This window comes from Rhodopseudomonas sp. P1 (genome assembly GCF_039642825.1).
Taxonomy (GTDB): domain Bacteria; phylum Pseudomonadota; class Alphaproteobacteria; order Rhizobiales; family Xanthobacteraceae; genus Rhodopseudomonas; species Rhodopseudomonas palustris_H.
Genome location: NZ_CP088006.1, coordinates 2,159,435 through 2,274,777, shown reverse-complemented (window position 1 = coordinate 2,274,777; position 115,343 = coordinate 2,159,435). Strand labels below are relative to the sequence as shown.

The 115,343-nt window shown below is 65.3% G+C and carries 104 protein-coding genes, 1 tRNA gene and 1 pseudogene (2 of these 106 running past the window's edge); 35 read left to right on the top strand and 71 right to left on the bottom strand.

The window, feature by feature from the left end; all coding sequences use genetic code 11:
• The 6 genes from ihpB to LRC39_RS10495 all read right to left on the bottom strand — a co-directional run.
• On the bottom strand, positions 1-366 hold the 5' portion of the coding sequence (gene ihpB, locus LRC39_RS10520) for a divalent metal ion exporter adaptor subunit IhpB (RefSeq protein WP_346297199.1). Its footprint begins 630 nt before the window's first position; 366 of the gene's 996 nt are visible here — the first part of the coding sequence; it begins with the start codon at positions 364-366; its stop codon lies beyond the left edge, outside the window.
• Positions 363-1,634, bottom strand: a complete 1,272-nt coding sequence (gene ihpA, locus LRC39_RS10515; protein WP_346297198.1) for a divalent metal ion exporter subunit IhpA — start codon at positions 1,632-1,634, stop codon at positions 363-365. Before ihpA ends, ihpB begins: the two co-directional genes overlap by 4 nt.
• A gap of 54 nt (positions 1,635-1,688) precedes the next feature.
• Complete coding sequence (locus tag LRC39_RS10510; RefSeq protein WP_346297197.1) at positions 1,689-2,048, bottom strand: hypothetical protein; 360 nt, start codon at positions 2,046-2,048, stop codon at positions 1,689-1,691.
• A 126-nt stretch (positions 2,049-2,174) separates the two neighbouring features.
• Complete coding sequence (locus LRC39_RS10505) at positions 2,175-3,659, bottom strand: efflux transporter outer membrane subunit (RefSeq protein WP_346297196.1); 1,485 nt, start codon at positions 3,657-3,659, stop codon at positions 2,175-2,177.
• On the bottom strand, positions 3,659-6,880 hold the full coding sequence (locus tag LRC39_RS10500) for an efflux RND transporter permease subunit (protein WP_346297195.1): 3,222 nt from the start codon (positions 6,878-6,880) through the stop codon (positions 3,659-3,661). The genes LRC39_RS10505 and LRC39_RS10500 overlap by 1 nt, the downstream gene beginning before the upstream one ends.
• A 27-nt stretch (positions 6,881-6,907) precedes the next feature.
• A complete protein-coding gene (locus LRC39_RS10495; protein ID WP_346297194.1) occupies positions 6,908-8,035 on the bottom strand; it encodes an efflux RND transporter periplasmic adaptor subunit in 1,128 nt (375 codons plus the stop codon).
• A gap of 273 nt (positions 8,036-8,308) precedes the next feature.
• Between LRC39_RS10495 and LRC39_RS10490 the strand changes: the two genes are divergently transcribed.
• Positions 8,309-8,983 carry a response regulator transcription factor gene (locus LRC39_RS10490; RefSeq protein WP_346297193.1) on the top strand — a complete coding sequence of 225 codons (675 nt, stop codon included), beginning with the start codon at positions 8,309-8,311 and terminating at the stop codon, positions 8,981-8,983.
• Complete coding sequence (locus LRC39_RS10485; protein WP_346297192.1) at positions 8,984-10,351, top strand: ATP-binding protein; 1,368 nt, start codon at positions 8,984-8,986, stop codon at positions 10,349-10,351.
• Between the two features lie 39 nt (positions 10,352-10,390).
• Here LRC39_RS10485 and LRC39_RS10480 read toward each other — a convergent pair whose 3' ends face one another.
• Together LRC39_RS10480 and LRC39_RS10475 are read right to left on the bottom strand one after the other, a co-directional pair.
• The gene (locus tag LRC39_RS10480; RefSeq protein ID WP_164572776.1) at positions 10,391-10,933 is read right to left on the bottom strand and encodes a GNAT family N-acetyltransferase; all 543 of its coding nucleotides are present in this window, start codon (positions 10,931-10,933) and stop codon (positions 10,391-10,393) included.
• A 22-nt stretch (positions 10,934-10,955) separates the two neighbouring features.
• On the bottom strand, positions 10,956-13,313 hold the full coding sequence (locus LRC39_RS10475) for an Orn/Lys/Arg decarboxylase N-terminal domain-containing protein (RefSeq protein ID WP_346297191.1): 2,358 nt from the start codon (positions 13,311-13,313) through the stop codon (positions 10,956-10,958).
• Between the two features lie 355 nt (positions 13,314-13,668).
• Between LRC39_RS10475 and LRC39_RS10470 the strand changes: the two genes are divergently transcribed.
• The gene (locus LRC39_RS10470) at positions 13,669-14,514 is read left to right on the top strand and encodes an alpha/beta hydrolase (RefSeq protein WP_346297190.1); all 846 of its coding nucleotides are present in this window, start codon (positions 13,669-13,671) and stop codon (positions 14,512-14,514) included.
• Between the two features lie 6 nt (positions 14,515-14,520).
• Here LRC39_RS10470 and LRC39_RS10465 read toward each other — a convergent pair whose 3' ends face one another.
• The 10 genes from LRC39_RS10465 to LRC39_RS10420 form a co-directional block, all read right to left on the bottom strand.
• Positions 14,521-14,886: a Rieske (2Fe-2S) protein gene (locus tag LRC39_RS10465; protein WP_346297189.1), complete on the bottom strand. Its 366-nt coding sequence runs from the start codon at positions 14,884-14,886 to the stop codon at positions 14,521-14,523.
• Positions 14,879-15,583, bottom strand: coding sequence for an ABC transporter ATP-binding protein (locus LRC39_RS10460; RefSeq protein ID WP_346297188.1), 705 nt, complete (start codon positions 15,581-15,583; stop codon positions 14,879-14,881). Before LRC39_RS10460 ends, LRC39_RS10465 begins: the two co-directional genes overlap by 8 nt.
• Positions 15,576-16,382 carry an ABC transporter ATP-binding protein gene (locus LRC39_RS10455; protein ID WP_346297187.1) on the bottom strand — a complete coding sequence of 269 codons (807 nt, stop codon included), beginning with the start codon at positions 16,380-16,382 and terminating at the stop codon, positions 15,576-15,578. Before LRC39_RS10455 ends, LRC39_RS10460 begins: the two co-directional genes overlap by 8 nt.
• Positions 16,382-17,416, bottom strand: coding sequence for a branched-chain amino acid ABC transporter permease (locus tag LRC39_RS10450; RefSeq protein WP_346297186.1), 1,035 nt, complete (start codon positions 17,414-17,416; stop codon positions 16,382-16,384). The genes LRC39_RS10455 and LRC39_RS10450 overlap by 1 nt, the downstream gene beginning before the upstream one ends.
• Positions 17,413-18,285, bottom strand: a complete 873-nt coding sequence (locus LRC39_RS10445; RefSeq protein WP_263988977.1) for a branched-chain amino acid ABC transporter permease — start codon at positions 18,283-18,285, stop codon at positions 17,413-17,415. Before LRC39_RS10445 ends, LRC39_RS10450 begins: the two co-directional genes overlap by 4 nt.
• A 69-nt stretch (positions 18,286-18,354) precedes the next feature.
• Entirely contained in the window at positions 18,355-19,509 is a 1,155-nt protein-coding gene (locus LRC39_RS10440) for an ABC transporter substrate-binding protein (RefSeq protein WP_430624932.1), read from the bottom strand.
• Positions 19,510-19,586: 77 nt separating this feature from the next.
• Positions 19,587-20,774 carry a xanthine dehydrogenase family Fe-S subunit gene (locus tag LRC39_RS10435; RefSeq protein WP_346297185.1) on the bottom strand — a complete coding sequence of 396 codons (1,188 nt, stop codon included), beginning with the start codon at positions 20,772-20,774 and terminating at the stop codon, positions 19,587-19,589.
• Positions 20,771-21,601: an FAD binding domain-containing protein gene (locus LRC39_RS10430; RefSeq protein WP_346297184.1), complete on the bottom strand. Its 831-nt coding sequence runs from the start codon at positions 21,599-21,601 to the stop codon at positions 20,771-20,773. The genes LRC39_RS10435 and LRC39_RS10430 overlap by 4 nt, the downstream gene beginning before the upstream one ends.
• Positions 21,598-23,889, bottom strand: a complete 2,292-nt coding sequence (locus tag LRC39_RS10425) for a xanthine dehydrogenase family protein molybdopterin-binding subunit (protein ID WP_346297497.1) — start codon at positions 23,887-23,889, stop codon at positions 21,598-21,600. Before LRC39_RS10425 ends, LRC39_RS10430 begins: the two co-directional genes overlap by 4 nt.
• Positions 23,890-23,983: 94 nt before the next feature.
• Positions 23,984-25,261, bottom strand: a complete 1,278-nt coding sequence (locus LRC39_RS10420) for an amidohydrolase/deacetylase family metallohydrolase (RefSeq protein WP_346297183.1) — start codon at positions 25,259-25,261, stop codon at positions 23,984-23,986.
• A 164-nt stretch (positions 25,262-25,425) separates the two neighbouring features.
• On the opposite strand from LRC39_RS10420, the gene LRC39_RS10415 reads away from it, so the two are divergent.
• Positions 25,426-25,920: a MarR family winged helix-turn-helix transcriptional regulator gene (locus LRC39_RS10415; protein WP_346297182.1), complete on the top strand. Its 495-nt coding sequence runs from the start codon at positions 25,426-25,428 to the stop codon at positions 25,918-25,920.
• 432 nt (positions 25,921-26,352) lie between these two features.
• On the opposite strand, the gene LRC39_RS10410 is transcribed toward LRC39_RS10415, so the two are convergent.
• The 7 genes from LRC39_RS10410 to LRC39_RS10380 all read right to left on the bottom strand — a co-directional run bounded on the left by LRC39_RS10410 (position 26,353) and on the right by LRC39_RS10380 (position 32,597).
• Positions 26,353-26,428, bottom strand: a tRNA-Lys gene (locus LRC39_RS10410).
• 343 nt (positions 26,429-26,771) lie between these two features.
• Complete coding sequence (locus tag LRC39_RS10405; RefSeq protein ID WP_346297181.1) at positions 26,772-27,371, bottom strand: Spy/CpxP family protein refolding chaperone; 600 nt, start codon at positions 27,369-27,371, stop codon at positions 26,772-26,774.
• A gap of 132 nt (positions 27,372-27,503) precedes the next feature.
• The gene (locus tag LRC39_RS10400) at positions 27,504-28,829 is read right to left on the bottom strand and encodes a TRAP transporter large permease (protein ID WP_107343997.1); all 1,326 of its coding nucleotides are present in this window, start codon (positions 28,827-28,829) and stop codon (positions 27,504-27,506) included.
• The gene (locus tag LRC39_RS10395; protein ID WP_107355206.1) at positions 28,826-29,410 is read right to left on the bottom strand and encodes a TRAP transporter small permease; all 585 of its coding nucleotides are present in this window, start codon (positions 29,408-29,410) and stop codon (positions 28,826-28,828) included. The genes LRC39_RS10400 and LRC39_RS10395 overlap by 4 nt, the downstream gene beginning before the upstream one ends.
• A gap of 138 nt (positions 29,411-29,548) precedes the next feature.
• Positions 29,549-30,553 (bottom strand): TRAP transporter substrate-binding protein, encoded by a 1,005-nt coding sequence (locus LRC39_RS10390; RefSeq protein WP_107343995.1) that lies wholly within the window; start codon positions 30,551-30,553, stop codon positions 29,549-29,551.
• 223 nt (positions 30,554-30,776) lie between these two features.
• Entirely contained in the window at positions 30,777-32,351 is a 1,575-nt protein-coding gene (locus tag LRC39_RS10385) for a 2-isopropylmalate synthase (RefSeq protein ID WP_346297180.1), read from the bottom strand.
• Between the two features lie 96 nt (positions 32,352-32,447).
• Positions 32,448-32,597 (bottom strand): hypothetical protein, encoded by a 150-nt coding sequence (locus tag LRC39_RS10380; RefSeq protein WP_159059326.1) that lies wholly within the window; start codon positions 32,595-32,597, stop codon positions 32,448-32,450.
• Positions 32,598-32,866: 269 nt separating this feature from the next.
• On the opposite strand from LRC39_RS10380, the gene bioB reads away from it, so the two are divergent.
• Entirely contained in the window at positions 32,867-33,877 is a 1,011-nt protein-coding gene (gene bioB, locus LRC39_RS10375; protein ID WP_107343993.1) for a biotin synthase BioB, read from the top strand.
• Positions 33,878-33,933: 56 nt separating this feature from the next.
• On the opposite strand, the gene LRC39_RS10370 is transcribed toward bioB, so the two are convergent.
• The 4 genes from LRC39_RS10370 to LRC39_RS10355 form a co-directional block, all read right to left on the bottom strand.
• Positions 33,934-34,650 carry an NUDIX hydrolase gene (locus LRC39_RS10370; RefSeq protein WP_263991399.1) on the bottom strand — a complete coding sequence of 239 codons (717 nt, stop codon included), beginning with the start codon at positions 34,648-34,650 and terminating at the stop codon, positions 33,934-33,936.
• 7 nt (positions 34,651-34,657) lie between these two features.
• The gene (locus tag LRC39_RS10365) at positions 34,658-35,680 is read right to left on the bottom strand and encodes an ABC transporter substrate-binding protein (RefSeq protein ID WP_346297179.1); all 1,023 of its coding nucleotides are present in this window, start codon (positions 35,678-35,680) and stop codon (positions 34,658-34,660) included.
• A 58-nt stretch (positions 35,681-35,738) separates the two neighbouring features.
• Positions 35,739-36,533: an ABC transporter permease gene (locus LRC39_RS10360; RefSeq protein WP_263991397.1), complete on the bottom strand. Its 795-nt coding sequence runs from the start codon at positions 36,531-36,533 to the stop codon at positions 35,739-35,741.
• 226 nt (positions 36,534-36,759) lie between these two features.
• Positions 36,760-37,557: an ABC transporter ATP-binding protein gene (locus tag LRC39_RS10355; protein WP_346297496.1), complete on the bottom strand. Its 798-nt coding sequence runs from the start codon at positions 37,555-37,557 to the stop codon at positions 36,760-36,762.
• Positions 37,558-37,667: 110 nt separating this feature from the next.
• On the opposite strand from LRC39_RS10355, the gene LRC39_RS10350 reads away from it, so the two are divergent.
• On the top strand, positions 37,668-38,462 hold the full coding sequence (locus LRC39_RS10350; RefSeq protein WP_346297178.1) for an ATP-binding cassette domain-containing protein: 795 nt from the start codon (positions 37,668-37,670) through the stop codon (positions 38,460-38,462).
• Positions 38,459-40,000: an ABC transporter permease/substrate-binding protein gene (locus LRC39_RS10345; RefSeq protein ID WP_346297177.1), complete on the top strand. Its 1,542-nt coding sequence runs from the start codon at positions 38,459-38,461 to the stop codon at positions 39,998-40,000. Before LRC39_RS10350 ends, LRC39_RS10345 begins: the two co-directional genes overlap by 4 nt.
• An 86-nt stretch (positions 40,001-40,086) precedes the next feature.
• On the opposite strand, the gene LRC39_RS10340 is transcribed toward LRC39_RS10345, so the two are convergent.
• Positions 40,087-41,355: an MFS transporter gene (locus LRC39_RS10340; protein ID WP_346297176.1), complete on the bottom strand. Its 1,269-nt coding sequence runs from the start codon at positions 41,353-41,355 to the stop codon at positions 40,087-40,089.
• Positions 41,356-41,455: 100 nt separating this feature from the next.
• Here LRC39_RS10340 and LRC39_RS10335 point away from each other — a divergent pair, with 100 nt between their 5' ends.
• Positions 41,456-41,908, top strand: a complete 453-nt coding sequence (locus LRC39_RS10335) for a winged helix-turn-helix transcriptional regulator (protein WP_430624941.1) — start codon at positions 41,456-41,458, stop codon at positions 41,906-41,908.
• A 62-nt stretch (positions 41,909-41,970) separates the two neighbouring features.
• On the opposite strand, the gene LRC39_RS10330 is transcribed toward LRC39_RS10335, so the two are convergent.
• The 5 genes from LRC39_RS10330 to LRC39_RS10310 all read right to left on the bottom strand — a co-directional run bounded on the left by LRC39_RS10330 (position 41,971) and on the right by LRC39_RS10310 (position 47,380).
• Complete coding sequence (locus LRC39_RS10330) at positions 41,971-42,822, bottom strand: SDR family oxidoreductase (RefSeq protein ID WP_346297174.1); 852 nt, start codon at positions 42,820-42,822, stop codon at positions 41,971-41,973.
• A gap of 123 nt (positions 42,823-42,945) precedes the next feature.
• On the bottom strand, positions 42,946-44,178 hold the full coding sequence (locus LRC39_RS10325; protein WP_346297173.1) for an ABC transporter substrate-binding protein: 1,233 nt from the start codon (positions 44,176-44,178) through the stop codon (positions 42,946-42,948).
• A 98-nt stretch (positions 44,179-44,276) separates the two neighbouring features.
• Positions 44,277-45,005: a FadR/GntR family transcriptional regulator gene (locus LRC39_RS10320; protein ID WP_346297172.1), complete on the bottom strand. Its 729-nt coding sequence runs from the start codon at positions 45,003-45,005 to the stop codon at positions 44,277-44,279.
• Positions 45,006-45,292: 287 nt separating this feature from the next.
• On the bottom strand, positions 45,293-46,312 hold the full coding sequence (gene ilvC / locus LRC39_RS10315) for a ketol-acid reductoisomerase (protein WP_107355196.1): 1,020 nt from the start codon (positions 46,310-46,312) through the stop codon (positions 45,293-45,295).
• A gap of 192 nt (positions 46,313-46,504) precedes the next feature.
• The gene (locus LRC39_RS10310; RefSeq protein WP_346297171.1) at positions 46,505-47,380 is read right to left on the bottom strand and encodes an EamA family transporter; all 876 of its coding nucleotides are present in this window, start codon (positions 47,378-47,380) and stop codon (positions 46,505-46,507) included.
• Between the two features lie 211 nt (positions 47,381-47,591).
• Here LRC39_RS10310 and LRC39_RS10305 point away from each other — a divergent pair, with 211 nt between their 5' ends.
• Positions 47,592-47,990, top strand: coding sequence for a host attachment family protein (locus tag LRC39_RS10305; protein WP_346297170.1), 399 nt, complete (start codon positions 47,592-47,594; stop codon positions 47,988-47,990).
• 3 nt (positions 47,991-47,993) lie between these two features.
• Here LRC39_RS10305 and ilvN read toward each other — a convergent pair whose 3' ends face one another.
• The 3 genes from ilvN to miaA form a co-directional block, all read right to left on the bottom strand.
• On the bottom strand, positions 47,994-48,536 hold the full coding sequence (gene ilvN, locus LRC39_RS10300) for an acetolactate synthase small subunit (RefSeq protein ID WP_107343983.1): 543 nt from the start codon (positions 48,534-48,536) through the stop codon (positions 47,994-47,996).
• A gap of 140 nt (positions 48,537-48,676) precedes the next feature.
• Positions 48,677-50,455 (bottom strand): acetolactate synthase 3 large subunit, encoded by a 1,779-nt coding sequence (locus LRC39_RS10295; protein WP_346297169.1) that lies wholly within the window; start codon positions 50,453-50,455, stop codon positions 48,677-48,679.
• A gap of 439 nt (positions 50,456-50,894) precedes the next feature.
• Positions 50,895-51,845: a tRNA (adenosine(37)-N6)-dimethylallyltransferase MiaA gene (gene miaA / locus LRC39_RS10290; protein WP_346297495.1), complete on the bottom strand. Its 951-nt coding sequence runs from the start codon at positions 51,843-51,845 to the stop codon at positions 50,895-50,897.
• Between miaA and serB the strand changes: the two genes are divergently transcribed.
• Positions 51,844-52,737 (top strand): phosphoserine phosphatase SerB, encoded by an 894-nt coding sequence (gene serB, locus LRC39_RS10285; RefSeq protein ID WP_042440982.1) that lies wholly within the window; start codon positions 51,844-51,846, stop codon positions 52,735-52,737. The genes miaA and serB overlap by 2 nt on opposite strands.
• A gap of 24 nt (positions 52,738-52,761) precedes the next feature.
• On the opposite strand, the gene LRC39_RS10280 is transcribed toward serB, so the two are convergent.
• Complete coding sequence (locus LRC39_RS10280) at positions 52,762-53,304, bottom strand: hypothetical protein (RefSeq protein WP_346297168.1); 543 nt, start codon at positions 53,302-53,304, stop codon at positions 52,762-52,764.
• 385 nt (positions 53,305-53,689) lie between these two features.
• On the opposite strand from LRC39_RS10280, the gene LRC39_RS10275 reads away from it, so the two are divergent.
• Complete coding sequence (locus LRC39_RS10275) at positions 53,690-55,441, top strand: ATP-binding protein (protein ID WP_107355188.1); 1,752 nt, start codon at positions 53,690-53,692, stop codon at positions 55,439-55,441.
• A 4-nt stretch (positions 55,442-55,445) separates the two neighbouring features.
• On the opposite strand, the gene LRC39_RS10270 is transcribed toward LRC39_RS10275, so the two are convergent.
• Positions 55,446-57,839 (bottom strand): TonB-dependent receptor, encoded by a 2,394-nt coding sequence (locus tag LRC39_RS10270; protein WP_430624931.1) that lies wholly within the window; start codon positions 57,837-57,839, stop codon positions 55,446-55,448.
• 301 nt (positions 57,840-58,140) lie between these two features.
• Here LRC39_RS10270 and LRC39_RS10265 point away from each other — a divergent pair, with 301 nt between their 5' ends.
• Positions 58,141-58,620 (top strand): MgtC/SapB family protein, encoded by a 480-nt coding sequence (locus LRC39_RS10265; RefSeq protein WP_346297494.1) that lies wholly within the window; start codon positions 58,141-58,143, stop codon positions 58,618-58,620.
• Positions 58,621-58,628: 8 nt separating this feature from the next.
• Here LRC39_RS10265 and LRC39_RS10260 read toward each other — a convergent pair whose 3' ends face one another.
• Positions 58,629-59,252, bottom strand: a complete 624-nt coding sequence (locus LRC39_RS10260) for a ParB-like protein (protein ID WP_107355186.1) — start codon at positions 59,250-59,252, stop codon at positions 58,629-58,631.
• A 193-nt stretch (positions 59,253-59,445) separates the two neighbouring features.
• On the opposite strand from LRC39_RS10260, the gene LRC39_RS10255 reads away from it, so the two are divergent.
• From LRC39_RS10255 to LRC39_RS10220, 8 genes are all read left to right on the top strand, one after another.
• Positions 59,446-59,799 carry a hypothetical protein gene (locus tag LRC39_RS10255; protein WP_346297166.1) on the top strand — a complete coding sequence of 118 codons (354 nt, stop codon included), beginning with the start codon at positions 59,446-59,448 and terminating at the stop codon, positions 59,797-59,799.
• A 166-nt stretch (positions 59,800-59,965) separates the two neighbouring features.
• The gene (locus LRC39_RS10250; protein ID WP_011157577.1) at positions 59,966-60,247 is read left to right on the top strand and encodes an acyl carrier protein; all 282 of its coding nucleotides are present in this window, start codon (positions 59,966-59,968) and stop codon (positions 60,245-60,247) included.
• Between the two features lie 27 nt (positions 60,248-60,274).
• Complete coding sequence (locus LRC39_RS10245; RefSeq protein WP_346297165.1) at positions 60,275-60,745, top strand: 3-hydroxyacyl-ACP dehydratase FabZ family protein; 471 nt, start codon at positions 60,275-60,277, stop codon at positions 60,743-60,745.
• Positions 60,738-61,946, top strand: a complete 1,209-nt coding sequence (locus LRC39_RS10240; protein ID WP_346297164.1) for a beta-ketoacyl-ACP synthase — start codon at positions 60,738-60,740, stop codon at positions 61,944-61,946. Before LRC39_RS10245 ends, LRC39_RS10240 begins: the two co-directional genes overlap by 8 nt.
• Before the next feature lie 10 nt (positions 61,947-61,956).
• On the top strand, positions 61,957-63,237 hold the full coding sequence (locus tag LRC39_RS10235; RefSeq protein ID WP_346297163.1) for a beta-ketoacyl-ACP synthase: 1,281 nt from the start codon (positions 61,957-61,959) through the stop codon (positions 63,235-63,237).
• 96 nt (positions 63,238-63,333) lie between these two features.
• A complete protein-coding gene (locus tag LRC39_RS10230) occupies positions 63,334-64,356 on the top strand; it encodes a zinc-binding dehydrogenase (protein WP_013503178.1) in 1,023 nt (340 codons plus the stop codon).
• Positions 64,356-65,288, top strand: coding sequence for a lipid A biosynthesis lauroyl acyltransferase (locus LRC39_RS10225; RefSeq protein ID WP_346297162.1), 933 nt, complete (start codon positions 64,356-64,358; stop codon positions 65,286-65,288). Before LRC39_RS10230 ends, LRC39_RS10225 begins: the two co-directional genes overlap by 1 nt.
• A gap of 330 nt (positions 65,289-65,618) precedes the next feature.
• The gene (locus tag LRC39_RS10220; RefSeq protein ID WP_346297161.1) at positions 65,619-67,523 is read left to right on the top strand and encodes a B12-binding domain-containing radical SAM protein; all 1,905 of its coding nucleotides are present in this window, start codon (positions 65,619-65,621) and stop codon (positions 67,521-67,523) included.
• A gap of 15 nt (positions 67,524-67,538) precedes the next feature.
• Here LRC39_RS10220 and LRC39_RS10215 read toward each other — a convergent pair whose 3' ends face one another.
• From LRC39_RS10215 to LRC39_RS10165, 11 genes and pseudogenes are all read right to left on the bottom strand, one after another.
• Positions 67,539-68,678: a hypothetical protein gene (locus LRC39_RS10215; RefSeq protein ID WP_346297160.1), complete on the bottom strand. Its 1,140-nt coding sequence runs from the start codon at positions 68,676-68,678 to the stop codon at positions 67,539-67,541.
• A 113-nt stretch (positions 68,679-68,791) separates the two neighbouring features.
• Positions 68,792-69,907, bottom strand: a complete 1,116-nt coding sequence (locus tag LRC39_RS10210; RefSeq protein WP_346297159.1) for a polyamine ABC transporter substrate-binding protein — start codon at positions 69,905-69,907, stop codon at positions 68,792-68,794.
• A 7-nt stretch (positions 69,908-69,914) separates the two neighbouring features.
• On the bottom strand, positions 69,915-71,072 hold the full coding sequence (locus LRC39_RS10205) for an aminotransferase (protein ID WP_107343964.1): 1,158 nt from the start codon (positions 71,070-71,072) through the stop codon (positions 69,915-69,917).
• A 22-nt stretch (positions 71,073-71,094) separates the two neighbouring features.
• Positions 71,095-71,421, bottom strand: a complete 327-nt coding sequence (locus LRC39_RS10200; protein WP_346297493.1) for a rhodanese-like domain-containing protein — start codon at positions 71,419-71,421, stop codon at positions 71,095-71,097.
• Positions 71,422-71,631: 210 nt separating this feature from the next.
• Positions 71,632-73,521 carry a potassium transporter Kup gene (locus LRC39_RS10195; RefSeq protein WP_346297158.1) on the bottom strand — a complete coding sequence of 630 codons (1,890 nt, stop codon included), beginning with the start codon at positions 73,519-73,521 and terminating at the stop codon, positions 71,632-71,634.
• Between the two features lie 236 nt (positions 73,522-73,757).
• The gene (locus LRC39_RS10190) at positions 73,758-74,582 is read right to left on the bottom strand and encodes an OmpA/MotB family protein (RefSeq protein ID WP_107355177.1); all 825 of its coding nucleotides are present in this window, start codon (positions 74,580-74,582) and stop codon (positions 73,758-73,760) included.
• Positions 74,583-74,612: 30 nt separating this feature from the next.
• Positions 74,613-75,386, bottom strand: a complete 774-nt coding sequence (locus LRC39_RS10185; protein ID WP_107343961.1) for a motility protein A — start codon at positions 75,384-75,386, stop codon at positions 74,613-74,615.
• Positions 75,387-75,618: 232 nt separating this feature from the next.
• A complete protein-coding gene (locus LRC39_RS10180; RefSeq protein WP_346297157.1) occupies positions 75,619-76,338 on the bottom strand; it encodes an RraA family protein in 720 nt (239 codons plus the stop codon).
• Positions 76,339-76,472: 134 nt separating this feature from the next.
• On the bottom strand, positions 76,473-77,345 hold the full coding sequence (gene pssA / locus LRC39_RS10175) for a CDP-diacylglycerol--serine O-phosphatidyltransferase (protein WP_264076292.1): 873 nt from the start codon (positions 77,343-77,345) through the stop codon (positions 76,473-76,475).
• Between the two features lie 73 nt (positions 77,346-77,418).
• Positions 77,419-78,120: pseudogene (locus LRC39_RS10170) on the bottom strand (phosphatidylserine decarboxylase); the annotation flags it as partial.
• Positions 78,121-78,165: 45 nt separating this feature from the next.
• Positions 78,166-80,121 carry an ABCB family ABC transporter ATP-binding protein/permease gene (locus tag LRC39_RS10165; protein WP_346297156.1) on the bottom strand — a complete coding sequence of 652 codons (1,956 nt, stop codon included), beginning with the start codon at positions 80,119-80,121 and terminating at the stop codon, positions 78,166-78,168.
• A 194-nt stretch (positions 80,122-80,315) separates the two neighbouring features.
• Here LRC39_RS10165 and LRC39_RS10160 point away from each other — a divergent pair, with 194 nt between their 5' ends.
• Both LRC39_RS10160 and LRC39_RS10155 read left to right on the top strand, forming a co-directional pair.
• Positions 80,316-80,915 (top strand): TIGR00730 family Rossman fold protein, encoded by a 600-nt coding sequence (locus LRC39_RS10160; RefSeq protein WP_107357466.1) that lies wholly within the window; start codon positions 80,316-80,318, stop codon positions 80,913-80,915.
• Positions 80,916-81,098: 183 nt separating this feature from the next.
• Positions 81,099-83,168 carry a c-type cytochrome gene (locus LRC39_RS10155; RefSeq protein ID WP_346297155.1) on the top strand — a complete coding sequence of 690 codons (2,070 nt, stop codon included), beginning with the start codon at positions 81,099-81,101 and terminating at the stop codon, positions 83,166-83,168.
• Between the two features lie 24 nt (positions 83,169-83,192).
• Here LRC39_RS10155 and LRC39_RS10150 read toward each other — a convergent pair whose 3' ends face one another.
• The 7 genes from LRC39_RS10150 to cysS all read right to left on the bottom strand — a co-directional run bounded on the left by LRC39_RS10150 (position 83,193) and on the right by cysS (position 90,552).
• Complete coding sequence (locus LRC39_RS10150) at positions 83,193-84,602, bottom strand: FAD-binding oxidoreductase (RefSeq protein ID WP_346297154.1); 1,410 nt, start codon at positions 84,600-84,602, stop codon at positions 83,193-83,195.
• A gap of 11 nt (positions 84,603-84,613) precedes the next feature.
• Positions 84,614-86,173 carry an acetolactate synthase large subunit gene (locus LRC39_RS10145; RefSeq protein WP_346297153.1) on the bottom strand — a complete coding sequence of 520 codons (1,560 nt, stop codon included), beginning with the start codon at positions 86,171-86,173 and terminating at the stop codon, positions 84,614-84,616.
• Positions 86,174-86,377: 204 nt separating this feature from the next.
• The gene (cimA, locus tag LRC39_RS10140) at positions 86,378-87,976 is read right to left on the bottom strand and encodes a citramalate synthase (RefSeq protein WP_346297152.1); all 1,599 of its coding nucleotides are present in this window, start codon (positions 87,974-87,976) and stop codon (positions 86,378-86,380) included.
• Positions 87,973-88,482, bottom strand: a complete 510-nt coding sequence (locus LRC39_RS10135; RefSeq protein WP_346297151.1) for a GNAT family N-acetyltransferase — start codon at positions 88,480-88,482, stop codon at positions 87,973-87,975. The genes cimA and LRC39_RS10135 overlap by 4 nt, the downstream gene beginning before the upstream one ends.
• A complete protein-coding gene (locus tag LRC39_RS10130) occupies positions 88,482-88,613 on the bottom strand; it encodes a hypothetical protein (RefSeq protein WP_011157553.1) in 132 nt (43 codons plus the stop codon). The genes LRC39_RS10135 and LRC39_RS10130 overlap by 1 nt, the downstream gene beginning before the upstream one ends.
• Positions 88,610-89,164: a hypothetical protein gene (locus tag LRC39_RS10125; RefSeq protein WP_346297150.1), complete on the bottom strand. Its 555-nt coding sequence runs from the start codon at positions 89,162-89,164 to the stop codon at positions 88,610-88,612. Before LRC39_RS10125 ends, LRC39_RS10130 begins: the two co-directional genes overlap by 4 nt.
• Entirely contained in the window at positions 89,161-90,552 is a 1,392-nt protein-coding gene (gene cysS / locus LRC39_RS10120) for a cysteine--tRNA ligase (protein WP_346297149.1), read from the bottom strand. The genes LRC39_RS10125 and cysS overlap by 4 nt, the downstream gene beginning before the upstream one ends.
• Before the next feature lie 399 nt (positions 90,553-90,951).
• Between cysS and LRC39_RS10115 the strand changes: the two genes are divergently transcribed.
• Both LRC39_RS10115 and LRC39_RS10110 read left to right on the top strand, forming a co-directional pair.
• Entirely contained in the window at positions 90,952-91,260 is a 309-nt protein-coding gene (locus LRC39_RS10115) for a hypothetical protein (protein ID WP_011157551.1), read from the top strand.
• Positions 91,261-91,445: 185 nt separating this feature from the next.
• On the top strand, positions 91,446-92,618 hold the full coding sequence (locus LRC39_RS10110; RefSeq protein WP_263991371.1) for a DUF2865 domain-containing protein: 1,173 nt from the start codon (positions 91,446-91,448) through the stop codon (positions 92,616-92,618).
• Between the two features lie 96 nt (positions 92,619-92,714).
• Here LRC39_RS10110 and LRC39_RS10105 read toward each other — a convergent pair whose 3' ends face one another.
• The 8 genes from LRC39_RS10105 to rpiA all read right to left on the bottom strand — a co-directional run bounded on the left by LRC39_RS10105 (position 92,715) and on the right by rpiA (position 100,536).
• Entirely contained in the window at positions 92,715-93,140 is a 426-nt protein-coding gene (locus LRC39_RS10105; protein ID WP_346297148.1) for a cupin domain-containing protein, read from the bottom strand.
• Positions 93,141-93,366: 226 nt separating this feature from the next.
• Positions 93,367-93,948 carry a hypothetical protein gene (locus LRC39_RS10100; protein ID WP_346297147.1) on the bottom strand — a complete coding sequence of 194 codons (582 nt, stop codon included), beginning with the start codon at positions 93,946-93,948 and terminating at the stop codon, positions 93,367-93,369.
• A gap of 94 nt (positions 93,949-94,042) precedes the next feature.
• Positions 94,043-95,800: an NAD+ synthase gene (locus LRC39_RS10095; RefSeq protein WP_346297146.1), complete on the bottom strand. Its 1,758-nt coding sequence runs from the start codon at positions 95,798-95,800 to the stop codon at positions 94,043-94,045.
• Positions 95,801-95,843: 43 nt separating this feature from the next.
• Positions 95,844-96,197 carry a diacylglycerol kinase gene (locus LRC39_RS10090; RefSeq protein WP_346297492.1) on the bottom strand — a complete coding sequence of 118 codons (354 nt, stop codon included), beginning with the start codon at positions 96,195-96,197 and terminating at the stop codon, positions 95,844-95,846.
• A gap of 125 nt (positions 96,198-96,322) precedes the next feature.
• Positions 96,323-97,711 carry a class II 3-deoxy-7-phosphoheptulonate synthase gene (locus LRC39_RS10085; RefSeq protein WP_107343946.1) on the bottom strand — a complete coding sequence of 463 codons (1,389 nt, stop codon included), beginning with the start codon at positions 97,709-97,711 and terminating at the stop codon, positions 96,323-96,325.
• A 187-nt stretch (positions 97,712-97,898) separates the two neighbouring features.
• Complete coding sequence (gene gor, locus LRC39_RS10080; protein WP_107355166.1) at positions 97,899-99,284, bottom strand: glutathione-disulfide reductase; 1,386 nt, start codon at positions 99,282-99,284, stop codon at positions 97,899-97,901.
• Between the two features lie 17 nt (positions 99,285-99,301).
• Positions 99,302-99,811, bottom strand: coding sequence for a DUF2059 domain-containing protein (locus LRC39_RS10075; protein WP_107343944.1), 510 nt, complete (start codon positions 99,809-99,811; stop codon positions 99,302-99,304).
• Positions 99,812-99,837: 26 nt separating this feature from the next.
• Entirely contained in the window at positions 99,838-100,536 is a 699-nt protein-coding gene (rpiA, locus tag LRC39_RS10070; RefSeq protein WP_164573586.1) for a ribose-5-phosphate isomerase RpiA, read from the bottom strand.
• Positions 100,537-100,683: 147 nt separating this feature from the next.
• On the opposite strand from rpiA, the gene LRC39_RS10065 reads away from it, so the two are divergent.
• The 5 genes from LRC39_RS10065 (at position 100,684) to LRC39_RS10045 (ending at position 105,767) form a co-directional block, all read left to right on the top strand.
• A complete protein-coding gene (locus tag LRC39_RS10065) occupies positions 100,684-101,361 on the top strand; it encodes an HAD-IA family hydrolase (protein ID WP_346297145.1) in 678 nt (225 codons plus the stop codon).
• 163 nt (positions 101,362-101,524) lie between these two features.
• Entirely contained in the window at positions 101,525-101,977 is a 453-nt protein-coding gene (locus LRC39_RS10060; RefSeq protein WP_107355163.1) for a hypothetical protein, read from the top strand.
• A gap of 106 nt (positions 101,978-102,083) precedes the next feature.
• Positions 102,084-103,118, top strand: coding sequence for a GTP 3',8-cyclase MoaA (gene moaA / locus LRC39_RS10055; RefSeq protein WP_346297144.1), 1,035 nt, complete (start codon positions 102,084-102,086; stop codon positions 103,116-103,118).
• A gap of 173 nt (positions 103,119-103,291) precedes the next feature.
• Complete coding sequence (locus LRC39_RS10050) at positions 103,292-103,888, top strand: TRAP transporter small permease subunit (protein WP_107355161.1); 597 nt, start codon at positions 103,292-103,294, stop codon at positions 103,886-103,888.
• Positions 103,889-103,925: 37 nt separating this feature from the next.
• Complete coding sequence (locus LRC39_RS10045) at positions 103,926-105,767, top strand: TRAP transporter large permease (RefSeq protein WP_346297143.1); 1,842 nt, start codon at positions 103,926-103,928, stop codon at positions 105,765-105,767.
• 197 nt (positions 105,768-105,964) lie between these two features.
• Here LRC39_RS10045 and LRC39_RS10040 read toward each other — a convergent pair whose 3' ends face one another.
• Entirely contained in the window at positions 105,965-107,056 is a 1,092-nt protein-coding gene (locus tag LRC39_RS10040) for a TRAP transporter substrate-binding protein (protein WP_107343937.1), read from the bottom strand.
• 251 nt (positions 107,057-107,307) lie between these two features.
• Positions 107,308-108,420: an Mrp/NBP35 family ATP-binding protein gene (locus LRC39_RS10035; protein WP_107343936.1), complete on the bottom strand. Its 1,113-nt coding sequence runs from the start codon at positions 108,418-108,420 to the stop codon at positions 107,308-107,310.
• 282 nt (positions 108,421-108,702) lie between these two features.
• On the opposite strand from LRC39_RS10035, the gene LRC39_RS10030 reads away from it, so the two are divergent.
• The 6 genes from LRC39_RS10030 (at position 108,703) to LRC39_RS10005 (ending at position 113,052) form a co-directional block, all read left to right on the top strand.
• On the top strand, positions 108,703-109,572 hold the full coding sequence (locus LRC39_RS10030; protein WP_107343935.1) for an NAD(P)-dependent oxidoreductase: 870 nt from the start codon (positions 108,703-108,705) through the stop codon (positions 109,570-109,572).
• 168 nt (positions 109,573-109,740) lie between these two features.
• A complete protein-coding gene (locus tag LRC39_RS10025; RefSeq protein WP_107343934.1) occupies positions 109,741-111,336 on the top strand; it encodes a sensor histidine kinase in 1,596 nt (531 codons plus the stop codon).
• Between the two features lie 44 nt (positions 111,337-111,380).
• The gene (locus tag LRC39_RS10020; protein WP_107343933.1) at positions 111,381-111,605 is read left to right on the top strand and encodes a DUF1289 domain-containing protein; all 225 of its coding nucleotides are present in this window, start codon (positions 111,381-111,383) and stop codon (positions 111,603-111,605) included.
• 22 nt (positions 111,606-111,627) lie between these two features.
• On the top strand, positions 111,628-112,164 hold the full coding sequence (locus LRC39_RS10015) for a TIGR02281 family clan AA aspartic protease (protein WP_263991363.1): 537 nt from the start codon (positions 111,628-111,630) through the stop codon (positions 112,162-112,164).
• Positions 112,165-112,354: 190 nt separating this feature from the next.
• Positions 112,355-112,729: a type II toxin-antitoxin system RelE/ParE family toxin gene (locus tag LRC39_RS10010; RefSeq protein ID WP_346297142.1), complete on the top strand. Its 375-nt coding sequence runs from the start codon at positions 112,355-112,357 to the stop codon at positions 112,727-112,729.
• Complete coding sequence (locus tag LRC39_RS10005) at positions 112,726-113,052, top strand: helix-turn-helix domain-containing protein (protein WP_346297141.1); 327 nt, start codon at positions 112,726-112,728, stop codon at positions 113,050-113,052. The genes LRC39_RS10010 and LRC39_RS10005 overlap by 4 nt, the downstream gene beginning before the upstream one ends.
• Positions 113,053-113,080: 28 nt before the next feature.
• Here the strand turns inward: LRC39_RS10005 and dusA are convergent, their stop codons facing one another.
• Both dusA and LRC39_RS09995 read right to left on the bottom strand, forming a co-directional pair.
• On the bottom strand, positions 113,081-114,073 hold the full coding sequence (gene dusA / locus LRC39_RS10000) for a tRNA dihydrouridine(20/20a) synthase DusA (protein WP_346297140.1): 993 nt from the start codon (positions 114,071-114,073) through the stop codon (positions 113,081-113,083).
• 108 nt (positions 114,074-114,181) lie between these two features.
• Positions 114,182-115,343 carry the final stretch of an efflux RND transporter permease subunit gene (locus LRC39_RS09995; RefSeq protein ID WP_346297139.1) on the bottom strand. Its footprint extends 1,994 nt past the window's final position, so only the last 1,162 of its 3,156 coding nucleotides appear in the window; the start codon falls outside the window, past its right edge; its stop codon occupies positions 114,182-114,184.

Sequence of the window (115,343 nt, the reverse complement as noted above, 5' to 3'; positions counted from 1 at the left end):
GTCGCCGATCCGCTTTTTGATCTCCCGAACCACGCCGGGAAACCGCGGCGTGACCTGCACCAGCGTCTCCTGGTTGGGCTGCAGGATGCCGTTGAGCACCAGCGACTCGTGCAGCGTCTCCGCCTTGGCGGTGCGGATTTCGATGCCCGAGGCCGCGACCTTGGCGTCGCTCATCTCGACCGCGCCCTCCTCGCCGTGGCCCTCATGACCATGGTCCTTCTCACCCTCGGCGTGATTGTGTCCCTTCGTGTCCTTCGCAGCCTGCTGGGCCGGCTCGCGCGATCCGATCGGCGCGTAGGCGGAAACGGCGGCACCGAGCGCAAACATCGCGGCGGCACCACAGATCAACATCAACGGTTTCATCATCGCGCGCCTCCCCGCGCCAATGCGAAAGGATTGCCGACCAGACCCTCGATGGTGGCGACGGCGACATGGAAATTCTGCTGCGCCTCCTGCTCGCGCAGCCGCGCCTGCGCGACGCTGCCTTGCGCGTCGAGCACTTCGAGCAGCGAGTAGCGCCCCTGGCCGTAGCCTTCTGAGATCGCTGTGGCGGCATCCCTGGCTTTCGGGATCGCGGTGTCGCGCAAGATTGCCAACTCGCGCAGCGAGCCTTGCAGCGAGTCGTAGGCCCGTCCCGCGATCACGATCAGCGTATTGCGATTGGCCTGTCGCTCCGCCGCGGTCTTGGACAGGCTCTCCTGCGCCGACAGGATGTTGCCCTGGTTCTGATCGAACAGCGGGATCGGCACCGACACCGATAAGCGGACGGCGTTGTCGCCGGTCTCGTTGTAGCGCCGCCAGCCGGCCGCCACGGTGACGTCCGGATACGGCTTGAGGCGCGCCAGCAATAGCTCGGCGTTGCGCTGCGCATACACCGCCTTCCAGCGCACCAGCTGCGGATTGGCGTCGATCGCCGCGATCACGGACTGAAATGCCGGTGGTTTGCCGATTGCTTCGAGCCGGCCGGAGACCGCAGCGAATTTCGGCGCTGTATCGCCCATCAGGATCGCAAGCTCCCGCCGGGCGGTAGCGAGCGCCGACCGGGTGCGTTCGCGATCCGCCTTCACCAGCGCGGAAGCGACCTCGGCTCGGCCGGTCTCAGCCACCGACGATGCGCCGGCTTCGACCCGGCGTTGCAGCAGCGGCGTGATCGCGTCGATCGCGGCGATCTGCTCGTCGAGGATCTGAATGCGCCGCTGCAGCCCGAGCACCGTAACGAAAGCGATCGCGGTCTCGGACAGCACCTCGAGCCGCACCGCCTGGCGACCAATGGAGGCGGCATCAAGACCGGCCTGCCCGGCGGCGATGCGAGCGTCGCGCTTGCCCCACAGCTCGAACATCTGGCTGATCTGCAGCGTCGACTCCGCCGACCGCGTGCCGCGATACGCGCCTGAGCCGAATGAATTGTCCTGCTCGTAGGAGATCTCGGGATTGATCAGCGCGCCGGATTGAATGCGCTGGCCCCGCGCGATGCCGACGTCACGTTCGGCGGCGGTGAGCCGCGGACTGGCGTTGAGGGCGCGCTGCAGCGCGTTGCCCATAGTCAGCGTTTGCGCACGGGCCTCTCCAGCCAGCACACAGCCGGCGAGCAAGACGGCCGCGCACGCGAGCCGCGTGGCGATCGAAGACAACATGATGAAGACCTGACGAACGACGGATTGAGGGCGCGTACCGCCCAGCGGTCATATTCAGATCAGGGCTTTTGGTGGCGGAGGTTCGATTCCACGCTGAACGTTGCGGCGTTCGGCGTCTTCATAGTGCATGGGCGCAGTGGCGAGCTCGGCCGCGGTCGCGACGACGCTCGGGCTCGGCAGCGACACCGAGAAGCAGCCGTGGCAGTGGTGATCGGACGCAAGCACATTGTCGGAATGGTCACCGCCGTGCGACGGCAGCGAGACGATCGCAGTGGCGGAACCGGTGGTCACGTCGAGATCGCACAGCCCGTGCACGGCGCCCGCAAGCAGATAGACCGCCAGCACGGCCATAGCGACGGCCCGGCGCGAAACGCGCAGCAGACGATGCTGGAAAATGCGGGCGATCAGCGTCACGATGGCACTCACGGGTCGAGGCAAGCGGATAACACGCGCCTCACATCCGTGTCGATCCGCAATAACATAACAAAATCGCGGCGGATCGATCTGTCGCAGCCCGGGAACCCGCCTGCTCCTTCAGGCCTACTGCAAAGCTGCCGTGACCGGCAGATCGTCGAGCACGCAGCTTCGCCAATCGGTTCCACATCCCGCCGGCCAGCTTCCGCCGATGGCCATGAACAGCGCTGCCGCATCCGACAGGCGCGTCGCCTCGGCCTGAACATGCGCGATCGAGGCATTGAGGTAGGTCTGCTGCGCGTTCAGGACCACAACCTGATTGACCTGCCCGAGCGCAAGCTGCTTGCGGATGATGTCGAGGCTGGCCTTTGCAGCGGCCTCCGATTTGGCGGCAGCGCGCACCAGGGCTGCATCGTGCTGCAGGCTCTGCAGCGCGTCGGCGACATTCTGCAGCGCCGAGATCACGGCCTGGCGATACTGCGCGTCCGCCTGCTCCAGTGCCGCCTCGGCGGCGCGCTGCTTGTGCAGCAAGGTCATGCCGTCGATGATCGGCTGGGTGGCATTGGCGGCCAGCAGATAGAACCCGGTGCCCGGCGCGAACAGTTGCGCAAAGTTGGTAGCGCTCGCGCCAGCCGTGCTGGCGCCGACGCTGATGTTCGGCAGGCGCGCCGCCACCGCCACACCGACCTGCGCGCTTACCGCATGCAGATTGGCCTCCGCAGCCCGCACGTCCGGCCGGCGTCGCACCAGCGTGCTCGGCACCAGAACCGGAATGTTGCGCGGCAGGCTGAGGCGCGCCAGTTCGAAACGCTCCGGGACCTGGGCTGCCGAATAGTTGCCGGCCAGGGCGGTCAACAGATCGCGTTGAATCGCCAGCTGCTTCTCTAGCGGCGGCAAGGTCTGCTCGACCTGGGCGAGCGCCGCCTCCTGGGTCAGGACGTCGACCTGCGCCGCCTGCCCTGCCTCCAACTGCGACTTCAGGATGCCGAGGATGTCGCGCTCGATCGCCACGATCTTCTTGGTGGCAGCGATCTGGCCGCGCAGCGACGCTTCCCCGATCGCCGCGGTGACGACATTGGCCGTCAGCGTCAGGTGCGTCGCCTCCAGCAGGAACTGCTGCTGCTCGGTGACGGCATCAAGACTCTCCACCGCGCGCGCGTTGCCGCCCCAGACGTCGAACGTGTAGGCGATGTTGAGTTGCGCGGTGTGTAGCGACAGCCGCTGCTGCGGCGCATCGGAGGCTTCGTTATTCGACGACAATTGCGTCGATGGACCATAGCTGGCGCTGACTTGCGGAAAGAACAGTCCGCGCTGCGCCAGCGCATTGAAGTGTGCCACCTTGATCGCAGCATCCGCCGCCTGCAGGGTCGGATTGCGCACCACCGTCGCGCGCACGAGCCGGTCGAGCGACTCGGAGCGGAACGCCGACCACCAGCGGGTCGGCACATCCTCCGCGACGACGAACGGCTGGGCTTTGCCTGGCGACTTCGCCGGCAAGGCAGCCACCGTGTAGCGATCGACCTCGGGGGACGGCGGCTGCACGAAATTCGGCCCGACCGCACAGCCGGCGAGACAGACGCAGGTGCCCAGGGCGCCGAACCAACGCAGCATTACGGCTCTCCCTGGGGCGCGGCCTGGGGACTAGCGCTGGTCCGCGCCGCCTCCTCGCGGGCAAAAGCGAGCTTGCGCAGCGCCGGCGCCACCGCCAGCAGCAACAGCGGACCGATGAACATGCCGCCGACCACAACGGTCGCGAGCGGCCGCTGCACTTGGCTGCCGATGTCGTGCGACAGCGCCGCCGGAAACAGCCCGACACCGGCCGACAGCGCCGTCATCAGCATCGGTCGCATCCGTTGCTCGGAGGCCTGCCGCACCGCGTCGGCGACGCTCACGCCGCCAGCGCGTAGCTCGCGGAAATATGTGATGTTGAGGATGCCGTCCATCACCGCCACGCCGAGCAGGGAGATGAAGCCGATCGCGGCCGAGACGCTGAATTCCAACCCGGACAGATACAGCGCGATAACGCCGCCGCCGGCCGCGAACGGAATGCCGAGCAGTGCAATCAGGCTGTCGCGCAGCGTATTGAACAGCGCATAGAGCAGCACGAACACCAGCAGCAGCGTGATCGGCACCACGATCATCAGCCGCGCTTTGGCATCCTGCAGATTGTCGAACTCGCCGGACCAGATCAGCCGATAGCCGGGCGGCAGCTGCACCGCGTCGTTGACCCGCTGCTGTGCCTCGGCGACGGTGCCGCCAAGGTCGCGGCCACGGACGCTGAACTTGATCGGAATGTAGCGCTGGCTCCTCTCGCGGTAGATGAAGGACGCGCCGGTATCGAGCGAGATGGTGGCGACTTCGCTGAGCGGGATGTAGGCGTTGACGCCGCTCGGCGTCGCGTAAGCGATCTTCAGCTCGCGCACCGCATCGACGCTTTCGCGAAATTTCGGGTCGAGCCGCACCGCAACGCCGAACTGCCGATCGGCTTCGAGCACCGTGGTGGCGATGCTGCCGCCGACCGCCGCCTGGATCACCGAATTGACGTCGCCGGTGTTGAGACCGTAGCGCGCAGCGCGTTCGCGATCGACCTTGATGTTGAGGTTGGGCTGGCCGAGCAGATGGAACACCCCGAGGTCGGCGACGCCACGCACCTTGGCCATCTCCTGCATCACTTGCCCGGCGAGCTGCTCCAGCACCTGCAGGTTGGGGCCAACGATCTTGACCGAGTTGGCGCCCTTCACGCCGGATAACGCTTCCTCGATGTTGTCCTGGATGTACTGCGAGAAGTTGAAGGTGACGCCCGGCAGCTCGGCGTCGAACTCCTTCTGCAGCTGCTCCGCCAGCATCTCCTTGGTCAGGCCGGCCGGCCATTCCGAGAACGGTTTGACCGGCGCGAACAGCTCGACATTGGAGAACGCCGAGGCGTCGCTGCCATTGTCCGGTCGGCCGTGCTGCGACACCACGGTGATGACTTCCGGATGCCGCAGCAGGATTTCGCGCATCTTGCGGACGTAACTTGTGCCGGCGTCGAGCGACATCGTCGGAGGCATCGCCGCGCGGATCCAGAAATTGCCCTCCTCCAGCGCCGGCAAAAACTCACTGCCGAGACGGCTGGCCGCCAAGCCGGCGATAGAAAGGAACACCAGGCCAACAATCGCCGCAACCTTGGTGCGGCCAAGCGACCAGCGCAGCACCGGCTCATAGGCGCGGCGCAGACCGCGCACGATCGCGGTCTCGTGTTCTTCGATCGCTTTGGGCAGCAGCAGCGACGCCAGCACCGGCGTGATCGTGAAGGTCGAGATCAGCGCACCTGCCAGTGCATAACCATAGGTGCGCGCCATCGGCCCGAAGATCTGGCCCTCGACGCCCTGCATGGTGAACAGCGGCACGAACGCCGTCACCGTGATTGCCGCCGTGAACAGCACCGCCTTGTCGACCTGCAGTGCGCTGAGGAAGATCAGCCGCAACCGATCGGTCCACACCTGCGGCTCGCCCGTGCCGACGCCGCTCTGCTGCAGTTGCGCCAGCATCCGCCGCTGCTGCTCGGCCGGCGACTGCAGATTGCGGAAGATGTTCTCCATCATGATCACGGCGGAATCGACGATGATGCCGAAATCGACCGCGCCGAGAGACAGCAAATTGGCATCCTCGCCACGCAGCACCAGGATGATGATCGAGAAGAACAGCGCGAACGGAATGCTGGCGCTCACGATCAGCGCGCTGCGCAGATCGCCGAGAAAGATCCACTGGATCAGGAACACCAAGAGGCAACCGACGATCAGATTGTGCAGCACCGTCCGGGTAGTCACCGCCACCAGCGCGCCGCGATCGTAATACGGCACGATCTTGACACCGGGCGGCAGGCTGCCGTCGCGATTGAGCTTGGCGACCTCCTCCTCGACCTTCGGCACGATGTCGTTAGTGTGCTGGGTCCGCCCCATCACCACGATCGCAGCGGCGACATCGTCGCTGCTGTCGCGCCCGGCGATGCCGAGCCGGGGCACGTAACCGACCGAGACCTTGGCGACGTCCTTGATCTGAATCGGCAGCCCGCCCGACTGGGTCAGCACGACGTTTTCGATGTCCTGGACCTTGTAGCCATTGGCGATGGAATCATCGCCGCCGGAATCGACCAACCCAATGCCGCGGATGTTCACGGACTGTTGGCCGATGGTGATCTCGCGCGCACCGACATTGAGGTTCGCGTTACCGAGCGCCGACACCATCTGCGGCACGGTGATGTTGTAGGCCTCCAGCTTCTGCAGATCGGCATCGACGTTGAACTGCTTGGTGGTCCCGCCCCAGGCGTTGATCTGCACCACACCGGGCACCGTCATCAGCCGCCGCGCCACGATATAGTCCTGCACGGTCCGCAGATTGGTCAGGCCGTAGTTCGGCGGCCCGACCAATTGATAGCGAAAGATCTCGCCGACCAGGCTCGACTGCTGAATGGTCGGCACCAGATTATTCGGCAGCGAGATGTTCTGCTGGATCGAATTGGCCGCCTGCGTCAGCGCGAAATAATAATCGACCCCGTAGGCAAAGGTGACGCGGACGAACGATAGGCCGTAGAATGATGTCGAACGGATATTGACCACGCCGGGCGTGGGGTACAGCCCGACCTCCATCGGGATGGTGTAGTACTTCTCCATCTCCTCGGCCGACAGCCCCGCGGCCTGGGCGGTGATCTCGAGGATCACCGGCGCGGGATTAGGATAGGCTTCGACATTGAGCCGGGTGAACGCCGCGATGCCGACGCCGCAGAACACGATCAGCGCCAGGACGATGATGGCCTTGCGGGTCAGACCGAACTGGATGATGCTCTTAAACACGATGAACGCCGCCGGCAGTTGTGTCGATCAGCCGCTCGCGGCGTTCGCGAGCTTGTTGCTGAGGAAGATCGCACCGGTGCCGACCACCAGCTCACCCGGCGCGACGCCGTCGAGGATCTGGCGGCGGCCGCCCTGAGCCAGGCCGATCTTGACCAGCCGGCGCTGAAAGCTGCGACGGTCGCGTGTCACCCAAACCGCCATGGTGCCGTCACCTTCGCGCACCACCGCATCGAGCCGCACCGCAGGCGACGTCACCGGCTTCGCCACCTCGATGGTGAAATTGGCCAACATGCCGGGGCGCAGCAGATTGGCCGGATCGTCGATCTCGGACCGGACCAACTGGCGGTGCGAACTCGGATCGATGCTGCTGCCGAGCGCCGTCACCCGGCCACGAAACACCTGCCCAGGATAGGCCGCCACCCGGGCCTCGACCGGCTGGCCGAGCCGGAACGCTGGCGCATCGGTCTCGACGACGTTGGCTACCATCCACTTGATCGATAAATTGGCGAGCGTCAGCGGTGGAGGCGCGCTGCCGGGTTGCACGTAGAGACCCGGCGCCGCGTTGCGTGCGGTCACCTGCCCGTCCACTGGGCTGCGCACGATCAGGGTCGAGTCGACGTGCCGCTCGGCGATGATGCGATCGATCTCGGCTTCCGACTTGCCGAAAATGCGAACTGCATCGCGCGCGGCTTTGTGATTACCTTCGGCGGTCTGCTGATCGGACGTGGCCTGATCGACATCGCGCTGCGGCGCACCGCCGGTCTTGAGCAGCTGCCGCACCCGGTTGAGATTGCGGTTCTGCAGCTCCAATACGCCGGCGGTCGCGAGCAGCGTCGACTCCGCCTGCAGCAAGTCGGAGCTGTCGATAGTGAACAGCGGCGCGCCCTTCTTCACCTCGTCGCCGAGATTGAAGAAGGTGTCGATGATCCGTCCGGCATAGGGCGTGAACACCTGCACCAGCAGGTTTTCGTTGTAGGCGATCGAACCCAGCGCGTCCTTGGTAATGCGAAATTCGCGCTGCTCAACCGGTTCGATGCTGATCGCCTCGACCTGCTTGGCCGAGAGCGCGATCGTCTGCTGGGCGAGATCGATGCCATCCCGGCTCGTATCCGCCGGCTGCGCTCCGGCCGGAGCGACGAGACTGCCGGATCGCATGGCAAGCCCCACGCACCCGGCCGCCACCAGAAGCGCGGCCGCTGCAGCGTAAATCGGTGTCTTCCAGCTGTGCTGCATCTGCGCCCCGCAGTCGAACAGATCGGCCGTTTCCGGACGCCTTCGCTGTGGTTAGCAGACCGAGCTTACACCAACCTGACACGGCGCCGCCGCGCTCGCAAAATTACCAATTATGGCCCAGATCTGCCTGCTGTACGCTCGCGGCTTGCACGTGGTACGAAGCACAAGCACAGATCGTCAAAGCTTTGCCCCGCGATGCGCCTCCTGATCGTCGAAGACAACCTCGAACTGGCGGACCTGATTTCGCGGGGCGTCAACGCAGCCGGCTACGATGTCGACATCGTCAGCGGGGTCGAGGACGCGCGCGCTGCACTCGCATCGGTGAACTACGTCGCGATGGCGCTCGACCTCGGATTGCCGGACGGCGACGGCATGTCGCTGTTGCGCGAACTGCGCGCCGGCCACGAATCGATCCCGGTGCTGGTGCTGACGGCGCGCAGCGGCGTGCAGGACCGCGTCTCCGGCCTGAAGGCCGGTGCCGATGACTATCTGGTCAAGCCGTTCGCGATCGAGGAGATGGTGGCGCGCATTGAAGCCATTCTGCGTCGCCCTGGGCACCTGCTCGGCCGCTCGCTCACCCTCGGCAATCTCACTTTCGATACCGAAGGCCGCCAGATCCTGATCGACGGCCAGCCGCGTCTTCTCTCGGGGCGCGAACTGAACGTGCTCGAATTGCTGCTGCGCCGCCAGGGTCGCGTCGTGCCGAAGAAGACGCTCGAGGATCAGATCTTCGGCCTCGGCGGCGATGTCGCCTCGAATGCGGTCGAGGTCTATGTCTCGCGGCTGCGCAAGCAGCTCGAAGAACTCGGTGCCACGGTGCAGATCCGGACGATCCGCGGCGTCGGCTATCTGCTGTCGGAGATCAAGTAAGTGTTCCGGCGCGACTCGCTGACCACCCGCATCCTGCTGCTGCATGTGGTGGCGCTGACGATCACCGCAGTGGTGCTGCCGCTGATCCTGTTCTGGCTGCTCAATCGCGAGATCGACCGGCTGCACAGCGATGCGATGCGTCGCCAAGCTGAGGTCGTAGCCGAACATCTCACCGTCGGCTCGGATGGGCAGCTCGACCTGACCTTGCCGCAGGACTTGCGTGACGTGTATTCGGCCGCCTATGGCCGCTATGCCTATGCGGTGATCGACGGCTCCGGCCAAGTGCTGTTCAGCTCGAGTCCAGAGCGCAAACCACTACTGCCACGCCGATCCGCGGAGCGCGCCTCGTGGTTCGGTCTCGTCACCGGATCGACCGGCCTGTCGGGAGACAGCATCGAGCGACGCATTGGCGGCCAGACGCTGACGATCCAGGTGGTCGAGGATCTGTCGAACGGCGATGTCATCATCGACGACATTGCTGCCAACTTCTTTCATCGCGCCGGCTGGATCGTTCTGCCGATCCTGCTGCTACTCCTCGCCTTCGACATCGTGATCTTCCGGCGCGCGATCCGCCCCCTGGTCGACGCTTCGGAGCGCGCCGCCAGTATCGGCCCGAGCCGCACCGACATCCGGCTGCCGATGCAGGGCATCCCCAGCGAAATCCGGCCGCTGGTCAGTGCGGTGAATCAGGCGTTCGATCGGCTTGAACACGGCTTCAACGAGCAGCGCCGGTTCACCGCGGATGCCGCCCACGAACTGCGAACGCCGCTCGCGATCCTCAGCGCGCGGATCGAAACGCTGGAGCCGAAACCGGCCGGGAAAGACCTGCAACGCAATCTTGCCGCGATGAGCCGGATCGTGTCGCAGCTGCTCGATGTCGCCGAGATGGACGCGATGCGGGTCGATCCGGACGAGATTGTCGATCTCGTCGAAATCGCAACCGAATTGATCGAAACCGTCGCACCGGCCGCGCTCACCGCCGGCAAGGAGATCGGCCTGCGCGGTGGAGATCACCCCGTCCCTGTGCGCGGCAAAGCCGAGATGATCCGGCGCGCGCTGCGCAACCTCGTCGACAATGCGATCCGCCATACACCACCCGGCACCGAGGTGATGATCGAGATCGATGCGGCGGGCCCCAACGTCGCGGTGCGCGATCATGGCCCCGGCATCGCCGAGGCCGACCGCAGCATGATCTTCCAGCGGTTCTGGCGCGGTGACCGCGCCCGCAGCGATGGCGCCGGACTGGGCCTTGCGATCGTCAAAGCGGTCGTCGACGAACATGGCGGCGCCATCGACGTGGCCGACGCTCCAGGCGGCGGCGCGCTGATCACGTTGACGTTTCAGAAGCCGGCCGTGACCTCACGCTGACGGCCGCAGCCTGAGGGAGTTTGTCGGATTGAGCGCCGATCAAATCACAGGAGGCGTGGTCGCGCCGGCGCCCAGCGATCGCTGCACCATCACCGTATCGGCCCAGCGGCCATAACGATAGGCGACGCCTGGCAGCCGCCCGACGGTGGCGAAGCCGAAGCTATGGTGCAGGCCGAGCGAAGCGGTGTTGTCGCCGTCGATATAGCCGATCATCTGACGGAAGCCCGCCGCGGCGCAAGCGTCGATCAGCTCGTGCATCAACAACCGGCCGATGCCGCTGCCGAGGTGATCCGGATGCACATAGATCGAGTGTTTCACCGTGTAGCGATAAGCCGGCCGCTTGCGGAACAGCACGACATAGGCATATCCCACGACGGTCTCGCCACGGATCGCCACCAGATGCGGGAAGCGGCGATTGCGCAAGTTCTTCCGCCGCTCCTTCAGATCGTCCGGCTGCGGCGTTCCGTGGTCGTCGATCCCCTCATCGAGGCCGCGCCGGATGTAATAGCGATAGATGTCGAGCATCGCCTCGACGTCGCCGTCGTGCGAGGAGCGGATCAGGATGGGCGAAGCAGCGTCCACGGCAACTCCAGGAGGCGGCGGGTTATTCGGCCACGACGTAGGTGTAGAGGCGAACCCGGCCCGCCTCGTCGAACTCACGATAGACGCCCTGGATCTCGACGTCGAAGCCGGGGAATTCGTTGAAGCTGCGCTCGAACATCTGCAAGTAATCGAGCATCGGCTTGGCCCGGTCGCTCAGCCGCTCGCCGGGAACAATCGTCGCGATCCCCGGCGGATAGACCACGAACGGCGTGGTGGCGATCCGGTCCGCGATCTGGCTGATCGGCAGATAGTCGACATCGTTGCGCACCAGGCAGCGCGCGGCGTCGTGCGGCGACATTGCGATCTCGGGCAGGTGTTCGGGCAGGAACTGCTTGGCCTGCAGCACGCTGACGTCGGCATCGCGGAAGAACCGGTGCATCTGGCCGCACAGGTCGCGCAGCCGCACGCCAGCATAGCGCAACGGTCGCCTCCGGCAGAATTCCGGAATCACCTCTTCCAGCGGCGCATTGTCGTCGTGCAGCTTCTTGAACGCGACGAGGCCGCTGATCAGCGTGCCGGCCTTGCTCGCCTCGACGCCAGGCGTCAGCAGAAACAGCAGCGAGTTGAGATCGTTCTTCTCCGGCACGATCCGGTTCTCGCGCAGATATTGCGCCACCACCGGGGCCGGCACGCCGTGCTCGGCGTAGCGGCCGGTCGCCCGGTCGAAGCCGGGCGTCAGCAGCGTCAGCTTGTTCGGATCGGTCATGGCGAAGCCGGGCGCCATATTGGCAAAGCCGTGCCAGGCCGCGCCCGGCGCGATCTGCCAGAACGCCGGATCGGTGGCGAGCTGGTCGGTGCTCACCGCCTCCCAGGCGACATCGTGTACCGCGCCTTCGCGCGCGGCGTCCGCGATCGTCACCCGATCCGGCACGAATGGATCGAAGAACCAGCGCCGCTCCGGCCTCGCCTCTTTCTCCTCGAACTCCCGCCGCACCGCGCGGATCTTCTTGCGCAGCTCGATGCCGAGCCGGATCGTATCGTCCCACAGCACTTCGCCGGAGCGGCCCTTCATCATCTGCGCGCCGACATCGAGCGAGGCGAACAGCGGATAGAACGGCGACGTCGAGGCATGCTGCATGAAGCTCTCGTTGAAACGCCGATGCTCGACCCGCCGCTTCTGGCCGCGGATGTGGCGGTCCTTGATGTGGATCTGCGATGCCTGAGAGAAACTGGCGAGCTGCTTGTGGGTCGACTGCGTCGCGATGATGCCCGGTGCGTCGTCGCCGAGATTGGCCAGCCCCATCGCGAAGCGACCCGCATACAGCGGATGAAACTTCATGAAACCGGCCCAGGCTTCGTCGAACAGGATGTAGTCACACAGATGCCCGATGCGGTGCAGGATCATCTCGGCGCTGTGGATGGTGCCGTCATAGGTGCACTGCTCGACCACGGCAACGCGGAACGGGCGCGGCTTGCGCCATGCCTCGGGGTCCTTGACCAACGGATGGCTGCGGATGCGCTCGCGGAGCGCCTCTTCATCCAGCGCGTCCCACGCCATCGGGCCGATCAGCCCCCAGGCGTTGCGGACGGTGGGGATGTAGACCGGAATCCCGCCGCCCATCATCAGCGCGCCGTGATGGGCCGCCTTGTGGTTGTTGCGATCGAACAGGACGAGGTCACCGTCGGTGACGAGCGCACCGAGCGCGACCTTGTTGGAGGTCGAGGTGCCGTTGAGCACGAAGTAAGTCTTCTCGGCGCCGAAGATCTGCGCTGCTTCCTTCTGCGCGCGCAGCGCCGGCCCTTCGTGGGTGAGCAGATCGCCGAGGTCGAGCACCGAATTGTCGAGGTCGTCGCGAAACACCGCCTCGCCGAGATGTTCGATGAACACCCGCCCGATCGGGCTGCGGCTGTAGAACATGCCGCCGTTGTGGCCGGGACAGGTCCAGAGCTGGTTGCCCTCCTCCGCATAGTCGACCAGCGCGCCGAAGAACGGCGTCTTCAGCGTGTCGGCATATTGCTTCAGCCGGCTGATCAGATTGCGCGCGATGAAGGTCGGCGTCTCCTCTGATAGGAACACGTAGCCGTCGATGAAGTCGAGCACCTCGACCGGCACTTCCTCGAACCGCTTGCGGCGGATCAGCAGCACGATCGGGAAATCGAGGCCGCGCCGGCGCATCAGATTGATCAGCGCGGCGGTCTTGCCCTCGAGCCCCTTCTTGCCCCAGTCGACCACCATGCACCCGATCGCGGCGTCGGTCTGAACCGCGATCTCGGCATCCTCGAGCTTGCGCGCCTTGACGATCTCGAAGCCGGACCGCTCGATCTCGGCGACGATCTGGTTGAACCGGATGCCCTCGAGATCGTCCGCTTCGAAGGTGGGAGCGGAGAACAGAAAGGTGAAACGCCTAAAATAGTCCATGAGGGTGCCCACGTGAATCGCCGACACTCTCTCGCCGGGTTGTGTGACAGTGTGGTGACAATGGCTGTGACCAGCGGCTGCCACGGATAACGCGCGAGCGGCGGTCGCCGCAGTCGGCGCAACAACTGCAAGTGGTGCGGCGCCGCACACGCCGATGACTGTTCGCGCAATGTACGCGAGCCGACGCTCCCCAGCGAACTGGGCCGCCCTCCATGATCACGCTCTGACCGCTGATGTCCGTTGTCCGCGGACCTGATTAATCGCGAGGCGGCATCTGCCTGGACAATGCGATCGACAGGCGGGCGCCGTTACTGCAAAGCTGGCGGCCATCAGCCCACAGCCGAATGGAGCCGTAATGACGAATGACCGCCCTGCCGATCCCCGCACCAAATGGGCGCAACTTTCGCAAAGCGAGCGTGACGCGGCCTACGATAACAACAGCGCTGTCAAGAACAGCCCCGAGTTGATCGCCGAACGTAACTCCTCGTCCGCGCAGGCGCGCGCGACGTTGAAGTCGGTGCTCGACCTGCCCTACGGCCCACGTCCGAACAACAAGATCGACCTTTATCCCGCGGCCGAGCGCGACGAGCCCTGCCTCGTGTTCTGGCATGGCGGCTATTGGCAGAAGAATTCGCGCGAGCTATTTGCCATGTTGGTCGAAGGCATCGCCGCGCACGGCTGGTCGATGGCGATTCCGGGCTACTCGCTGGCGCCCGACGTGTCGCTCACCACGATCGTCGACGAAAGCCGCGCTGCGCTCGACTGGCTCGCAGCGCACGGCCCCGAGCACGGCGTCGCCGGACCGGTGGTTACGTCTGGTTGGTCTGCCGGCGGCCACTTGGTGGCGATGACGCTGGATCATCCGCTGGTCACAGCAGGCTTATCGATCTCTGGCGTGTTCGATCTTGGCCCGATCCGCGACACCGGGCTGAACAAGGCGCTGCAGCTCACCGACGAGGAGATCGCGAAGCTCTCCCCATCGCGGCTACCAGTGATCGACAAGCGGCTCGACCTCGCCTATGGCGCCAACGAATTGCCGGCGCTAGTGCTGGACTCGATGGACCTGCACGCGCGCCGTCAGGCTGCGAGTGCACCGGGGCGGCTGCTACCACTTCCCGGTCACGATCACTTCTCGATCCTGGCCGAACTGCGCCGTCCCGACGGCGCGCTGGTCAAAGCGGCGCGAGAGCTAATCGGCTAGGCTCGACTATCGGAGAGACTTGAGCGCGGTGGCGTTGATGAACACCTCGCCGCGCTCGACCCGCACTGGATAGAGCCGTAGCGGCCGGCTCGGCCAGCCGTCCGAGATCGCTCCGTCAATCAGGCTGAAGGAGGCGTCGTGGCGCGGACAGGCTAACCGCCCTTTGACCACGCGGCCGCAGGCGAGATCGGCCTGCTCGTGCGGACAGGCCCGCTCGCACGCCGACACCATACCGCCGTCCGAAATCAACGCGAGATCAACGCCGGCCACACGAACCGCGACGATGCCCTCGGCCGTCAGCCGCGGCAGGCTGCAGACCGGAAACCATTGGTCCTGTGACCGCGCAACGCCGCCGGTCCAATCCTCAGCCACCGAGATACGCCTTGCGGACGTGCGGATTGGCGATCAGCTCGGCGCCGGTGCCCGACAACACGATGCGGCCACCTTCCAGCAAGTAAGCATGGTCGCACATGTCGAGCGCCGCAAAGGCGTTCTGCTCGACCAGCAGCACCGTGGTGCCGGTGTCGCGAATGCGGCGGATGATCGCGAAGGTGCGCTCGACGATGTTCGGCGCCAGCCCGAGCGATGGCTCGTCGAACATCACCAGCCGCGGCCGGCTCATCAGCGCGCGGCCAATCGCCAGCATCTGCTGCTCGCCGCCGGACAGCGTGCCAGCGGCCTGTTTGCGGCGCTCGGCAAGTCGCGGAAACTCGCTATAGATCCGGTCGCGGTCAGCGGCCACCTCGGCTCGATCGCTGCGCAAATAAGCGCCCATGTCGAGGTTTTCCTCGACAGTCATGTGCGGAAATACGCGGCGGCCCTCCGGGCAATGCGCGATGCCGGATTTCAGAATGCGGGGCGGCTTTGCGCCGGTCAGCACCTCGTTGTCGAACCGCAGCGCGCCGGCGCGCAGCGGCACCAGGCCGGAGATCGCCCGCAGCGTCGTGCTCTTGCCGGCTCCATTGGCTCCGATCAACGCGACCAGTTGCCCAGCCTTCACCTCGAAGGTGATGCCCTGCAGCGCGGTGACGCCGCCGTAGCCACATACGGCGTTGATGAGCTCAAGCATGCTTCACCCCCTGGCCGAGATAGGCTTCAATCACCGCCGGATCGTTGCGGATCACCTCCGGCGTCCCTTCGGCGATGATCCGACCGTAGTTCAGCACCACGATCCGATCCGACACGCTCATCACCATCGGCATGTCGTGCTCCACGAGAAGAATAGTGATGCCGCGATCGCGGATCTTCCGGATCAGCTGGACGAACGTATGCGTCTCCGATGCGTTCATGCCGGACACCGGCTCGTCGAGCAGCAGCATCGACGGCTCGGCGGCCAGCGCCAGAGCAACGCCGACCAGGCGTTGCTCGCCGTAGGACAGCGAGCCGGCGAGGTCATGCGCCCGGCGGCCGAGGCCGACCCATTCGACCAGCTCGGCCGCCTTCTCTTTCAGCTCCGCCTCCAGCCGCCGCACCCGCGGCAGCCCGAGCACCGACGGCAGCACGCCGACCCGGCCGCGGCGATGCAGCCCAATCAGGACGTTGTCGTAGACCGTGTCGTTGGGAAACACGCTGGTGCGCTGGAAGGTGCGGATCAGACCGAGATCGGCAATCGCTTGCGGCTTCATCCCGCGCAGCGACTGGCCGCGATAGGTGACGTCTCCGTGCGTCGGCGTCAGGAAGCCGGTGACGACGTTGAATGCCGTGGTCTTGCCGGCGCCGTTCGGGCCGATCAGACTGACGATCTCGCCCTCGCCGACCGAGAACGTCATGTCGGAGATCGCGACGAGGCCGCCGAAGTGCATCGCGACCTTGTCGACGCTGAGCGCAGTCCGTATCGCAGGCTGCTTCAAGGCTGCAGAGACTGTCATCATGCGCCCTCCTCGACGCCGCGCTTGGCGAAGCTCGGCGTTGCCACCGACTTCATCCGTGGGAGCCACTGCACCAGCGCCGGCACGATGCCGCGCGGCATGATGAACAGGATGACGATCAGCGCGCTGCCATAGGCGATCCACTGCGCCTCCGGCGCCATCACCGGCCGCAGCGCCACGGGCATCAGGCCGAAGATCATCCCGCCGACCACCGGCCCGGCGAGCGTGCCCTTGCCGCCGGTGATCACCATGATCACCATCGTCACCGTATTGATGAAGGCGAACACTTCGGGATCGATGATCTTGATATAGTGCGCGTAGAGGCTGCCGGCGCCACCGCAGATGCCGGCCGACACGACAGCGGCCAGCGTCAACGTCTTGGTGACGTCGATGCCGATCGAGACCGCCAGTGTCTCGTTCTCCATCAGCCCGCGCATCGCCCGGCCGACATGGGAGCGTACCAGCCGCGCAATCAACAGATAACAAGCCACGGCGACGCCGAGCACCAGATAATAGTTGTGCAGCTTGGTGCGGAAGACGAATTCGCCGAGCCCAGGGAAGCTCACCTGCATCGGCGGGATGCTGGTCAGCGCCAGCGGCCCCTGCGTCAGCTCGACCCAATTCAGCGCCACCAATCGCACCACCTCGGCGAACGAGATGGTGACGATGACGAAATAGGCGCCGCGCACCCGGAACGACAGCCGCCCGACCAAATAGCCGCACAGCGCCGACACCAGCACGGCAACCGCGAAGCCGGCCAGCGGCGGCCACGGCTCGTGCACGACGTGCAATCCGAACGGCAGGCTGACGCTGAAGCCGAGCGAGGTCAACGCGCTGACATAGGCGCCGATGCCGAAGAAGGCGATGTGGCCGAGGCTGAGCTGGCCGGTGAATCCGAGCAGAAGATTGAGGCTCATTGCGCCGATCACGAAGATCCCGGTGGTGATCAGCGCGTTGAGCAGATACGGATCGCTCAGCCATAGCGGAACGGCGGCGAGCGCAGCGATTACGACGATCGACAGCAACAGTTTCATCCGACGCGCTCCGCACGAGGAAACAGCCCGGTCGGGCGGAAGATCAGCACGGCGATGATGATCAGGAAGCCCATCGCGTCGCGATAGCCGGACGAGATGTAGCCGGCGCCCAGCTCTTCGGCGAGCGCCAGGATGAAGCCCCCGATCACCGCGCCGGTGATGTTGCCGAGACCGCCGAGAATAACGATGGCGAAAGCCTTCACCGCGGCGAGATCGCCCATCGCCGGATAGACGACGTAGACTGGACCGAGCAGCGCGCCGGCCGCGGCGGCAAGGCTCGAGCCCATCGCGAAGGTCGAAGTGTAGATCAGGTTGACGTTGACGCCCATCAGCGCCGCCGTGTCCTGATCCTGGAAGGTCGCGCGCATCGCACTGCCGAGTCGGGTGCGGTTGATCAGCACGTAAGTCAGCACGATCAACGCGCCGGCAGCGAGCAGCACGAACAGCCGCAGCCACGACACCGAGATCGGGCCGATCTCCAGCGGCGCGTCCGGAAACGGCGTCGGCACAGATTTGGCGACGCCGCCCCACACCCACAGCGTCGCCGACTGCATTGCGATCCAGGCGCCGATCATCACCAGCATAGTGGTGTCGATGTCCGAGCCGCGCAGCGGTCGCAGCAGCGTCAATTCGACGAGCGCGCCGAGCGCCCAGCCGCTCGCGATTGCCAGCGGCAACGCGACGAAGAAGTTCAGTTCGAACTTCTGCACCACGATGAACATCACGTAGGCACCGAAGGTGTAAAGAATGCCGTGGGTGAAATTCACGACATTCATGATGCCGAAGATCAGTGTGAGGCCGATGCCGAGCAGCGCATAGGTGCCGCCGAGCACGAGCGTGTTGATGAGATGCTGGAGTAATTCGCCCAAGGGTCGATCCTCACCTGCCGGGGAAGGACGAGGCGCGGGTCGCGCCTCGCCGGTGGTCGTGTCGCGCGATCAGAGATCCTTCATCCCGACTTTGCCGTCGGCGATCTCGATCAGGTACACGTTGGGCTGGCTCTGGCCGCTCTCCTTGCCGGCGGGGCCGGACTTCTGGAACACGATGTCGCCGTTCAGGCCCTTCAGCTTGATGTCCCACAGCGCAGCCTTGATTGCGGCCGGCTCGGCCTTGCCGGCCTTCTCGATTGCGGCCGCCGCGGTGCGGATGCCGTCATAGCCGCGGAAGCTCTCGGTGCAGCCCGCGAAGTCGAAGCCGCGCTTCTTCCATTCGGAGACGAAATACGTGGTCGCTTCCGGGTTCGGCGTCTTGTCCGGGAACCACGGAAGGAAGGTCGTCAGATGCATCGTGCCGTTGGCGGCGGCACCGGCCTGGGCGATGATCTGGTCGGGGTTCTGCGAACCGCCGGTGGTGATAATCCGCTTCTTCAGGCCGAGCGCGGCCGCCTGCTTGAACAGCAGCGTCAGCTGATCGACCGCCGCGGTGACGATGATCGTCTCAGAGTCCGAGCCCTTCAGCTTGGAGAGCTGTGCGCTCATGTCCTGCGCGCCCTGGTCCATGGTCTCGACCAGGCCGACGCCGATGCCCTTCTCCTTCATCATCTTGCCGAAGTCCTCGGCGGCGCCGCGGCCCCAATCGTTGTTGATGACCAGGAAGTCGACCTTCTTCAGGCCGAGCTTGTCGATGATCTTGGCGAACGCGGCGGCCTCGATCGCCGACGGCGGCGAAATGCGGAAGATGTAGGGATTACCCGTGGTGGTGATCTTGCCGGACGACGAGGTCTCGACCACCATCGGCACTTCGTATTCGATCAGCTTGGGCATCACCGCCAGCGTCAGGCTGGAGCCCCAGGCGCCCATCATCACCGGCGTCTTGTCGCGGGTGATCAGCTTCTCGGCAACCGCCGCCGCTTCGGTCGGGTTGCTCTTGTTGTCCTCGATCACCAGTTCGATCTGCTTGCCGAGCACGCCGCCCTTGGCGTTGATCTCGTCGGCGGCGATCTTGGCGCCGTTGACGACGTAGGTGCCCGACGCCGCGAAGGCACCGGTCAGCGGTTCGTTGACGCCGATCTTGATCGTCTCGGCCGAGGCCGTGCCCATCAGGAGCGCAGTGGCCGCCGCGATGAGAGAAGCAGTCCGCAGGGTTCGCATCATCCTCGTTTCTCCGTGATCGTTTGTTGTTTCACCGGACGCCGCCCCCGGCGTCCGTCGCACGTCGACTTCGCCCGCCGCTAATGGCGAGACGTCCCTCCCAGCCAGCGCGGCAGCCGCGCCCTTATCAGGCCGAGCAGCAGCGCCAGCCCGTTGAGATGTTGAGCAGCTTGAGCAGGACCGACCGTCTCACCGGACAGCTTGCGTTCGAGATTGGCTGCGAACTGATCGACCAGACGTCGGGCGAGATCGCGCACCAGGCCGCTGCGTCCGACCTGCGCCAGCAGACCGGTGAGCGTGTAGCCAATGATGAGGTCGACCCGCGTCGCGCGTCCCTCATCCCGCGGCGTCAGCCGGTAGCGGATTTCACCCTGGGTTGATGACCGGCTGCGGCGATCATTGCCGGCGCCGATGATCCGGCCTGACAGGCCGTCGTCGGCGCGCTCGATCCGGGCGACGCCCGCGAACTGCGCCGCGATCGGCCCGACCTGCACGCGGATCTCGCCTTCGATGCGATTGGGATCGGCGGCGTTGGTCAGAGCGACGCCGGGCAGGCAGGCAGCGACCGCGGCGACATCTGCGAACAGCGCAGCGACGTTCGCGGGCGCATGCTGCACCTCGAACGCCTGCTCGATCGTGGCGGCCGGCGTGAAGTCCGCAATCGCAGCAGTCGCCAGAGACGCCGTGACGCTCGCCGCCGCAAACGTCGATGCCACCTCGAGATCGTCTTTGGCCGTGCCATGTCCCGATCCGGCCGGCCCCAGTGTCGTACGGCCACCACCGACGACGGGCTGAATGCCGCGCGCACGGCGGGCTGCAATCACCGACATCACCGCGCGGACGATGCCGACGTAGCCGGTGCAACGGCAGAGGTTGCCGCTCATGCCGATGCGGATGGCCTGCTCGTCCGCCTCCGGCAGACGCAGCACCAGATCGCGCGCCGACACCAGCATGCCGGGCGTGCAGTAGCCGCATTGCAGAGCATGTTCACGCGTGAACGCGGCGCGCAGCTCGGTGGCGATCTCGTCGTCGTCGAGCCCTTCGATGGTGGTGACGGAAGCGCCCTCGCAAGCGGCTGCGAAGGTGATGCACGACCTCGCCGGAACGCCGTCGATCAGCACGGTGCAGGCGCCGCACACGCCGTGCTCGCAGCCGAGATGCGTGCCGGTGAGATCGAGATGATCGCGCACGACATCGGCCAAGCTTGTGCGCGGCTCAGGGCGCAGATCGACGGCGCGGCGGTTGATCGTCAGGGCCAGCGTGCTCATGCGGCCTCCTGCAGGGCGCGTTTCACCACGGTGAGATGAATGTGGCGATGCACCGCGTCGGTGACGCCGGCGTCACTCAGCAACCGGTCGGCAACGCGGGAATCGAACCGGTTCTTGTAGTCGGCGTCGATGCGGCCACCGAACAGCTCCGCAGGCTCCGCGACCAAGATCGGCGCGGCATCGAGTGCGCCGATGACGATCCGCGCGCTCCCGGCATCAGGATCGATCAGCAATGCGCACTGGCCATGCGCGAATTCGCCGGTCTTGCGGCAGGTCTTGACGTAGCCCCATTGCGCCGTTGCCGGCCGCTTCGGGATGTGGATCGCGGCGACCAGCTCGCCGGGCTGCAAACAGCTCTGCAGCGCGCCGACGATGAAGTCGGACAGCGCGACCTGCCGCGTCCCGGCGGGACTGCGGAGCGTCAGTCGCGCGCCGAGTGCGATCAGCACCGAGACCCAGTCGGCGGACGGATCGGCATGGCTCAGCGAGCCGCCCAGCGTGCCGCGGTTGCGCACCGCGCGATAGGCGATATTGGCGGCAACGCCGCGCATTGCTCCGCCGGTCACATCCGGCACCCGGCCGTCTTCGATATCGGCGTGAGTGATGCAGGCTCCGAGCACCAGCTCGTCGCCGTTGATCTCGGCCTGCTTCAGCTCGTCGATCGCGGTGATGTCGACGATCTGCTCGGGCTGCGCCAGCCGCAGATTCAGCATCGGTCCCAGCGACTGGCCACCGGCCATCACCTTGGCGCCCGCGTTGCTGCCGAGTAGCGCAAGCGCAGAAGGCAGATCGCGCGGGCGCGCGTAATCGAACGGCGCGGGCTTCATGCGGCCGCCCTCCCCGTTTCCTGCGCCGCGATCACCGCTTCGACCACACGATGCGGCGTGATCGGCGAGCGCATCAGCTCAACGCCATAGGGCCGCAGCGCATCGTTGACTGCGTTGGCGATCGCAGCCGGCGGCGCGATCGCACCACCCTCGCCGATCCCCTTGACGCCGAACCGCGTATACGGCGCCGGCGTCTCCATGTGATCGAGCCGTGGCGCCGGCACTTCGGTCGGTCCCGGCAACAGATAGTCCGCAAACGTCGTCGCCAACGGCTGCCCCGCCCCGTCGAACGGCATTTCTTCGTAAAGCGCAGTACCAATGCCCTGGGCGAGACCGCCAAAAATCTGGCCGTCCACCACCATCGGATTGATCAGCACGCCGCCGTCTTCGACGATCACGTAGTCGAGGATTTCGACCGCGCCGAGATCGGGATCGACGGCGACGACAGCTGCATGCGCGGCGTAGCTGAAGGTGCCGCTATCGCGCTGCGGCTTGTAGCCGGAGGTGACGTCGAGGCCGCCGGGATCGACATCCTTCGGCAGATCCTGCGGGCGGCGATACCAGGTGTGGGCGATCTCGCGCATTGTCACGCTGCCGTTCGGGCCGCGGACCTCGCCGCCGCGCAGTTCGACGTCAGCCAAATCCTGCTGCAGCAGCTTGGCGCCGATGCGCTTGATCCGGTCGCCGAGATCGCCGCAGGCGGTCGCCACTGCGCCGCCAGCCATCACGGCGCAGCGCGAGCCCCATGTGCCGGTCGAATACGGCGTCATTGCCGTATCGCCGAGGATGATCCGCACGTTGCCGACATCGATGCCGAGCATCTCGTGGGCGACCTGCGCCAGCGTAGTTTCCATGCTCTGGCCGTGCGAATGCACGCCGACACGAAGTTCGAGCCCGCCGTCCGGGGTCAGCCGCGCCGTCGCCTGCTCATGGCCCGGCACCATCGGGATGCCCCAGCCGGAATACACCGACGTGCCGTGCGCAGCCTGCTCGCAATAGATCGACACGCCGAGCCCGATGCGGCGGCCGTCCGGCTCGCCGCGGCGCTGCCGCGCCCGCAGGGCCTCGACATCGATGGCCTCAAGTGCCCGCCGCATCGCCTCCGGATAGTCGCCGCTGTCGAAATGCTTGTTGGTGATGTTGTCGAACGGCATCTGCTCGGGCTGCACCAGATTGCGCATCCGCACTTCGCTCGGCTCCAGCCCGGCCTCGGCCGCGACCAGATCGAGCATCAGTTCCAGCGCGAAGCACACGCCGGTGCGTGCTACGCCGCGATACGGCAGGATCGGGCATTTGTTGGTGGCGACCGAAAAGGTGCGGCAGCGATAGGCCGGCATCACGTATGGGCCGGGCAGAATGCTGGCGACCTGCGCGGCCTCGAGGCAGGCGGAGAACGGATAGGACGAGTATGCGCCGGAATCGACCGTCGCCTCGCAATCGATCCCGCGCAGTCTGCCGTCGCGATCGGCATAGAGCGTGATCTTGTAGTGATGCTCACGGCAATTGGCGCTGGCGGTAAGGTGTTCGCGACGGTCCTCGATCCAGCGCACCGGATGGCCGAGCCGCATCGTCAACCACGACAGGCAGACTTCCTCGGGCAGCAGGATGCCCTTGTGCCCGAACCCGCCACCGACATCCGGCGAGATTACGCGGATGCGGCCCTGGTCCATGCCGAGGCATTCGGCAAGGCCGTTGCGGTTGATATGCGGCATCTGCGCCGAGGTCGTGACGACGAGCTGATCGAGCCGGTGATCGAAGCTGGCGACCACTCCGCGGCCTTCCAGCGGCGCCATGCACTGCCGCGCCGTGGTGATCTCGCGCGACACCTTGATGGGCGCGTCGAGCGCCGCCGATATATCGACCTCGAAACTGGTTTCGAGGAAGACGTTATCGCCCCAATGCTCGTGTACCAGCGGCGCACCGGGTGCGCGCGCCTGCAGCATGTCGTGCACCGCCGGCAGCTCTTCGAGATCGAGCACCACGGCGGCGGCGATATCCTCGGCTTCAGCACGCGTTGGCGCGACACACATCGCGATCAGTTCGCCGACCTGCCGGACCTTGTCGGTCGCCAGCACCGGCTGTTCGGAGATCTTGAATCCCGGCAGACCCGAGACCGCACGGATCGGATTGACGCCGACGAGATCCTCGGCGGTGAACACGCGGTCGCGATACGCTTCCGGCACGTGAATGCCGCAGATCCGCGCATGGGCCAGCGGACTGCGCACGAAGGCGACGTCCTGCATCCCGGCGAGGCGGATGTCGGCCACGTACTGCCCCCGACCGCGCATCAGGCGGTCATCCTCCTTGCGCGGCAGGCGTGCGCCAACGCCCTGCCCGCTGCCCTGACGCTGATCGATCCGTCCGTGCACCGCCGATCCCTCCTCAGGCTGCAACGGCTTCGGGCAGGATCGCGGCGTCGGCGTCGTAGCGGACGCCGGCGCGCAAGCAGAACGCCGGCTGCAACAGGCTGTCGGCGATCACTTCGGTGTTCTCGTTGTCACGCAGCACGAAGCGGCCGGCGCGCTGCGTCAGCACCGACACGTCCGCCGCCATGCCGACCTTCAGCGCGCCGATCTCATCAGCTCGATTGATCATCTTGGCCGGATTGGCGGTGACCATCGGCACCACCTGTTCGAGCGATAGGCCGAGCGCCATCATCGAACTCATCGCCTGCACCAGGCTGAACTTGGCCTGCCCGGCGAACGGATGGTTCTCCTCGTCCTCGTGCTGATCGGGCGTGCCAGCCGGCGCCGGCACATGGGTGTTGTAGCCGTGGATGTCGGCGCCGAGCGTGGTCGGCACGATGCCGGCCGCGATCGCCTTCTTGGCGAGCCGATAAGAGAAGTGGCTGCCGTGGCCGACATCGACCTTCAGGCCGCGATCGAGCGCCGCCTGGATCACAGGATGGACCACGCCTTCGCGATTGATGAAGCCGCCGGGGTGGCGCGTGAACGGATGCGCCAGCACGTCGCCTTCCTTCAGCAGCGGAATGACGCGCGTCAGGATCGTATCGGCGTCCTCGCCATTGGCGCCGCTCTCCGGCAACCCCCAAAGCTGACCGAAATGCACATACACCGGCAGCTCGGCGCGGCGGCCGATCTCCGCCGCCATCTCGATCACGCGAATGCCCCAGCGCGCGAAGCCGCCAATTTCCGCATGGGCCTTGATGCCGCGCACGATGTCCGGATTGGCGCGCGCCGCCTTCACGGTGGCGTCGATGTCGACACCGTCCGGGCTATACAGCTGCGGGTAGTAATGACCTTCCAGGCCGCCGACCAGATACGCCGACAGGAACGCATAGACCCGCGACTTCGCCGGCTCGGCGATGAAGTGGCGGAAGCCCGGCAGCGTCATGCAGGACGGACCGCCCTGATCGATCAGCGCCGTGACGCCCGACCGCACGCCAACCATGTCCGGATTCATCCCGAAGCGGCCGGACACATACTGATAGATGTGCGCGTGCGTATCGATCAGCCCAGGCAGCACCAGCTGACCGGCGACGTCCACCACCTCCTTGGCGCTCGACGGCAGAATGTCCTTCTGCACGGCGGCGATCTTGCCGCCCCTCACCGCGACATCCATCACGCCATCGATGCCGGACGCCGGGCAGATCACGCGCCCGCCGCGCAACAGAAGATCAAAGCTGGCACTCACCGACATCGAACTGCTCTCCACGAACCTGACCAAAATTACGAAGCATGCTTCGCATTTGCATCTAGCAAGGCTTATGCCAAAGTCTAAGAGACCAAGGACGTAGAGAATCGCGTTACTGATTTTCGCTGTGCGGCGCCGGTCGTTCAGCTTGCAGAGATGGAGAGAAACGCTTGCGGCAGAAGCATTTCCGAGCGGTCGAGGCGACGCACGAACCTTGGCCCTTGGCCGAGCGCCCCGGCTTTCTGATCCGGCGCTTGCACCAGATCCATGTGGCGCTGTTTCAACAGGCATGTGCTGAATTTGAAGTCACACCACTGCAATACAGCCTGCTGTCTGCGCTCGCGGCCCGCAAAACTGCCGATCAAACAACGCTCGCGGCTGACATTGCGCTCGACCGCACCACGACCACCGGCGCGCTCAAACGCCTCGAAGCGCGCCACCTAGTCGAGCGGCCGGTCAACACCGAAGACCGCCGCGCCCGCTTGTGCCGCCTCACCAAAGCCGGCGCTTATCTTCTGGCTAAGATCGAAGGCGCTGCCCGCTCCGCCCATGAAGCGACGCTGCAAGGCCTGTCGGCACGGGAGCGAACTCAGTTCGTCGCAATGATGCAGCGCATCGTCGCGCAGAACGCCAACCAGGACACCGAAGCGCCCTCGCTCGAATGACCACTGCTGGTCCCTTACTCGCAAGAGGCTCACACGTTGATCATTGGTCTCAAATCAACGCTGAGATCGAGAGGCGCGCACCTTCTGGAACGGAACTAATTTGCGGATCGCGCCACGTCGAGCAGCTTGCTGCTCGCCGCACCTGGCAGGAATTTGATCTGCAATGTGATGAGCTTTGGCGAACGAGAGTCGCGATCGTTTGTTTGCGTACCAAAGACAGACGATGTGGCCGCTTCCACGACACCAATCGGCTGAGTCTAGGGAGGATCAATCGTACGCGCTGCTAACAGAGGACCAGCGCGAATTGCGACGTACGGAGATCAAGCCAAGGCGCTCGAGCGCCTGCATAGGTTTGGTCAGGAAACACAAAGCTGTCGTGCATCTGCACGTCGGTCGTGTTTAGACACCATTCAACATATGAGGAGGTTGAAGTGGTGGGCGCACTAGGGCTCGAACCTAGGACCCGCTGATTAAGAGTCAGCTGCTCTACCAACTGAGCTATGCGCCCGCAGCCGTTTCGGCTGGGTCCCTTGCGGGGACGGCGTCGTTTAGCAAAGCCCACCGGGGATGTCCAGCAATGCGGGCGACTTTTTTCAGTTCTGTGACGAGAAACTTCGGGGCGTGAAAACGGCTGCAATTTCAGCGGCATTGAAGCGGGCCAAGACGGCCATGCGCTCCTGCCGAAGCCTCCCGTTCTCCCACAATCCGATGCGCGCCGCGCCAGAACCTGCCAAACGACCGGCTCGCGCTCTTCCGAGGACGCATGACGGCTGTCCGAGGCGATCAAAGGCGAGTCCGGAAGAGACTCCGGCGGCTTGTGCGGCCGCCGCACGTCCTTGTCGAAGTCTTTGTCAAAGCCGGCTCGGGCCGTCGCCATCGTCCATAGGGCCGTGGCGGTCCATCATCGGGCCGCGGCCGCCGCGCTCCCAGCGCGGGCCGCGATCGTCGTCGCCGTCCCGATCGCGGTGCATAAAGCCGTGATGATGGCGCCAGCCGAAACCGCCGCCCTCCATCCGGGTCAGCACCCGCAGGCGGCGCTTCTGGCTATCGTCGAGCGATTTGTAGAGCGGGTCGGCGGCGTCGGCGATCTTCTTCATCGCAGCCGCGGTCGCGGCCATCGAATCGGCGCGGTCGCGCAGCCGTGCCACCGGATCAGCATCACGCGGCTCGCGGTCGTCGTCACGGACCTTCATCCGCGCCTGGGCGCGGTCGATCCGCAGCTTGACCAGATCCTTCACCGCGGCCTCGACCGGCGGCCACAGCTTCTCCTGATCAGGGGTGAGCTGCAGCCCGGCCTTCACGGCCGCGATCTTGGCGTCGGCGAACGCGCTGCGATCCTGAGCGCTGAATGCGTGCCGGCCATGATCGAACCAGCCGCGATGCTCGGCGTAAGCCGCCGTCGAACCGGCGAACACCAGCGCGGCGACGCCGGCGAGCAGAACCTTCTTCATGGCAACCTCCTTCAAAAGGTAGCCATGAAGATGAGCGCCCTGCCCGACGGCTTCAACTTAACGATTGGACAGACGAGGCCGTCTTACCAAGATGTAATGTGCTGTTAGCAGACCGAAACGAACGGACACCAACTACAACATGCCGAGCATACGCGGCAGCCACAGCGAGATCTCGGGCACGTAAGTGACCACCGCCAGGAACGCCAGCATCGTGAGCAGCCACGGCATCACCGCCACCGTCAGTTCGGTGATCCCCATTTTGGCGATGCCGGAGGCGACGTAGAGATTGAGGCCCACCGGCGGGTGGCACATGCCGACCTCCATGTTCACCACCATCAGGATACCGAGATGGACCGGATGAATGCCGAGCTTGACCGCCACCGGGAACAGGATCGGCGCCATGATCAGCACGATCGAGGTCGCTTCCATCACGTTGCCGGCGAGCAGCAGCAGGATGTTCACCACCAACAGGAACCAGACCCAGTTCACGCCCGCGGTCGACATCCAGGTCGCGATCTGCTGCGGGATGTTTTCGTTGGCCATCAGGAACGAGAACAGCACAGCGTTGGTGATGATGTAGAGGATCATCGCGCTCATGTTGGCCGAGCCGAGCAGCACCCGCGGCACGTCGCGCAGGCGCATGTCGCGATAGACGAACACTGCGATGATGAAGGCGTACACCGCGCTGATCGCCGCCGCTTCGGTCGGGGTGAACATGCCCGCATAGATGCCGCCGAGCACGATCACGATCAGCAGGAGGCCCCAAACGCACTTGCGGAACGCGTCGAACCGCTCGGCCCAGCTCGCCTTCGGCAGCCGCGGATAGTCGTGCTTCCAGGCGCGGTAGAAGGTCGTGAGGCCGAGCAGCGAGGCCAGCATGATGCCGGGAATAACGCCGGCCATGAACAGCTGGCCGACCGAGGCCGACGACACGCGATTGCCGTCCGGATCGAGCGCGATCGAGCCGCCGGTCGCCACCGCATACACCACCATCACGATCGACGGCGGGATCAGGATGCCGAGCGCACCCGAGGTGGTGATGACGCCGGCGCCGAACCGCTTCGGGAAGCCCTGCTTCACCATCGCCGGCAGCATGATCGAGCCGATCGCGATCACCGTTGCGGGCGAGGAACCGGAGACGGCCGCGAACAGTGCACAGGCCATCACGCCCGCCAAACCGAGGCCCCCGTACCAATGCCCGACCATCGTGGTGGCGAAGTTGATCATGCGGCGGGCGACGCCGCCGTGAGTCAGGAAGTTGCCGGCCAGGATGAAGAACGGGATCGCCATGATCTCGAAGTTCTCGATGCCGGTGAACAGCTTCAACGACACCGCTTCCATCGGCACGTTGGTCATCAGCACGACGAACGACAGCACGGTGAGACCGAGTGCGATCGAAATCGGCATGCCGGTCAGCATCAGGGCGATCAGCAGCCCGAAGATGATTGCGGTGTTCATCGCACCGCCTCCGCCGCTGCGGCCGCGGACCCGGGCATATGCGGCTCGTCGATCCCCTCGACCTGACCGTGGTCGTGATGCGGCAGATGATCATGACGCCAGAAGTGGTAGGCGACCTGGAGGAAGCGGAAGCACATCAGATAGGAACCGAGCGGAATGCAGAGATAAACGATCCAGCTCGGGATCTCGAGATCCGGCGAGGTCTGGTTGGTGTCGATCAGGCCGTAGACGAACTTGGCGCCCATCGAGCCGATGATGAAGGTGAAGAACGCGCCGCAGAACAGACCGAACAGGATGGTCACCTTGCGCAGGTTCGGACGCATCACGTTGACCAGCACGTCGACGCCGACATGAATGCCGGTGCGCACGCCATAGGCGGCGCCGAATTTCGCCATCCACACGAACATGTAGATGCACAGCTCCTGCGCCCACGACAGGTCGATCGGAAACAGGATCGGATAGAGGAATGGGATGCCGACCAGATAGCGGTGCATCACCGCGATGAAGATCAGCAGCGTGGCGCCGCCGATCATCGTGGCGATCAGAATTTCCTCGAGCCTGTCCAGGATGCGCAGGACCATAGATTCCCCCTGTGGATCGGCCGGTCGCTGCGGTGAGGACGAGAAGACGGCCGTCGCTTGATTCCAGTGCCGCAGCCCCTGCGGTCCGGCAAAAGCAGAGGGCGCCCGCGTCGAAACGCGGGCGCCCGTTCGCAAATGTTACTTGGTCGGGCCGCCGCCGCTTTCCTTGATGAACTCTTCGATCAGAGCCTTGCCGACGCGGCCGCCGACGTCGTCGTACACCGGCGCCATCGCCTTGCGCATCGCGAGGTTCTGCTCCGGCGTCAGGGTGATGATCTCGGTCTTACCCGACTTCTTCATCTCCTCGAGGGCTTCCTCGTTTTCCTTCTGCGACTGGCTGTTGCCGAACTCGGTGGCTTCCTTCATCGCCTTGTCGAGCTGCGCGCGAACGTCGGCCGGGATGCCGTCCCAGAACTGCTTGTTCACGATCACCGCGTAACCGATGTAGCCGTGGTTGGTGACGGTGGTGTACTTCTGCACTTCGTGCATCTTCTGGGTGTACATGTTCGACGGCGTGTTCTCCTGGCCGTCGACGACGCCGGTCTGCAGCGCCTGATACACTTCGGAGAACGCCAGCACCTGCGGGATCGCGCCGAGCGCGCGGAACTGAGCGTCCAGCACCTTCGACGACTGAATCCGGAACTTCAGGCCCTTGTAGTCTTCCGGCGCGATCAGCTTCTTGTTCGCGCTCATGATCTTGAAGCCGTTGTCCCAGTAAGCGAGACCGGTGATGCCCTTGGAATCGAGCAGCTTGAACAGCTTGGCGCCGACCGGACCGTTGGTCACCTTCCGCAGCGCGGCGATGTCCGGCAGGATGTAGGGCAGATCGAAGACTTCGAATTCCTTGACGCCGGCCGGGCCGAACTTGGAGATCGAGGGCGCGAGCATCTGCACAGCGCCGAGCTTCAGCGCGTCGAGCTCTTCCTTGTCCTTGAACAGCTGCGAGTTCGGATAGACTTCGACCTTGACCTTGCCGTCGGTGTACTTCTCGGCGAGCTCTTTGAACTTATCGGCGGCCATGCCCTTCGGCGTGTTGGGCGCCACCACATGGCTGAACTTGATGACGATCGGCGACTGCGCGGCGGCCGGGCCGACAAGCCCGAGCACGGCGATCGATGCGAGTGCTAGAATGGATTTCCGCATGTTTTCTCCCGATTCCTTATGAGGAACGCACCCGCGTCCCCGCCCCGTTCGATTACCAGCCGCACCAATACAGAGAAGCACTACGAAAGGCTATTGCCCCTTCGCAGGGTCGCCGTCAACAACTGCTGCAACGCGGAAAAAGGGCGATGCACAGCGGCATCGCCCTTTCGAACCGTTCCAGAAGTTGTAGCTGTCAGCCGCGGTTGTGCGACTTATTCACGCATCAGCCGGCGACCGCCACCGTCGGCGCGTCTTCACGCACGCTGCGCTGACGCTTGGCGACGATCTTGTTGAGCGCGCCCAGGTAAGCCTTCGCTGAGGCCACCAAGGTGTCGGGATCGGCTGCGCGCGCGGTCATCGAGCGGCCTTCATGGCTCAGCCGGACCGACACTTCCGCCTGCGCATCGGTGCCCTCGGTGACGGCATGCACCTGATACAGTTCCAACTTGGCATCGTGCGGCACCAGCGCCTTGATGCAGTTGAACACCGCGTCCACCGGGCCGTTGCCTTCGGCTTCTTCGATCCGGATCTGGCCGTCGACGTCCAGCTTCATGGTGGCGCGCTGCGGACCATGGGTGCCGGCGATCACCGTCAACGACATCAGCTTGATCTGGTCCTGGCCGTGCAGCAGCTGCTCGTCGACCAAGGCCTCGATGTCCTCGTCGTAGACGTCCTTCTTGCGGTCGGCCAAAGCCTTGAACCGAACGAACACGTCCTCGATCTGGTTGCGCGACAGCTTGTAGCCCAGCTCTTCCAGCTTGTGGATCAAGCCGGCGCGGCCGGAGTGCTTGCCCATCACCAGCGAGGTGCCCTTCACGCCCACCGTTTCGGGCGTCATGATCTCGTAGGTCTGGGCGTTCTTGATCATGCCATCCTGATGGATGCCGCTCTCGTGCGCGAACGCGTTCCGGCCGACGATCGCCTTGTTGTACTGCACCGGGAACGAGGTCGCGGCCGACACCGTCTTGGAGGCGTGAGTCAGCATCGTCGACTCGATCCGGTTCCAGTACGGCAACTTGTCCTGCCGCACCCGCATCGCCATCACCACCTCTTCCAAGGCGGCATTACCGGCGCGCTCGCCGATGCCGTTGATGGTGCATTCGATCTGGCGTGCGCCGCCGGCGACGCCGGCCATCGAATTGGCGACCGCCATGCCGAGGTCGTTATGGCAGTGGACCGAGAACCGCGCCTTGTCGGAATTCGGCACCGTCTCGCGCACCTTGCGGAACAGTTCGCGATATTCCTCAGGCACCGCGTAGCCGACGGTGTCAGGCAAGTTGATGGTGGTGGCGCCGGCCTTGATCGCCGCCTCGATGCAGCGGCACAGGAAGTCGAACTCGGTGCGGGTGGCGTCTTCCGCCGACCACTCGACGTCGTCGGTGTGGTTGCGGGCGCGGGTCACCGACGAGATCACCATCTCGTACACCTGCGCCGCGTCCATCTGCAGCTTGTACTTCATGTGCACCGGCGAGGTGGACAGGAAGGTGTGAATACGGCCGCGCTCGGCCGGCTTGATCGCCTCGGCGCAGCGGTCGATGTCCTTATGGGCCGCACGCGACAAGCCGCAGATCACCGAGTTCTTCGAGCGCTTGGCGATCTCATGCACCGCCTCGAAGTCACCATCGGAGGCGAACGGGTAGCCGGCCTCGATCACGTCGACGCCCATGTCGTCGAGCATCCGGGCGACGTTCAGCTTCTCCTCGAACGTCATGGTGGCGCCGGGGCACTGCTCGCCGTCGCGCAAGGTGGTGTCGAAAATGATGACGCGGTCCTGTTCGGACTGGGTGGCGGTGGTCATGAAAAATGTCCTTTGGTCGGGGCGCCGCGCGGGCGCATGAGGGGCTGACTGTCGTGCGATCCCCTGAGTGCCCAGGCAAAACTGCCCAGACGGCCCTCAGGGGCGGCTAAGAAGCAGCAGCCCGCCAAGCGCGAGGGTCTCGAGCGCTTCGAAAGCGGCGGCGGTCGGAATCAGCACAGCCGGAATCGCGGACGCGGCGGTGATCGCCGTTCCTTCCATTCCAATGCTGCCGCTGCCAATCGTCATTCCCGACACCTTCAGGGTCCTATCGTCGGCGACAACCGCTAAAAGAGCGTTAGGTTGACACAAGAGTCCGACGGACCGAACGGATAGTCTTGTAAACGACCTCGCCACTGTTTCGCAACGCCAAATCGTGGGCAAAAGCCCTGATAAAGCGTCAGAAACCCTGACCTAAACCATGGTCGGGCTGGCGATGCGTCGCCGTGGGTTTCTTCACCCGCCGAAACCGCTTATGGCTGTGCACCAGCCGAACGACCCCGACCGGAGCACCGACGTTGAACTCGATCGCCCATTCCACGCTTGCCGCCGCCAGCCCCACCATCCGCCACGACTGGACCCGCGAGGAAGCCGCGGCGATCTATCATGCGCCGTTCGCCGACCTGATGTTCCGGGCGCAGACGATACACCGCCAGACGTTCGATCCGAACCAGGTTCAGTGCAATCAACTGCTCAACGTCAAGACCGGCGGCTGCGCCGAGGATTGCGGCTATTGTAGCCAGTCCGCCCACCACGACACCGCCCTGCCCGCCTCCAAGCTGATGGAGCCGGCCAAGGTGATCGAGGCCGCCAAGGCGGCCCGCGACGCCGGCGCGACCCGCTATTGCATGGGCGCAGCATGGCGTTCGCCGAAGGAGCGCGACATGGCGCCGGTGATCGAGATGGTGAAGGGCGTCAAGGCGCTCGGCATGGAAGCCTGCATGACGCTCGGCATGCTGACCGACGATCAGGCCAAGCAGCTCGCCGACGCCGGCCTCGACTACTACAACCACAACATCGACACCTCGGAAGAGTTTTACGCCTCGGTGGTGAAGACCCGCAGCTTCGGCGACCGCCTCGACACGCTGGAGAAGGTGCAGGACGCCGGCATCAAGGTGTGCTGCGGCGGCATCTTGGGCCTCGGCGAGAAGCCGACCGACCGTGTCGAGATGCTCCGCACGCTGGCCAACCTGCCGCAGCATCCGGAGAGCGTTCCGATCAACATGCTGATCCCGATCGAGGGCACCCCGATCGCCCAGACCGCGACGCCGGTCGATCCGTTCGAATTCGTCCGCACCATCGCGCTGGCGCGCATCATGATGCCGAAGTCGGATGTCCGCCTCGCCGCCGGCCGCACCGCGATGAGCGACGAGATGCAGGCGCTGTGCTTCCTCGCCGGCGCCAACTCGATCTTCATCGGTGACACCCTGCTGACCACCCCGAACCCGGGCGACAGCAAGGACCGCGCGCTGTTCAACCGCCTCGGTATTACCCCGCGCGACGACCTCGGCGTCCACGCGCATAGCTGAGACGGGAACCAAGAGACCGTCGTGGCCGGTCCCGGCCATGACGGTTGGGAAAGTCATTAGTCCTCGCCGCGCAGCAGCATCGTCAGGAAGGCGGTGACGAAGCGCGGCATCGAGGGCAGAAAATCGTCCTTCGAGCGCACCAGGTACATCCGGCTGAACTCCGGCAGTTCCTCTTTTGCCAGGTGCTTTTCGACCCGGGCCTTCAGCGCCTCGCCCGGCTGATCCACATCCAGAATCCGCAGCATCGCCACGAACGCGCCGGCCTCGACGCAGTGCCAGTGATCGGCGGCGTGGTAATCGAACCGCGTCAGCCCGGTCTCTTCCTTGACCTCGCGCGCCACGCTGGAGGCCATCTCGAGCCGGCGGTTGCGGACGTCGGAAGGATCCGGCGTGCCGCCGGGAAAGTACACCCGGCCGGCATTAGCAGTGTGGGCACCCATCTCGCCGAGCAGGATCGCGCCGTCGCTGGCGCGGAGCACACCCATGCCAAAGCCGTTGAACACGGAGGGGTCTGGAAACTCCCAATCCCGCCAGGACAGAAAGCTGGCGTAGTCGACCTCAAAATACTCTGCACTGAAATACGGGCCATCAAATTGCGGCCGTCGCGCCAGCAGCACGCGACCGTTCCACAGCTCCGGTTGAGCGGCCTGCCGCTGTGTGAAATGCGCATCGATGTCGGCGCGGCGCGCCTGGGCGAAAGGCCACGCGTAGTCGCTGACCCAGAGGTCGAGCTGGCCGACGCGGTGGATCGTAACGGGCGGCGATGAGCTCATTGCAGCGTTATTTTGCGGGGCCGGCCGCCTTCGCCTGTTCGACGAAGGCGTTGGTGTAAGTCTTGGTGACGTCGATATTGGCCTTCGCCACGTCCGGCGAACCAACGCTGAACACCGCCAGCACGGCGTCCGCTCCCTTCGGGTCCATCAGCCCGGTGGTCGAGTACATCGGGATCGTGTTCTTCAGCGCCGCGACGTACTGCGCCTTGTCCTTGCCGACGATGTTGGCCGGCATCTTATCGGCGATCTCCTCGGCCGAATGCGCGTGGATCCAGCTCAGCGTGCCGAGGATCGCCTTGGTCAAGGCAAGCGCCTCGTTCGGATGGGTCTTGATCCAGGCCGTCGTGGCGTATAGCGCGCCGCCCGGATAGTCGCCGCCGAACACCTCGCGGGTGTCGTGCTCGGTGCGGGTGTCGCTGAGGATGCGGAGGTCGGCATGCGCGGCCTGCAGGATCGTCACCGCCGGATCGAGCATCACCGCGGCGTCGATCTGGCCCTGCTGCATCGCCGCCACCGCGGTGGCGCCGAGGCCGACACCGACCACCGAGACGTTGTTCGGATCGATGCCGTTCTTCTTCAGCTGATACTTCAGGAAGAAATCCGTCGACGAGCCTGGGGCGCTGACGCCGACCTTCTTGCCGGCGAGATCCTTGATCGACTTGATCTCCGCGGTGTGGGCCGGAGACACCGCCAGCACCAGACCGGGATAGCGGTCGTACACCACGAAGCTCTGCATCTCCTGCTTCTTCGCGGCGAGGTTGACGGTGTGGTCGAAATAGCCGGAGACGACGTCGGCGCTGCCGCCGAGCACGGCTTTGAGCGCATCCGAGCCGCCCTTGAGGTCGACCAGTTCGACGTTGAGGCCGGCCTTGTCGTACTCGCCGAGCTGCTTGGCCAGCACGGTCGGCAGATAGCACAGGCAAGCGCCGCCGCCGATCGCGATCGTCACCTTGCTCTGCGCCTGAGCGGCGCCGGCGGTGAGCAGGATCGCGGCGAGCGCCGCAGCGAAGTGTCGAAAGCCGGCCTTCATGGCGTTGGTTCTCCCCAGACGAAGCGGCAAGGACAATAAGCCAAAGCCGCGCCCTGCTCTAGTCCGCCTGCTGGGCGCCGCTCGGCTGCGGCCGCCACACCAAGAGGCGCCGTTCGACCAGACTGACCGCGAGGTCGATCAGGATCACGAACACCGACAGCACGAACATCCCGGCAAACACGCCGGCGACATCGAAAGTGCCTTCCGCCTGCTGGATCAGGTAGCCGAGCCCGGCGGCGGCGCCGAGATACTCGCCCACGACTGCACCGACCACCGCAAAGCCGATCGCCGTATGCAGCGATGAGAACATCCAGGACAGCGCCGACGGCCAGAACACGTGGCGCATCATCTGCCGCTCGCTCATGCCGAGCATCCGGGCGTTATCGACCAGCGTCGCGCTGGTCTCCTTGACGCCCTGATAGACGTTGAAGAACACCACGAAGAACACAAGCGTCACGCCGAGCGCGACCTTCGACCAGATCCCCAGCCCCAGCCACAGCGTGAAGATCGGCGCCAGCACCACGCGCGGCAGTGCGTTGACCATCTTCACATAGGGATCGAACACCGCCGCCACCCGCGGCTGCCGGGCGAACCAAAAGCCGACCAGCACGCCGGCGAGCGAGCCGATCACGAAGGCGAGCAGCGACTCCTGCAGCGTGATCCACAAATGCTTCCAGATCACGCCGGAGGCAAACCAGGCGATCACCTGCTTGGCGACGTCGACCGGTGTCGAGAAGAAGAACGGCGGCAGCAGCAGCTTGCCGGCGATCGGCACCGTGGTGAAGATCTGCCACACCGCCAACGCGACGATGGCGACGAGGAACTGCAGGGCGAGGAGCTTTACGCGAGACATGCCGCAGCCCCTCCAAGCGACCATGTAGCACCGAAGCGAAGCGCCCTCTTCTCCCCTCCCCCTTGCGGGGAGGGGTCGAGGGTGGGGGTCCACGGCGGAAGACTATCCTTGGAGCTTCGCCGGACCGAGGCGCCGTCCGCGCGGCGCCCCCACCCCAACCCTCCCCCGCAAGCGGGAGAGGGCGCGCGCTGTGCTCGGGGCAAGTCAGCGGCCAAAGTCAAATGCATCACGCCACCTGCCCATATGCCTTCATCACCTGCTCGCGCAGCACGGCCCAGATCTCACGATGCAGCGTGTGGAAGTCGTGGGTCAGGCGGATTTCGAAGATGTCGCGCGGGCGCGGCAGTTCGATGCGCCAATCGCCGACGATGCGCGACGACGGCCCGGCCGACATGATCACCACCCGGTCGGCGAGCGCGATCGCCTCTTCCAAATCGTGAGTGACGAACAGCACCGCCTTCTTGTGCGCGCTCCACAGCTGCAGCAGCAGATTGCCCATGATCTGCCGGGTCTGAGCATCGAGCGGGTCGAACGGCTCGTCCATCAGCAGGATCTTGGGATCGCGGATCAACACCTGGGCGAGGCCGACGCGCTTGCGCTGGCCGCCGGACAGCATGTGCGGATAGCGCTGCGCGAACGCGCCGAGCCCGACCGTCTCCAGCCAGCCCTGGGCGCGGTTCAGCGCTTCGCTGCGCGGCGTGCCGGCGATTTCCAGCCCGATCGCAACATTGTCGATTGCCGTCTTCCACGGAAACAGCGCATCGGCCTGAAACAGATAGCCGGCCTGCGGGTTGAGGCCGTCGAGCGGCGCCCCGAAGATCCGCACCGCGCCGGCGGCGGGACGCAGCAGCCCGGCCGCCACATTGAGCAACGTCGACTTGCCGCAGCCGGTCGGCCCGACGATGGCAACGAACTCACCATCGGCCACCGTCAGCGTCGCATGCTCCACTGCCGTATAGGTCCGCGCATCGGCGAGGCGGAACGCCACCGTGGCGTCCTGCAGCGCCACCGCCGCATTGTCCATCTGATTCACGCCGTCTCCCCGCTTGCCTGCTCGCCGCGACCATTCAACGCCGCGCGCCGACATGCAAGTCTGGCTTGCGCCCTGCCGCCTCGGGCGGCCATGCTGCGACCATGACGAGCTCAGCTTCGCCGATGATCGCCTATGACCGGATCACCAAGAGTTTCGGCGGCGGCCGGATCAAAGCGATCGACGACGTGTCGCTTGCGGTGCAGCGCGGCGAATTGCTCGCCATCGTCGGCGGCTCGGGCTCCGGCAAAACCACGCTGCTGCGGCTGACCAATCGCCTGATCGACGCGGATGCCGGCGCGATTGCAATCGACGGCCGCGATATCCAAACCGCCGATCCGATCGCGCTCCGCCGCGGCATCGGCATGGTGTTCCAGAATGGCGGGCTGTTCCCCCACCTCACCGTTGCACGCAATATCGGGATCACGCCGAAGCTGCTGAACTGGTCGAAGACCGAAATTACTGCCCGTGTCGATGAACTGCTCCAGCTGGTGCGGCTCGATCCCGCCCAGCATCGGGACCGCCTCCCGCACGAACTCTCCGGCGGCCAGCGCCAACGCGTCGGCGTCGCCCGCGCGCTCGCCGCCAAGCCGGAGATCGTGCTGATGGACGAGCCGTTCGGCGCTCTCGATCCGCTGACCCGCGATGCGCTCGGTGACGATTTTCGCGCGCTGCACGACCGGCTGAAGCTCACCACCGTGCTGATCACCCATGACATTACCGAAGCGTTGCTACTCGCAGACCGGATCGCGGTGATGCATCGCGGACGGCTGCTTGCGCTCGGCAGCGCAACCGAACTTGCGGCTAGCCGAGATGCCTACGTCGCCGAACTCTTGCAGACGCCACGTCGGCAGGCGCAGCGGCTCGGCGTGTTGCTGCCGCAGGACGGCGCGGCATGAGCCTGTTCGCCGACCCGCGCTGGCATGACGCGCTCAGCAATCTACCCGACTATCTCGGCGCCCATGTTCGCGTCAGCCTCGCGGCCCTCGCGCTCGGGCTGATCATCAGCCTGCCGCTGGCAATCTTCGCCCGGCATCGGCCGGTGCTCCGCGGCGCCCTGCTCGGGGTTGCCGGCGTGGTGCAGACCGTCCCTGGCCTTGCGCTGCTGGCGCTGTTCTATCCGCTGCTGCTGGCACTCGCGGCATTGTCGATGAGCGCGTTCGGCGTCGGCTTCTCCGCCTTCGGCTTCCTCCCGGCGGTGCTTGCGCTGGCGCTGTATTCGATGCTGCCGGTGCTACGCAACACCATCACCGGGCTCGATGGTGTCGACCCGGCGCTGATCGAAGCGGCCCAGGGCGTCGGGATGACCGAGCGTCAGGCACTGACCACGGTCGAACTGCCGCTGGCGCTGCCGGTGATCATGGCTGGAATCCGCACCGCCGCGGTGTGGGTGATCGGCACTGCGACGCTGTCGACGCCGATCGGCCAGACCAGTCTCGGCAACTACATCTTCGCCGGCCTGCAGACTCAGAATTGGATTCTGGTACTGTTCGGCTGCGCCGCCGCCGCCGTGCTGGCGCTCACGGTCGATCAGTTGCTGGCTTTGGTGGAAACAGGGCTGCGGCGCGGCAGCCGCTGGCGGATCGGACTGGGGTCAGCAGGCATCGCCGCGATCGTGATCGTGACATTGCTGCCGGCCGCCGCGGGGCGCAGCCCCTACGTGATCGGCGCCAAGACCTTCACCGAGCAATACGTGCTCGCCGCGTTGCTGCAGCAGCGCCTGGAAGCCAGCGGCTTGGCCGCGACGACGCGCGCCGGGCTGGGCTCCAGCGTGATTTACGACGCGCTCAGAAGCGGCGACATCGACGCCTATGTGGACTACTCCGGCACGCTGTGGGCCAATCAGTTCAAGCACCCCGGCATCGCCGCGCGCGATCAGGTGCTGGCCGACCTGAAACAGGATCTCGCCAAAGACGGCGTCACCCTGCTCGGCGAACTCGGCTTCGCCAATGCCTATGCGCTGGTGATGCCGCGCGCCAAAGCCGAGGCGATGAAGATCCGTTCGATCGCCGACCTCGCCGCCCGCGCGCCGTCGATGACGATCGCCGGCGACTACGAGTTCTTCTCGCGGCCGGAATGGGCCAACCTGCGCAGCGCCTACGGGCTCGCTTTCAAGACCGAACGGCAGATGCAGGCGGATTTCATGTACGCCGCCGTCGCCTCCGGCGACGTCGATCTCATCGCCGGCTATACCTCGGACGGGCTGATCGCGAAGTACGACCTCGTCGTGCTCGACGATCCGAAACAGGCGATCCCCCCCTACGACGCGGTGCTGTTGCTGGCGCCGAAGCGCGCAAACGACACTAAACTACACACCGCCCTGCAGCCCCTGCTCGATCGTATCGATATCGAAGCGATGCGCGCCGCTAACCTGCAGGCGGGATCAGGCAGCACACCGCACGTGGTGGCGCGTGCATTGTGGGAGCGCGTGAAGTAGGTCTCGACGTAAGGAGCGTTTTGCCCCGTGCTCGACGAGCCACCTCGCCTTCGGCAGCACCAACTCCGATCTCCTTCGAATTATGATCAGCCATTGAGTCTGCAACAGGAGCGTTCGACAGTGCGAGGGCAAACCCGTTCGGAAGCGTCGCCGCTACCGACGTGGCGCGTGGTGGCCCAGGTCAGCAAGGCGGCCGTGCTGAAGGCTGCCCCCAGCCAGCAAACGCCATCCCAGCCCGCACTGGCATAGGCCGTCGTTGCAGCAATCGCTCCGATCGCACTCCCCGCCGAGTAAAACACCATATAGCCGCCGACAAGACGGCTGCGCGCTTCTGGATGGCGCGCAAAAATTACACTTTGATTGGTGACGTGAACGGCCTGCACCGCGAGGTCGAGGACAATGACGCCGACGAGCAGAAGCGGGATCGATGACGGCAGGCACGCGATCATCGCCCATGACAGCAATAACAGCGAAAGCGCCGATCCGGTCGTCCACTGCGCGAAGCCGCGATCGGCGAGACGCCCGGCGCCCATTGCCGCGGTTGCTCCGGCCAGCCCGACGACGCTCAACAATCCGATCTGCGTGCTCGAATAGTTGAATGGCGCGGCGCTCAACGGCAACACGATCGCGGTCCAGAAGGCGCTGAACGTCGCGAAGATCAAGAGCGCCAAAACACCGCGGACAAGCAACACCCGGTCCCGCAGAAACAAGGCGGGGATGGATCGCAATGTCTCGGCATAGCCGTCAGTGCTGGCCGGCAAAATCTTGCGTGGGAGAACCAGCGTGAGTAGCCCGACCATCACCGCCGTGAGAGCAGCCGAGGTGACGTAAACGGCTCGCCAACCGCCAAGATCCGCCAGCCCACCGGCAACGACCCGCGCGGCCAAAATGCCGATGACGACGCCGCCGGTGACGCTGCCGACCACCTTGCCACGCTCGGCCGGTGCGGCCAGCGCCGCCGCGAAGGCGACCAGCACCTGGACAGCGACGGCGAGCATCCCCATCACCGCCAGGCTGGCGAACAGAACGGCTTCGGTCGTTGCGGTCGCGACGGCGAGCAACGCGACGACCGACAAAAGGCCCTGGCCGACAACGAGGCGACGGCGATCGACGATATCTCCGAGCGGGACGATGAAGATCAGCCCCAGCCCGTAGCCTATCTGCGTCAGTGTAACGACGAGGCCGATCGCGGCGGCGGGAATTCCGAAGTCCTTCGCGATCGGATCGAGCAGCGGCTGGGCGAAGTAGATGTTGGCGACCCTGAGGCCGGCGGCAACTGCAAAGATCAGCGTGGTCGTCCGCGATAGTCCGCCCACCGGCCGGGACCGCTGTCCGGCATCACACGTCTCCTGCATCGGCAACCGCTCCGTCGATTTTGGTCTCGACATGAGACTACTTGCTCCGAACGAATTCTAGTTCTATTTTAAGACCAGTTTGATGGTGGAGAACGACGACGTGGCCAAACGTGTCAGCCATTGGAATGACGGATGCCCAGTTGCCCGGGCGCTCGATGTGATTGGCGACTGGTGGTCCCTGCTGATAATTCGCGACGCCTTCGATGGGGTGCGGCGCTTCGGCGAGTTTCAGAGCAGCCTCGGCATCGCCAAAGGCATGCTGGCCATGCGGCTCCGCGACCTGACCGAACGCGGCATTCTAAAAACCGCGCCGGCTTCGGACGGCACCGCCTACAAAGAATATGTGCTGACAAAGAAGGGAAGCAGCCTGTTCCTCGTCATCGTCGCGCTACGTCAATGGGGCGAGGAGCATCTCTACACGGCCAATGAACCGCGGTCCTCCATGATCGACCGTGAGACGCGCGCACCTGTCCCAAGGCTGGAGCTACTCGGGAAGAACGGTCGGCGTTTGACTTGGCGCGATACCGAGGTGCTGAAGGTCGCCTACAAATGAAGCCGGCCCAACAGTGCGCCAGCGCATGTGATATCCGACCGATCTACGACGCTGGTGCGGCGCTACGTCTTCGGCTTCAGTCCCAGCCGTTTCGCAACAATCTTGTCGATCCAGCGGGGCGGCAGTTTGGTCGACAGCCAAAATTGCAGCGGACCCGGGGTGATGACGTCGTGCGCCTTGGGTGACGGCGCGGTCAGCGCGTCATAGACGCGCTGGGCGATCGTCTCCGGCGGCAAACCGCTTTCGTCCATCTCAGGCAGCAGCGCGCGCAGCTTCTGCAGCGCCGGATAGAACGGTGAGTTCGCAAACCGCGACACGTCCTCCCGCTCGGCCTTGCCCCAGATTGGCGTTTTCACCGCGCCCGGCATGATCACCACCACGTCGATGCCGAACAGCATCAGCTCGCGCCGCAGCCCGTCCGACAGGCCGTTCAGCGCGTGTTTGGAAGCGGAGTACGCAGCCATCAGCGGATTGCCGAACTTGGCGGCGATCGACGACATCATCACGACCCGCCCCGGCGCGCCGCGCAGCGACCGGTCGGTGCCGAGCAGCGGCCCGAACGCCTGGGTCGCGAGAATCGGCCCGATCACATTGACCTCGAACTGGCGGCGGAATTCATCGGCCGGCAAATCGAGCACAGGACCAGCCACCGCGATGCCGGCATTGTTGACGAGCCCGGCAAGTGTCTCGCCGTCGAGCGCCGCGCGCACCTCGTCCGCCGCGGCCCGGACCGCGGCTTCATCCGTAACGTCGAACACCAGCGGCGTGAAGCCGGATCCCAATTCGACAATCAGCCGCTCGGCATCGCTGTGCTTCCGCACGCTACCGAATACCCGGAATCCCTTGTCCAGCAGCATCCGCGCAATGGCATGACCGATCCCGGTGGACACGCCGGTGATGACGATAGACTTCATGGCTTGCTCCGTTCGAACGCCGGGCATCCTACCACAGCAAAACGGGACCGCGTCACCGCGATCCCGTTATATGACAGTTGGTAGAGCACGCCGCGAGGCTAAGCGCGGCGTGCCGAAGCTGCGTTACCGCCCCGCTTCCGCGACCTCGCCCTTGATGACATCGCCGAAGCGCTGCCAGCGTTCGCCCTTGAAGGTCATCATCTGGAACTGATCGATCGGCGCGAAATCGGTCGGCGAGGTGTTGACGGTGACGCCCGGCAACAGGCCGTCGAGCTGCACGCCCTTCATATTGGCCGCCTGCTTCATCAGGTTCTCGCGGGACAGATCGTCGCCGCACATCCTGAGCGCCTGCTCCATGGTCTGAGCGATGCTGTAGCCGGACAGCACGGTGCTTTCCATCGCCTTGCCTTCGGGAATGTATTTTTCGACAAAAGCATGGAATTTCTTCATGCCTGGGTCGTCGTTCCACTGCGGATCGGTCGGGTCCTTGGCGAAGGTGGCGGACACCAGATCCTGTGCGTTCTCGAGGCCGGCCGGCTTCAGGACGGTGCCGAGCGACGACGAGGCGTTGGGCACGATGTGCAGCGGCTTCCAGCCGAGTTCGGCGACCTTCTTGATCGACTGCGCGGCGAACTTGCCGGTGGCGAACGAGAACAGCGTGTCGGCGCCGGACGCCTTCAGCTTCACAATCTGCGAGTCGATGGTGGGCTCGGCGACTTCGTAGCTGGCTTCGGCAACGAGCATCGCCGCGGCCTTGTCGCCGAGCCCTTCCTTCAGGCCACGAATGTAGTCCTTGCCGAAATCGTCGTTCTGATAGAGCACGCCGATCTTGGCGTTCGGCTTCTCCTTCAACAGATACTTGGCGTAGGCGGTGGCTTCGGCCTGGTAGCTCGGCAGCCACCCCATCGTCCACGGAAACTGTTTCGGATCGTTCCAGCGCGTGGCGCCGGTGGCGAGGAACAGCTGCGGCACCTTGCGGGCGTTGAGATACTTCTGGATCGCGACGTTCGACGCGGTGCCGACGTTGCCGACGATCGCCATCACCTCGTCGCTCTCGACCAGCTTGCGAGTCTGCTCGACCGTCTTCGGCGGCGAGTACGCGTCGTCGTAGGAAATCACGTTGATCTTGCGGCCGTTGATGCCGCCTTCTTCGTTGATCTTCTTGAAGTACGCCGCGTAGGTCTTGCCGAGAATGCCGTAAGCCGAAGCCGGACCGCTATACGGCACGGTGTTGCCGAGCTTGATCTCGGTATCGCTGGCACCGGGGCCGTACTTCTTCTGAGCAAGCGCCGGCCCTGCAGCCAGCATCGCGATCGCGGCCGCCAGGGCAGCCACGGAAGTTGTCGTCATACGCATTTTTGATCCTTCTTCTTGCGTTTCCTCGATACGGCAGACGCCGCGCGAAGCTCTCCCATTGACCGGGGCTGTTGTGGCGCGTCAGGGACGCGGATGTTTCAGGTTGTATTCGCCGCGGCGGAGCCGCCCTGCTCCGCCAGTGCGCGAACGTCGGCCGCGGCGGTCTCGACGTGGCGGCGCACTAGGGTCGCGGCCACCGTTTCGTCACGCGCCTCGATCGCAGCCACGAAAGCGCGATGATCATCGAGCGACCGACGGCGGATCGTGTCCGACTCGAAGTAGCGCTCCCGCCAGCGACGGCTCATCAGCATCAGCGGCGTCAACGTCCGCACCAGAATGCGATTCTGGCCGGCGGCGACGAGCGCGAGATGGAATTCGACGTCGGCTTCGGCCATGTCGCCGCCGGCCTGGATCGTCGCCGCGTAGGCTTGCAGTGTGTGGTGGAGCTTGGAGAGATCCGCGTCGGTCCGCCGCCGGCAGGCCAGCCGCAGCGCCTGCTCCTCGCAGATGATCCGGGCCTCGGTGACGTCGCGGGTAACCTGCGGATCGAAGGTCAGTCCGAGATCGGCCTGCAGCACCAGCGCCTCGAGCCCGCCATCCTCGACGGCGTTGCGCAGATAGATCCCCGATTTCGGCCGGCGTTCGGTGATGCGCATTGCGTCCAGCACCGCCAAGGCCTCGCGCACCGAGCTGCGCGCCACTCCGAACCGCTCCGACAGTTCCCGCTCCGACGGCAGCCGATCGCCCTTCTCCAGCCGGTGATGCTGCACGAACTCAAGCGTCTTGCGGACCGTGTGCGAGGTCTCGGAGTTGAGCGGAGCTGCCATAAGTGACCCTACCAATCTGGTCAGACCAGATCAAGCAGGTGAGGCTGCGGCGGATTGCACCGGCGCCAAACGAAAAACGGGACCGCGTCGCCGCGATCCCGTTCTGCTCAATAAGGCCGAATTCTTGCACCGAGCACGGCGAGCTCCCTCGCCCCGCTCTTGCGGGGAGAGGGTTGGGGTGAGGGTCGACGCGAGCACGGAGTCTCGGCTTCGTTGAAACGCCCCCTCACCCGGATTGCTGCGCAATCCGACCTCTCCCCGCACGCGGGGAGAGGTAACTACCCGGCTTAGTTCTTCGACTTGTCGACCAGCGCGCCCTTCTTGATCCAGGGCATCATGTCGCGCAGCTTGGCGCCGACTTCCTCGATCGGGTGCTGCGCCAGCTTGGCGCGGGTGGCCTTGAACGAGGTTTGGTTGACCTTGTTCTCGAGCATCCAGTTGCGGGTGAAGATGCCGTTCTGGATGTCTTCCAGCACCCGCTTCATTTCCGCCTTGGTCTCGGCGGTGATGATGCGCGGACCGGTGACGTACTCGCCGTACTCCGCGGTGTTGGAGATCGAGTAGTTCATGTTGGCGATGCCGCCTTCATAGATCAGGTCGACGATCAGCTTCACTTCGTGCAGGCACTCGAAGTAGGCCATTTCCGGCGCATAGCCGGCTTCGACCAGAGTCTCGAAGCCTGCCTTGATCAGCTCGACCAGACCGCCGCACAGCACCACCTGCTCACCGAACAGGTCGGTCTCGCACTCTTCCTTGAACGAGGTCTCGATGATGCCGGCGCGGCCGCCGCCGATCGCCGAGGCGTACGACAGGCCGAGGTCATGGGCGTTGCCCGAGGCGTCCTTGTGGATCGCGATCAGGCAGGGCACGCCGCCGCCGCGCTGATACTCGGAGCGCACGGTGTGGCCCGGGCCCTTCGGCGCGACCATCAGCACGTCGAGGTCGGCGCGCGGCTCGATCAGGTTGAAGTGGACGTTGAGGCCGTGGGCGAACAGCAGCGCAGCGCCCTGCTTCATGTTGTCGTGCAGATGCTCGCGATAGATGTCGGCCTGCAATTCGTCCGGCGTCAGCATCATCATCACGTCGGCCCACTTGGCGGCCTCGGCGACGTCCATGACCTTAAAGCCGGCGTTCTCGGCCTTCTTGGCCGACGCCGAGCCCTTGCGCAGCGCGATCGCGACGTCCTTGACGCCCGAATCCTTCAGGTTCAGCGCGTGGGCATGGCCCTGGCTGCCATAGCCGATGACGGCGACCTTCTTGCCCTTGATCAGGTTCAGATCGGCGTCGCGATCGTAGTAAACTCGCATCCTCGTTCCTCTTTCTCGGCGGCCCGTCCCGCCCGTGCTGGTATGATCGGGCCATGCCGGCCGACCGTTGAATTGCCGCTGGTTTTTAGGGGTCCGGGTGCCCGGACACAAGCCCGCGGCGGCGATTTGTGGCGGTTAGGACAGCATGGCTGCCGCGATGCGGAAAACCGCCAATCCTACGACTTTCGGCGCTCACCCCACCTCCGGCAACGGCGGCCGGGCGCGGCCGAACAGCAGCATGATCGCAAGGCCCGCGACCACGATCAGCATCCCCGTGAGCCGCAGCGGCCCGAACGTCTCCCCGAACACCAGGCTCGACGCCCCCGCGCCGATGAACGGCACCAGCAATGCAAAGGGCACAACCTGGGCAGCGCTATAAGCGTGCAGCAGCCGCCCCCAGATCCAATAGCCGATGGTGGTCGATCCGACCGACAGCGCCAGCATCGCGCCCATCACGCCGGGCGACAGATGCGTCAGCGACTGGACGATGGCCGGGACGCCATCGCTGACCCAGGCCGCCAAGGCGAGCGGCGGCAGCGACGCCAGGCTGATCCAGGCAAACAGATCGAGCATCGGCACGTCGCGGGCGCGGCGCAGCAACAGATTGGTGAAGGCGAAGCTGATCGGGGCGGTCATCGTCACGGCAAAGGCCAGCACGGTGAAGTCATAGCCCACCGTCAAACAGATCATCAGCAGACCGCAGGCGGCGATCGCAATGCCGGCCAATTGCGCTCCGGTCGGCCGCTCGCCCAGCAACACCGCCGCGAACCCCACCGTAAACAGCGCCTGGCTCTGCACGATCACCGCGGTCAGACCGGCCGGCACGCCGTGGGCGATGCCATAGGTCTGGGTGAGATACTGCCAAACCAGCAGCAGGCTGATTCCGATCCACACCGGCCACGCCAGCTTCGGTCGCGGCAGCAGCAGGCACGGCAGCGCCGTGATGGCGAAACGCAGCAGGTTGAGCAGCGACGGAGACATTTCGGTCAGCGCGTAGCGCGTGAACACGAAGCCGAGGCCCCAGATCACTGCCACCAGAACGGCGAGCGCCGTGTCGGCGGGCTTCATCGTCGTTTCCGTCCCCTCGTCCGGCACCAACCGCGCCGCGTTGCCTGGGTCGTAGCTGATCCGTTTGCGCCCGGTAACCCGCCCCGCACGCGGAGCTGTATCCCGCGCAACGATGCCGCAGCCGGGAACGAAACATCGGGGCAGCCGGTTGGCGAATGGACACCCGGCCAACACCCGCGCCGGGCGCTGCTATCGAAAGGACGATCCGGATATGACGCTGATTCCGCACAACACGCTCGTCGTCGTCGCTGATGGCCGCGGCGCCTTGCTGCTGCGCAACACCGGCAAGCCGGCCGACGTGACGCTGCGCCAGGAGCGCAAGCTCGAGCCTACCAATTTGGACGACGACGGCCCGTCGGGCTCGCGCCCCGAGGAGCAGAGCCAGAGTCAGACCGACGAGGCGACCTTCGCCAAGCAGCTCACCAACACGCTGAACAAGATGAAGCTCGACGGCGAGTTCGACCAGCTGGTGCTGGTCGCCGACCCGCAGACGCTCGGTCAGATCCGCCCGATCCTGCACAAGACCGTCGAAGCCTCGCTGATCCGCTCGCTGGCGAAGGATCTCACCAACCACCCGCTCGATCAGATCGCCGAGGCGATCGCGGCGTAGCGGTTACATCCCCTCCGCGCCGCGGCCGATCGCGGCGACGCCGGTGCGCACCACTTCGACCAGGCCGAGCGGGCGCATCAGCTCGATGAACTGATTGATCTTCGACGAGTTGCCGGTGATCTCGAACACGAAGCTCTCGGTCGAGGCGTCGATCACCCGGGCGCGGAAGGCCTCGGCGAGCCGCAGCGATTCAACGCGATGCTCGCCGACGCCGCGCAGCTTGACCATCGCAAGCTCGCGCTCGATCGAACGGCCGCTCAGCGTCATGTCGACGACCCGATACACCGGGACCATACGGTCGAGCTGGTTCTTGATCTGCTGGATCACCATCGGCGTGCCGGTGGTGACGATGGTGATCCGGGACAGATGCTTCTGCGCCTCGGTCTCCGACACCGTGAGGCTTTCGATGTTGTAGCCGCGGCCCGAGAACAACCCGATCACTCGGGCCAGAACGCCGGGCTCGTTCTGCACGATCACCGACAGCGTATGAGTCTCGTTCGGATCGTGGCGCTCTTCCATGAAGTAAGCGGATGCGGGCTGGGTCATGTCTGTTCTCAGGTTTGAGCCGAATTATCAGTGAGCGTCATTGCCGGGCTTGACCCGGCAATCCATCATTCTTGCGAAGATCGATGGATGCGCGGGTCAAGCCCGCGCATGACGTCGTTGTTGCAGCGAAGCGTCTTGGATCACACCAGTGCCTTGCCGCCGGCGAAGGCGGCTGCGGTGGCTTCGTCGGTGGCTTCGGCCGGCAACAGCATTTCGTTGTGCGCCTTGCCCGAGGGGATCATCGGGAAGCAGTTCTCCAGCGCGGCGACGCGGCAGTCGAACAACACCGGCTTGTTCACCTTGATCATGTCCTGGATCGCGCCGTCGAGATCGGACGGCTTGATCACCTGCATGCCGACTGCGCCGTAAGCTTCAGCCAGTTTGACGAAGTCCGGCATCGCTTCGGTGTAGGAGTGCGACAGCCGGTTGCCGTGCAGTAGCTGCTGCCACTGCCGCACCATGCCCATGTACTGATTGTTCAAGATGAAGATCTTGATCGGCAGTTCGTACTGCACCGCCGTCGCCATCTCCTGGATCGTCATCTGCACCGAAGCATCGCCGGCGATGTCGACGACGAGGCTGCCCGGATGCGCCACCTGCACGCCGAGGGCTGCCGGCAGGCCGTAGCCCATGGTGCCGAGGCCGCCGGAGGTCATCCAGCGCTTCGGCTGGTCGAAGCCATAGAACTGCGCCGCCCACATCTGATGCTGACCGACTTCGGTCGTGATGTAGGTATCACGGCCGCGGGTCGCCTCGTACAGCCGCTGGATCGCGTATTGCGGCATGATGACGTCGTTATTCTTCTTGTAGGCAAGCGAATTGCGCGCGCGCCAGGTCGCGACTTGCTGCCACCACTGCTTGATGTCGGGCTTCTTGGCCTCGGCCTTGAAGACGCCGAGCAGATCCTCGAGCACCGTGGCGACGTCGCCGATGATCGGCACGTCGACCCGGATGTTCTTGTTGATCGACGACGGATCGATGTCGATGTGGATCTTCTTGGCGTTCGGCGCGAACGCGTCGGTGCGGCCGGTGATGCGGTCATCGAACCGCGCGCCGATGCACAGCATGACGTCGCAACCATGCATCGTCATGTTGGCTTCGTAGGTGCCGTGCATGCCCAGCATGCCGAGCCAGTTCTTGCCCGAGGCCGGATAGGCGCCGAGGCCCATCAGCGTCGAGGTGATCGGAAAGTCGGTGATCTCGACCAGCTCACGCAGCAGCCGCGACGCTTCGGGCCCGGAATTGACCACGCCGCCGCCGGAATAGATCACCGGGCGCTTGGCATTCGCCAGCAGTGCAACCGCCTTGCGGATCTGAGCAGGGTCGCCCTTCTTGTTCGGCACATAAGAGACGTGGACGTCGGCCTTGCGCGGCGGATGATAGGTGCCGGTGGCGAACTGCACGTCCTTCGGGACGTCGACCACCACCGGACCCGGACGGCCGCTGGTCGCGACATAGAACGCCTCGTGCAGCACCTTCGGAAGATCCTCGATCCGGCGCACCAGCCAATTGTGCTTGGTGCACGGCCGGGTGATGCCGACGGTGTCGCATTCCTGGAAGGCGTCGTTGCCGATCAGATGGGTCGGCACCTGGCCGGTGATGCACACCAGCGGGATCGAATCCATCAGCGCGTCGGCGAGCGGGGTCACCATATTGGTGGCACCCGGCCCCGAGGTCACCAGCACCACGCCCGGCTTGCCGGTCGAGCGCGCATAGCCCTCGGCCGCATGGCCGGCGCCCTGCTCGTGGCGGACCAGAATGTGTTGGACGTCCGACTGCTGGAAGATCTCGTCGTAGATCGGAAGGACTGCGCCGCCCGGATAGCCGAAGATGTGCTCGACACCGTGATCCTTCATCGCGCGGACGATCATCGCCGCACCGGTCATCTGGTTCGGATCGTGGCTATTGCTGTCGCTCATGGTTGGCTCCGGATGCGCCTTCGGGCGCTGTCGTTCGTGGTTCGGGATGGATCAGGCAATAAAAAAGGGCCCGTCGAAGGCCCTCAGCGCACCGTCCGTTCGCGGGGTGGAGTCTATCCACCCCCGGCGGTGCGCCTGGGTACGATGACGAGAAGCAGGTCGGAAATTTTGTGTCGCATGTGGCCGGCTCGGCTTCCCAAAGGTTGCGCGGGACCATACCCCTCAAACCTTGAATGTCAAGGCGGGGGAAGACCCGTACGGATCAAACCTTAGCCGGATTTTGGGGTGGTCGCGAGCGGTAATAACAGGCAGGCGGGCATGCTGCGGAGTATGATGCGCGGGTCCGGTACGCTCCAGCTGCAGCCGTTTTGCGCAGGCGGTCGTGCCTGAACCGCCACGCCAGCCTCCCCTACCCCAAGGGCGTCATTCCGGGGTCGCGCTACGCGCGCGCCGGAATGACAGTGTTCAGCAACGCGTCCGCCTCCTCGGGCCTCACCCATTTGAATTCCGGCAGCTGGTGCCGAAACCAGGTGAACTGACGTTTGGCATAGTGCCGGGTGTCGGCCGCACCGATCGCGGCGGCCTCGTCGAGGCTGATTTCGCCGCGCAGGTGCCGGATCAGCGCTGGCACGCCGTGGGCTTTCATCGCCGGCAGCAGCGGATCGAGCCGGCGCTCAGCCAGGGCGGCAACCTCGTCCAGCGCGCCGGACTGCAGCATTGCGGCGAATCGGGAGTCGATCCGCGCGTACAGCGCCTCGCGATCCGGGGCCAGGAATACTGCCACCACGTCGTCCGGCGGCAATAGCGGCGGCGAAGCCTGCTGGTGCCAGTCGGCCAATGGCCGACCGGTCGCCAGCACGACCTCCAGCGCCCGTGCGATTCGGGTGCGGTCGGCCGGCGCCAGCCGTGCCGCCGCCTCCGGATCGTGGCCCGCCAGCTCCGCGTGCAACGCCTGCACCCCGTGCCGGTCGAGCCGCAGCCGCACCGCGTCGCGGACCTCGGCCGGCACCGGCGGCACCGCCGAAAGCCCCCGCGTCAAAGCCTTGAAATAGAGCCCGGTCCCGCCGATCAGGATCGGCAGCTGCCCGGCGGCGCGCGCGTCGGCCAGCACCGCAGCGGCGGCCTCGACATAAGCCCCGGCGGAGAAATTCACCGCGGCATCGACCGTGCCGTAAAGGCGATGCGGCGCCAGCGCCTCCTCTTCCAGTGTCGGCCTGGCGGTGATGATGCGAAGGTCGCGATACACCTGCATCGAATCGGTGTTGATGACGGTGCCGCCGCTCGCTTGTGCCAGCTTCAGCGCCAAGGCCGACTTGCCGCTGGCGGTCGGCCCTGCGATAAGCACGGCCGCCGGCCGCCGGCCGCGCCGTTCCGGACCTTCCGCTGTCATGTCGCTCGTCGCCACGCTCATCTGCAATCCGAACAATCCCGCGCTGGATTCGACCGTGATCGAGGGGGCGCGTGCGGTGCTGCCTCAGCCCAACGAAGCAGTCTGGCTGCACGACGAGATCGCCGCCGACATCTTCTTTGCCAGCACCGAAGATCCCCTGGTGCTCGCCGACCGGCTACGCGCCGCCCGCGGCGACCTTCCGGTCGACGTCGTGGTGCAGCCTGCCGCGACCCGGCGCAAGAAGCTTTTTCTTGCCGACATGGATTCGACCATGATCGGCCAGGAATGTATCGACGAGCTCGCCGGCTTCGTCGGGCTGAAGGACCACGTCGCTGCGATCACCGAGCGGGCGATGCGCGGCGAGATCGAATTCGAGCCGGCGCTGCGTGAGCGCGTCGCGCTGCTCAAGGGCCTGCCGCTCGACGTGATCGGCCAGGTGCTGGACACCCGGATCACGCTGACGCCCGGCGGCCGCGCGGTGGTGCAGACGATGCGCGCCAATGGCGCCTACACCTGCCTGGTGTCCGGCGGCTTCACTCAATTCACCCATGTGGTGGCCGAACGACTCGGCTTTGCAGAACACCGCGCCAATGAGCTTCTCAGTCAGGACGGTAAGCTGACCGGCACGGTCGCCGAGCCGATCCTCGGCCGCGACGCCAAGCTGGCGACGCTGCTCGAGCTGCGCGAAGCCGACGATCTCGATGCGATCGACACGCTGGTGGTCGGCGATGGCGCCAATGATCTCGGCATGATCCAGGCCGCCGGTCTCGGAATCGCCTATCACGCCAAGCCTGCGGTCGCCGCAGCGGCCCACGGCCGTATCGATTTCGGCGACCTCACCGCGCTGCTCTATGCGCAGGGCTATCGGCGGGACGAATTCGTCGCCGACTGATCCCTTCCCTGTCTTGGTCCCAGGCTAACGCAGCAGCTCCCGCCGATAGTGCTCGCGCAAATCGGCCAGCACGATTCCCGACGCCATCATCACCGCGTGGATGTGCAGGATGAAAGCTTCGGGCGGCGAGAAGCCCTCGATGCGTGCCAACTGCGCCAGAACCGCTTCAGCTTGAGCCCGATCCTCGCCGGCCCTATCGGCACGCAGCGCAATCGTGGTGATCCGCTGCGGGAGCAGGCTCGCGACCACCGCGCCGTAAGGCCGAACACCATCGGCAATCGCGTCACGCATGGCCGGCGGCAGCCGCTCCGGCACATACCAGTTCTCGGCTTCCGACAGCACACGATCGCCCCAGTGCAGCCAGACCCGGCGGCGGCGTAGCGTTTCGCCGGCCCGCGGCTGCAACGGTCCATCGTAGCAATCCGCCGCCACCGTCTCGTCGGCGAGCAGCGTGATCGCGATCGCCTCGGCCTCATAAGGATGATGGCGCCGGCACCACGCGATCAGCGCCGCAGTCGCGGTGTCATGCTCCCGCATGACCTTCAGGAACTTGTCGACGCTGCTCACGAACTCGGCCCAGCTTTCAACGAACGCGCCACGCAACAGGCCGTGGCATCAGCCGGGTATCGGTCTGTGGCGGCGATTCCACCATTCACCGATCCTCCAATGCGGCATCACGTCCTCTCGCCAAAACCTGCTCGTCAGGACTTGGCGCATTTGGTGGTCGCCGCATCGTGTCATCGTCAACAGCGCGTTAATCCGGATCGCGCGAACATCGTTCAAATGACGTACTTTGGCGTCCGCGATTACCTCAAAAATGCACCGATGTGGCTGCGCCACGTACCAAACTTGATCAATTGTCGAAAGGACCGGGGACCGCTCACTTAACAGTTTGTCCAGCAACGCTGCCCATAGTCACGCTCGAAATTCCTCATCTGTGAGTTTGCGAGACATGGCAGAAGCTGTTGCTCAAGGGGCGTTCGGCAAGGTGATCTCGGTGCGCGGTTCCGGTGCGCGCGTCGGGCTGTTGCCGTCGAGCCGGCTGGTGCCCTCTGCCGTCCGCGCCACCGTGGGCCGCTTCGTCAGCATCCGGACCGCAAGCTCCACCATCATCGCGATCATCACCGAGGTATCGAGCGAGAACCTCGCCGAGACCGACGAGCATATCGCGGTCGCGTCGGTCGACCTGCTCGGCGAGATCCTGCCCGGGCCGCTGCGGCCGAAGTTCCAGCGCGGCGTCACCAACTACCCGACCATCGGCGACTCGGTGGACCTGATCTCCAGCGACGACCTGCGCATCGTGTATGAGCCGACCGGCTCCGACCAGATCGATGTCGGCACGCTGCAGCAGGATCCGTCGGTGATCGCCTATGTCGACATCGAAGAAATGCTGTCGAAGCATTTCGCCGTGCTCGGCTCGACCGGCGTCGGCAAATCGACCGGCGTGTCGCTGCTGCTCAACGAGATCCTGAAGTCGCGCCCGGCGCTGCGCATCTTCCTGCTGGACGTCCACAACGAATACGGCCGCAGCTTCGGTGACAAGGCGCTGGTGCTCAATCCGCGCAATCTGAAGCTGCCGTTCTGGCTGTTCAACTTCGAGGAAATCGTCGACGTGCTGTTCGCCGGCCGTCCCGGCGTGCCAGAAGAACTCGACATCCTGGCCGAGGTGATCCCCGTCGCCAAAGGCCTTTACGTGCAATACACCAGCACCGACCGGCTCGGCCTCAAGCGGGTCGATCCGAAGTCGATCGGCTACACCGCCGACACGCCGGTGCCGTATCGCCTCGTCGACCTGATCTCGCTGATCGACGAGCGCATGGGCAAGCTGGAAAACCGTTCCTCGCGCATCATCTATCACAAGCTGATCTCGCGCATCGAAACCGTGCGCAACGACCCGCGCTACGCCTTCATGTTCGACAACGCCAATGTCGGCGGCGACACCATGGCGGAAGTGATCAGCCATCTGTTCCGCCTGCCCGCCAACGGCAAGCCGATGACGATCATGCAGCTCGCCGGCTTCCCGGCCGAGGTGGTCGACTCGGTGGTGTCGGTGCTGTGCCGGATGGCATTCGACTTCGGCCTGTGGAGCGACGGCGTGTCGCCGCTGCTGTTCGTCTGCGAAGAAGCCCACCGCTACGCTGCCGCCGACCGCGCGATCGGCTTCGGCCCGACCCGCAAGGCGGTGTCGCGCATCGCCAAGGAAGGCCGCAAATACGGCGTCTATCTGGGCCTCGTCACCCAGCGCCCGGCCGAGCTCGACGCGACGATCCTGTCCCAGTGCAACACGCTGTTCGCGATGCGGCTCGCCAACGACCGCGACCAGTCGCTGCTGCGCTCGGCGGTGTCCGACGCCGCCGCCAACCTGCTCTCCTTCGTGCCTTCGCTCGGCACCCGCGAAGTGCTGGCGTTCGGCGAAGGCGTGGCGCTGCCGACCCGGCTACGCTTCAAAGAAGTGCCGGCGCATCAGCTGCCGCGCAGCGAGGCTGCGATCTCGACAGTGCCGTCGGCGGCCGCGGGCAACGACATGCACTTCGTCAGTGCGGTGCTGGAGCGCTGGCGCGGCGCCACCTCGCATCGCGACGTGCCGAACGATCCGGGCATCACCGAGCGCCCGCTCGCACGGACGATGGATGCTCCGATGCTGCAGCCCTCGCTCGGGCTCGATCCGGACCGCTTCTCGCTGCTGAAGAAGCCGCTGCGCTGAGACTTCAGAAGTCGAAGCTCGCCGAGACCAGATAGGTCCGCGGCGCGCCGGGGCTGAGGATGCCGCGGCCGGTCGTGGCCCAGTAGTTCTCGCCGGTGACATTCTGGACATTGGCCCGCAGGGTCACAGGAACTCGGTCGATCTTGGTGGCGTAGCGAACGCCGAGATCGAGCGTGGTCCAGGCAGGAATGCTCTGGGTGTTGGCCTGATCGTAGAACTGCGACGCGGTGTGGATCACCCGGCCGGTCATCGTCACACCCCGGGCAGGCCCCGGCAGATCGTATTCGCCGTAGAGATTGAGCTGCATCGTCGGGACGCCAACCGCCGTATTGCCGTTGTAGGCGGGATTCGATGCTTTGGTCAGCACGCCTTCGATCCAGCTCACGCCGCCGACGACGCGCAATCCCTGGATCGGCTGACCGAACACGTTGAGTTCGACGCCACGATTGCGTTGTTCGCCATTGAGCGCAAACACCCTGGTGGTCGGATCGAGGAAGCCGCTCGGCTGCTTGATCTCGAAGCCGGCCACCGACACACCGACCGGGCCGAAGTCATACTTCGCGCCGGCCTCGACCTGCTTCGACACCGTCGCTGGGAAACTCTGATTGAGATTGACCGCATTGGTCGGCGGCGCCGTCGAAGTCAGGCCTTCGATGTAGTTGGCATACAGCGACAGCCGCTCGATCGGCTTGATGACGAGGCCCGCGCCCGGAGAAAACGCATCGTTGCGCGCATCGGACGTCACCAGGCCGGTCACCGGGCTCAGCGTCTTGGCGTCGATCCCCTGCCAGCGACCGCCGATCGTCAGCTCGACGCGATCGTTCAGCACCGACATCGTATCGGCGATCGCGATGCTGCGGTTGAAGCGCTCCGCTGTCGTCGGCGAGGTCCGCGGCAGTCCGGCATCGCTGCGCGGCGGCGCGTACACCGGATTGTAGATGTTCGAGGTAATGGTCGCACCAACCGGAATGTTGGTCAGACCGGTGTCCTGCCAAAGACCGGATGCCGCGACACCAACCCGGTGCTTCACCGGTCCGGTGTCGAACTGGCCGCGCACCCCGACCTCACCGGTGTTGCTGTTGGTCTGGAACGGAGTCAGTTGGATCGTATCGCGGTAGTCGCCACGCGCGTTGATGATCGACGGCAGACCGCCGAAATAGACCTGATGAAATTCGCTGTGGCCGTAAGCGGCATAGACGGTGAGCTGATCGGTCAGATCATACTCGGCGCGGATCGCGGCCGATTTGTTGTTGCTGTCGCGATATTCCCAGGGCTGCTGCTGATTGATCCGCAGATCCGGCGCTTGCGGGATCGGAAAGCCCGGCAGCACCGAGCGATTGCGCAGCGGCGAATTGAAGTCGACCTTCTGATAGCCGAGGTCGAGGCCGACCCGCAGGCGTTCGCCGCGATAATCGAGGGCCAGCGACGTGACGCCGTATTCCTGTTTCTGGTTGTCGATTGGCGTGCTGCCGGACTGATACGCGCCGTTGAAGCGGATTCCCCACTCGCCATTGGTCCCGTAACGTCGACCGACATCGATTGCGTTGTAGCTCTGGGCGTTCGAGATGAATCCGGTCGTAAACCGCGTCAGCGGCACGTCACTGGCGCGTTTCGGAATCAGGTTGATCGTCCCGCCGATCGTGCCGAACGGCGGCATGCCGCTCAGCATCGTGCTGGGGCCGTGCTGCACTTCGACGCGTTCGATCGGCTCGAGCGCCGGATTGAAGGAGTCGGCGACGCCATACAGGCCGTTGAAGGCGATGTCCTGGGCGAACACCGGGAAGCCGCGAATGAAGAAGCCCTGGATGCCGCTATAGGCCGGCACGTTGGAGCGCACGGAGGGATCGTTGCCGAGCACATCGAGCAGCGTTCGCGACTGCTGATCCCGGATGAGCTTCTCGGTGAAGCTGGTGAGGCTGAACGGCGTCGACATCACGTCGCGGTTGCCGAGCAGACCGACGCCGGCACCGCGCGCAACCTGATCGCCCGGAAAGCCAGCCGGCAAAGTCGCCTGCAGAGCGCCTGCCGAAACCGGACGGGGCTGCGTTGCGACGCTGGCCGGGTTGGGAGCGCGTCGGCTCGCTGTCGATCGGGACGCTTGCGACGGCCTGCGCTGCGGGGACGTCGCCGCGGCCCTGCGGCGTGACGTCTCGACGACGATGGCAGGTAGTGAACGTCCTGTCGCGCTCGCCGGAGATTCCGTTGAAGCACCCGGAGCGGAAGCCGGCGCAGGAGCTTCCTGTGCAGCAGCTGCATGAGAGAGGAGGAGAACCGACGCACAGACAAACGACAGCGCTCCCGCTGCCGGGAAATTCAGGTCCTTCAACATGTCCCCCAAAAGATCTTCAGTCGGTGATGCCGCCTTGTGCTCGGCTGTGCAGATCACCAACGGCGCCATCCGATAAGCAAACGGCGGTAACGGGCACCACTAGAACCGTTCTAGCGTGCTGTTGAAGAAGCCAGCGGCATGCGTCTGAACGTGAATTTCCTTTGATCTGAGCGAGGGTTTGCCCCCGCGATGCGAAGAAGTGTCGCATCTGCGCGCGCACTTATCGTCGTCTCAGATTGAGTCCAACGTGCGCGTGCTGGATCCACGCATGACAACCTGATCGGCTCGAAGAACAGATCCGCAATCCCCGCGTTATTCGGAGCGGCGCGACGCAAGCGGCACGGAGCTTCGACACGAGGGAGGATTGGCGTTGCTACCCTGGTGGGACATCCTTCTGCGTCTTGGCGTTGCCGCGATGGCCGGCGGGCTGATCGGGCTCAACCGCGACCTCAAGAACAAGCCGATCGGGATGCGCACGCTGGCGCTGGTCGCGCTCACCTCTGCGCTGTTAGTGGCGCATGCCGACCATTCGGCGACGAATGATCAATTATCCGATCCGACCAGCCGTGTGATCCAGGGCATTCTCACCGGCATCGGCTTTCTCGGTGCCGGCGTGATCGTTCGCAGCGGCAACCGGCTGGAAATCCACGGCCTCACCACCGCGGCATGCACCTGGCTCGCCGCCGGCATCGGCATCGTCTGCGGTGCAGGACAGTGGTTGATCGTCGGCGTGGCGCTGGTGATCACCTTCGCGGTGCTGATCGGTGGGCATCCGGCCGAGCGGCGGCTGCATCGCCTGCTCGGCGGCGCCAAGGACGAACACGGCCATAGCGCCGCGCCCGAAGATTGAAGCCGGCCTCAATCGTCGGCGGCGGGCCCGCACCAGCCCGGCAGATAGATCGCGTCTTTGCTCTTGGCGAGCGCCAGCGCTTTCTCAGCCGCATTCTGGAAGTTGGCATTGACGCTTTTGCGCGACAGGCGTCGGCGCAGGAAATCGGCCCACAGGAATTCGCTGAACGGCGTGGTGTCCTTGGCATAACCGCCGACGCGGCGGAGTTCGCCGGCGAGGCTGCGGAATGGATCGTCCTTCAGGCCGGCGACGGTCTTGGGAATCTCGCGGTAATGATGCCGCTCGCCCTTGGCATCATACGGATAAACCCAGCGCCGGCTGTCGAGCACCACCCAGAACGCATCGCGATCGACCATGGTGAGGTCGGCGATCACCGTGACCAACACCTCCTTGACGCCCTCGTCGTGGAGCGCCCGGGCCAAATGGTGATGATCGATCACGTAGTGTGTCTTGCCGGGGCCAAGCACCACCGGAATCATGTGATTGCCGAGCAGTTCGGCCTGCTTCTTCGGCTTGTGCTGGCGCCATCGCAGCCGCTTCTCCTTCACCTCGCGCATCCCGACGGTCATCTGAGTCGGACGCAGCGACAGGATCGGGATCGTATGCAGCAACGGTTCACGCGGATTGGTCATCGCTGGGCCTCCTGAATTGCCAGGTTCCCGCGGAGTATGGCACGGCCCTCCCCGCCCGCAACGCGGCGCACCGGAGGGCCAGACACGCCCGGCCGGCATGTTCCATCCGGTCTATTGCGGAGTTTTCCCGAAATCGTATCCTCACTAGGATGATCGGGTCGAACCCGTTCCGGGCGACGGCTGGACGGCAGCGATGAAGAATCAGCGCATCTCCCTCCCCGATGACGACCACCGCGTATTGCCGTTTCGGCCGCGCGACGCCGTTCCTGTGCCGGCCCCAGAAGATGGCGGTCGCCCCTCCGCAACCATTCTGCCCTTCCGGAGAGAGATGCCGCAGCTCGAGCACGATCCCGACGAGACCGGCCGCGACACCGCCCCGGACGATTTCCGCCACCGGATGCTGACCAACATCGCCGCCCTGGCGCTGACCATCACGCTGACGGTGGTCGGCATCTGGCTCGCCACCAGCATCGCCGATATGCGGCGGACTCAGGACTGCGTGCTGATGGGCAGGCACGACTGCGCCGCCATCGCAGCGCCGCGCTAGATTCGCCAAAGCTTCCCGCTGGTTGCCCAAAACCCGCGCAAGGCGTGGATTTGCCCGCCATTGAACTCGGAGCAACGCTCCGTTATACGGGCAATCGCCTGTCACCAGGATGACGGCTGAAGCCGCCGTAAATCGGCCATTTCCGACATAATATCAAAGGCTTAAAATGACTTCCACATTCGATCGGGTGGCCACCATCATCGCGGAAACCTGCGACATTCCGCGTGAGACGATCACCCCGGAGAGCCATGCGATCGATGACCTGGGGATCGACAGCCTCGATTTCCTCGACATCGCGTTCGCGATCGACAAAGCTTTCGGTATCAAGCTGCCGCTGGAGAAGTGGACCCAGGAGGTCAACGACGGCAAGGCGACCACCGAGCAGTATTTCGTTCTCAAGAATCTCGCCGCCCGCATCGACGAACTGGTTGCCGCCAAGGGCGCGTAGTGGCGCGGTTCGGAAGCCGCCCACGCCATGAACCTTGAATATTTCCACCTGATCGACCGAATCGCCGAGCTTCGCCTCGCTGACCGCAGCATCACGGTCGAGGCTCGGGTGCCCGAGACCAGCACGATCTTCGAAGGCCACTTCCCCGGCTATCCGCTGATGCCGGGCGTGCTCCTGATCGAGACCATGGCCCAGAGCTCGGGCTGGCTCTTGATCGCGCTGATGCAGTTTCAGCGCATGCCGTTCCTGGCCGCGGTCAAGGAAGCCAAGATGCGCACCTTCGTGACGCCCGGCGAGACCTTGTCGATCGACGTCTCGGTGGTGCACGAGGGCTCCGGCTTCACGATGACCGAAGCGAAGATCAAGAGCGGCGGTAAGCTCGCGTGCAATGCCACGCTGACGTTCCGCCACGTCCCGTTTCCGCATCCCGACCTGCGCGAGCATATGGAAGCGATGGCGAAGCAAATCGGATTTCCGGAGCAGATGATCCATGGCTGACACCAACACGTCCCGCGCCGAACCGATCGAAGCCTGGATTACCGGCATCGGCCTCGCCAGCTCGCTGGCCGAGGGGCTCGACGCGCATTGGGATGCGCTGACCGAGCGCCGCGTCAACGTCGATACCAGCGGTTTTGCGCCCTACGTCGTGCACCCGCTGGCGCCGCTCAGCTTCGACAAGCAGATCCCCAAGAAGGGCGATCAGCGCCAGATGGAAGCCTGGCAACGGATCGGCACCTATGCGGCCGGTCTGGCGCTCGAGTCCGCCGGAATCAAAGGCAACACCGAGATCCTGTCGCGGATGGACATGATCGTCGCCGCCGGCGGCGGTGAGCGCGACCTTGCGGTCGATTCCGCCGTGCTCAATGGCGAAGGTTACGGCACCGTGCCGCCCAATGCGCTCAACGAGCGCCTCATGAACGACCTGCGTCCCACCCTCTTCCTCGCTCAGCTCTCCAATCTGCTCGCCGGAAACATCGCGATCGTGCACGGCGTCACCGGCTCGTCGCGCACCTTCATGGGTGAAGAGGAAGCCGGCGTTGACGCCGCGCGAATTGCGCTGGCGCGGATCGCAGCCGGCCAAAGCGACATCGCGCTGATCGGCGCCGCCCAGAACGGCGAGCGCAAAGATCTGCTGATGCTGTACGAGTTCGGCGACTTCAATCTGAAGGACACTTACGCGCCGGTGTTTGCGCGCGGTCCCAAGGGCGGCTTCGCGCTCGGCTCGGGCGCGGCGTTCCTGGTGATCGAGTCGAAGGCGCATGCGCAGGCGCGCGGCGCCAAGCCGTATGCGCGGCTAACGAACGTCGTCGCCGACCAGTCGCGCCGCCGCAACGCCGGCGACGTCACTGCCTCCCTGGAGAACCTATGGTCGCAGCTCGGCCCGCGCGATGGCGCCACTGCGATCATCACCGGCGCAACCGGTGCCGAGCCGGTGACCGCGGAGGAAACCGCATTCCTGCGCAATCACTCCGGCACTCCGGTGCGCGGCACCGCGACGCCGTTCGGCCACGTGATGGAAGCGCAATTCCCGCTCGGCATCGCGCTCGCGGCGCTGTCGCTGTCGCGCGGCGCGCTGTATCCGCCGAACGACCCGACCGGTCTCGAAGTTGAAATGAGCAAGACCCCCGACCAGATTGTCGTGATCGGGGCGGGCCACTGGCGCGGCGAAGGCATGGCGCTGGTCGAGGCCGTTCGGTAAGGGGGACGCAATGACCGTGACGCGGGACAAATTCGGCAGACCGATCGTGGTCGTCACCGGCATGGGCGTGGTCACCTCGCTCGGCGCCGGCAAGACCGACAACTGGGCCAAGCTCACCGCCGGCGAATCCGGCATCCGCACCATCACTCGGTTTCCGATCGACGGGCTGAAGAGCACGATGGCCGGCACCGTGGACTTCGTCCCGGTCGAGCCGTTCTCCTCGGTCGTGCTCGGTGAAAAGCTCGCCGACCTCGCAACCGAAGAGGCGATCGCGCAGTCCGGAATCGGCCGCAAGGGCGACTTCCCGGGCCCGCTGTTTCTCGCGGTCGCACCGGTCGAGCTGGAATGGCTGCCGCGCCAGGAGCTGGCGCGCGCCACCGGCGCCAACACCGCGATCGATTACGATGCCCTGCTCCGCGTCAGCGGCGGCGGCGCGTTCACGCAATATCACCGCCGCTTCCTGTTCGGCTCGGTCGCCGATCATCTCGCCGACACCTTCGGCACCAAGGGTTCGCCGATCTCGCTGTCTACCGCCTGCGCGTCCGGCGCAAGCGCGATCCAGCTCGGCGTCGAAGCGATCCGGCGCGGCGAAGCCGATGCGGCGCTGTGCGTCGCGACTGACGGCTCGGTGAACGCCGAAGCGCTGATCCGGTTCTCGCTGCTGTCAGCGCTGTCGACCCAAAACGATCCCCCGCAAGCGTCGTCGAAGCCGTTCGCCAAAAACCGCGACGGCTTCGTGATGGCCGAAGGCGCCGGCGCGCTGGTGCTGGAGAGCTACGAGTCGGCAGTGGCGCGCGGCGCCTCGATCCTCGGGGTGATTGCCGGCTGCGGCGAACTCGCCGATAACTTCCACCGCACCCGCTCGAGCCCGGACGGCAAGCCGATCATCGGCTGCATCAACAAGACGCTCGCCGACGCCGGCATGAGTGTCGATCAGATCGACTACATCAACGCCCACGGCACCGGCACGCCCGAGAACGATAAGATGGAGTATCTCGGCATCTCCAGCGTGTTCGGCGAGCGCGCTTCGTCGCTGCCGGTATCGTCGAACAAATCGATGGTCGGCCACACCCTGTCGGCCGCCGGCGCGGTCGAAGCGATCTTCTCGCTGCTGACCCTGGAGCATCAGCGGATTCCGCCGACCATCAACTACGACGTGCCGGATCCGGCGATCCCGCTGGATGTGGTGCCCAATCAGGCCCGCGACGCCCGCGTCACGACCGTGATGTCGAACTCGTTCGGGTTCGGCGGCCAGAACGCCTCGCTGATCCTGACCCGCGAACCGGCCTAACCGCCTGTGAGTCGCAGTTCCGGCCGCCGCGGTTGACGCCGCGGCCGCCAGCGGCGATACGCAGGGCGCAAGCCTCCAACCGTTCGGACGAACCCCATGCGCGCGCTCACCCTCGTTGCCGACCGCAATCTCGTGGTCGCCGACCTGCCGTCTCCCCCGCCCCCGGCGGCCGGCGAAGTGCAGGTCCGCATCGCCGCGGTGGCGCTGAACCACATCGACGTGTGGGGCTATCGGGGCATGGCCTTCGTCAAGCGCAAGCTGCCGATCGTGGTCGGCGCCGAAGCCTCCGGGACGATCGAAGCCGTCGGTGACGGCGTCACCGCGTTCAAGCCCGGGCAGAAGGTCGTGATGTACGGCGCGCTGACCTGCGGCCACTGCAAAGCGTGCCAGGAAGGCCGCGACAACCTCTGCGAAAACGTCGGCGGCCTGATCGGCTTCCATGTCGACGGCTTTGCGCGCGAGCTGATGAACATCGCAGCCCGGCTGGTGATTCCGGTGCCGGACGGCGTCGACCTGCGCGACGCCGCCTGCGCACCGATCGCGTTCTCGACCGTGCAGCACATGCTGTTCGACAACGCCAAGCTGCAGCCTGGCGAAACCGTGCTGGTCCACGCCGGCGGCTCAGGCATCGGCACCGTCGCGATCATGATGGCCAAGGCGATCGGCTGCACGGTGATCACCACCGTCGGCGACGATTCCAAGATCGAAGGCGTCAAGAAGCTCGGCGCCGATCATGTCATCAACTATCGCCAGGACCGCTTCGAACACGAGTGCCGCAAGATCACCAAGAAGAAGGGTGTCGACGTGGTGTTCGAACACGTCGGCGCCGACACCTTCAACGGCTCGCTGCTCAGCCTGAAGCGCGGCGGCCGGCTGGTGACCTGCGGCTCGACCTCGGGCCCGACCACCACCCTCAACCTGATGCAGCTGTTCCAGCAGCAGTACAAGATCTTCGGCTCGTTCGGCGCGACGATGAAGAACATCGCCGAAAGCCTCGACAAGATGGCGGCCGGCATGCTGCCGGTGATCGATACCGAAGTGCCGCTGGACGACGTCGGCGCCGCACTGAAGCGGATGGAAAGCCGTCAGGTGTTCGGCAAGATCATCGTCCGGTTCTGATGAAGGTCGCTCTCTATCGCGCCAAGCTGCGCGCCCAGCGCGCGGCCAAGGACGTCGTCGGCAAGATCGTCGGGCCGGTGGCGATCGGCGCGCTGCATCTGGCGCGGAAGTTCGATCCCGACAAGAGCGCCCGGCTGTTCGGCGCGGTTGCCCGCAAGTTCGGCCCGCGCTTTCCGGAGCAGCGGATCGGCCGCGACAACCTCACCGCGGCATTTCCGGAGAAGTCGCCGGACGAGATCGAGGCCATCCTCAGCGGAGTCTGGGACAACCTCGGCCGATCGGCCGCTGAGTTCGCTCATCTCGACTCGGTGTGGGATTACGACGTCGAGCATCCCGAGCGCAGCCGCATCGAGGTGACCGGCCGCTCCCTCGAGCTGTTCGAAAAGCTCCGCGACGATGGCAAGCCGGCGCTGATTTTCGCCAGCCATCTCGGCAACTGGGAGTTGCCCGCGGTCGCCGCCGTCGCGCACGGCCTCGACACTGCGGTGCTGTATCGCCGGCCCAACATCGAAGCCGCCGACCGCATCGTCGAAGAAATCCGCTCGGTGAAGATGGGTCAGCTCGTCGCCGCCGGCTCGAGCGCGCCGTTCAAGCTGGCGCAGGCGCTGCAGGACGGCAAGCACGTCGGCATGCTGATCGATCAGCACTTCACCAAGGGTGTCGACGTCACCTTCTTCGGCCGCACCGCGAAGGCCAACCCGCTGCTGGCAAAGCTGCTGCGCCAGATCGAGTGCCCGCTGCACGGCGCCCGCGTCATCCGCCTCCCCGACGGCCGTTTCCGCGCCGAATTGACCGAAGAGATCCAGCCGGTCCGCGATGCCGACGGCCGGATCGACATCCAGGGCACGATGCAGGCGTGCACCTCGGTGATCGAAAGCTGGATCCGCGAAACGCCCGAGCAATGGCTGTGGCTGCACCGCCGCTGGCGGTGACGATCCGCGTAGTCAGTGCTTAGTCGCGTCGACGCGCGTCCGTATCTCTGAAATCCGCTTAGTTCGCTCAGGATCTGAGTAAGTCTAGACTCGGCCTGCGTGACGTCTTGAAGACGAGCTGCGCTGCTTGGCTCATCTGCCCCGTGCTCATACGCATTGGCGGAACCGTGCGGAACCTGCTGCGCTGCGGCGGGCCGTCAACTTGACCGATTCGGGTATTAACCTCACAGTGGCGCTCGCAAATCACTTTGCGGCCGTCCATCTGGATCGAGGAAATACATGGAACTTCCAAGGCGTGCCCGCGGTGATGAGCTTCTGGTTCCCGGCAAGATGGCGAGCCTACGCGCGCGCCTTCGCCGGCTGTCGGGGCAGCATGACCTGACGACCGTCATCGTCAGCGCGTTCGATCATCGCACCCGCGTCCTGCCCTTCGTGCTCGCCGACACCCGCATGGCGCCCGGCGGAGTCCGTTCGATCGGTTCCGCGCTCGCCGACGTCGGGTTCGACAAGACCCGGATCGTGCTGCAGCAGTGGAACCGCAATTTCAGCCCGCTGCAAATGCGACTCGACGGCCGGATTCCGGACCTGTTCCTGGTCTCGAGCATGCATTTGCATTCCGCCGAATGCGATCGCCTGATCCGGGAAGCCTGCCAGATCGAGCCTGACAAACGTCCCCTGATCATGGTCGGCGGACCTCGGATTCGCTACGAGCCGTGGCATGTGTTCGGCGGCGGCGATCCGTCCTGGTCGACCGATGTCGCCGTCACCGGCGAAGAATACGTCTTCCTCGAAATGCTCGACGTGCTGCTGTCGATGCGCGCGGCCGGCGAGTCGATGCGCTCGGTGTTCCAGCGTGCTCGCGATGGCGGCGCGCTCGATGAGGTGGCGGGCATCGTTTACGCACGCCGCGCCTCCCGTAGCGGTCCGATCGAGGAGCTGATCGACACCGGCGTGCAGCGGCTGCTCGGCGATCTCGATGAGCTTCCCGATCCGGTGCATGGCTACAAGCTGCTGGAGGCGCCGAGCAACAGCGCGACGCTGGCCAGCCAAGCGTTGCCGATCAACCGCGTGAAGCGATACAGCCCGATCGCCAGCATCGTGATGACCGCTGGCTGCAAGTTCAGGTGCTCGTACTGCCCGATCCCCGCCTACAACCAGTCGCAGTTCCGCGCCAAGAGCGGTGAACGCATCGCCGAGGAGATCGGGCAGATCGCCAGCACTTTCGGCATCTATCACTTCTTCGGTGCCGACGATAACTTCTTCAACGATACCAAGCGGACGCTGGACATCGCCGGTACGCTCGCGCGCAAGCGCGCCGAACGGCCGTTCTGCAAGGTGCGGCTCGGCACCGAGGTTACGGTGCACGACACCGTCGGGATGCGCGATCACCTGCCGCTGATCCGCGATGCGGGCTTTGCGGCGGTGTGGCTCGGCGTGGAGGACATGACCGCAACGCTGGTGAAGAAGGCTCAGGACAAGGACAAGACCCAGCTCGCCTTCAAGCTGCTGCGCGAGAACAACATCCTGCCGATGCCGATGATGATGCACCACGACAGCCAGCCGCTGGTGACCTGGAAGTCGAACTACGGTCTGATCAACCAGATCAGGCTGCTGCGGCAGGCCGGCTCGATCAGCACGCAGGTGATGATGCTGACCCCTGCCCCCGGTTCGAAGTGGTACGAGAACGTGTTTGAATCCGGGATGGCGTTCAGCCGCGCCGGCGATATCCAGGTCGAACCGCATATCATGGACGGCAACTACGTCGTCGCATCGAAGCACCCGCGGCCTTGGCTGAAGCAGCTCAATCTGCTGATCGCCTACACCTACTTCTTCAACCCGATCCGCTTCGTGAGCGCGCTGGTGTTCTCGAAGTCGGCCGACGTGTTCTCAAGTGCGGAAACCCGTCCCGCGCACGAGGTCGCGCATTTCTCGCCCGCCAAGCGGATGCGGCGTCGGGCCTGGCTGAAATTCCGCGCCCACATCGTCGATGCCGGCGCGCAGATCTACGGCATGATCGGGCTTGCGCACACCTATCGTCGAACCGCCGGCTGGGCGTGGCGGCTGCTGCGCGGCGACATCGAGCGGCATGACCGCGCCCCGGTCAGTCCTATCCCGATGCGGGGCGTCGGCGACAAGCCATCTGACCACGCGTTACCAGGGACGGTCGATCTACGGGATCTCGACCAAGTTGCTCTCCACGGCGCGCCAGCACCGAAACTGGCGAAGACTGCCTGATCGCTGGCCGCAGCGCTAAAACGAGTACTCCATGCCGACCGTGACGCCTTGAAGAAGCGTCGACGAGCGACAATCGACCCCGACCGCCGTCACGCTGGTGGACGTGGTTGAGGTCGCCTGAACTTGGGCCGGCGCCAATGCCACGCGGCCGAGCCACAACGCTTCGTATCCGAGCTTGACGGCGACGTGATCGGTCAGCCGATATTTCGCCGCGAAGCCGCCCTGTCCAACGAAGGCGGCCGCGTCGGTCGCTGCGTAGGTCGGGTAGAGCTGCTTCTGCATGCTGACCTGCGCGGCTTGCGTCGCATGGTTGTCGAATACGCCAGCCTTCAGCACCGCGTCGACCGAGACGCGTTCGATCTCCCACAAGGTCGCTCGCACGCCGACTTGAACGCCGTAGAGGTTGTTCGTGGTCGAGCTCGTCCAGAACGGCGGATTGATCACGACCGGGCTGCCGGGGACCGGGACGGCATCGGACAGCCGGCTCGGCACTCTGAACTTCCACATTGGCTGGCCGAGATCGGCCGGATCCAGCGTTCCCTGCAGCTGATCGTGCAGTTCCAGCCAGCGAACACCTGCCAGCAGCGTCACGCGCGGCGTTAGCTCCAACCGCGCATTGGCCTCCAGACTGTGCAGCCGGGTATCGTCCTGCCACACCATTGCTTGATACGCATAGTCCTGCGTCTGCCAGAACGTACCGGGCGCTTTCATTACCAGCCATTGTCCCGGCGTCTCGGGACCAACGCTTTTTGACGCCTTCAGCCCGAGCACATTGAAGTAGGACAGCTCGACGCCGTAACCCGACGGGTCTCGGTAACTGACGCCGATCCTCGGACCGGCGGCCAAGCGCTGATTGAGCTGATTGCTGTTCAGCACCTCGGCACCGGGGACGTTGGTGGTGTTCGGGCCGATCGGTGTCCACCACGGCACATCGCCCGGCACGAGCGAGACAAGCGATTGATTGCCTGTCCCGGCGCGGCCAAGCACCAGAGCTTCGGCCGAAACAGTCCAGCGCGGAGCCGAGCGCTCGCGAATCGGATCGCCAGCGCTGGCGGTCCCCGTGATGCCGGTGAGGACAGCAAGACTGCACAGCCAACGGATGGCCAGAGAATAGCCGCCACGAAGTCGCGCGAAGGATCGGATCGCCATGGGCATGAACCGATCCTGCGCCCGCTGAGCCCGATTCGGGCACTCGTGCGCCTACGCAGTTTGTTGAGGTATCGAGGCTCGGAATTACTCCCGTACCCGCGGGCGATCGATACCGAGCGTCAGCGCCCCGTCTTCACCCGCGTCCACAGCCGGTTGATCGTGCGCTGCGTCGCGGGATCGCGCGCGGTGATCACGAACAGCCGTCCCTGGGTGTCAGCGTCCGGATAGATCGCCTTGTCGTTCAGCACCCGCGGATTGATGAAGTCCTGACTGGTCTTGTTGCCGTTGGCGTAGGACAGGAAATCCGAATTACGCGCGGCGATGTCCGGCCGGTACAGGAAGTTGATCAGTTCGTGCGCCTCGGCGACGTTCTTGGCGTCGGCCGGAATCGCCAGATTGTCGAAGAACATCTGCGCGCCCTCTTTCGGGATCGCGTAGCCGATTTCGACGCCGTTATGAGCTTCGGCCGCTCGCGACTGCGCCTGCTTGATGTCGCCCGACCATGCCACCACCAGGCAGATCTCGCCGGTGGCAAGAGCGTTGAGATATTCGGACGAATGGAACTTGCGCACCGAAGGCTGGACCTTGCCGACAACCTCGGCGGCCTTTTCCAGATCGTCCTTGTTGGTCGAATTCGGATCACGGCCGAGATAGGTCAGCGCTGCCGGCAAAATGTCGTCGGCGGAATCCAGCATGTGGACGCCGCAGTCCTTGAACTTCGCCAGGTTCTCCGGCTTGAAGATCATCTCCCAGCTGTCGATCACGGCGCCCTCGCCGAGAATCCGCTTCACCGCAGCGACATTGTAGCCGATGCCGGTGGTCCCCCACATGTAGTTGACGGCGAACTGGTTGCCCGGATCGTACAGCGCCAGCTTGTCAGTGACGAAGTCCCAAGAATTCTTCAGGTTCGGCAGCTTCGACTTGTCGAGCTTCTGGAACACGCCGGCGGTGATCTGACGCTGCAGGAAATAAGCGGTCGGCACCACGAGGTCGTAGCCGGACTTGCCGGCAAGCAGCTTGGTCTCGAGCGTCTCGTTGGCGTCGAAGGTGTCGTACACCACCTTGATCCCGGTCTCGCGGGTGAAATCCTCGAGCACGCCCGGCGCGACGTAGTTCGACCAGTTGTAAAAATTGACGGTGCGGTCCTGCGCCCAGCCAGGCAGCGTGAGCGACACCGACAGAGCGATCCCCGCGCCCAGAGTCAGCAGTCGCCGCCGCATCGTATCCCGCATCATGACATCCCTAGCGCCCGTGAACCGCATCCGACAGGCGCTCGAGGGCGGTGTCGAGCGTCTGATCCTTCTTGGCGAAACAGAACCGCACCACCGAAGTGACCGGCTCTTCCTCATAGAACGCCGACACCGGGATCGCCGCGACCTTGTAGTCGGTGACGATGCGTTTGCAGAACGCCTCGTCGGTTTCGTTGAGGCCGAGCGGCGACAGATCGACGGTGAGGAAATAGGTGCCCTGCGAGCGGATCACTGGAAAGCCGATGCTGGACAGCCCCTGCGCCAGCCGGTCGCGGCTGCGGGCCAGGTCCTTGCGCATCTGCAGGAAGTAATCGTCGCTCTTGCCGAGACCGTAGGCGACGGCCGCCTGCAGGTTCGGTGCCGTGGTGAAAGCCAGGAACTGGTGCACCTTGGCGGCAACGCGCAGCAGTTTCGGCGCGGCACAGACGAAGCCGACCTTCCAGCCGGTGAGCGAGAAGATCTTTCCGGCCGAGCCGATCTTGATGGTGCGGTCACGCATCCCGGGGATGGTGATCAGCGGGATGTGGCTGAGGCCATCGAACGTGACGTGCTCCCACACCTCGTCGCAGATCGCCACCGCGTCGAACTCCTGGCAGAACCGTGCCAGCAATTCGAGGTCTTCGCGCGGATACACCACCGCTGCCGGGTTGAGCGGGTTGTTGAAGACGATCGCCTTGGTCTTGGCGTTGAACACCCGCCGCAGCGACTCTTCGGTGATCCGCCAATGCGGCGGTTCGAGACGAACGAGCCGCGGAATGCCGCCGGCCTGCCGGATAATCGGCAGGTACGAGTCATACACCGGCTGGAACACGATCACTTCGTCGCCGGGTTCGACCACCGACAGGATGGCGCTCGCCAGCGCTTCAGTCGCGCCGGAGGTCACCATCACCTCGGTCATCGGATCGAGCTGGACGCCGTGCCAGTGCGCATAGTGGGTCGAGATCGCCTGGCGCAGCTCCGGCAGGCCCATCATCGACGGGTATTGGTTATAGCCGTTGAGAACGGCATCCGCGGCGGTGCGGCGGATATCCTCCGGCCCCGGATCGTCGGGAAAGCCTTGCCCCAGATTGATCGCGTCGTTGTCGCGCGCGAGCTGCGACATCGCCTCGAACACGGTGACCGGGAGATCGGCGAAGACCTTGTTGCTCATCGGATGGCGGTCATCGTACGGATCAACGCCCCGACTTGGTCGGCAGACCGGCCGCCTTCCAGCCGAGGATGCCACCGGCGAGGTGCCGGGTGTAGGCGAGCCCCGCGGCCTGCGCGGCCATCGACGCCGTCACCGAGCGCTTGCCGGAACGGCAGGCGAACACGACCTGTTTGCCGGCGGGATCGGGGATCGCCTTAGGGTCGAAGGTCGAGAGCGGAACAACCACGGCGTCCGGATAGGCTTCGGCGGCGACCTCGTTCGGCTCGCGAACGTCCACCAGCAGATAGCGCCCGTCGGCGATGCCCTGAGCGACCTCTTGCGGCGTCAAATCTTCAACCTGGCCTGCCACTTTCTTCTCTCCCGCGATCGCACTGCCCGGATCCATGAGCGCAACAACGAGAACGAGGCTCGGCCATTGCGGCGCCAAGGTTGCGCCTAGCGCGAGGAAAATCAAGCTTCTCAACGAGATCATCGGCATGTTTGCTGGATAGGCGCAGCGGGCCGCGAAAGCACCGCCGCTTTTGGTCGAAGCCGGCCGCCCTGCCCTCGCGGCCGGCAGCTAGATGGTGACCTGGGCACCCACCTCGACCACCCGGCCGGTCGGGATCTGGAAGTAGTCGGTGGCGTCGTTGGCCGACTTGGCGAGGGCGACGAACAGCTTGGTCTGCCACCGCCACATCCCCGATTGCGCGGCCGGCTTCAGCGAGCGCCGCGACACGAAGAACGAGGTCGACATGATGTCGAACTCCCAGCCGAGCTTGCGCGCCAGCACCAGCGCCTTCGGCACGTTCGGCGTCTCCATGAAGCCGAACCGCAACGCCACCTTGCTGAACTTCTCGCTGACCTTCACCAGCCTGATCCGGTCGGCGGGGTCGACCCGCGGGGTGTGAACCGTCTCGATCGTCAGGATCACATTGTGCTCGTGCAGCACCTTGTTGTGCTTGAGATTGTGCAGCAGCGCCGGCGGCACGAATTCGGCATCGGCGGTCAGAAACACTGCGGTGCCCTTGACGATGTGCGGCGGATGTTTCTCCAGGCTGCCGATCAGATCATCGAGCGGCACCTCGGCCCGGCGCGACTTGATCATCAGCAGCGCGACGCCGCGCCGCCACGTCCAGATCACCACCGCCATCGACAGGCCGAACAGCAACGGCACCCAGGCGCCGTCGAGCAGCTTCAGCAGATTGGCGCTGAAGAACATCGCATCGACCAGCACCAGCGGCACGATCACCAGCGCCGCAGCCGGCCAGCTCCAGCGCCACAGCTTCCAGATCACCACGAAGCCCATGATGCCGTCGACCACCATCGTGGTGGAGACCGCGATGCCATAGGCAGACGCAAGCCGGCTCGAGGTCTGAAACAGCAGCACCAGCAGCAAGACGCCGATCAGCAGCAACGCGTTGACACGCGGCAGGTAAATCTGACCGGCATTGGTCTCGGAGGTGTAGCGCACCTCGAACCGCGGTAGCAGCCCGAGCTGCACTGCCTGGCTGATCAGCGAGAATGCGCCGGTGATCACCGCTTGGCTGGCGATCACGGTGGCGGCGGTCGCCATCAGCGTCAGCGGCAGCACCAGCGCCTCGGGCACCATTTTGTAGAACGGATTTTCCAACGCAGCCGGATTCGACAGTACCAGCGCGCCCTGGCCGAAGTAATTGATCAGCAGCGCCGGCAGCACGAAGCCAAGCCAGGCAGTCTGGATCGGGCGGCGGCCGAAATGGCCGAGATCGGCGTACAGCGCCTCGCCGCCGGTGACCGCCAGAAACACCGCGCCCAGCGTCACCAGCCCGATGGTGCCGTGGCTGGCGAGGAATTGCGCCGCGTACCACGGGTTGATGGCGGCCAGCACTAACGGATCGTCCATGATGTGCATCGCGCCCATCGCCGCCAGCGTGGCGAACCACACCAGCATCACCGGGCCGAAGAATCGCGCCACGATCGCGGTGCCATGGCTCTGCACGCCGAACAGCAGCACCAGGACCAGCACGGTCAGCGGCACGACGTAATGTTCGAGCGCGGGGGCCGCGATCTTCAGGCCCTCGATCGCCGACAGCACTGAGATCGCCGGCGTGATCATCGAGTCGCCGATGAACATCGACGCACCGATCACGCCGAGCACCAGGAGAAACAGGCTGCGACGGCCGAGCGCGCGGCGGCCGAGCGCCATCAGCGACAGCGTGCCACCCTCGCCGTTGTTATCGGCGCGCAGCAGCAGCAACACGTATTTGGCGGTGACGACGATCAGCAGCGCCCACAGGATCAGCGACAGCACCCCGAGCACCAGCACCCGGCTTGCCAGTGCGCCGCCAGCCGCGCCGGCGACCGCCTCGCGGAATGCGTACAAGGGAGATGTGCCGATATCGCCGAAAACAACGCCGATCCCGCCGAGCGTGAGCGCCCAAAAGCTGGTTTGTTCAGGCGCTTCGGTGGTTGCCGCGCTGAGGGCCATGGCTGCCGTAGAACGCTCGATCGCTGGATTCGATCCAAGAGCCGCGACGCCACACCGGCAAGCCCTTCAAAGATAGCGCGCCCGCCGCCGTGACGTGCCTCAGGCTAGCGGGCCGACCGCGACCAATGCAACCACGGGATGCCGAATACCGAACCCATCGGATTCGGATGACGCGCGATGAAGCGGAGGTCCGGCTTGCAATCGAGGTGGCCGCCACAAGCGGCCGGGTGAAACGCTTACGGCTTCATGCCGGGCGGTAGCGCCGGGCTCTCGCGCATCAGCGTGATGGTCACGCGGCGATTGGCGGCGATCGACGGATCGTCGGGAAACAGCGGCTGGCTGTCGGCTTTGCCGGTCACGGCGAAGATGTGCGAACCGGGCAGCCCTTCCCGCTCCAGGATCTGGCGCACCGAATTGGCGCGGTCCGACGACAGGTCCCAACCGTTATAGTCGCTGCGCTCCGGCAGCAGGCCGGACGAGGTGTGTCCCACAATGGTGACCCGCAACGGCGTTGCGCGCAGCGGCACCGCAAGCCGCTGCAGCAGCAAACGGGTGCGTTCGAATGGCACCTTGGAGCCGTCGGCGAACATCGAGCGACCGTCCTGATCCATGATCTCGAGGTTCAGACCCTGCTTGGTCTCTTCGAACATGATGTTCTTCGACAGCTCGGAGATTTCCGGCATGTTCTGCAGCGCCTGCCGCAGCGACGCCGAGGCGAGCGCAAATTCGCGGTCCTCTTTGGTATTGATGCCCTCGTCGCGCGTCACCTCGCCAGGTGACGGCTTCGCGGTCGACAGCTCCGGATTGACGTGCTCGGTGTTCTTGACCTTGCCCCGGGTCGGCAGACCATCGTTCTCGATGATGCCGGAGTAGCGCGCGTCGTTCTGAACGCCGAATGCCTCGCGCATCGAGCCGGCGACGATCATCAGCTTGGCTTTGTCCTGGGTCGAAAACGCGACGAGCATCACGAAGAAGCTCATCAGCAGGCCCATCAGGTCGGCGAACGTGACGAACCAGCCGTGGCCACCGGCATGCTCTTCGGCTTTTTTCTTTTTGGCCATGGCGCCTTCCGACGATCGACTGAGGTCGGGTTAAGCCGGGACCGCTTCGTCTTCTTCCGAACGGTGCTTCTCGGGCAGGTAAGCCAGCAGCATTTCGCGCACGAGCGCCGGGCTCTTGGAGTCGCGGATCATCAGGATGCCGTCGATGATCAGCGTGCGGTTGGTTTCTTCGTCGATCTTCTTGGTGTGCAGCTTGTCGGCGATCGGCAGACAGAACAGGTTCGCCACCAGCGCCCCGTACAGCGTCGCCAGAAGCGCGGTCGCCATGAACGGCCCCAGCTTCGACGGGTCGGACATGTTGGAGAACATCTGCACCATGCCGATCAGCGTGCCGATCATGCCGAACGCCGGGGCGCAGTCGCCGATGGCGCGGTAGATCTTGCTGCCCTCGTCGAGGTGCATCAGGAAGTTATCGCGATCGCGCTCGAGGTTATCGCGGATGAATTCGATGTCGTAACCGTCGGCCACGTAGCGAATGCCTTTGGCCAGAAACGGATCTTCGGCCTCGACCTTTTCCAGGCCGACCGGGCCGGACTTGCGGGCGATCTCGGCGATGCTGGCGAGCTCATCGACCAGATCACGCGCCGACAGCCGGCTCATCGTGAAGGCGAATTTGGCGCCGAGCGGCAGGCCGTGCAGGATCACATTGAGCGGGAAGCGGATCATCGTGGCGGTCAACGAACCGCCGAAGATGATGATCATGGCATGTTCGGAGATGAACATATGGACGTCGCCGCCCATCAGCATCATCACGGCAATGACTGCGATGCCGCCGACCAGGCCGGCTGACGTCATGATGTCCATTATTCACTCCGACGCGCACACACCAGCCGCGCGGCGCGAGCCGTCGGCACTGATCGTTCTGAGCAGCGGTTCCGAAACTATGCAGTCGCCATTAAAGACGGGTAAAGTATTCGGCGCTGCGCGATCGCTGATGCGGCGAGCAACCCCGTAATATTACCAAGCATCTGTCTTCTGGGCGCACCGCCGCGGCGGTGACAGCCGCGGTCGGCCGGAGAGCGTCCCTCGCCCGAACTCAGTGAATCTCCGAGGCCTTCGCGAGCGCCTGCTTCAGCTTGTCGAGTGAGAACTCGGCGCTGCGGGCGACTTCCAGGATCGGGACCTCGCGCCGGCCGCAGAGTTCGGCCGCCTCCGGCAATTGCACGGCCAAATGGTGCGGGATCACCACCGCGCCGTGACTGTCGGCATGGATCAGGTCGCCATCGCATACCGTCATGCCGGCCACCCGGACCTCGGCGCCGAAGCCGGTGACGTGAACGTGAGCATGCGATGGACCGATCGAGCCGGCCAGCGCCTGGAAGCCCGGCGCCCATTGCGGCACGTCGCGGATCGAGCCGTCGGTGATCACGCCAAGGCAGCCGAGCGCCTTGTGCACGGCGCTGTTGACCTCGCCCCAGAACGCCCCGAACCCGGCATCCGGCCCGTCGATGTCCTGGATCACGCTGATACGGGGGCCGGCGCCGGAGCCGACATATTCGTAATAGGCCATCTGCTTGGCCCGCCGCTCGGCCGGCGGCAGGCTGGACGGCACGGTGGCGCGGATGGTCGCGGTGCGGGCATAGCCGACGATCGGCGGAAGCTGCGGGAACGGGCAGACCAGCGGGCGGGTGGTGAAGCCGATCGCGCGCCGCTCGGGGGCGACCACTTCCATCGCGTTGCAGATCGTCGGGGTGTCGTAGCGGGCCAGCGCTTCGAGCACGGCGGTCGGCACGGGACCGGAATCAGGTTGGCTCACGGGCGTCCTCCAGCGTCGCCAGACCCGGCCGTCCGTTGGCGGCGGCCGTTCAACCCCGGCGACAGCCCTGCCCTATAGCGAGTTTCAGAATACCGCCCAAGGGGCAGCGCGTGACGCCACTGACCGTCCTGCGGTCAGTTCAGCCGCGCCGGGCGGTCGTCGTCGCGTGGGGCCGGATCGTTCACGACCAGGGTGGGCTTTTGGCCGGCGGGCGCGGGCTTGCCCTGCTGGGCTGTTGCGGCATTGCGCTGATGGTCGCGGTACGACCGCCAGCCGACCGGCAGGCTGAGCAGGTACAGCACCGAGCAGGCCGACAGGATGTGCCAGGGGTAGCCGATCAGCAGCGCGATGAACAACACCACCGAGACGAACAGCGGCAGCACCATCTCGGGCGCCACCCGCATCTTCACCGTCTTGCCGGAGAACACCGGCAGCCGCGACACCATCAGGAAGGCGATCAGCAGCGTATAGACCGCGGTCAGCACCGCCGGCGGCGTCGGCGCGCCGAGGAAGCCCATATAGACCGGCAGCAGCACAGTGATCGCGCCCGCCGGAGCCGGTACGCCGGTAAAGAAGTTGGCGGCGAACGCCGGCTTGTTGGGATCGTCCATGGTGGCGTTGAACCGCGCCAGCCGCAGGCCGCCGCTGATCGCGAACACCATGGCGGCGATCCAGCCGACATTGCTGAGGAAATGGAGCTGCCAGAAGTACAGGATCAGGCCCGGCGCGACGCCGAAATTGACGAAATCCGCCAAGCTGTCGAGCTCGGCACCGAATTTCGACTGGCCCTTGATCATCCTGGCGACGCGGCCGTCGATGCCGTCGAGCACCGCAGCGAACACGATCGCCGCGACCGCCAGCTCCATCCGCCCCTCGGTCGCCAGCCGGATCGCCGTCAGGCCCGCGCAGATCGCCAGCAGGGTGATGACGTTCGGCACCAGCAGGCGCACCGGAATCGGCCCGAACCGGCGACGCGGCGTCTCAGGGGAATTCAGATCGAAAGGCATCGGTTTCGCTCTCGTCTCGGAACCACCATCCTGCTCGGCCATCATGGCAACCTTCGGGCCGGCGGCCCCGATGTTAGTCGGTCCGGTACGTCCGTCCAGCGTCGCCGCCCTTGAGGTCGGCCAGGATAGTCTCGCCGGCGATCGCCGTCTGGCCTTCGGCGACCAGCGGCTTAGTGCCCTCGGGCAGATAGACGTCGAGCCGCGAACCGAACCGGATCAGGCCGAAACGCTCGCCGGCGACCAGCGGCTGCCCCTCACGGACGAACGACACGATCCGGCGGGCGATCAGGCCGGCGATCTGGATCACGCCGATCTGGCCGTGCTCGGTCGACAGCACCATCGAATTGCGTTCATTGTCTTCGCTGGCCTTGTCGAGCTCGGCGTTGATGAACTTGCCGGGCGAATACACAATGCGCTCGATCCGGCCGGCCACCGGGCTGCGATTCACGTGGCAGTTGAACACGCTCATGAAGATCGAGACGCGCGGCAGCGGCTTGGCGCCCAGCCCCAGCTCCGGCGGCGGGATGATGTCGACCACCATCGAGACGCGGCCGTCGGCCGGCGACACCACCAGACCGTCGCGCACCGGGGTCGTCCGGGCCGGGTTACGGAAGAAATAGGCGCACCAGATCGTCAGCACGGTGCCGATCCAGCCGAGCGGCGACCAGATCCAGAACAGAATCAGCGTCACCAGCGCAAAGGCGCCGACGAACGGATAGCCCTCCCGATGGATCGGCGGGATCTGGGCGCGAACGGAATTGACGATGGACATCGGACGTCCCCTAACTTCGAAAGCCTGTTGCGTGGCGCTGCAACACGATTACTCCGCCGCCGCCGAAGTTGCCAGATCGTCGTCGATTTCCGGCTTACGAACCGGTGAATCATCGTCGCCGATCAGCGCCAACCGCTCTCGCGCCTCTTCGGCCTCGCGCTGCCTGTTCCACATGCTGGCGTAGAGCCCGCCAGCCGCCAACAGCTGCGCATGCGTGCCGCGTTCGGCGATCCGCCCCTGATCGAGCACGATGATCTCATCGGCTCCGACGATGGTCGAAAGCCGGTGCGCGATCACCAGGGAGGTGCGGTTTTGTGCCACACGCTCCAGCGCGCCCTGGATTTCATGTTCGGTGTGGCTGTCGAGCGCCGAAGTTGCCTCGTCGAGCACCAGAATCGGCGGGGCCTTGAGAACCGTTCGCGCAATCGCCACCCGCTGCTTCTCGCCGCCGGACAATTTCAGCCCGCGCTCGCCGACTTCGGTGTCGTAGCCCTTCGGCGACGCCTTGATGAACGCGTCGATCTGTGCGGTCCTGGCGGCCTCCTCCACCTCGGCGTCGGTGGCATCCCAGCGGCCGTAGCGGATGTTGTAGCGGATGGTGTCGTTGAACAGCACGGTGTCCTGCGGCACCATGCCGATCGCCGCACGCAGCGAGGTCTGGGTGACGCTGCGGATGTCCTGACCGTCGATCAGGATGCGGCCGCCCGAGACGTCGTACAGCCGGAACAGCAGCCGCGAGATCGTCGACTTGCCGGCGCCCGACGGGCCGACGATCGCCACCGTCTTGCCGGCCGGGACTTCGAAGTTGAGGCCCTTCAGGATCGGCCGCGCCGGATCATAAGCGAACTTCACGTCCTCGAACCGCACGGTGCCGGCTTCGACCTCCAGCGGCTTGGCGCCGGCACGATCCTCGACCTCCGGCTTGCGCGACAGCACCGCGAACATCTTCTCGATGTCGATGATCGCCTGCTTGATCTCGCGATACACCATGCCCATGAAATTCAGCGGCTGATACAGCTGAATCATCATCGCATTGATCATCACGAAGTCGCCGACGGTGTTGGTGCCGTTGCGGACGCCCGAGGCGCACATCAGCATCGTCGCGGTCAAGCCGAAGGTGAAAATCACCGCCTGCCCGGCATTGAGAACCGCCAGCGAGGTGTAGGTCGCGACGCTGGCGTCCTCGTAGTGCCGCATCGACTTGTCGTAGCGGTTCGCCTCGCGCTCCTCGGCGCCGAAATACTTCACCGTCTCGTAGTTGAGCAGCGAGTCGATCGCCTTCTGGTTGGCGTCACTGTCGGAATCATTCATGCGGCGGCGGATGCCGATCCGCCACTCGGTCGCCTTGTAGGTGTACAGCATGTAGAACACCACGGTGACCATCACGACCGCGACGTAGCGCCAGTCGAACTGCCACAGCAGCACCGCCATCACCAGCGACAGCTCGATGATCGTCGGCACCAGCTGCAGGATCACCATCCTGACGATCACTTCGATGCCGAGCCGGCCGCGCTCCAGCACGCGGGTCAGACCGCCGGTCTTGCGCTCGAGGTGAAACCGCAGCGACAGATCGTGCATGTGCACGAAGGTCCGGTACGCCAGCTTGCGTACCGCGTGCATTGCGACCTTGGCGAAGATGCCGTCACGCCATTGCGTCAGCACCGCCATCAAGGCACGGACCAGGCCGTAGCTCGCAGTCAGCGCCAGCGGCGACGCGATCAGCCACAGCGTCCAGTTCGACGGCTCGATCGGTGCGGTGTCGGCACCGGTGAGCGCGTCGGTCGCCCATTTGAAGGTAAACGGGACGATCAGCGTCGCCGCCTTGGCGGCGATCAGCAGCACGATCGACCACACCACCCGCATCTTCAGATCGGACCGGTCACCGGGCCAGATATACGGCCACAGATGCATCAGGGTGCCGCCGAGCGTCGCCTTCTGTGCGATCTTGTCTTCTGGAATCGCGACAGGAGAGCCGCTGCTCGAATGCGAGTGTGGGTGAGCCATCAAAGCTGCCTGAAAAGGTCCGCAGAGCCGAATCCATGCTCGCGAACGACGTCGTCCATCGGGTCCGCCTTCATATAGTGTTTCGTTCCCGCCGTGCACCCTGAGATGCGATTCTTTGCGTCATAACAGACTGTTGCAACGGCATGGCGGTGGTCGTCTTGACGCTGTCATCCCGCGGTGCCACATCCGCCACCATGAGCAAGATCAAGACCGTCTGCGTCTATTGCGGCTCCGGCCCCGGCAGCAATCCCCGATTTCTCGAAGCGGCGACAGCGTTCGGCAAGGAACTCGCCGAGCACGGCGTCGGGCTGGTGTACGGCGGCGGCGCGATCGGTCTGATGGGCGCGGTGGCCAACGCGGTGCTCGATCACGGCGGTACGGTCACCGGCATCATTCCCGGCTTTCTCAGTGCCAAAGAGATCGCGCTCGACCGCGTCTCCGAACTGATCGTTACCGAAGACATGCACGAGCGGAAGCGGCTGATGTTCGAGCGCTCGGACGCCTTCGTAGCATTACCAGGCGGCATCGGAACGCTCGAAGAACTCGTCGAGCAGATGACCTGGCAACAGCTCGGTCGTCACACCAAGCCGATCCTGATCGCCGACATCGACGGGTTCTGGCAGCCGCTGCTCGAACTGCTGGCGCACATGCGGACCACCGCCTTCATCCGCCCCAACCTCGCGGTCGAGATACTGAAGGCCGACAAGGTCGAAGACATTCTGCCGAAGCTGCAAGCTGCCTCGACGCCGCAGCCGACGCGTGCGATGCCGCCCGAGATTGCCGATCGGCTCTAGCTTTCGCACTGCTCCTTTGAGCCGTTGCTAACCATAGCCGCAGCCGTTTTCTTCGCCGGTGCGCGCAAGGCGATCATTCGCTTCGCCTGATAAACCTTCACGATCTAAGTGGTAGGCCTGAGTTGAGGCGACGCAGGGCCGCGCCTAGCGTCGCACCGCAACAAACCTCGAGTCGAGTCTGCCATGTCTCATTCCCGCGGCCGCGCCGCCAAGACCCTCGCTGTTCTCGCCGCGTCCGCGCTGGTCGTGATCGGAGGCGCGGCGTTGTGGATCATCCAGCCGCCCGCTGTCGACGCCACGCTCAAGGCTCTCGACGCCAAGGCCGATCCCGAGTTGATCAAGCGCGGCGAGTACATCGCGCGCGCCGGTGACTGCGTCGCCTGTCACACCGCGCCGGGCGGCACGCCGATGGCCGGCGGCCTGAAGCTCGACACGCCATTCGGCAGCCTGTGGTCGACCAACATCACGCCCGATCGCACGACCGGGATCGGCAGCTGGTCGTTCGGCGAGTTCGACCGCGCGATGCGCAAGGGCGTCGCGGCGGACGGCCACAATCTCTATCCGGCGATGCCGTATCCGTCCTATGCCAAGATCAGCAGCGACGACATGGTGGCGCTGTGGGCGTATCTGACCCAGGGCCTCGCGCCGGTCGCGCAGGCCAATCGCGCGCCGGAGATGAGCTTCCCGTTCAACGTGCGGATCGGGCTGGCGTTCTGGAACGTCGCCTTCCTCGATGCGTCGCCGTTTAGGCCGGAGCCGAACCAGGACGCGGTGTGGAATCGCGGCGCGTATCTGGTGCAGAGCCTCGGTCATTGCGGCGCCTGCCACACTCCGCGCGGCATCGCCTTCCAGGAAAAGGCGATGAGCGATGCCGGGGCGAACGGGCGCGACTATCTCGCCGGCGCCAAGGTCGAACACTGGAATGCGCTGAACCTGCGCGGCCTGTGGACCGTGCCTGACACCGTGCAGATGCTGAAGACTGGCCAGAACCGTTTCGCCACGGCAGCCGGCGGCATGACCGACGTGATCCGGCATTCGACCCAGCACATGACCGACCAGGATCTCACCGCGATCGCCACCTACCTGAAGGCGCTGCCGACCGATCGGCCAGCGCCCGCGATCGCCGTGGCTGAAGTGCCGGCGTCAACCTACTCCACGCCCGGCGGGCTCGGTTACACCCAATTCTGCGCCGATTGCCATCGCGCCAACGGCGCGGGCGTCCCCGGCGTATTCCCGCCGCTCGCCGGCAATCCGACGATCGCCGCCAAGGATCCGGCGACACTGGTGCACATCACCCTCACCGGCTGGCAGACGACAGCCACCACCGCGCATCCGCGGGTATGGACGATGCCGTCGTTTGCACGCCTGAACGATCGCGAGATCGCCGACATCCTCAGCTTCGTGCGCGCCAATTGGGGCGGCAACGCCAGCGCCGTCACTGCCGAGCAGATCACGGCCGCGCGCGCCGCGCTCGATCCCAAGATCGATAGCTCGCGGTTCGAGACGCCGCGGATCGCCGATATCCTGTCGCAGCCGAACGCCGAGCAGCTGGTGCGCGGCATGCGGTTGAACGCCGAAACCCACACGCTGCTGCCGAACAATGTCGGCAACGATCTGAATTGCAGCTCGTGTCACCTCAACGCCGGCACCGTCGCCGACGGCAGTCCCTATGTCGGCGTCGCAGCGTTCTTCCCGAGCTACGCGCCGCGCGCCGGCCGCGTCATCACGCTGGAGGACCGCATCAATGGCTGCTTCCTGCGCTCGATGAACGGCAAGCCGCTGCCGGTCGACGGTCCCGACATGAAGGCGATGGTCGCGTATTTCGACTGGATGCAAGGCTCGACCAAGCCGGAGGACAAGGTCGCCGGCCGCGGTGTCGGCAAGGTCGATCAGTCGCTGGTGCCAAACCTCGACAACGGCAAGGAGATCTACACGGCGCGTTGCGCAGTGTGTCACGGCGACAATGGCGAAGGGCTGAAGGACGCCGCCGGCCGCGTGGTGTATCCGCCGCTGTGGGGCCCGCGCTCGTTCAACATCGGCGCCGGCATGGCCCGGACCTACACCGCAGCCGCCTTCGTCAAGCGCAACATGCCGATCGCGAGCCACAACAAATTCCCGCTCGGCCAGGGTGAGCTGTCCGATCAGGAAGCGGTCGACGTCGCGGCGTACTTCACCCAGATGGAACGGCCGGACTTCCCCGGCAAGGTGAAGGACTGGCCGAAGGACCCGAAGCCGAAGGACGCGCGCTACTGATCGCAGCGGCGCATCGGCCTCCCATCAACGTCCCCCGACCACCGGGCCGGGGTCGAAGATCTTGCCGGGGTTGAGGATGCCCTTGGGATCGAGCGCCTGCTTCAGCGTCCGCATCAGCGCGATCTCGTTGGCGCTGCGGCTGACGTAGAGATACGGCTTCTTTTCCAGGCCGATGCCGTGCTCGGCCGACACCGAGCCGTTGCAGGCGGCGAGCGGCCGATACACCAAGGCTTCGACCTTGGGCCGCAGCGCCAGATACTCCATCGGCTTGACCTGCACCACGACGTGCAGATTGCCGTCGCCGAGGTGGCCGAAGATCCACAACCGGTGTTCGCCGATTTCGCTTTCCAGCGTCTCCCGCAGCGTTTCGGCATAGCCTTCCATCGCGGCGATCGGCAGCGAGACGTCGAACACGATCGGCAGGCCGCCTTGCAGCACCTGGCCGACATCGTCGCGGAGCGCCCAGAACGAGCGGCAATCCTCTTCCGACTGAGCGATCGCCGCATCCGCGATCAGCCCGGACTCCAGCGCGGCCTCCATCGCCGCGGTGAAACGCTGGCTGTCGAGGTCGAGATCGGAGCCCTGGCTTTCGACCAGCACATAGTAAGCGTGGTCCTGCCCGATCGGCGGCCGGCCTTTGGCTGGCGGGCTGGTGACCAGCCGATAGAACGACTGCCACATCACTTCAAAGGCCGACAGCGTGCCGCCGAGCGCGCGGTCGCAGTGCTTCAGGAACTTCGCCACGGCATCGAAGCTGTCGAGGCCGACGAACGCCATGTTGGTGGCGAGCGGCTTTTCGCGCAGCCGCAACACCAGCCGCGTGATCACGCCGAGCGTGCCTTCCGAGCCGATGAACAACTGCTTGAGGTCGTAGCCGGCGTTGTTCTTGATCAGATGGTTGAGCGACGACAGCACGGTGCCGTCGGCGAGCACGACTTCGAGGCCGAGGATCATGTCGCGCGTCATGCCGTAGCGGATTACGCGATTGCCTCCGGCATTGGTGGCGGCGTTGCCGCCGAGCGTGGCGGTGCCGCGCGAGCCGAGATCGAGCGGAAACGCCAGATCGTGCTTGTCGACCTCTTCCTGCAGCGCTTGCAGCGGCACGCCGGCCTGGACAACAGCGGTGCGCTGCTTCGGATCGATCTCCTCGATCGTGCGCATCCGCTCCAGCGACAGGATCACTTCGTTGGGTTCGGCATCGGCGCCGTGAACGAGGCCGGTCAAGCCGCCGTGGGTGACGACGTGAACGCCATTGGCATGGCACCAGCGCAGGATCTCCGACACCTGCTGCGTCGAGGTCGGCCGCACCAGCGCCGCGGCTTTCAACGTATCGAACCGATAGGTGCCGGCGGAGCGCTTCGACAGCTCGGCGGGCTCGAGCACGCCGCCATCGCCGACGATGGTGCGGAGTGTGCCGACGATATCCAGGGTCATCGGCCGCTCCCTCAGATCAAGGCTTCGATCAGCCGCGGGCCGCGCTGACTCATCGCCGAAGCGTATTGCGCGGAGAATTCCTCGGCGGTGGTGGCGCGGCTGGCTTCGACGCCGAGACCTTCGGCGATCTTCATCCAGTTCATTTCCGGATTGTGCAGATCGAGCATCGACAGCGCATTGGCACCGGCGCCGGAGGCACCGACCCGCTGCAGCTCGATGTTGAGGATCGCATAGGAGCGGTTGGCGTAGATCACCACGGTGACGTCGAGCTTCTCACGCGCCATCGTCCACAGCGCCTGCATCGTATAGGCGGCGCCGCCGTCGCCATGCGGACACACCACCTTGCGGTCGGGCGCAGCGATCGCCGCGCCGATCGCGAGCGGCAGCCCCTGCCCGATCGAGCCGCCGGTCAGCGGCAGATGGGTGTGCGGCCGCGCCTTCGGCAGGATCATCTGGAACGGAAGGCCGGAGGTGTTGGCCTCCTCGGCGTAGATCGCGTGGTCGGGCGTGAGATGCGCGATCGCCTGCGCGACGCCGAGCGAATTGAGCTTGCCCTTCGGCAGATCGGGCAACACCAGCTGCGTCCGAGCGGCAGGCTCGGCCGGCGCGCCCACCGCGGCGGCGAGATCCTTCACCGCCTGCGCGCCATCTTCATGCGGCTGCGCCAGATAATCGATCAGGCAGCCTTCCGGCGCGCCCCAGCTCGGCTTGCCGGGATAGGCGAAGAACGACACCGGCGGCTTCGAGCCGACCAGGATCAGTTGCTCAACGTCTTTGAGGAACGCGGTGATCTGCTCCGAGAAATACGGAATGCGTTCGAGCGGCACGCGGCCGGCGCCGAGTTCGGTTTGCGGCGCGAAGGTGTCGCACAGCAGCCGGACGCCGGTCTTCGCGGCGACCCGGCCGGCCGCCTCCAGCGCCTCGCCGAGCAGCGCCTGACCGCGCAGCAGCAGCGCCGACTTCTTGCCGTTCGAGAGCAGCTTGGCGATCGCCTCGACGGTGTCCGCCGCAACCTTCGCCGGGCCGATCTCCGGCAGCTTGTGCGCCGCGCGCGCGGCCGGATTCCATGCGACATCCGCTGGCATGATCAGCGTGGCGATGCCGCCCGGCGCCGCGCTAGCCGCCTGCACCGCGCGCGCCGTATCGCTCGCCACCGCGCCGGCGCTCTTGGACTCGTGGATCCAGCTCGACACCGGCCGGGCGAAGCCGGCGATGTCGGAGGTCAGCGGCGCGTCGTATTGCAGGTGGTAAGCAGCGTGGTCACCGACGATGTTGACGATCGGTGTCGCGGCGCGGCGGGCGTTGTGCAGATTGGCAAGGCCGTTGGCGAGGCCGGGGCCGAGATGCAGCAGGTTCACCGCCGGCTTGCCGGCGATCCGGCCGTAGCCATCGGCGGCGCCGGTGACCACGCCTTCGAACAGGCACAGCACCGGCCGCATCCCGCTGACCGAATCCAGCGCCGCGACAAAGTGCATTTCCGAGGTGCCAGGATTGGCGAAACATACTTCGACGCCGCAATTTACCAGCGTCTGAACGACCGATTGCGCCCCATTGATTCCGTCCACGAGCATTCCCCCTACGGCCGGCGTGAATCCGCCAGGCTACGACCTGTTTGGGGGATATGTTGTCAGCGCGGCGCGGCGATGACAACCGCGCTCAGGGCATTGTTCTCTCGTCATTGCGAGGAGCGAAGCGACGAAGCAATCCAGCTCGATGCACGGAGCTGGATTGCTTCGCCTTCGGCTCGCAATGACGGGGGAAAGGACTAGGCAGAATTATACCGGCGCGTTCGACTGCACCAGCTTGTAGACGACCGAATCCATCAGCGCCTGGAACGACGCGTCGATGATGTTCGGCGACACGCCGATCGTGGTCCAGCGCCGGCCGTCCTCGTCCTCGCTCTCGATCAGCACCCGAGTGACGGCCTCGGTGCCGCCATTGAGGATACGGACGCGGTAATCGACCAGCTTCAGGCCATCGATATACTTCTGATACTTGCCGAGGTCCTTGCGCAGCGCGACGTCGAGCGCGTTGACCGGGCCGTTGCCTTCCGCCGCCGAGATCAGCGTCTTGCCGTCGACCTCGACCTTGACGATCGCCGTCGCCACGGTGACCTGAACGCCGTGCGAGTTGTAGCGCTGCTCGACATTGACGTCGAACTTATCGACCCGGAAAAATTCCGGCACGGTGCCGAGCGTGCCGCGGGCGAGCAGATCGAACGAAGCATTGGCGGACTCATAGGCGTAGCCGGCCGCTTCCCGCTCCTTCAGCTTCTCGACCAGCCGCGACAGGCGCGGATCATCGCGGTCGAACTGGATGTTGGTGCGCGCCAGCTCGGCCAGCACGTTGGACTTGCCGGCCTGATCCGACACCAGCACCTTGCGATGATTGCCGATCGACTCCGGCGGCACGTGCTCATAGGTCTGCGGATCCTTCAACACCGCCGACGCGTGGATGCCGGTCTTGGTGACGAAGGCACTGCCGCCGACGTAAGGCGCGTGCGGATTGGGCGTGCGGTCGAGGATGTTGTCGAGCGCGCGCGACACCTGCACCAGGCTCGCCAGCTTGTCGTCGGAGACGCCGATCTCGAACTTGTCGGCGAACTCCTTCTTCAGCTTCAGCGTTGGGATCATCGAGCACAGATTGGCGTTGCCGCAACGCTCGCCGAGGCCGTTCAGCGTGCCCTGGATCTGCCGCGCACCGGCCCGCACCGCGGCGAACGAATTCGCCACCGCCTGCTCGGTGTCGTTATGGGCGTGGATGCCGACATGCGCGCCGGGGATGTGCTTGACCACCTCGCCGACGATCGCCTCGACCTCGTCCGGCATGGTGCCGCCATTGGTATCGCACAGCACGACCCAGCGTGCGCCGGACTCATACGCCGCCTTGGCACACTGCAGCGCGAATTCCGGATTGGCCTTGTAGCCGTCGAAGAAGTGCTCGCAATCGACCAGCACCTCGCGGCCCCTCTCCTTCGCCAGCGAGACGCTGTCGCGGATCGAGGCGATGTTCTCGTCGTTGGTGGTCTCGAGCGCGACCCGGACCTGATACTCCGACGATTTGGCAACGAAGCAGATCGCATCCGCCTTGGCGTCGAGCAGCATCGCGATGCCGGGATCGTTCGAGGCCGAGCGGCCGGGCCGCCGGGTCATGCCGAACGCCGCGAAGGTGGCGCGCTCGAGGTTCTGCTCCGCGCCGAAGAATTCGGTATCGAGCGGATTGGCGCCCGGATAGCCGCCCTCGACATAATCGATGCCGAGATCGTCGAGCAGCGAAGCGATCAGCTTCTTGTCGTGCAAGGTGAAGTCGACGCCGTTGGTCTGGGCGCCGTCGCGCAGCGTGGTGTCGTACAGATAGAGACGTTCGCGGCTCATGAGGAGGCTCCGGGCGCGGCGGCATCCGCCAGCGACTTTGTCATCGTGGTGTTGGCGAGCCATTCGCCATTGATCGAAACGGTGTTGCGCTGCTTGGCGACGTAGCCGCGCTTGGCGAAGAATTCGGCGGCGTTGTCGCTGGCGTCGACGGTGAGGATCAGCGCCCCGCGCGCGCCGGCGAGCTTCTCCAGCGCGTCGATCAGCGTCGCGCCGACGTCGCGGCCGACGTAATCGGGATGCACGAACAGCATGTCGATGTGGTCCGGCACCTTCAGCGAAGCGAAGCCGACCGGCACGCCCTGCAGCGTCGCGATCAGCGTCAGCTGACCGGCCAGACGCGCGGCGAACTTGGCTTCGTCGTCGGCCGCCGAGGCCCATGCCTCCCGCTGCTCCTCGCTGTAATCATCGGCGGCGAGCTGCTCGATCGACGCCGCGAAGATCGCAGCAGTGACCGCGGCATCCTCGGGCAAATACGGCCGCAGCGCGGGCCCTGCGCGTGTGCTCATCACCAGAACCCGTACAGCTTCAGCACCAACGCGGTGGCGCCGGCCAGCAGCGCGATCTTGATCGCGATGTAGTACAGCCAATGCTTCGGAAACGGCGTATCAGGCCGCCCGGTCGGCTTCTGCTCGGTCATCGCGCGATCTCCAATGCGGTCGTGGTCTCTGTCGTCATGGCGGCGAACTCAGGAGCGCTGCCGGGAGCAGTGCCGAAGCTGCTATCAGCTACACCGAGCGCCCTATCGTTCGTCATTCCGGGATGCGCCCGCAGGGCGCAGGCCCGGAATCCATACTCCCGGCGGTGGTTATGGATTCCGGGCTCGCGCTGCGCGCGCCCCGGAATGACGGGGTGAGGCAATGCATCGCCACGCACACCGACGTCATGCGCAAGCACGCCAAGAGCCGTCATTCCGGGATGCGCTGCGCCAGCAGCGCAGACCCGGAATCCCGAGGTTGTGGCGACGAGATTCCGGGTTCGCCCGCGACGCGGGCGCCCCGGAATGACGCGGTGAGGCAGTGCACCACCACACACACCGGCGTCATGCGCGGGCTCGACCCGCCTGCGGGGCCGAAGCCCCTTCGGCGCGGCGAAGGCCCGCGCATCCATCAACGAAATGACCGCCGCGTCGTTTGTTCGATGGATGGCCGGGTCAAGCCCGGCCATGACGACCATGGAAAAGACACTCACCGCGCCAGCTCCCAGGTCGTCACCGGCTTGCCGTCGGCGTCCTTGCCGTCCTTCAGCACCACGCCCATCGCGGCGAGTTCGTCGCGGATGCGGTCGGACTCTTTCCAGTCTTTATTCGCGCGGGCCGCGGTGCGGGCTTCGATCAGCGACTTCGCGGTTGCATCGAGATCGACCGGAGCGCGGACGACCGGATTGATCCCCAACAGCTGCATCGCGCCGCGGAGCTCATCGGCCTTGCCGGCGCGGCGCAGCGCGTGCAGCTCGGCGATCATCTTCGGCGTATTGAGGTCGTCGGTCAGCGCGGCGATGACTTCGTCGCAGCGCGCGGGCGTCGCATCCTTGGTGAAGTCCGACCAGTCGAGGATCGCCTTCTCCGCTTCGTTGAGCGCGTCGGCGGTCCAGTCGATCGGCTGCCGATAATGCGTCTTCAGCATCGCCAGCCGCAGCGTCGCGCCGTCCCACGACCTACCGCCGAACTTGTTCGTCGCCAGCAGCTCACGGATGGTGATGAAGTTGCCGAGACTCTTCGACATCTTCTCGCCTTCGACCTGCAGGAAGCCGTTGTGCATCCAGGTCTGCGCCATGCGCGAGGTGTGGAACGCGCAGCAGCTCTGCGCGACTTCGTTCTCGTGATGCGGGAAAACGAGGTCGATGCCGCCGCCATGGATGTCGAAGGTCTCGCCCAAGTGCTTCCACGACATCGCCGAGCACTCGATGTGCCAGCCCGGACGGCCCGGCGCGGCGATGCCGGCCGGCGACGGCCAGGACGGCTCGCCGGGCTTCGACGGCTTCCACAGCACGAAGTCGGTGGCGTCGCGCTTATACGGCGCGACGTCGACGCGGGCGCCGGCGATCATCTCGTCGAGCGAGCGGTTGGCGAGCGATCCGTAGCGCGGCAGCACGCCGTTGGCGGCATTCATCGCGCTCGGCGAGAACAGCACGTGGTCCTGCTCGACATAGGCAAAGCCGCCGGCCACCAGCTTTTCGATGATGCTGCGCATCTCGCCGATATGCTCGGTGGCGCGCGGCTCGACCGTCGGCCGCAGGCAGCCCAGCGCATCGACGTCGTCGTGGAATTGCCGCTCGGTCTGCTCGGTGACCTTGCGGATCGCTTCGTTCAGCGGCAGGCCGGGATAGTCCCGCGCGGCACGGTCGTTGATCTTGTCGTCGACGTCGGTGATGTTGCGGACGTATTTGACGTGGGCCTCGCCATAGAGATGGCGCAGCAGCCGAAACAGCACGTCGAACACGATCACCGGCCGGGCGTTGCCGATATGGGCGAAGTCGTAGACTGTCGGGCCGCAGACATACATCCGCACATTGGCCGGATCGAGCGGCGTGAACGGCCGCTTGTCCCGCGTCAGCGTATCGTAAAGGCGTAATTCCATGGATACCCGTCCCCTGCGGCCGGGCGTCCAGTGCTCTCGATAGGAGAAAAGACGGCCTCAGCCAGCGTGTCAGCTAGCTAATAATCTCGCAGCGAATGCAAATGGCGAGGAAACCGTTCATCGCCGCACCATGGCGACCGCCCTCGAAGCCGTCAAGTCCGTCGATCGCCGGAGGACATCGTTCTTTCCGGCGGCGAATCGAGCGGTCGTCCGCGCGGGTCCACCGACGGCGAGCTACGCTCGCGTCATCCAAGCGCCGCCCCCAGCCCCACAAACCGCCCTGCTCGGCCGATTTTGGCCATGATCGGCGCCTAGCCCACGCTCTGGCCACTATGGTTAACGTTTTTTAACCCTTTTCAGGGTACGGACGGGGGGTCATCCCCTCGTTCCTGGTGCACCATGAAACTGATTCCTGCCCTCTTTGCCGGCGCAGCGCTGTTTGCGGCGACGGCGGCTTATGCCGACAGCCGGGTCTTCATCGTCGCCAACCAGCCGGACGGCTACGGCATCGACCTTTGCCTTGCCCGCGGCGAAAAATGCGGCGCCCCGGCGGCTGCGGCCTACTGCCAGTCGCGCGAATTCGCCCAGGCGGTCGCCTATCGCCGGGTCGACCCGGACGAAATCACCGGCGCGGTGCCGAAAGCCAGCAGCTCGGCCTGCGCTCACGGGGTCTGCAACGAATACGTCGCGATCACCTGCCAGCGCTGAAAAGCCACGCCGGATCAGCGGGGATCGCCACAGTGACGCCCCGGAAACGACGTGACCCTGCCGAAAGAAGCGGCTAAGAAATGGTCAACGTCGCGGTTACAACGGGATCGTTCCGCGGCCCCGATCACGCGGACTTGCTGGATGTGATTCGGCGGATCGCCGGCATCACCCGCTCGGATTCCTGAATGCCCGACATGTTCGATAACGCCACCCGTTTCCGCTGGCTGGCCGGTGCCTTGATCGTCGCCGCCACGTCGCTGACCTCCGCAGCGTTCGCCCAGCAAGGCTATCCGTCATCGCAAGGCTACAATCCGCCGGGCTACCAGCAGGCGCCCGCCGCCGGCCAACCGGGCAGCCCCGCCGCCAATCCGATGTGCCCGCGGCTGGAAGCGCAGCTCGCCTCGATCGACCGCGGCAGCATGGACCCGGCCCGCGCCGACCAGATCCGCCGCTTCGAAGACGCCGCCGCCCGCCAGCAGGCCGAGCTCGACCGCGTCAGCATGCAGGCGAAGCGGATGGGTTGCGAAAGCTCCGGGTTCTTCTCGCTGTTCAGCGGCCAGTCGGCGCAATGTGGTCCGGTCAATAGCCAGATCCAGCAGATGCGCGGCAATCTCGACCAGATGAACTCGTCGCTGGAGCGGCTGCGCAGCGGCGGCCCGGGCGGCAACGACCGCGAGAACCAGCGCCGCTCGGTGATCCTGGCGCTGGCGCAGAACAATTGCGGCCCGCAATACGCGGCGGCCGCGCAGCAGAGCGGCGGCCTGCTCAACAACCTGTTCAACGGCGGCAACGCCGGCGCCCCCGGCGTCGGCGTGCCGGGCACCGACTACGGCAGCACCGAGGGCGGCACCTATCGCACCGTCTGCGTCCGCACCTGCGACGGCTATTACTTCCCGATCTCGTTCGCCACCGTGCCGAGCCGGTTCGGCGACGACGAGCGCACCTGCAAGAGCCTGTGCCCGGCGTCCGAAGCGTCGCTGTACGCCTACCGCAATCCCGGTCAGGACATGAACCAGGCGGTCTCGATCAACGGCCAGCCCTACAGCTCGCTGCCGAACGCCTTCCGCTATCGCCAGGAGTTCAACCCGTCCTGCACCTGCAAGCCGGCCAACCAGACCTGGGCCGATGCGATGAAGGGCGTCGATGACCGCTCGGCCGCCGAGCACGGCGACATCATCGTCACCGAAGAGAGCGCCAAGCGCATGGCGCTGCCGCCGGCGCAGCGCGCCGCCGCCAAGAACGGCGCCAAGGCTGCCCCGGCGACCAACAACACGCCCGCCTCCCCGCCGGCGGCCGCGTCGAACGACCCCGGCAAGATCCGCAGCGTCGGCCCGACCTTCCTGCCGAAGGCGCAGTAACAGCCGCTCCACTCGATCACGCGTAGTCGCGCTTAGCGCGTCGCTTCTCCGAGCCAAAAGAGGCCGCCGAAATGGCGGCCTCTTTTGCTTGAACCATCAGGCCGGACTGGCCAGCGGCTTGCCCTTTTCGACGATGTAGTTGACCATCAGCCGCGTCTTGCTCGACGACGGCTTGCCGCCGGCATGCGGGGTGTTGGGCGGCACCTGGAAGGCATCGCCGGCCTTCGCCGTCTTGGTCGGCTGCCCTTCTATCGGAAGTTCGATTTCGCCCTCCATCACATAGGTCGACTCGATACCTGGATGGGTATGGCGGCCGACGGTCGCTCCGGCATCGAGCGTCACGTCCATGATGATGGTCTCATAGCCCGCTGCCGGGCCATCGGTGCGGCTCAAGATCTTGCGCGTAACGCCGTTCGCCGTGGTCGCGGCCGCACCTTGCGCGAACGCTTCGGTCGCCCCGAACCCCGCAATGCTGCAGATCGCACAGCCTGCGACTGCCGCAAGTCCTCTCCGTGTCAGCATGACGTTCCTCCATAATCCACCCGTCTGCGCGGGCGTGGGGAAAGTCTGGCAGAATGACTTGGCATTGGAAAGAGAAGCAATGACTACCAGGTCACTTGGCGCGAGTATCACGCCCAACTGCGTTGGCGGGACCCCAGCGCTGTTCGATTTGTTGCAGCGCAGCTACCCTAGGCGACCACCTTGAGGCGCTTAATCCGGCTGCATCCGCCTCAAGCCGGAGTCGCGCTTACTTCATCCCACCCGTGCATTGGTCCTCGATGGGATCGCCCCGTTCTACTCTTTCGATAAATTTGCGAGTGTACTCCACGACAAATTGGTCCTTGATTCCGAGATGCGCCCGCAGAGGAGCAGCAGCAGCGTCGATATCCCGATCGAGTCTCGCGAACATCTCGGCGTCTGCATTCAACTCATCTCGCATTCGCTTCCGCCCGGCCGATGTAGCAAAATCGATACTTCGTTCTCGCCAGTAATGATGCGCCAAAAAATCTCGCCGCTTCTTTGCATCGGCGATTCGATCTTTGAGGGACTCATCAAGGTCAGCAAATTTCTCGACCCGTTTCATTAGGTTTCCCATCGTCTGGGAAAACTGGTCGCTCATGAAGCGATCAAAATCGCGCTCATACTGACTCCGATCAAACTTCGTCCCTATTTTAGAAACAAACTCGTCGCGAACCTCTTTCATGAACTGCGAATACAAAAGAACGTGCGCGAGCGCGACTTCAACAACGGAGGCCATGTAAAGAGCCCGGCCGTAGTAGGCAAAAGTCTCCCTGATTTCCCAGTCCTGGCGATCTAAGTCCTCGTCCATGACTTAGCTCCCTAGCCTCAAAGAAATCGAACCTCGCAACCAGATGACCCGACTACTAAGCAGTGCTATGGACGAGGTCTAAGGACTCTATACTCTACCCCTCGAACGCCTCGCTCGACGCTCGTCCACTCCGCGCCACCAGCGTCTCGTCCGGCGCCGGCAGCGCTTCCGCTTTGTCGCGAAAACGGTTGGTGATCGGGTAGCGGCGGTCGCGGCCGAAATTCTTCCGCGTGACCTTCACGCCCGGCGCCGCTTGGCGGCGCTTGTATTCGGCGATGTTGAGCAGGCGGTCGATGCGGACGACGGTGTCCTTGTCGAAGCCTTCGGCGACGATGCTGGCGAGCGGCTCCTCGCGTTCGACCAGGCGTTCGAGGATGGCATCGAGCACGTCGTAAGGCGGCAGCGAATCCTGGTCGGTCTGGTTTTCGCGCAGCTCCGCGGTCGGCGGGCGGACGATGATGCTTTCGGGGATCACCTCGCCGTCCGGGCCGAGCGCGTCGTCCGGCTTCCAGCGGTTGCGCAACGATGACAGCCGGAACACCTGCGTCTTGTAGATGTCCTTGATCGGGTTGAAGCCGCCGTTCATGTCGCCGTACAGCGTGGCGTAGCCGACGCTCATCTCCGACTTGTTGCCGGTGGTCACCACCATCGCGCCGGTCTTGTTGGAGATCGCCATCAACAGCGTGCCGCGGGTGCGCGCCTGCAGGTTCTCCTCGGTGATGTCGCGCTCCAACCCAGCGAACGGCTTCGCCAGGATCGCCTCGAAGCCTTCGACCGCTTGCGCGATCGGCAGCACCTCGTAGCCGAAGCCGAGCGCGCTCGCGAGGCGGCCCGCGTCCTCGAGCGACACTTGCGCGGTGTAGCGGAACGGCAGCATCACGCCGCGGACCTTGTCGGCGCCGAGCGCATCGACCGCGATCGCCGCGCACAGCGCCGAGTCGATGCCGCCGGAGATGCCGAGCAACACGCCGGGAAAGCCGTTCTTGCGGACGTAGTCGCGCAGGCCCAGCACGCAGGCGGCGTAGTCCGCCTCGTCGCCCTCGATCACCGGCGCGGCCGGGCCGTCGCAGCGCCAGCCCGCCGCGCCCTTGACGAAGCTCAGCGTGGTGATGCTCTCGACGAAGCCGGGCAACTGCGCCGCCAATGTGCGGTCGGCGTTGAGCACGAACGACGCGCCGTCGAACACCAGTTCATCCTGGCCGCCGACCTGATTGACATAGACCAGCGGCAGATCGCTCTCGGTGACGCGCGCCACCGACACCGACATCCGCATGTCGTTCTTGCCGCGCGCGTAAGGCGAGCCGTTCGGCACGACCAGCAGTTCCGCACCGGTTTCGGCGAGGCACTCCACCACGTTCTCGTAGTCTTCGGATTCTTCGAGCCAGGTGTCTTCGCAGATCGGCACGCCGATCCGGACGCCGCGGATCGTCACCGGACCCGACACCGGCCCGCGGGCGAACACGCGCTTCTCGTCGAACACGCCGTAGTTCGGCAGGTTGACCTTGTATCGGATCGCCGCGATCCGGCCGCCGTCGAGCAGCACGCAGGCGTTGTACAGCTTGCCGTTATCGACCCAGGGCGAGCCGATCAGCATCGCCGGCCCGCCGTCGGCGGTCTCGCGCGCCAGGTCCTCGATCGCGGCGCGGCAGGCGGCCTGGAACGCCGGCTTCAGCACCAGATCTTCCGGCGGGTAGCCGGCGATGAACAGTTCCGGATAGACGATAAGATCGGCGCCGTCGGCAGCCGCCTGGCGGCGCCCCGCGCGCGCCTTGTCGGCATTGCCGGCGATATCGCCGACCGTCGGGTTGAGCTGGGCGAGCGAGATCGTCAGGCGGGCGGCATTTTCGGTCATAGCCGAGATGTAGCGACAGCCGGCAGGCTTCGCAATCGGCCGGTCAGAGCAGCCCGATCCGCTCGGCGAGCGCGAACAGCCAGAACAGGCCGGCGATTCCCAGCGCGACGCCGACGGCTGCGGAGCCCATGTCCTTGACCCGGCCGATCTGCGGATCGTGTTCCGTGGTGAGCCGGTCGCTCAGCTTCTCGATTGCGGTATTGAGCAGTTCGACCACGATCACCAGCGCGACCACCGCAATGAGTTCGACGCGGCGTGCCGCCGTGGCGCCGATCAGCCAGGCGGCCGGAACGGCGAGCACCAGCGCGACCAGCTCTTCGCGGATCGCCTGCTCGGAGCGGGTCGCGAATTTCAGCCCGCGCCACGAATTGATCGTCGCCCGCCAGAACCTCAGCACGTGATCCACAGCCCCGGTTTGCCCGTCATGCCCGCGCGTGCCGAAGGCATCAAGGTTTAGATGCTCAGAAACGTAGATGGCCGGGACGAGCCCGGCCATGACGATGTGGGAACGATACGCCGCCCTTAAAGCCCGGCGGCTGCCTGCAGCGGGCTGGCCTTGCCGGCCCGGCCCTGCTTGAGCAGGTCCGCGATCAGGAACGCCATGTCGATCGACTGTTCGGCGTTGAGCCGCGGATCGCAGGCGGTGTGATAGCGGTTGTTGAGGTCTTCGTCGGTGATGGCGCGGGCGCCGCCGAGGCACTCGGTGACGTTCTGGCCGGTCATCTCCAGATGCACGCCGCCGGCATGCGTCCCCTCCGCGGCGTGGACCGCGAAGAACGACCGGACTTCCGACAGGATGCGGTCGAACGGCCGGGTCTTGTAGCCGGAGTTCGACGTGATGGTGTTGCCGTGCATCGGATCGCACGACCACACCACGGTGCGGCCCTCGCGCTGCACCGCGCGGACCATCGCCGGCAGATGCTCGCCGATCTTGTCGGCGCCGAACCGGCCGATCAGCGTCAGCCGCCCCGGCTCGTTCTCGGGATTGAGGATGTCGATCAGCTTGAGCAGTTCGTCGGTCTTCAGCGACGGACCGCACTTCAGGCCGATCGGATTCTTGATGCCGCGGAAGTACTCGACATGGGCGTGATCGAGCTGACGGGTGCGGTCGCCGATCCACAGCATATGGCCGCTGGTCGCGTACCAGTCGCCGGTGGTCGAGTCGACGCGGGTCATCGCCTGCTCGTAGCCGAGCAGCAGCGCTTCATGGCTGGTGTAGAAATCGGTGGTGCCGAGCGACGAATCGACCGCGAAGGTCAGGCCGCAGGCGCGCATGAAATCGAGCGCACCGGAGACGCGGTCGGCGAGATCCGCATAGGCCTTCGACTGCGGACTATCGCTGACCGACTGCAGCATCCAGCGATGGACGTTCTCGACGCTGGCATAGCCGCCCTTGGCGAAGGCGCGCAGCAGGTTCAGCGTCGCGGCCGACTGCCGATACGCTTCGATCTGCCGGCGCGGATCGGGCACGCGGGCTTCCTCGGTGAACGCCACGTCGTTGATGATGTCGCCGCGATAGCTCGGCAGCTCGACGCCGTCGCGCTTCTCGACCGGCGCCGAACGCGGCTTGGCGAACTGGCCGGCGATGCGGCCGACCTTTACCACCGGCGAGGCGCCGGCGTAGGTCAGGACGATCGCCATCTGCAGGAAGACGCGGAACAGGTCGCGGATGTTGTTGGCGCCGTGCTCGGCGAAGCTCTCGGCGCAGTCGCCGCCCTGGAGCAGGAAAGCGTCGCCGGCCGCCACCGTGGCCAGCGCCTTCTTCAGGTTGCGCGCCTCGCCCGCAAACACCAGCGGCGGAAAGCTCGCGAGCTGCGCCTCGACATCCGCGAGCGCTTTCACGTCGGGATATTGCGGCATCTGCTGCACCGGCTTGGCGCGCCAGCTATCGGGTGTCCAGCGTTCGGACATAGGCCACTCCTGAAGAAACAAGCCGCCAGTTAAAAATGGGTCGCGGCGGGCGCGTTATACACAGCAGCCCTGCCAACCGCTAGTTGGAAATCGGGGGGCAGAATACAACCCCTTGCGGGAAAAGCCTATTTTGTTGGCGGCCCCGGCCCGCCTGAAATTTCGGCAAGGCTCGGGACGCCGCGGTCGGCTATTCGGCGGCTTCGCGCTGGTAGCGCGCGGTCCGGGTGCGCATCGTCACCAGCTCCTCGGCTGCGGTGGGGTGCAGCGCCATGGTGCCGTCGAAGTCGGCCTTGGTGGCCTTCATCTTCATCGCGACCGCCACCACCTGGACCAGTTCGGCGGCGTCCGGCCCGACGATATGGCAGCCGAGCAGACGATCGGTGGTGCCGTCGACGATCAGCTTCATCAGCACGCGCGACTGGCTGCCCGACATCGTCCCTTTCATCGGGCGGAAATCGGTCTTGTAGATGTCGACGACGCCGTACTGCGCCCGCGCCTGCGCCTCGGTCAGCCCGACCGTGCCGACCTGCGGCTGCGAGAACACCGCGGTCGGAACGCAGGAATAGTCGACCTGGACCTGTTTGCCGCCGAACACGTTGTCGGCGAAGGCATGGCCCTCGCGGATCGCCACCGGCGTCAGGTTTGTGCGATGGGTGACGTCGCCGACCGCGTAGATGTGCGGCACCGAGGTGCGGCAATGGTCATCGACGGCGATGCCGCCATTGTCCGGATTGATGGCGACGCCGGCCTTCTCGAGGCCGAGATTGGCGACCGCCGGATGCCGGCCGATCGCGAACATCACCTGGTCCGACGCGATGCTGGAGCCGCTCGACAGATGCGAGGTGTATTCCTCGCCGAGCTTCTCGACAGCCGTCACGGTGCAGCCGGTGATGATGGTGATCCCTGCCCGCTCCATCTCGGTGCGGACATGGGCGCGCACGTCCTCGTCAAAGCCACGCAGGATGTTGTCGCCGCGGTACACCACGGTGACGTCCGAGCCGAGGCCGGCGAAGATGCAGGCGAATTCGAGTGCGATGTAGCCGCCGCCCTGGATCAGGATGCGCTTCGGCTGCTCGCTGAGGTGAAACACTTCGTTGGACGAGATCACGTGCTCGATGCCGGGAATCGCCTTGCCGTGATTGGGCGCACCGCCGGTCGCGATCAGGATCGTCTTGGCCCGCACCTTCTCGCCGGTCGACAGCAGCAGCGTATGCGGATCCTCGAACACCGCGCGCCCCTTGATGGTGCGGGCGCCGGCCTTCTCGACGTTGGTCGCGTAGATCTGCTCGAGCCGCGCGATCTCTTTGTCCTTGTTGGCGATCAGCGTCGACCAGTTGAATTCCGCGGTCGGGATGCTCCAGCCGAAGCCGGCCGCATCCCGGATCTCCTCGTGCACCTGGGAGGCGTAGACCATCAGCTTCTTCGGCACGCAGCCGCGGATCACGCAGGTGCCGCCGAACCGATACTCTTCGGCGACGACGACGCGGGCGCCGTAGCCGGCGGCGATTCGTGCGGCTCTCACGCCGCCAGAGCCACCGCCGATAACAAACAGGTCCGCGTCGAAGTCTGCCATTTCGCCTCTCTGGTCGATCAGATGTTCTTGCCGCGCTTGCGCATCTCGGCGCGGAATTCGCCGTTCACTTCCTCGGCGAACTTCTGCGCCCACTGATTCATGAACTGCATGCTTTCGGCAATCGACTTCGGCTCCTGGGTCAGCAGCTTCTGGCCGAGCGGCGACTTGTAGAAGGTGACGAGGTCCTTGAGCTCCTGCTCGGTGAAATCGGTGGCGTAGATCTTCGCCATGCCGTCGCCGATTTCCTTCTCGCGGCCCGCCATCTTCTTGGCGATCACCACCGCGACCTCCTTGAGGTCCTGCTGATAGTTCAGGTTGCTCTGCATCAGCGTGTCCATGGTGCGCTGAATGATGTTCGGCACCGCCTGGGCGTAGATGCCGCCGGCCCGCTTCAGCTCCAGAATCTCCTTGGCGGACGCGATCGCGGCCGGCGACGGCTGCTTGGTCTGCGCCTGCGCCTGATGGCCGGCCAGAGCGACGCCGAACACCAAAGCGGCGGCCAGCAGTGCCTTCGACAGATATTTCATTCCAATTCTCCTGAGATGATCGGCGCTCACGCGCGTTCGATGGTTCGAATTCCGTCGGCCCCTGCCAGCACGACGGTGCTCGCCATCCCGACAAACAACCCATGCTCGACTACGCCCGGAATCACGGACAGCAAATGGGCCAGACGAGGAGCATCGGGTATGCGCCCGAGCTGGGCGTCGAGGATCCAGTGGCCACCATCGGTGACGAAAGCATGGCCGTCTTTGCCGGGCCGGAGCTTTAATTCGCCGTCGCAGCCGGCGGCGGTGAAAGCATTCTGCAGCGCCCGGCGGGTGGCACCGAGGCCGAACGGGATCACCTCGATCGGCAGCGGGAAGCGACCGAGCGTGCCGACCAGCTTGGATTCGTCCGCGATCACGATCATGCGATCCGAGGCCGCCGCGACGATCTTCTCGCGCAGCAGCGCGCCGCCGCCGCCCTTGATCAGGTCGAGATTGTGGTCGACCTCGTCGGCGCCATCGATGGTGATGTCGAGGCGGTCGATTTCATCCAAAGTCGTCAGCCGGATACCGCAACGTTCGGCATCGGCGCGCGTCACTTCCGACGTCGGCACGCCGATCACGTCGAGCCCGACCCGCACTCTTTCGCCAAGTAGTTCAACGAAATGCTTCGCCGTCGAACCGGTCCCGAGGCCGAGCTTCATGCCGCCCCGCACCTCTTCCAGCGCCCGCGCCGCAGCCCGCCGCTTCAACTCTTCCTTGTCCATGACCCGGCCTACCCCGTTTCCGCCCCTGATGTCCCCGGCGCGGCGCGGCATATCTAGCGGCGTTTGGGCGCGGCGAACAGCACGGATTCTGGGGTTGAGCATCGCCAGACGGTTGCAGAAAGCCGCGGAGAAGGTTAGCGGTCGAACATGACCGCATCTCCCATTGTTGTCTTCGATCTGGACGGCACGCTGGTCGATACCGCGCCCGACCTGATCAACGCCCTGAATTTCATCCTCGTTCGCGAAGGCATGCCGGCCGTTCCGATGGCCGTCGCGCGCAATATGATCGGACAAGGCGCCCGCCGCCTGCTCGAACGTGGCCTCGAACTCGACGGCCGTGTGATCGCGCAGGACGACGTCAATCGCCTCACCGTGGATTTCATCGACTATTACGCCGCCCACATCGCCGACGAGTCGCGCCCGTTCGAAGGTCTGGAAGCGACGCTCGACGAGCTGTCGGACAGCGGCTACCGCTTCGCGGTCTGCACCAACAAGCTGGAATGGCTGTCGAAGCTGCTGCTCGACCGGCTCGGGCTCAGCCCGCGGTTTGCGGCGATCTGCGGCGCGGACACCTTCGGCGTCGCCAAGCCCGACCCGGCGATCCTGCGCGAGACCGTGGCCAAGGCCGGCGGCGACCTCGCGGCCACCATCATGGTCGGCGACGCGGGACCGGATGTCGGCGTCGCGCGCCGGGCCGGCGTGCCGGTGATCGGGGTCGAATTCGGCTACACCGAAGTGCCGATCGCCGAGCTCGAACCGGACCTCTTGGTCGGCCATATGAGCGAGCTGCCGAACGCCGTGGGACGGCTGCTGCCGCGGCGCTGACCTGAAGGCGATACCTTTGAAATTGTGGCGAAATTCAGTTCGCTAACAGGTCGCGTTAACTAACTCTTAAGTTTGTTGGACGCGCAGTTGCCAGCGTTACGGCAGGCTCCTATGGTCCGCGCGGGACTGTGGCCGTTGGCCGCACTGAACGGATGGGAGTATCATGCGTCATCTTGTTGTCATCGCCCTGGCAGGGCTCTCGCTGGGGGGCTGCGCGTCGATGTCCGACGCCTTCAAGTCGACCCCGCCCGACGTCACTGTTCAGCTCGATTCGGTGCCGCCGGGTGCGGACGCCGTCGCCTCCACCGGGCAGAGCTGTAAGACCCCATGCTCGATCAAGGTGCCGCCGGCCGATTTCACCGTGACCTTCTCGCTGGACAAGTTCCAGACCACGACGGTTCCGGTGCAGGTCTCGGTCGCGCAAGGCGGCTTCATGTCGGAAGGCACCACGACGGTGACGCCGAACCCGGTGACCGCCGAGTTGCAGGCCGCCAAGCCGTCGCGCAAGGCGCGTCAGGTCCGCAAGCCGCGGAAGCCGAAGCCCGCCGCTGCGGCACCGGCAGCCGAGGCTCCGGCAGAATCGTCGTCGCCGTTCCCTGCCCCGGCAGCGCGCTAACATATTGCAGCGCATCACGGCGCGTGATTGTGCGCGCCGCTGATCGTGCCTAGATAGTGCGGAGACATTTGCCGCGACTGGCGGCGACCGCGACAGGGCACGCCGCATGACCAGCGCCGCGATCACTCCGCCAACCACCGTGGATCGGCCGATGACCGATCCGTTCGGGCGGACCATCGACTACCTGCGCGTCTCCATCACCGACCGTTGTGACTTCCGCTGTGTGTACTGCATGGCCGAGGACATGACCTTCCTGCCCCGCGCCGACCTGCTGACGCTGGAAGAGCTCGACCGGCTGTGCTCGGCGTTCATCGCCAAGGGCGTGCGCAAGCTGCGCCTGACCGGCGGCGAACCGCTGGTCCGCCGCAACATGATGTCGCTGGTGCGGTCGCTGTCCCGGCATCTCAAGAGCGGCGCGCTCGACGAACTCACCCTCACCACCAACGGCTCGCAGCTCGCCCGCTTCGCCGCGGAGCTGGCCGATTGCGGCGTCCGCCGCGTCAACGTCTCGCTCGACACGCTCGACCCGGATGAGTTCCGCCGGATCACGCGCTGGGGTGATCTCGACCGGGTGCTGGCGGGCATCGACGCCGCCCGCGCCGCCGGCCTTGCGGTGAAGATCAATACAGTGGTGCTGAAGGGCTCCAACGAGGACGAGATCCCGTCGCTGATGCGCTGGGCGCATGGCCTCGGTATGGGGCTGACGCTGATCGAAGTTATGCCGCTCGGCGAAATTGGCGAAGGCCGGATCGATCAGTACGTCCCGCTGTCGCTGGTCCGCGCCCGGCTCGCCAACAACTACACGCTCACCGACCTGCCCGACTCCACCGGCGGCCCGGCGCGCTACGTCCGCGTCGAGGAGACCGGCGGCCGGCTCGGCTTCATTACTCCACTCACGCACAATTTCTGCGAATCCTGCAATCGGGTGCGGATTACCTGCACCGGGACGATTCATACCTGCCTCGGCCACGAGGACGCTTCCGACCTGCGGCGGCCGCTGCGCGCTTCCCCCGACGACGCCCTGCTCGGCGCCGCGATCGATCAGGCAATCGGCGCGAAGCCGAAGGGCCACGACTTCATCATCGACCGCCGCCATAACCGGCCGAGCGTCAGCCGGCACATGAGTGTCACCGGCGGCTAAGCGCTCCCACCTGCGACTAATCATTCCGCTGAACAGCGCTCCTGATTGCCATTTTCCAATTGACGGAACGGTGACGCGCTGGTTTGGTGCGCACGCTTCGCGAGCCCTCGGCTACAAAAAGCCGCTTCGCGTTGTAATCGCGCAGGCCGGACGAACCGGGAGGAGACCGAGCGTTGCGAGCATTGCTTGGACTGAGCAGGACGATCGACGCCTTCAACACGGTGGTAGGCCGTTGGGTGTCCTGGCTGATCGTGGCGGCGGTGGCGATTTCGGCAGTCAACGCCGTGGTCCGCAAGATCTTCGATATGTCGTCGAACTCGTTCCTCGAATTGCAGTGGGTGCTGTTCAGCGTGGTGTTCATGCTGTGCTCGCCCTGGACCCTGCTCAGCAACGAACACATCCGCATCGACATCATCAATCACAGCCTCCCGCTCAAGCTGCGCGGCTGGATCGACATGATCGGCCACGTGTTCTTCCTGATGCCGTTCGCGATCATCCTGCTGTGGTGGTCGATCCCGTTCTTCCTGGTCTCGTATCACCAGAACGAGCAGTCGTTCAGCGCCGGCGGCCTGCCGCAATGGCCGGCCAAGGCGCTGATCATGATCATGTGCGTGCTGCTGATCATTCAGGGCATCTCGGAGATCATCAAGCGCCTCGCGATGATGGTCGGCGCGATCCCGGACAGCAACGCTTCCGCACAATCCGCGCACAGTTCCGCCGAGCTCGAAGCCGAGCGGCTGTTGCTCAACATCGGCGGCGACAAAAAGTAAGCCGCTTCGTGGTCATCGCATTGGGGGGCCGGTCCGCATGACCGCACTGTTGATCCACTACATGGCGCCGATCATGTTCGCGTCGTTGGTGGTATTTCTGCTGCTGGGCTATCCGGTGGCGTTTTCGCTCGCCGCCAACGGCCTTCTGTTCGCCTTCCTCGGCATCGAACTCGGCCTGTTCCGTCCCGACTTCCTGCAGGCGCTGCCCGATCGCGTCTACGGGGTGATGAACAACGAAACGCTGCTGGCGATTCCATTCTTCACCTTCATGGGGTTGGTGCTGGAGAGATCCGGCATGGCCGAGGATCTGCTCGAGACCATCGGCCAGTTGTTCGGCTCGATCCGCGGCGGCATCGCCTATGCGGTGGTGTTCGTCGGCGCCCTGCTCGCCGCCACCACCGGCGTGGTCGCCGCCTCGGTGATTTCGATGGGCCTGATCTCGCTGCCGATCATGCTGCGCTACGGCTACGACCGCCGCGTCGCCACCGGCATCATCGCCGCGTCCGGTACGCTGGCGCAGATCATCCCGCCGTCGCTGGTGCTGATCGTGATGGCCGACCAGCTCGGCCGTTCGGTCGGCGACATGTACGAAGGCGCCTTCATTCCGGGCATCGTGCTGTCGCTGCTGTATGCGCTGTACATCTTCCTGGTGACGATCTTCGCCCCGAAGGCGGCGCCCGGCCTGCCGCTCGAAGCGCAGACGCTGCGTGAGCCGGAGACCGCCAAGCACCCGCTGATTATGCCGCTGGCGGCGCTGTCGGCCGCCGGTGCGGCCTATCTTTTCACGGTGCATTGGGGCTCGTTCGACTGGAGCAAGCCGGCATTCGACAAGGTCGGCCTGTCGCAGCTGGTGATGCAGGGCTTCTGGTTCGTGATCCTCACGGCCGTGCTGTTCCGCCCGTTCATCGGCATCATCCGCACCATGACGATGTCGCTGTATCTGGTGGTGGCCGCGTCGACCGCCGCCGGCATCGTGGCGATGAGCTTCACCGACGTGAAGTCCGGCGCCGACTACATCGTGCTGACGATGTCGGTCACCGTCGCTCTGTCGTTCGTGATCGCGGTGCTGAACCGGCTGCTGCGGCTAAAGCTGCTGTCCAAGCTCGCCGAGCAGGTCGTGTTCGTGATGGTGCCGCCGCTCGGCCTGATCTTCCTGGTGCTCGGCACCATCTTCATCGGCGTCGCGACGCCGACCGAAGGCGGTGCGATGGGCGCGGCAGGCGCAATGCTGCTGGCGCTGATGAAGGGCCGGCTGAGCTTCGACCTCACCCGCCAGGCCACCGAGTCCACCGCCAAGCTGACCGCCTTCGTGGTGATGATCCTGGTCGGCGCCCGCGTGTTCTCGCTCACCTTCTACGGCGTCGACGGCCATCGCTGGGTCGAAGAGCTGCTGGTGTCGCTGCCCGGAGGCCAGCTCGGCTTCCTGATCTTCGTCAACGCCTTCGTGTTCGTGCTGGCGTTCTTCCTCGACTTCTTCGAGCTCGCCTTCATCGTCATCCCGCTGCTCGGGCCGGCGGCTGAGAAGCTCGGCATCGACCTGATCTGGTTCGGCGTCATGCTCGGCGTCAACATGCAGACCTCGTTCATGCATCCGCCGTTCGGCTTCGCCCTGTTCTACCTGCGCTCGGTGGCGCCGAAGCTGCCGTATATCGACCGCGTCAGCGGCAAGCAGATGGCGCCGGTCACCACCGGCCAGATCTACTGGGGCTCGGTGCCGTTCGTGATCATCCAGCTGATCATGGTCGCCCTAGTGATCGCCTTCCCCGGAATGGTGATGCACTACAAGGGCGTCGCAGGCGACATCGACCCGTCCAAGGTCAAGATCGACATCCCGCAGATCGAGATGCCGCAGATCGATCTCGGCCCGCCGAAGTTCTGATCGGGGCCGGCTTCCCCTTCCCGTCATTGCGAGGAGCGCAGCGACGAAGCAATCCAGTACAGTGCACTGAGCTGGATGGCTTCGCTTCGCTCGCAATGACGGTGAAGCTGGACCGCCCGTCTCCCTAGGAAGACTGGTAACAACAAAAAGCCCGGCCTCCTCGCGGAGGCCGGGCCTTTTCGTTTCAGGCGTTCAGATCAGCCGCGGGTGCGCGAGCGGATCATGAAGCTGTCGAAGGTGTACTCCGCGACCTGCCACCACAGGTACTGGTCGGAGCGATACGCCTGCATGGCGTCGATCGCCTTCTTGAAGTCCGGGTTCTTCGCCGAGATTTCGCCCCACAGCTCGTTGGTGGCCTTGAGGCAGGCGTCGAGGATTTCGTTCGAGAACGGACGCAGCTGCGTGCCGCCGGCCACCAGCCGCTTCAGCGCGGTCGGGTTGAGCAGGTCGTAGCGGGCGTTCATCCAGGTGTTGGTGTTCACCGCCGCGTTGGCGAGGATCGCCTGATAGTTCTTCGGCAGCTGGTTGAACTTCTCGAGGTTGGTGAAGGCGTGCACGGTCGGGCCGCCTTCCCAGAAGCCCGGATAGTAATAATACTTCGCGACCTTCTGGAAGCCGAGCTTCTCGTCGTCGTACGGGCCGACCCACTCGGCGGCGTCGATGGTGCCCTTTTCCAGCGCCGGATAGATGTCGCCGCCGGCGATCTGCTGCGGCACCACGCCGACCTTCTGCAGCACCTGACCGGCAATGCCGCCGATGCGCATCTTCAGGCCGCTCATGTCGGCAACGGTCTTGATCTCCTTCCGGAACCAGCCGCCCATCTGGGTGCCGGTGTTGCCGCAGGGGAAGCCGACCAGGCCGTACTTCTTGTAGAATTCGTTGGCGAGCTCGTTGCCGCCGCCCTGATACAGCCAGGAATTCTGCTGACGGGCGTTGAGGCCGAACGGCACCGACGCGAACACCGCGAAGGTCGGGTCCTTGCCGACGTAGTAGTACGACACGGTGTGGCACATCTCGACGGTGCCGTTGGAGGTGGCATCCAGCGCCTGCAGGCCGGGGACGACTTCACCCGCCGCGAACACCTGGATCTGGAACTTGTTGTCGGTCATCTCGGCGACCTGCTTCGCCAGATATTCGGCGCCGCCATAGATGGTGTCGAGCGACTTCGGGAAGCTGGAGGTCAGCCGCCACTTCACCTCGGGCGAGGACTGCGCGATCGCCGGGGAAGCCACCGCGGCCGCTGCCGCAGCGCCGGTAGCTGACACTTTCAGAAAGTCACGACGTTTCATAAGGCATCTCCTTGTTGCCGGCGTTTTCCCGGATTCCATGCGCGCCCGACCAAAAGAAGGCGAACCGCGGAGCCGTTTGTGGCGAAGCGTCTCTAACACGGATGGTGATCCGCATAAAACGCCGCGACCGAGTAGATAACTGAGATTCAACCAAAGTCGAAGACGGAAATTCCAGCGTGATCACCACGCCGCGTCGACGATCACTCCCGAGTGGTCGATCATCGACGCCGGTATGATCACTTCGCAGCGCATCAATTCGTCGCGAGGCTGTTGATCCGGTCGCGCACCTTGCCGGCGATCGCGCGATAGATCGTCGCATGCGGCCCGTTCGGCTCGCTCTCGACCACGGGCCGGCCGGCGTCCGAAGTGGCTCGAATCTCCATATGCAGCGGGATTTCGCCGAGGAACGGGACGCCGAGTCGCTCGGCCTCGTGCCGCGCTCCACCATGCCCGAACACGTCGGACCGGGTGCCGCATTCCGGGCAGAGGAAGTAACTCATGTTCTCGATGATGCCGATCACCGGGACATTCACCTTGGTGAACATCGCAAGGCCACGGCGGGCATCGATCAGCGCCAAATCCTGCGGCGTCGACACGATCACCGCGCCCTTCAGCGGCACGGTCTGCGCCAGCGTCAGCTGCGCGTCACCGGTGCCGGGCGGCATGTCGACCACCAGCACGTCGAGCTTGCCCCAGTCGACGTCGCGCAGCATCTGCGTGATCGCCGACATCACCATCGGACCGCGCCAGATCATCGCCGCCTCTTCGTCGACCAGGAAGCCGATCGACATGATCGACAGGCCGAACCGCGCGATCGGAATCATCCGGCGGCTGTCGTCGAGCTGCGGCTTCTCGTTGATGCCAGTCAGGCGCGGCACCGACGGACCATAGATGTCGGCATCGAGCAGCCCGACCTTGAGGCCGAGGTCGCGCAGACCGAGCGCGAGATTGAGCGCAGTGGTCGATTTGCCGACGCCGCCTTTGCCGGATGCGACGGCGATGATCGCGCCGACACCGGGAATGCCCGCCTGTTTCGGCAGACCGGCTCCGGGCGCACCGGCCGGACGATGCGCCGACACCGGCGCCACGCCGGGCCGCTGCGCCGGAGCGCTGCCCGGCTGACGCTCCGCAGTCAGCGCCACCAGCGCGCTCTTCACACCGGACGTGCCGCGCACGGCTGCCTCAGCATCGCTGCGCACGCTCTCCCAAGCCCGCGCCTCGGCCGCATCGACGTTGATCGAGAAGTACACCTTGCCGTCGGTGATGGCGATCTCCGACAGCACGCCGGCTTTGGTCAGCGGCACGCCACGCGGCGTCGCCACCTTGGCCAGGCTGTCGAGAATCTGTTGCTGGGTCACGCTCACTGGAAGTCTCCTGCCGCTTCGCGTGCCCACCGATCACATGCCATCGCTCGGTTCAAGCCGGGAATTAGCCATCGGCCCTCGCTTCTGAAGCGGCCCGCGCGGAACCATGCTGCACCGCAAGATGATCGCTTTGCCTTACGTTCCAGCGAGATCGCAGACTTGCTCCGCGAAGCTCCTCGCCTATGCTGACGCCTCCTCCTCGCGTGCCCCGCACCGGGCCGCCCTCACCTCCACTCGATCAGGCGCGACCGGCTCGCGCCCTCGCAACCGAAGGGTCCAGACATGGCCAAAGTCGCTTTCATCGGTCTCGGCGTCATGGGGTTTCCGATGGCCGGACATCTCGTGACGAAAGGCGGCCATGAGGTGACGGTCTACAATCGCACGGCCGCGAAGGCGCAGGCCTGGGCCGAGAAGTTCGGCGGCCGCGCCGCGCCGACACCGGCCGAGGCTGCGGCGGGCCAGGACTTCGTGATGGCCTGCGTCGGCAACGACGACGACCTCCGCGCCGTCACCACCGGCGCCGACGGCGCGTTCGGTGCGATGAGCAAGGGCGCGATCTTCGTCGACCACACCACCGCCTCCGCCGAAGTCGCACGCGAGCTCGACGCGGCTGCGAGCAAGGCGGGCTTCCACTTCATCGATGCGCCGGTGTCGGGTGGCCAGGCCGGCGCCGAGAACGGCGTGCTGACGGTGATGTGCGGTGGCCGGCCGGAGGACTTCGCCAAGGCCGAGCCGGTGATCGCCGCCTACGCACGGATGTGCAAGCTGCTGGGCCCCGCCGGCAGCGGTCAGCTCACCAAGATGGTCAATCAGATCTGCATCGCCGGGCTGGTCGAAGGCCTGTCGGAAGGCATCCACTTCGCCAAGAAGGCCGGCCTCGACGTCAACGCGGTGATCGACACCATCTCCAAGGGCGCCGCGCAGTCGTGGCAGATGGAGAACCGCCACAAGACCATGAACGACGGCAAATACGATTTCGGCTTCGCGGTCGAATGGATGCGCAAGGATCTGTCGATCTGTCTTTCCGAAGCACGCCGCAACGGCGCCAGCCTGCCGGTCACGGCGCTGGTCGACACCTTTTACGCCGAGGTCGAGAAGATGGGCGGCCGCCGCTGGGACACCTCCAGCCTGCTGGCGCGACTGGAGCGCTGAGCCAGCGCGGAACAGGGCTGCAATCGCGGTTTTCACGGCTCGTTCACCGCGATTGTTAGCCAGCTGTTAACCGGAATAATTTTCCCTCTAAGGCTGCTCTTAAGGATTTGTGGCCAGATATAGGCTGGGGAAACCGCGCGCGTTCTCGCGCAGGATTTGTGTTGGTTGATGAGTGAGTCCGCCGAAAAGCCTGAAGTCTTCCAGCTTCCGGCTGAGCCTCCGGTGGCCGCGCCAGCGCGCAACCGGCGCGCGGCGGCACAGCGGGTGCGCGAGGCACGCGACCGCCTGACCTCGACCAGCGGCACCCGCCCCGCCTTCGACCACGAACTGGTCAGGCAATATGCCGAGACCCGGCTGTCCGCCTCCTACGTGGTGATGCTGCTGGTGGTCGTCACCGGCGTGCTGTTCGGGATCTGGATGGACCCGCTGCCAGCGGGTGCCTGGACGGTGGCGATGCTCAGCATCCACGCCGTGGTGATCCGCAATTGCAATCGCTTCCTCCAGGAGCCGGCCTCGGTGCCGCGCACCCGGACCTGGCGGCGGCGCTTTATCCTGCTCGACCTGCTGTACGGCCTGGCGTGGACCGCGATCCTGATCCACCCGACCGAACTCAACGTCGTCTCCAGCACGCTTCTGATGTTCCTGATGCTGCTGGTGGTGGCGGTGTCGTCGATGCTGGCCGCAAGCCTGCCGATTGCCGCGCTGGCTGCCACCATGCCGGTGACCGCCGCGATCGCGGTCAACTTCGCGCTCAGCGGCTCTTTCGACAAATACGTGCTGGCCGCCCTCACCGTCGCGGCGGAAGGCTACTTCGCCCTGCTCGCCCACCGGCTGCACTCGACCACGCTGGCGACGCTGCAGGCGCGCGCCGAAAAGGACGTGCTGATCGCCGAGCTCGAACAGTCCAAGGCGATCTCCGACGAGGCCCGGCATCGCGCCGAGGCCGCCAACGTCGCCAAGTCGCGCTTTCTGGCGCAGATGAGCCACGAGCTGCGCACGCCGCTCAACGCCATTCTGGGCTTTTCGGAAGTGATGAAGAGCGAGATCTTCGGCGCCCATGCGGTGCCGGCCTACAAGGACTACTCGGCCGACATCCACAATTCCGGCGTGCACCTGCTCAACCTGATCAACGAGATCCTCGACCTGTCGCGGATCGAAGCCGGCCGCTACGAGCTGAACGAGGAAGCGATCTCGCTGGTGCATGTGGTGACCGACTGTCACCACCTGCTCAAGCTGCGCGCCTCCAGCCGCGGCATCACCATCCACGAAGTGTTCGAACAGGGCATGCCGAGGATCTGGGGCGACGAGCGCGCGGTGCGTCAGGTGGTGCTCAACCTGTTGTCGAACGCGATCAAGTTCACGCCGCAGGGCGGCGAGATCTGGCTGAAGGCCGGCTGGACGGCATCCGGCGGCCAGTATCTCAGCGTCAAGGACACCGGCTCCGGCATTCCCGAAGAAGAGATCCCGATCGTGCTGGCCTCGTTCGGCCAGGGTTCCAACTCGATCAAATCCGCCGAACAGGGCGCCGGCCTCGGCCTGCCGATCGCCAAGAGCCTGATCGACATGCACGGCGGCACCTTCACGCTAAAATCCAAACTGCGGATCGGCACCGAAGTGATCGTCACCTTCCCGCCCGAGCGGGTGATGTCGGCACTGGCGCCGCTCGCCGACGAGGCGCCGCCGCTGCAGCCGGACTCGGTCACCACCTCCGAGACCGCCCGCGCGCGCCGGCAGCCGATCATGAACGCCGGCACCGGGTTGTAAGATCGGGACTTGCGGGAGGCGACCAATGTCAGCCACCATCCGACATGAGCATCGAAACGCCCTGCATCGCAGTCTGCATGATCAATCCGCAGACCAACCTCTGCTACGGCTGTGGCCGCACCATGCCGGAGATCGCGCGCTGGCCGCGGATGGCCAGTGCCGAACGGCTCGCCATCATGGCCGGCCTGCCGCAGCGGATGGCCGACGCCGGCATGGATGTGCCGCAGCCACGCCGGCGCCGCGCCTCGGCGACGGACACGCCCGCGTAACGCGCGCTCTTTCAGGTGCGTCATGAGCCGCATTCTGCTGGTGCTCATGGTGCTGATCGGGACCGCCGGCGCGGTGGTCGCCTATGGCGACCCGAAGCGGATTTCCGCGGCCGGTGACGCAATGTCGACGATGCTGAAGAAGCGCGTCGCCGCCGCCACCGCGGCCGCCGAAGCCGCCAGTTCGCGCATGGTCGAGATCCCGCGCGGCACCGGCGGCGAGTTCGCGGTCAGCGCCAAGGTCAATGGCGTGCCGGCACCGATGGTGATCGACACCGGTGCAACTTCGGTGGTGCTCACTTACGAGACCGCCAAGGCGGCGGGCCTGCCGCTTGAGCTTCTGAACTTCAACGTCGAACTGGAAACCGCCGGCGGCCATACCCGCGCGGCGCGGCTGTCGCTCGACAGCCTGGCGATCGGCAAACTGGTCGAGCGCTCGGTCCCGGCCCTGGTGGTGCCGCGCGGCCAGATGAAGACCAACCTGCTCGGCATGAGCTTCCTCGACCGCCTCGAAAGCTGGGAAGTCCGCGCCGATCAGCTCCGGCTGCGCGGGTATCCGTAGCCGCCTTCTCCCAACACGCCCCGAAATCCTTGGCTGCCGCGCGTTTCGCTACCGGCGATCCTCTCGGCTCGACCCGCATCAATGCGCGGGACGCCAACGTCCGCAATGATGCAACCGATGCGGGTGGCCAATGGATAAACCACTTGAGAAATATAGCTCTTAGGACTACATCTTGTCGGACGCTCGCAGCATGAGCGTCTACCAGACCAAGGAGTTCGCCAAGTTCGCGGGGAAGGCGAAACTGGAAAGTGCTGACCTGCTCGCTGCGGCCGCAGACGTCGCCGAAGGGCGGTGGGATGCTAATCTCGGCGGGGGCGTGTTCAAACAGCGGATCGGCCGGAAGGGCAGCGGCAAGTCCGGCGGCTTCAGAACCATCATCGTGTGCAAGATGGGGGCGCACAGTTTCTTCGTTCACGGCTTTGCCAAGAACCAGAAGGCCAACGTCTCGCCCAAAGAACTGGAAGCGCTGAAGAAGCTTGCCACCGTCCTGCTGGCACTTGATGTCGGCGCACTCGAGACCGCCATTACAGCCGGCGAGATACTGGAAGTCACGGGACAGAGATGACGAAGACGATGCGCAAACGTGAGAGCGGCATTCTCGCCACGGTCCACAAGACCGCCGTTGGCCTTGCCCGCGCCAACGTCATCGATAAAGCGACGATGCGCGAGTTCGACGAGCTGTGCCTGACGCCGGTCGAGCCAATGGCGCCCGAGGAAATCAAAGCGCTGAGGGAGCGCGAGCAGGTGTCGCAACCGGTGTTCGCGCGCTATCTCAATGTGCGCAAAGACGCGGTGAGCAAGTGGGAACGCGGCGAGAAACGTCCCGACGGGCCATCGCTGAAACTGCTCAATCTGGTCAGAGCCAAGGGGCTTCGCGCAATCGCGTAGTTAGCCTGTTTGTTTGATAGCCGAGCGCTTAGGCAGCTTCCGTCGCCCGCTCCGTCACCGCCACCATCGCCTTCAACAGCACGCTGGCGTCGGCATCGGGTTTGACGCCGAATTCGGACAGATAGCGGCGGAACGCGCGCGCGCCGGGCACGCCCTGATACGCGCCGATGACGTGGCGGGTGATCGCGTGGAGCCGCAGGCCCTGCGCGAGCTGGCGCTCGATATACGGGATCAGCGCTTCGAGCGCCTCCTTCATCGAGGCATAAGGCGCCGGATCGCCGAACAGCTCAGGATCGACCTCGAGCAGCCGCCACGGCTCCTGATAGGCAGCACGGCCGAGCATCACGCCGTCGACGTGGTCGAGATGCCGCTTGGCCTCCGCGATGCTGCCGATGCCGCCGTTGATGATGATCGGCACCTGCGGCATCGCCCGCTTCAGGCGGTACACCCGATCGTAATCGAGCGGCGGGATGTGGCGGTTCTCTTTCGGCGACAGCCCGTTCAGCCACGCCTTGCGGGCGTGCACGATCAGCGCGTCGGCGCCGGCTGCGACCACCGCCCGCGCCAGCGCGTCGAGCGCGACTTCGGGGTCCTGATCGTCGATCCCGATCCGGCACTTCACCGTCACCGGCACCGAGACGGCGCGCTTCATCGCGGCGACGCCCTCGGCGACCAGCTCCGGCTCCGCCATCAGGCAGGCGCCGAACCGGCCCTCCTTCACCCGATCGGACGGGCAGCCGACATTGATGTTGATCTCGTCGTAGCCGAAGTCCTCGCCGATCTTCGCCGAGGTGGCGAGGTCGTTCGGATTGGAGCCGCCGAGCTGCAGCGCCAGCGGATGTTCGCTCGCATCGAAGCCGAGCAGCCGCTGCCGGTCGCCGTGGATCACCGCTCCGGTGGTGACCATCTCGGTGTAGAGCAACGCCCGCTTGGTCAGCAGCCGATGGAAGACCCGACAGGGGCTGTCGGTCCACTCCATCATCGGCGCGACGGAGAAGCGATGTGGCTGATGAAGCTGCATATTTCAGTATGTCGGCGGATTGGCGGGCGGCGTCAAGGCTGCTGGTAGCCCGGGAATCCGGCGATTTCCAGCCCGTTCTGGCCCCCCTCCCCGCGCAGCGGGGAGCAGTCAGCGTCCAGATTCCGCGCGCCGGCGCAGGATCGCCGGGAGCGATGAGCTGAACCTGGCGCGGACCGCCTCCAGGAGCCCGCCGACGCGTTGCCGCAGCGACGATGTCGAGGCCGGATCGCGGCAGAACCACGCCGCGTACAGCGCCGGCAGGAACAGCAGCGTCAGCACGGTGGCGACCAGCAGTCCGCCCATGATCGCGACCGCCATCGGGCCCCAGAAGCTCGAACGCGTCAGCGGGATCATCGCCAGCACGGCACTGAGCGCAGTCAGGACCACCGGCCGCGCGCGGCGGACGGTGGCGCCGACGATCGCCTCCTCGCGCGGATGCCCCGCCGCGATGTCCTGCTCGATCTGGTCGACCAGGATCACCGAATTGCGAATGATCATGCCGGCGAGCGCGATCAGTCCGAGCAGCGCCACGAAGCCGAATGGCTTGCCGAACAGCAGCAGCCCGGCGCAGGCGCCGATTAGGCCGAGCGGCGCCGTCAGCAACACCAGCGCCAGCTTGGCGAAGCTCTGCAACTGGAGCATCAGCACCGTCAGCATCACTACCAGCATCGCCGGCACCACCGCGAACAACGCACCGTTGGCTTTCGACGAATCCTCGATCGCACCGCCGAGTTCGATCCGGTAACCGGCCGGCAGGTGCTGGCGCAGATCGGCCAGCGCGCCCCACACCACCGACGAGACGAACGGCGCCTGCACGCCGTCGCGCACATCGCTGCGCACGGTGATCGCCATGTCGCGGTCGCGCCGCCACTGGATCGCTTCCTCGTGGCCTTCGCGGATCTCGGCGATCTGCGACAGCGGCACCGGCACGCCGTTGCGCGACAGCACGGTGAGATCGTCGATGGCGCCGAGATCGTTGCGCTGCGCCGCGATCGCCCGCGCCACCACCACAACCTTCTCGGTCCGGTCACGCACGGTGGTCACCGGCGCGCCGGTCATCAGCATCTGCAGCGTCTGCGAGATCGTCTGCGGATCGAGCCCGAGCGCCCGCGCCCGATCCTGATCGACCACCAGACGCACCGAGGGCATCTGCTCGTTCCAATCGAGCTGCGGCTCGATCACGTTCGGATTGCTGCGCATGATATCGCGGACCTGGTAGGCGATCGACCGCACCGTGTTGGGGTCCTCGCCGATTACTCGGAACTGCACC

Bases quoted from the DNA above. Each gene is read 5' to 3' on its own strand.
- ihpA (WP_346297198.1), bottom strand. From the start codon at position 1,634: ATGTTGTCTTCGATCGCCACGCGGCTCGCGTGCGCGGCCGTCTTGCTC.
- LRC39_RS10505 (WP_346297196.1), bottom strand. From the start codon at position 3,659: ATGCTGCGTTGGTTCGGCGCCCTGGGCACCTGCGTCTGTCTCGCCGGC.
- LRC39_RS10495 (WP_346297194.1), bottom strand. From the start codon at position 8,035: ATGCGATCCGGCAGTCTCGTCGCTCCGGCCGGAGCGCAGCCGGCGGAT.
- LRC39_RS10490 (WP_346297193.1), top strand. From the start codon at position 8,309: ATGCGCCTCCTGATCGTCGAAGACAACCTCGAACTGGCGGACCTGATT.
- LRC39_RS10475 (WP_346297191.1), bottom strand. From the start codon at position 13,313: ATGGACTATTTTAGGCGTTTCACCTTTCTGTTCTCCGCTCCCACCTTC.
- LRC39_RS10470 (WP_346297190.1), top strand. From the start codon at position 13,669: ATGACGAATGACCGCCCTGCCGATCCCCGCACCAAATGGGCGCAACTT.
- LRC39_RS10460 (WP_346297188.1), bottom strand. From the start codon at position 15,583: ATGCTTGAGCTCATCAACGCCGTATGTGGCTACGGCGGCGTCACCGCG.
- LRC39_RS10455 (WP_346297187.1), bottom strand. From the start codon at position 16,382: ATGACAGTCTCTGCAGCCTTGAAGCAGCCTGCGATACGGACTGCGCTC.
- LRC39_RS10450 (WP_346297186.1), bottom strand. From the start codon at position 17,416: ATGAAACTGTTGCTGTCGATCGTCGTAATCGCTGCGCTCGCCGCCGTT.
- LRC39_RS10440 (WP_430624932.1), bottom strand. From the start codon at position 19,509: ATGATGCGAACCCTGCGGACTGCTTCTCTCATCGCGGCGGCCACTGCG.
- LRC39_RS10435 (WP_346297185.1), bottom strand. From the start codon at position 20,774: ATGAGCACGCTGGCCCTGACGATCAACCGCCGCGCCGTCGATCTGCGC.
- LRC39_RS10430 (WP_346297184.1), bottom strand. From the start codon at position 21,601: ATGAAGCCCGCGCCGTTCGATTACGCGCGCCCGCGCGATCTGCCTTCT.
- LRC39_RS10425 (WP_346297497.1), bottom strand. From the start codon at position 23,889: ATGCGCGGTCGGGGGCAGTACGTGGCCGACATCCGCCTCGCCGGGATG.
- LRC39_RS10420 (WP_346297183.1), bottom strand. From the start codon at position 25,261: ATGTCGGTGAGTGCCAGCTTTGATCTTCTGTTGCGCGGCGGGCGCGTG.
- LRC39_RS10405 (WP_346297181.1), bottom strand. From the start codon at position 27,371: ATGAAGAAGGTTCTGCTCGCCGGCGTCGCCGCGCTGGTGTTCGCCGGT.
- LRC39_RS10400 (WP_107343997.1), bottom strand. From the start codon at position 28,829: ATGAACACCGCAATCATCTTCGGGCTGCTGATCGCCCTGATGCTGACC.
- LRC39_RS10395 (WP_107355206.1), bottom strand. From the start codon at position 29,410: ATGGTCCTGCGCATCCTGGACAGGCTCGAGGAAATTCTGATCGCCACG.
- LRC39_RS10390 (WP_107343995.1), bottom strand. From the start codon at position 30,553: ATGCGGAAATCCATTCTAGCACTCGCATCGATCGCCGTGCTCGGGCTT.
- LRC39_RS10385 (WP_346297180.1), bottom strand. From the start codon at position 32,351: ATGACCACCGCCACCCAGTCCGAACAGGACCGCGTCATCATTTTCGAC.
- LRC39_RS10380 (WP_159059326.1), bottom strand. From the start codon at position 32,597: ATGACGATTGGCAGCGGCAGCATTGGAATGGAAGGAACGGCGATCACC.
- LRC39_RS10370 (WP_263991399.1), bottom strand. From the start codon at position 34,650: ATGAGCTCATCGCCGCCCGTTACGATCCACCGCGTCGGCCAGCTCGAC.
- LRC39_RS10365 (WP_346297179.1), bottom strand. From the start codon at position 35,680: ATGAAGGCCGGCTTTCGACACTTCGCTGCGGCGCTCGCCGCGATCCTG.
- LRC39_RS10360 (WP_263991397.1), bottom strand. From the start codon at position 36,533: ATGTCTCGCGTAAAGCTCCTCGCCCTGCAGTTCCTCGTCGCCATCGTC.
- LRC39_RS10355 (WP_346297496.1), bottom strand. From the start codon at position 37,557: ATGGACAATGCGGCGGTGGCGCTGCAGGACGCCACGGTGGCGTTCCGC.
- LRC39_RS10350 (WP_346297178.1), top strand. From the start codon at position 37,668: ATGACGAGCTCAGCTTCGCCGATGATCGCCTATGACCGGATCACCAAG.
- LRC39_RS10345 (WP_346297177.1), top strand. From the start codon at position 38,459: ATGAGCCTGTTCGCCGACCCGCGCTGGCATGACGCGCTCAGCAATCTA.
- LRC39_RS10340 (WP_346297176.1), bottom strand. From the start codon at position 41,355: ATGCAGGAGACGTGTGATGCCGGACAGCGGTCCCGGCCGGTGGGCGGA.
- LRC39_RS10330 (WP_346297174.1), bottom strand. From the start codon at position 42,822: ATGAAGTCTATCGTCATCACCGGCGTGTCCACCGGGATCGGTCATGCC.
- LRC39_RS10325 (WP_346297173.1), bottom strand. From the start codon at position 44,178: ATGCGTATGACGACAACTTCCGTGGCTGCCCTGGCGGCCGCGATCGCG.
- LRC39_RS10320 (WP_346297172.1), bottom strand. From the start codon at position 45,005: ATGGCAGCTCCGCTCAACTCCGAGACCTCGCACACGGTCCGCAAGACG.
- ilvC (WP_107355196.1), bottom strand. From the start codon at position 46,312: ATGCGAGTTTACTACGATCGCGACGCCGATCTGAACCTGATCAAGGGC.
- LRC39_RS10310 (WP_346297171.1), bottom strand. From the start codon at position 47,380: ATGAAGCCCGCCGACACGGCGCTCGCCGTTCTGGTGGCAGTGATCTGG.
- LRC39_RS10305 (WP_346297170.1), top strand. From the start codon at position 47,592: ATGACGCTGATTCCGCACAACACGCTCGTCGTCGTCGCTGATGGCCGC.
- ilvN (WP_107343983.1), bottom strand. From the start codon at position 48,536: ATGACCCAGCCCGCATCCGCTTACTTCATGGAAGAGCGCCACGATCCG.
- LRC39_RS10295 (WP_346297169.1), bottom strand. From the start codon at position 50,455: ATGAGCGACAGCAATAGCCACGATCCGAACCAGATGACCGGTGCGGCG.
- serB (WP_042440982.1), top strand. From the start codon at position 51,844: ATGTCGCTCGTCGCCACGCTCATCTGCAATCCGAACAATCCCGCGCTG.
- miaA (WP_346297495.1), bottom strand. From the start codon at position 51,845: ATGACAGCGGAAGGTCCGGAACGGCGCGGCCGGCGGCCGGCGGCCGTG.
- LRC39_RS10275 (WP_107355188.1), top strand. From the start codon at position 53,690: ATGGCAGAAGCTGTTGCTCAAGGGGCGTTCGGCAAGGTGATCTCGGTG.
- LRC39_RS10270 (WP_430624931.1), bottom strand. From the start codon at position 57,839: ATGGCGCCGTTGGTGATCTGCACAGCCGAGCACAAGGCGGCATCACCG.
- LRC39_RS10260 (WP_107355186.1), bottom strand. From the start codon at position 59,252: ATGACCAATCCGCGTGAACCGTTGCTGCATACGATCCCGATCCTGTCG.
- LRC39_RS10255 (WP_346297166.1), top strand. From the start codon at position 59,446: ATGAAGAATCAGCGCATCTCCCTCCCCGATGACGACCACCGCGTATTG.
- LRC39_RS10250 (WP_011157577.1), top strand. From the start codon at position 59,966: ATGACTTCCACATTCGATCGGGTGGCCACCATCATCGCGGAAACCTGC.
- LRC39_RS10245 (WP_346297165.1), top strand. From the start codon at position 60,275: ATGAACCTTGAATATTTCCACCTGATCGACCGAATCGCCGAGCTTCGC.
- LRC39_RS10240 (WP_346297164.1), top strand. From the start codon at position 60,738: ATGGCTGACACCAACACGTCCCGCGCCGAACCGATCGAAGCCTGGATT.
- LRC39_RS10235 (WP_346297163.1), top strand. From the start codon at position 61,957: ATGACCGTGACGCGGGACAAATTCGGCAGACCGATCGTGGTCGTCACC.
- LRC39_RS10230 (WP_013503178.1), top strand. From the start codon at position 63,334: ATGCGCGCGCTCACCCTCGTTGCCGACCGCAATCTCGTGGTCGCCGAC.
- LRC39_RS10225 (WP_346297162.1), top strand. From the start codon at position 64,356: ATGAAGGTCGCTCTCTATCGCGCCAAGCTGCGCGCCCAGCGCGCGGCC.
- LRC39_RS10220 (WP_346297161.1), top strand. From the start codon at position 65,619: ATGGCGAGCCTACGCGCGCGCCTTCGCCGGCTGTCGGGGCAGCATGAC.
- LRC39_RS10215 (WP_346297160.1), bottom strand. From the start codon at position 68,678: ATGCCCATGGCGATCCGATCCTTCGCGCGACTTCGTGGCGGCTATTCT.
- LRC39_RS10210 (WP_346297159.1), bottom strand. From the start codon at position 69,907: ATGATGCGGGATACGATGCGGCGGCGACTGCTGACTCTGGGCGCGGGG.
- LRC39_RS10205 (WP_107343964.1), bottom strand. From the start codon at position 71,072: ATGAGCAACAAGGTCTTCGCCGATCTCCCGGTCACCGTGTTCGAGGCG.
- LRC39_RS10195 (WP_346297158.1), bottom strand. From the start codon at position 73,521: ATGGCCCTCAGCGCGGCAACCACCGAAGCGCCTGAACAAACCAGCTTT.
- LRC39_RS10190 (WP_107355177.1), bottom strand. From the start codon at position 74,582: ATGGCCAAAAAGAAAAAAGCCGAAGAGCATGCCGGTGGCCACGGCTGG.
- LRC39_RS10185 (WP_107343961.1), bottom strand. From the start codon at position 75,386: ATGGACATCATGACGTCAGCCGGCCTGGTCGGCGGCATCGCAGTCATT.
- pssA (WP_264076292.1), bottom strand. From the start codon at position 77,345: ATGCCTTTCGATCTGAATTCCCCTGAGACGCCGCGTCGCCGGTTCGGG.
- LRC39_RS10165 (WP_346297156.1), bottom strand. From the start codon at position 80,121: ATGGCTCACCCACACTCGCATTCGAGCAGCGGCTCTCCTGTCGCGATT.
- LRC39_RS10160 (WP_107357466.1), top strand. From the start codon at position 80,316: ATGAGCAAGATCAAGACCGTCTGCGTCTATTGCGGCTCCGGCCCCGGC.
- LRC39_RS10155 (WP_346297155.1), top strand. From the start codon at position 81,099: ATGTCTCATTCCCGCGGCCGCGCCGCCAAGACCCTCGCTGTTCTCGCC.
- LRC39_RS10150 (WP_346297154.1), bottom strand. From the start codon at position 84,602: ATGACCCTGGATATCGTCGGCACACTCCGCACCATCGTCGGCGATGGC.
- LRC39_RS10145 (WP_346297153.1), bottom strand. From the start codon at position 86,173: ATGCTCGTGGACGGAATCAATGGGGCGCAATCGGTCGTTCAGACGCTG.
- cimA (WP_346297152.1), bottom strand. From the start codon at position 87,976: ATGAGCCGCGAACGTCTCTATCTGTACGACACCACGCTGCGCGACGGC.
- LRC39_RS10135 (WP_346297151.1), bottom strand. From the start codon at position 88,482: ATGAGCACACGCGCAGGGCCCGCGCTGCGGCCGTATTTGCCCGAGGAT.
- LRC39_RS10130 (WP_011157553.1), bottom strand. From the start codon at position 88,613: ATGACCGAGCAGAAGCCGACCGGGCGGCCTGATACGCCGTTTCCGAAG.
- cysS (WP_346297149.1), bottom strand. From the start codon at position 90,552: ATGGAATTACGCCTTTACGATACGCTGACGCGGGACAAGCGGCCGTTC.
- LRC39_RS10115 (WP_011157551.1), top strand. From the start codon at position 90,952: ATGAAACTGATTCCTGCCCTCTTTGCCGGCGCAGCGCTGTTTGCGGCG.
- LRC39_RS10110 (WP_263991371.1), top strand. From the start codon at position 91,446: ATGCCCGACATGTTCGATAACGCCACCCGTTTCCGCTGGCTGGCCGGT.
- LRC39_RS10105 (WP_346297148.1), bottom strand. From the start codon at position 93,140: ATGCTGACACGGAGAGGACTTGCGGCAGTCGCAGGCTGTGCGATCTGC.
- LRC39_RS10100 (WP_346297147.1), bottom strand. From the start codon at position 93,948: ATGGACGAGGACTTAGATCGCCAGGACTGGGAAATCAGGGAGACTTTT.
- LRC39_RS10095 (WP_346297146.1), bottom strand. From the start codon at position 95,800: ATGACCGAAAATGCCGCCCGCCTGACGATCTCGCTCGCCCAGCTCAAC.
- LRC39_RS10085 (WP_107343946.1), bottom strand. From the start codon at position 97,711: ATGTCCGAACGCTGGACACCCGATAGCTGGCGCGCCAAGCCGGTGCAG.
- gor (WP_107355166.1), bottom strand. From the start codon at position 99,284: ATGGCAGACTTCGACGCGGACCTGTTTGTTATCGGCGGTGGCTCTGGC.
- LRC39_RS10075 (WP_107343944.1), bottom strand. From the start codon at position 99,811: ATGAAATATCTGTCGAAGGCACTGCTGGCCGCCGCTTTGGTGTTCGGC.
- rpiA (WP_164573586.1), bottom strand. From the start codon at position 100,536: ATGGACAAGGAAGAGTTGAAGCGGCGGGCTGCGGCGCGGGCGCTGGAA.
- LRC39_RS10065 (WP_346297145.1), top strand. From the start codon at position 100,684: ATGACCGCATCTCCCATTGTTGTCTTCGATCTGGACGGCACGCTGGTC.
- LRC39_RS10060 (WP_107355163.1), top strand. From the start codon at position 101,525: ATGCGTCATCTTGTTGTCATCGCCCTGGCAGGGCTCTCGCTGGGGGGC.
- moaA (WP_346297144.1), top strand. From the start codon at position 102,084: ATGACCAGCGCCGCGATCACTCCGCCAACCACCGTGGATCGGCCGATG.
- LRC39_RS10045 (WP_346297143.1), top strand. From the start codon at position 103,926: ATGACCGCACTGTTGATCCACTACATGGCGCCGATCATGTTCGCGTCG.
- LRC39_RS10040 (WP_107343937.1), bottom strand. From the start codon at position 107,056: ATGAAACGTCGTGACTTTCTGAAAGTGTCAGCTACCGGCGCTGCGGCA.
- LRC39_RS10030 (WP_107343935.1), top strand. From the start codon at position 108,703: ATGGCCAAAGTCGCTTTCATCGGTCTCGGCGTCATGGGGTTTCCGATG.
- LRC39_RS10025 (WP_107343934.1), top strand. From the start codon at position 109,741: ATGAGTGAGTCCGCCGAAAAGCCTGAAGTCTTCCAGCTTCCGGCTGAG.
- LRC39_RS10020 (WP_107343933.1), top strand. From the start codon at position 111,381: ATGAGCATCGAAACGCCCTGCATCGCAGTCTGCATGATCAATCCGCAG.
- LRC39_RS10015 (WP_263991363.1), top strand. From the start codon at position 111,628: ATGAGCCGCATTCTGCTGGTGCTCATGGTGCTGATCGGGACCGCCGGC.
- LRC39_RS10010 (WP_346297142.1), top strand. From the start codon at position 112,355: ATGAGCGTCTACCAGACCAAGGAGTTCGCCAAGTTCGCGGGGAAGGCG.
- LRC39_RS10005 (WP_346297141.1), top strand. From the start codon at position 112,726: ATGACGAAGACGATGCGCAAACGTGAGAGCGGCATTCTCGCCACGGTC.
- dusA (WP_346297140.1), bottom strand. From the start codon at position 114,073: ATGCAGCTTCATCAGCCACATCGCTTCTCCGTCGCGCCGATGATGGAG.